Raw genomic sequence first — 115,343 nt, forward strand, 5'->3', positions numbered from 1 at the left:
GACATCAGTAAGGGCGAAATTATCGCGATGCAATGGCCGTTCGTTATTGGCTCGCTGATTTTTCATCTGTTCTTATGGCTGCTATATGGCTATGTCGCACGTCCAACCAAAGAGCAAATCAATGCTCTAAGCCGAGATATTCAAGACTTGCATCGTGAGCAATATGTGCAATCTGGTCAATTGAGTTATGGCCGCGCGCCTAATGAAAATTATGCCGAAGAGAGAGACAGTGCTACTGGCTCGAATGATACTTTAAATAGTACCGTTAACAATAATGTGAACAATGACACTGCTACACCTAGTGACGAAACTGGTAAAACCAATAAAGTCAGTGCGGCTGGAATCCATGATGAGCTTAATGCTTATTTAAAATCGCAGCAAACCAATAGCTCTGATAGTCAAACAAGCTCTAGTACCTCAACCGATATGACACAGAGTAGTCGTTCAACTAGCACTGTTAATAGCTCAACTGATGCTCAGGCTAGTGCAGGAATCGATAGTAGTAGTGCCCATAAATTTACTAGTAGTGCCTCAAAATTGTCTGCTAACCGAGCTTTCGATACCGTAAGTGTGCAGATTATGTTTCATGATGAATATGACATGCTAGAGCGTCTTGCGCCTGAAATGCGTATGCCTTATCTCGCGTTATGTACGCAACTGCTAAATCAGGCAATGACTGAGCTACTTAAGCAGCCGCTATTGCTTGGTGTCAGTGTTGTCAATGAGCCACGTTTTGATGAAGTTGGTGCCTGTGCAGTGCTCAAAGCTGATAATAGTCATGCAAAAGCTGCACTGGCTGGTGTCATGTTGGGCAAGTTGTATCTCATGCTCAATAAAATCATTCATGAAAAGCATATTGAGCTATCACGTTTCGCGCTGCCAGCAAAAGCTGGAGTGAGTGATGAGGCGCAAACGCAAGCAATGACGCAGCTATTAAAGAGTGTCGGTAGAAAAGAACAAATGCTGATCTTATTGCCTAATTCTGGGCTTAAGCAAATTGGCAGTCATGTACAAGTGAAGAGTTTAAAGCGTCCGACGACAGTATATGAACGTGAATGCGCTGTCTTTGATGGCGTTAATGATGCCATGATACAACGCTTAGCCACTGTTCGTAATGCAGTGCTGATGACCGGAACTGAAGATGAAGAACAAGAGATAGCCGATTAATTTTATAGCCAACCAATGTCTGTGATTAGATAGTGGGCGACCCTGATAAGTATCTAAAAAAGCGCAACTATAAAGAATAATAAAGTAGTGATATGCGTAAAAAGGATTGACAAGGTGCGACTGAGACTTTATAAGGCATAAGTATATCAATGTATTTTGTATTTATTGCCCAAATAATAGGAGTTAGTCATGAGTGATACTGATATCGATGATGATTTTGATGGTGAGTTTGCCGATGATGATGATGCGAAGATGGTTGAAGAGGCAGAGACCAGTGTACGCACACGTTTAAGTAGCCTTGAAAAACGTCGTTTGATTGATAATTTACTAGAAGAAAAACGTCTTGCCAAAGCACTAAAAGACGAGCTAGACGATTTAGGGGATGACGACGATGATGACTTCGATGCAGATTGGGATGATGACGACGATATTTAAGCCTTTGGTCGGAAGTCAGTTAGCGATTGGGTTATATAATAGGACGTAACAGCTTATCGATACCCAATTATGCTAAGCTAAACTGATGACATTCACTCTATTTTTATGATAATCGTGAATTTTATTTATAGCATTTGATAATGTATTTAATAGATAGGGTGTTAGTAGCTAATCAAGTTGGTTTTCACTATTAGTTATTATGCTATCTATCGACCCAAGGATAAGTACCCCATGAGCAACCAATTAAGCTTCGATGAATTAATGGAATTTTTAGACAACCAAGAGAGCCAGTTTGTGCTCGATAGTGTCGCCACCCATGGTTTTTTGACCGCCACGGTTATCGGACGTCCACTGCCAAACTGGATAGATGCATTGTTTGAAGGTCATGTTAGTGAGCTTCCAGAAAACGTCATCGACGGCATTCATCGCTGGCGCGCCTCTATCATGGCTGAACTGAAAAATGAGACGCCTATTGAGCTGCCTTTTGGTGAAGATGCTGGCAATGAAGAAGTCGCTGTCGACTTTTCAGATGAGTCAGATATCGTCGCTTGGTCGATTGGCTTTGTAGATGCTATGTATGGTGATGAAGCTAGCGACTGGTTTGAATCTGAAGATACTGCTGAAGATGTCGCCGTATTGACCTTACCAATGATTCTGCTCAGCGGTATTGATGATGAAGACCCAGAACTTGCACAGATGCGTGCTGATGAAGACAAGATGGCACAGATGGCAAACAGCATTGAAGGCAATTTGACTGAATTGTTTTTATTGTTCCATACCAATGACTAGATTTGTCCGTAGACAGCATTTATTTATAGATAAATGCTGTCACTGATTTATTTTCATTGATTCATCTTCACTGATTTATACGACAAGTCACTGATAAGGTAATACCATGACTGTGCAACTCTCTAATCTTGAGCACTTGCCTAACTATCAAATCACCGAACGCTTGGATGTGGTATACGGCAGTACTGTGCGCTCAAAGCATGTCGGTAAAGACTTATTTGCCGGACTCAAAAATATCGTTGGCGGCGAACTAACGGCATATACAGAGCTGTTAGAAGAGTCACGCCAAGAAGCGATAGATCGCATGGTTGTCAAGGCGGAAGCATTAGGCGCTGATGCAGTGGTCGGTCTGCGTTTTTCGACCTCTAGCATTGCACAAGGAGCCTCAGAGCTGTTTGTTTATGGTACTGCTGTTAAAGCCGTACGTATGCAACAACAACCTATGTCACCGCAGCCACCGTACAACCCACCCGGTGATTATCAGTCTAATCAACAACAACCAAGCCCAGCGAAAACCCCAGTTGATGAGTTACCACGTTTTAATCCCTTTGGCTAATGATAGTGAACCGACTGCAAAGCTGTTGCGACTTCACATTCGCTTTTAAGATAAGAGACGTGCCATGAATGATTCTATGACTCAAATACTCATTAACTATGGGCCGTTTGTTTTATTATTCGCAGTCGGTTGGTTTTTTGGTATGCGTCATGAACGTCAGCATTTAGCACAGCTGACAGTGGCAGAAAAAGAGCTAGCTCATATTATTGTATCCAGCGAGCGTTTTTATCGAGCCAACCTTGCCGCCAATAGTGAAGGTGAGCTGGTACTGGGTAGCGTCGTTATTGCGCAAGATTATTTCAAAATGGTGATTGCTCGGGTCTTAAGCTTATTTGGCAAAAACCTAACCACCTATGAAACCTTGCTAGATCGTTCGCGCCGTGAAGCCTTAGTGCGTATGCGTACCCAAGCACAAGAAAAAGGCTACAACCACATTTATGGCTTACGTCTAGAAGTCAGTAATATCAATCAGCTGGGTAGTATGGTGGAAGCCATTGCTTACGGCACTGCGGTTATCAGTACCGAAAACCCTAAAACGCGTTAACGCTGCCGTCCATTCATCCGTGCTATTCTGTCATTTTCATCCTCTTTATTTTGCTGCTTTACCTTCGCCACATCGAATAAGAAGGTACGGTTTTTTAATACCGCGACGAACACCACGCCGCCCACTGTATTACCAACTAATACCACCACTAAAAATATCAAATAACGCCATAAACTAACCGTATTACCATATAGTAATGCTGAGAAGACCTCGATGTTGCCAACGATACTGTGATGTAAGCCCAAAAACCCAATGCTACCAGTAATGAGAGTGACCAATACAATGCGGCTAATCGTATCGCGTGCCGAGGTCACAAGCCAAGCTGCAACGCCCATCATCCAGCCTGCCAATACCGCACTACCAAAGATAACCCACCATTTAAACCCCAAAACATGCTCAGCATAAGCATCAATATCGCTGACACTAAACAGATCCATATTCAAGCCCAGACCAATCATCAAGGCGGCAAATATACAACCACCAACGATATTTCCGGCAATGACAATGCTCCATAGACGCAGAAGCTTATGTAGTGGTTCTATCTTGTTTAACACGGGTAGGCTCAACAGTGAGGTCTGCTCAGTGAATAATAGCGACTGACCAATAACCACGATAATAAAGCCTATTGGATAAAGTAGCGAAGCCAACACTATTGCATAGTGACTAGGGATTACTTCGTTAAGTAGCGCAAAAGCAGAAAGAATGACAAATAAACTGATACCAATCTCTAGCCCAGCAGTAAAAGCGCTGGTAAACAATGAGCCAAGCGAGCGATTAAAAGTTTCCTTGGCATCGATGACTTGTTCGACTAGGATACTGGCATAGCTTTTGGGCTCACTAAGATTGCTGTCACTGGCGACTTCCTTGATGGTTTCTTTATCTTCATCACTAAACTCTTTAGGAAAATCTTCGTCCTTTAATTTTTCGATCGCTTGCGTCTCGTTATCTTCTTCGACCTCATCGCTATTATCAAGCTTGTTGCTAGGAGCAGGTTCTTTATCAGGTTTGCTGGTAATGTTAGACATAAGGATAAGCTTATATAAGATTATGAGTGTAGACAGCTTTCCATTTGCAGTGTGCAGAGATGGTGCAGATAGGAATTACGGCAAAGAAAACTCGCCAGTAACATAACCTAAATAAAGCTGAGATGACAAATAACTAAATCAATTTGATCACTAGTGACATATGGAAAAGCATTGCAAGTAAGGAAAAAGCATCAGATGCTAACAAAATTTGCTCATATAAGATAAAATCATCGCACTAACTTTTTATTTACGCACCTGTTCTATTATTATCTATCGTTGGCAGTATTTTTTAACCCTGCTTGCGTTGGTTAATTGTATGAATTCAGCGATAGCTTTGCTTGTGCGTCATATTATAAATATCTATTTAAGCCATTCTATTTAATCCATTTACGTTTTAGTCTGAGAGCCTTATGAGTAATCCTGATAGCAACAATCATTTGACCAAATCTATCCAAGCAGCCTTAAGCCAGTTAGAGAATGCCTATAATCCTGCACAGGTCGAGGCAGGCATGTATCAAGGCTGGGAAGACAGTGGTTATTTTAAGCCGAGCTTTGATAAAGACGAGTCGTTCTCTATTGCTTTGCCGCCACCAAACGTCACTGGCTCGCTGCATATGGGTCATGGCTTTAATAACGCCATTATGGATGCCTTGACGCGTTATCACCGCATGGATGGCGACAATACGCTGTGGCAACCGGGTACGGATCATGCGGGTATTGCTACCCAAATGGTCGTTGAGCGTCGTTTAGAAGCGCAAGGCATCAAGCGCCGTGATATGAAACGTGAAGACTTTATCGATAAAGTGTGGGAATGGAAGGAAGAGTCGGGTGATAATATTACCCGTCAGATTCGTCGGCTTGGCAGCTCGGTGGACTGGTCGCGTGAGCGCTTTACCATGGATGATGGCTTATCCAATGCGGTAAAAGAAGTGTTCGTGCGTCTATTCGATGATGGTCTCATCTATCGCGGTAAGCGTTTGGTCAACTGGGATCCTAAATTCCAAACCGCATTGTCTGATTTAGAAGTAGAAAACCATGATGAAAAAGGTAGCTTGTGGCATTTCCGCTATCATTTCACGGATAAAGACCTAACGACTCAAGATGGTAAAAACTATCTAGTGGTCGCGACCACACGCCCTGAAACTTTGCTTGGCGATACCGCCGTCGCCGTTAACCCAAGTGACGAGCGTTATTCTCATTTAGTCGGCAAAACCATTACCTTGCCAATCACTGGTCGTGTTGTGCCTATCGTTGCTGATGATTATGTCGAAAAAGACTTTGGTACGGGCTGTGTCAAAATCACTCCAGCGCATGATTTTAACGATTATGAGCTAGGTCGTCGCCATAGCTTGCCATTGATTAATATCCTTGATGAGCGTGCCAATATCTTAGCAGCGATGGAAGTCTATCCTGATCTGCAAACGCGTGAGCCGGAGTTAGAGACCACGCCAAGTGAGTATGCAGGACTTGAGCGTTTTGCCGCTCGTAAGTTCCTTGTTGAGCAAGCAGGCGAGCAGGGCTGGCTAGAAGATATCGAAGACTACGCACTCAAAGCCCCACGTGCTGAGCGTGGCGGTACGATCGTTGAGCCGTGGTTGACCGATCAGTGGTATGTCGCTGTGAAAGAATTGGCCAAGCCTGCGATTGACGCGGTAGAAGACGGCAGCATCGAGTTTGTCCCTGCGCAGTACAAAAATATGTATATGTCGTGGATGACCGATCTGCAAGATTGGTGTATCAGCCGTCAGTTGTGGTGGGGACATCGTATCCCTGCATGGTATGACGATGCGACGGGTGAAATCTATGTCGCCCGTGACGAAGCCGAAGTTCGTAGCAAGTACAGTCTCAGCGATGATATCGTATTGCGCCAAGATAATGACGTGCTCGATACGTGGTTCAGTTCTGGTCTATGGACGTTTAGTACGCTTGACTGGGCAGACGTCAACGCCGATCCACGCGTGATGGACACCTTTCACCCAACCAGCGTGTTGGTGACAGGTTTTGACATTATCTTCTTTTGGGTGGCTCGCATGATCATGATGACCATGCACTTCGTGAAAAACGAAGACGGCACGCCGCAAGTACCATTTAAGACCGTTTATGTGCATGGTCTGGTGCGTGATGGTAATGGTCAAAAAATGTCAAAATCAAAAGGTAACGTCTTAGATCCGATTGATCTAATCGACGGTATTGATCTGGAAGCGCTGGTAGAAAAACGCACCAGCAATATGATGAATCCAAAAGACGCGGCCAAAATCGAAAAGCAAACGCGTAAAGAGTTCCCAGAAGGTATCCCGGCCTTTGGTACGGATGCACTGCGCTTTACCTTTACCTCATTGGCCAGTACCGGTCGCGATATTAACTTTGATCTAAAGCGTGTCGAGGGCTATCGTAACTTCTGTAATAAAATCTGGAACGCCAGCCGTTTTGTCCTCATGAACTGTGTCGATGGCGAAGGCAGTGCCAAGCCTATCGACCAAGCGGCAAACCCTGACGTTTGGGAATTACCAGAAAAATGGATCATGAGTCGTCTGAACTCTACCGTTGCCGATATCCATCAGCATTTCGCTCAGTATCGTCTTGATATGGTCAGCCAAGATATCTATGAGTTTATCTGGAACGAGTATTGTGATTGGTACGTTGAGCTTGCCAAAGCCAGTCTAAATGATGACTCGGTATCGGACGAACGCAAAGCGCAAATCCGTTATGTACTGTTGCACGTGCTAGAGACGGCGCTACGCTTTAGCCATCCAATCATGCCGTATCTGACTGAGCAAATCTGGCAGACGGTCGCACCGCTACTGAATCGAAAAGATACCGACAGCATCGTGGTCGCTGACTATCCAAAAACGGATGACGCACAAATCAGTGAGCAGGTTGAGGCGGATATGGCGTGGCTACAGGAGCTCATCGCTAGCGTCCGTAATATCCGTGGTGAGATGAAACTGGGTAATGCCGTACGTCTGCCGGTGCTACTACAAAATATCTCTGCTGACGAAGATGCGCGTCTGTCACGTATCAAAAACCAGTTCAAAGCGCTTGCCAAAGTAGAGAGCTTAGAGATCGTCAAAGAAGGTGATGAAGTGCCACTGTCATCATCAAGTATGGTCGGTCAGCTACGTGTACTCGTACCGATGAAAGGTCTGATTGATCCAACGGCTGAGCTGGCGCGTTTAGGTAAGTCATATGATAAGTTGAAAGGTCAATCTGAAGGCATCGCGCGTAAGCTCGGTAATGAAGGCTTTGTGAGTAAAGCGCCTGTAGAAGTGGTCGATGCTGAGAAGGCGAAACTGGCTGAGTTAGAAGGGCAGTTGACCGCGATGACGGCGCAGATGGAGCAGTTAAAAGCGTTGTAAATAAAGCGTAAATATCTATAGTAATAAAAAACGCTGTCACAATTGTGATGGCGTTTTTTTATCGCTCGATTAGTGTCTAAATTTTTTGTTTCTGTGATATAAATGACAACTAGCGAAATTAGAATAGTTTACTGACTCACTAGTAGTAAATAATGAGAGAGTTTTAAGACATGACATGTGCTTTTCAAGGTTGTACGAATAATAAATTTGCACCTCATGAAGAATGTGCTCTTCATTGTGTAAAAAGCAACTATCAAAATGATAGGAGAAGAGGTGTTTTACCTGAGTTTTACAAGCTGCTAAGTATGTATATAGCTAACTTTATAGATTCAACAGCAACGCCAATGTTTCGCACAAATTCTGGGCATATACTACCTCTGCCAAAATCCGATCCTAACTTTGAAATAAAAATCTCTCAGAGAATTCAAAATGAAAATCTAAATGAGGAAGAAATTAGAAAGCTAATTAGTAAAAGAAATGTAAACGAATCGATTGTTCTACGTAACATCTTTTTCCCTGATAGAAAGAGCAAAGACAGTTTTGATTATTTCAAACTGTTGAAGTCTTTTATTGGAATTCACTTGCTTGACTGTCATTTATATATAGGTGATTGGCAGCTAGAAGATGTAAGTTTTTTCTTTCAAGGTTGTATGTTTTATAATCAGTTTGATATAACTCCAGTTAGAATGTTGAGTAATGATACGAATTGCTTATTTTCTGAATGTGATTTTAAGGATAAGGTAAGAGTATCACCTACTGAAATGAATAGTGTTTTTGAAGATAGTTTGTTCTCAGGTTGTTCGTTTAAAAATGACCTTGTCATAGAAAGGTTAATATTTCGGAAAGAAGTAATAAGTTATACTGATAATAATCAATCAAAGTTATTTGCTATTGAGATTTCAAAATGTATTTTTGAAGATAAAATTAAAATTAATAATATGAACTTAGCTTGCTTAAGTGTTGAGGATACAGAGTTTCAATCTAAATTAGAAGTTAAAGAGACTACAACCCAAGTGTTTATTTTCAAAAACTCTAATGTCAGTAAAGTTTTTGATTTATTTGGAAGTAGTTTTATAAAGGCAGAGTTTAGTAAGAGTATTTTCAATGACTTTGCTGGGTTTGAAGATGTACAGTTTGGTAGCGAACAAGAGAAAGGTAATAAAGAATTCCTGACTATTTTTAAGTATGTTACATTCATGGATTTTTCTAGCTTTAGGGGCTCTAAATTCAATTCTGGATTAGATTTTTCAAAGACAAACTTGAAAGATAAACCTAATTTCCTTGGTGTATATGTCGACTCCAAAAATACGAAGCGTGAGACATTTAGAATTATAAAAAACTCATTTGATGACGCGGGTAATAACATCGAAGAAAATAAGTTCTTTGTTGAGGAGATGAAAGCTTATAGGAAAGAGTTAAAAGCCAACGGTGGGAGTTGGTTTGAAAGGTTTATATTATTCTGTAATAGATGGATATCAAATTTTGGCAGCAGTTACATAATGCCAATTGGTTGGTTAATAGTTAGCATTTTGATATTTTCAGAAATAATTGAATGGCATAGTTCTTTTTTCAATGAAACTGAAAATACATATTTTTGGCATTCTAATTTCGATTACATATCCATTAAGGCCAACAATTTTGCAAAAAACTTCTTACCCTTTAGTAGGTTTCTTACAGGTAAAAGTGGTATAGAGTTTGTGAGTCTATTGTTTTATATATGGTTTGCAGTTTTGATATGGCAAACAATCGTAGCAGTCAAAAGACATACTCAACGTTAAGGAACACCATGAACCATCTCACCGTTGGACAACGCGCGCCTCTAAGCAATCTTGCTATTGACGATACCGCACCAATTACGCTTAAGTTCACTCGCCAAAGCCCGATAGAGATGGACATCAGCTGCTTTGCCTTAGACGCAGTGGGCAAACTGATCAATGATGATTACATGGTGTTTTATAATCAATCAACCTCACCTTGCGGGCAAATCAAGCTCACCCATTACGAGTCGCAGCCAACCGTGAATCAAGGCATCCAAGCCGAGTTTGAGGTGAATTTATCCAAACTGGCGGATAATATCGACAGCTTGTTTTTTGTATTATCAGCTGACACACCGCTGAATCAAATTCAATCGTTAGAGATTGGCATTTGGCAGCAATCACAAAAGGTACAGGCAGAATATCAAGCAGCAGACTTTGCCCAGCAGCAAGCCAGTATGCTGATGCAGCTTTATCGTAAGAGTGGCGTTTGGCGAGTATCCAACGTCGCGCAAGGCTTTAACGGTGGACTTGCCGCCATTGTGCAGCATTTCGGTGGTGACGTAGAAGAGAGTAGCCCGCAAGTACTCGAGCCGACCGCAACGCCAGTGCAAGCAAAACCTTCATTAGAAAAGGTCATGCTAGACAAAGCACCAAAACTGGTCAATCTGGCCAAAAAAGCCACAATATCACTTGAGAAACGCCAATTGCAGCAATTAACCGCAAAGGTAGCGTTGGTGTTAGATGCCTCAGGCTCAATGAATAGACAGTACAAAAAAGGCCGCGTGCAAGAAGTGGTCAACCGCATATTGCCATTGGCAGTGAACTTCGATGACGACCAAGCGCTAGATTGCTGGGCGTTTGCCCGAGATCCACAGTATTTGGGTGAGATTGGGCTGAGCAACTATGACGGTTTCATTGACAACGCTCATGGCGGCTGGCGCAAATGGGCACTGGGCCCACGCGTGAATAACGAAGCGGAAGTCATGAAGGCTGTGACTGAGTTTTACCAAAAGGATGGGTTGGATGTGCCTATCTATATTTTGTTTATAAGTGATGGCGGGGTGAGTGACAATCGCGGTATCACTAAGATCATGACTGAAGCCGCGAAACTACCGATATTTTGGCAGTTTGTGGGCTTAGGTGGTCGTGGTTATGGCATCTTGAAAAAACTAGACGATATGACAGGGCGCGTGATTGATAATTGCAGCTTTTTTGAGTTGGATGATTTAGACGATATCAGTGAAGAAGCTTTGTATGAGAATATGCTGGAAGAGTTTCCAAGCTGGCTTAAAGAAGCTCGTGAGATAGGATTAGTAGCGAGATAAATTGAGAGTAACTATTATGAAAACAATGCCAATAATTCCAAGAGTAAAATTTCTTACCCTAAGTGCATTGCTTATAAGCCTAGCAGCTTGTGTCACTGCACCTACTAACGAAAATACGCTAACTGATGCTGATCTTATTCGTGTAGCCGAACAGAAGGAAAAGGCACCAGTCGAAGGCGCGCAGCAACGGGTCATAGGCTATCATCATGGCACTGAGGTAGTTAAATACTTTCAGTGCTCAGATCTATGCCCTCAAAATACCTTACGGGTTATCTATTAAAACGTTCCTGACAGAGCAACATGCGACAGTATTGGCGGGGTGACTACGTCGATACTAGTACCAATCGCCATTACCGTGATGCCAAAAGAATACTGCTTTCCTAAAGCAATTGCGACATATTGGGGTGACGATGAACAATAGCGAATGCAGTTAATGGCTTATTAAATATACTTAATATTTATGGTGCAGTTTTTAACCCAATAAATAAAAACCGCTCACAAAACTGTGAGCGTTTTTTTATGTCAACATAACAAATCATACTTATACACAGTTCATCGAATACAGCGGTCTGTCTGCTACTGACTAGCACTACTACAGTAAAGATTTGCATTAGACATTTTATTACAAATCAACGTGATAGGGCTGATAATATAAATGTAAGAACACTGAAATTTTTAAGAGTTGGGTTTATATAAGTAAAAATTATTATGTTTGAGTTGTATTGGTATAAAAAATATTTTTAAGTGATGTTTCCATAGATTTAGGGATAATTACTATGATAAATATACACGTAGTCTTTTGGGTCGCCCTGACGTTTTTTACATTCCTTGTTACCGTGAGTAATATAAAAGGGTATAAATCCATCATCGATAGAGACGCTATGCCAAGAGCGCTAAGTAGCGATAAGCTGGATATCGAGACCAGCTTTTATAGAGCTGATGCCACCTTGCACGATATTATATTTTTCCACGCGTCTGCGTCTGGTGCCGCTATTGTTCTATTGGTTTTAATTATAAAGGGTGAGATTTTATTCCCTGGAACGGTTGTCTTCTTTGGCGCACTTTCTGCCCTCGCGATCTTCACTATTAGTATTATGCTGCTTTTATTCGCATTTTACTTTTATAGCATCTCGATTTTGAAACTTGGCGATACGCTGGCTAGAATGAAGTTTAGTGGTAAAGACATTGAGACCAAGTACGCAATTTTGGCCGTCTTTGGTTATTTTTTGATATTCCCGATCATTGCGTTGATACTGGTTTAGAACCTATTTGTCAAAAATGCTTCATACAGTCAGAAACCGCTCACAGTCTAGGGTTTGAGCGGTTTTTTATTCAATTAAATTTATCTATAAATAGACGATTACTTCCTCAGCATACAGCGGAACAAACATTTTCTACGTCTCAAGGCTGGTACTTATTGGCATGTTGATAATGTTTCTTCTCTCATTTGAATCTTCCGATTTATTCGAATCCCAAACCAAGCATACCTATTAATAGCAAAATGTCGCAAAAATAACCTTGCGCAGTTTCACACGTTATTGCATGCTTACACACTTATATAGATAGCTATCACTCTTGATTTAGATTCGTACTTGAATTCATATTTTAATTTTAGCTATCTACTTTCTATCGCCAACTGATATCACTTTCATGACTGAAAAGAAAAATGCCTTTTATTACCGACCAAAGACCAACCAGTCCGCTAACCCTACGGTGCGTTGGACTTTTCTTATCATGGGTTGGATATTCTTTGTTTTAGGTATTGTTGGGGTGTTATTGCCCGTAATGCCGACAGCGCCGTTTATATTATTGGCAGCGGGCTGCTGGGCGCGTAGCTCACGACGCTTTCACTTTTGGCTGATCAATCATAAGTTTTTTGGCAAGTTTGTCCGTGATTGGGAAGATAATCATGCCGTACCGCGCTACGCTAAGTGGCTTGCGACTATTATGATGGCATTATCTACAGCTATGTTGTTTTATAAAATACCAGCAGATATGATGTGGATGGCATGGGTGGTAGCCGTTGTATGTAGTGGGGTAGCGGTGTATTTGTTCCGCCTTCCAAACGCTAAATAAACACGAAATAGCGGATAAAAAGCACGATTTTATATATTCGTTTACATGAAATTTGAGATAAAGCTTGCGCTAATGGGATTAGCGTCTTATAATACGCTCAAGCTTAAGAGCAGTTCTGCACCAAATCATTACCTCGTAGTATTAGTTATAATCCTTCGTTTTAATATTTATCGTTCAGTAGCTATTTGCAAGCGTTACCGGTCACTAGGCCACAAATAAATTAAAAAGTAGGATTATTAGTATGTCAGATACTCAAAAAGGTACAGTTAAGTGGTTCAACGAAGCTAAAGGCTTTGGTTTTATCGCTCCAGAAACTGGCGCAGACGTTTTTGCTCATTACAGCGAAATCACTGGTTCAGGTTTCAAAACTTTGGCTGAAGGCCAAGAAGTTGAGTTCACTGTAACTCAAGGTCAAAAAGGCCCACAAGCCCATAACATCGTTGCTATCTAATTTATCTTTTATAGATAATAGTTAGAGCAAGATGAATAAAAAAGCGGACCTTCGGGTTCGTTTTTTTTCGTCTATGATTTAATGTAAGCTATTTAATGTCAAAAGTTTAATATCTATAATTTGAGCTTTATGCCAAATGGTTTGAAGTCAAAGTATAGAATTAAAAATGCCTACGTACTATTGCGATAGTCGTAGGCATTTTTGATTTTGGAAAATGTGATGAATGTTGAGCGATAGGTATAGTCGATCCACTATAAAATAAATACAGCACTACTGGGATAATTTTTCCTTGCTTGCTGTGCCTACGCAGACAGAGGCTGCGCAAAACTCATCCCAGTAGAGCGTTATAATTTTGTACTTCCTTTATTTAGGGCTGACTATATTAAGTAATTGAATCAGTTAGATAGAGCTAATGCTAATATTAATCAGACCACCGCCAACGATCAGCCAACCAAACATAATAGCGCCTAAGATGAGCGGCTTAACGCCAGCTTGCTTAATCGCGCTTAAATGGGTCGTTAAACCCAGTGCAAACATCGCCATCGTTAGCAAGACGTCATCTAGCATAACCATACTCTGCTCAAAGCCCTCAGACATTGGCACCCATGTATGCAGTATGACGATAAGAATAAAAATAAAGGCAAACCACGGTACGTTGACTTGTTTGACACGCGCTATAAACGACAACTTCTCATCGTTATTTTCATTGTCGCCCTTGGTTAAAGCAAAGGATAAGATAAGTAAAAATGGCGCAAGCATCATGACTCGTATCATTTTGGTCACGACAGCCGTATTCCCAACCTCAGGACTAATAGCATTACCAGCGACTACGACTTGCGCCACTTCATGTATGGTCGAGCCAGTATAAATGCCATACTGTTGGGCATTCAGCCACGGCTGCAACCAACCGAGATGATATAAGAAAGGGTAGAGGAGCATAGCAATAGTGCCAAACACCACAACCGTTGCTACAGCGATAGTAACTTTATGCGCTTCAGCTTTGACCACTGGCTCTGCTGCAATTACCGCTGCTGCACCGCAAATACTAGCGCCTGAACCAATTAATAAAGTTGTTTTTCTATCGACTTTTAGCCACTTAGTACCCAGCCAGTAGGTTAATAAAAAGGTTGAAGTCAATACTAGCGCATCAGTCATAATCGCTGGCATACCAACGCTGGCGACCTGGGTCATTGTCAGCTTAAAGCCGTAAAACATAATGGCGAGGCGTAAAACCTGCCCTTTAGCAAAGCATACCCCAGCATTTAGGCGTTCAGCGAAATTAGCATAAACCGTATTGCCCAATAGCATACCGAGCAAAATTGCTAATGTTAAGGATGATAGTCCAACGATACGGCCGTTCGACCAAGTGTCTAAACTGGTATTAAGCCATAAACAAAATAGGCTACCGATCAGAACCACAACCAGCCCTGCTAAGTGACGGTTAGTTGGAAAATAATGATTCACTGACTGGGCAAAAGCGTGCATGACGGACGCATCCTATTATAGAAAATCAAAATAAGCATAAGCTTATGAATAGACAGTATAAGCCAACCTGATTTATAATAAAAACAGATTAATAAGATATAAATTATCGAAATTTTAGGTTAGTAAGGTATTATTAAGGAGTTAATATCAATAAATGATATTGAGAGGCTGGCATAAGGTGTAATTTAATAATGAAAAAAGCGATGCAGACGCTACCGAAGATTACGCTAAAACAATTGGCGGTATTTGTTAGTATTTATCAGACGGGTAGCACCAGTCGTGCTAGTGAGGAGTTGCACCTATCACAGTCGGCAGTCAGTAGCGCGCTGACTGAACTAGAAGCAAGATTGCAGATGCCATTATTTGAGCGCGTAGGGCGCAGGCTCAATCAGCACCCTAATGCCCATCCCGTTTATGTACAAGCGCAAGCAATCTTGGGACAGTCACTAACGCTTGAGCATTATCATAAGTATCAAGCAGGACAGATTCATATTGGGGCGAGTACGACTATCGGCAATTATGTATTGCCACCGCTGCTTGCCAAGCTATACGAGGCGCTGCCGGATGCCAATGTCGATATGTATATTGCTAATACCCAAGAAGTGGTTAGCGAAGTCGAGCAGTTAAATATTGATATTGCCTTAGTAGAAGGTATGCCGCGTCCGACAGATATGAAAGCCATTGAACAGCGAGAATGGCGGACAGATACTTTGGTGATCTTTGCTAAACGCGATAGCAAATGGTTGGTAGGTTTGGCTGATTATCAAGAAAATGAGAATCTTTATAATATTACGATAGCGCAGTTAGCCAAATTACCGCTACTAGTACGTGAAGCAGGTTCGGGCACGCGGCAGATTATCGATGAGAAGTTGCTCAAGCATCTACCCGATGCCGAGGTCATTATGGCGATTCAACAGTCGGAGGCCATCAAGCATATGGTTAGTGCAGATATTGGCCTTGGCTGCCTATCGCAACATGTTATTGAGACAGAATTAGCGGCGGGAAAACTAGTACAAGTAAAAGTAGCGGGCATTGATTTGTCGCGTACATGGTGGCTAGTTTGGCATAAAGCCCGTCACCAAAGCCCGATTTGGCAAACCTTTATAGATATTATTCAAGAACAAGGCAGTTAGACATATAGTACTAAACATAAAAAAGCGCGCCATAGATATCTGTCTACAGCGCGCTTTCTTGTGTCTAATACTATGTATTTGATACTGTGCGTTTGATACTAAGTGCTATCTACGCCCAATAAATTAGCTGCGTTTTGACACTGGTTTATCAAGTCTGACCACTAAACTATCACAGGGCACATTTGGCAAGATATTATCCGCCGTTGCTCCGCTTAGCCATGCAGCAATACCGTGACGCTCGTGGCGTCCGATGACCAGTAAATCAACGTCATGCTTATGACAATAATTAACGATACCTTCACTGTTAGAGATGGCGGTGGTTACTTCAGAATTTACCGCATTTAATTCGTTGCGCTCTAAAAACTTTGCCAGCTTTGCGCGCGCTTCTTGGCAGCGCTCATCGTCAATCTCATCGTATAAGCTCGAGGCAGGTACCAACTCATAACCAAAGCCTACCATAGTATCTTTGACAATATGTAGTACCGATAGCTTGGAACCAGGACGATTATCAACGATGCGTTTAGCTTTTTGAGCAACTATGTCGGCGTCGGATAATAGGTCAGTAACCAGTAAAATATGTTGGTAAGTCATGAGGGTCTCCTCGTAGCAAGTAGTCTTAACTATAGCACTACTATTGACTGCTGTTAAGTAATGGATTGTGGCCTTTAGATATGTACTGGCACATAGTCCGCTATGCTTTTTGATAGGATTTAAGCATGTCTAATTTTGCAGCCAAACTTATAGAACCAAACTGATGCAGCCAAATGGATAGACAGCCATGCCAAACTTATTGGGGTACTGGCTGATCAAGTTTGACGACTAGGCTATCGCAAGGAGCATTGGGCAAGATATTATCTGCGGTTGCACCGATTAACCATGCAGCGATACCGTGGCGCTCATGACGTCCGATAATAAGTAAGTCAACGTCCTTTTTACGACAGTAATTAACAATACCTTCATCGTTAGAGATGGCAGCAGTGACCTCAGAATTGACTGCTCGTAAATTATTACGTGCAAGGAACTGTGCGAGTTTAGCTCGTGCTTCTTGCCAATGTTTGCCATCGACATCACCTGAGAGGCTAGATGCGGGTACTAGCTCGTAGCCAAAGCGCACCATGTCATCTTCAACGATATGCAGTACCGATAACTTAGCTTCAGGGGAGCCTGCGAGGATACGTTTGGCTCTTTGAGCAACTATATCGGCATCAGATAGCAAGTCGGTAACCAGTAAAATATGTTGGTAGCTCATAATGCGCTCCTATTAGTAGTAACTTCATAGTAACAGTGCTGAACATCTTTGTTAAGGTTAAATCCATATTTTAGTTGTGGTAATTGTGTGGGTTCGGTTGTGAGGATGGTAATGAATGAGGTGGTCGTTATTAAGTAGTTGTTGCACAATTAATAAATGTTCATCAAGCCTTCATTAAACTGCTCGTAGTCATAGTTTGTCTCCTGCTGACTTGACTTATCAATGTGCGAGCCCCATCTATTAGCGCTAGGCCAATTATTTTAAATGATTAAATTTAAAAAATTCCCAGAATAATTTTGAGGTTCAACTCTTTTATAAGAGCTGACTATTTATAAACACTGTATAACTTATAACCACTGTACAACAGTTTTTATAACGACAATTTTTATCAATCTATTTACCCTGCTCGTAAGGGCATTATTTACATTATGAGCTTTAAGGACAACTATGACTGACACGCCATTTACCGCTGACTTAACTTTGCATCCAGCATTTGAGCTGATTGAGCATCGCCATATTGAGGCGCTATCAATGGATGTGCTGATCAGTCAGCATGTCAAAACGGGAGCGATGCACTATCATTTGGCGCATGCAAGTGATGAAAATGCTTTTTTAGTGGGCTTTCGCACTCAGCCAATGGATTCAAAGGGCGAGGCACATATTTTAGAGCATGTTGCTTTATGTGGTTCTGAGAAGTTCCCAGTACGTGATCCATTCTTTTCAATGATTAAGCGCTCGCTCAATACTTTTATGAATGCGATGACCGCTGCCGATTGGACAGCGTATCCGTATGCCACCCAAAACAAAAACGATTACTTTAACTTGCTTGCCGTGTATCTTGATGCGTCATTTTTCCCCAATATTCACCCGCTCGACTTTGCTCAAGAAGGTATTCGCGTAGAATTAGACGAAAATGATAAGCCGCAGTTTAAAGGTATCGTCTTTAATGAGATGAAAGGTGCCATGAGCGGTGAGATTGATCAGCTCTATCATGCGGTCGCTCATCATTTATTCCCAACGACGACGTATCACTATAATTCAGGTGGCGATCCTGCTGATATTCCTGATCTGACGCATCATGAGTTGGTTGAGTTTCATCAAAGCCATTATCATCCATCGAACAGTATCATCATGAGCTTTGGTAATATTCCGGTTGCTGAGACTCAAGCAAAAATACATGAAGATGCTTTGATTCAGTTTGAAGCAGGTAAAAAACACGTCTCGCGTCCGGAGCAGCGTTTGTCTGCGCCGATTAGTGCCACAGATACTTATACTGCTGACGAAGCTGGCCCTGATCAAACCCATCATGTGGTTGCATGGTTACTACCGTCGATTACCGATCCCAAACAGCGCCTTGCATTACGTTTGTTAGAAGGGGTGTTGATTGAGCATTCTGGTTCGCCGTTGCGTGCGTATCTGGATAGTCATCCGCTAGGAACCTCGCCAAGTCCGTTATTAGGACTGGACGACAGCCATTATGAGATGGTCTTTTATACTGGATTACGTGGTTCAAACCCTGAGCATGCCGATGCGGTAGAGCAGGGCATTATGGACTTGCTGGCTAAAGTTGCTAGTACACCAATCGATGATGAAACTATTGAAACCATCCTACATCAGATTGAGATTGATCAACGTCATATCGGCGGTGATAGCATGCCTTATGGTCTGAATTTGATGTTAGAAGGCTTTAGTACAGCGATACATGATGGCAATCCTATCGATGTGTGGGAAGTTGATGAGCATCTACAATGGCTGCGTGAACAGGTAAAAGATGAGCAATGGTTGCCTAATTTAATTAAACAGCATTTACTCGATAATCAGCATCGTGTCCGCGTGACGCTAACGCCAGATAGTGAAAAATCAGCTCGTCTGGCAGCAGCTGAGCAGACTCGTCTTGATACTATCGCTATGAATATGACGGCTGATGATAAAGATATCCTGCATAAACAAGCATTAGATTTGGCAGCTCGCCAAGCAGCACCTGATGATTTGAGTTTATTACCGAAAGTTGGTTTGGAAGACGTACCAACGGATATCAGCTTTAAGCAAGGCACGCAAAAACAAGTACATCTAAGCGGGCAAGACAGCACTTTATTTGAATATGAAGCGGGCACCAATGGCTTATATTATTATCAAGTGATTGTGCCGTTAACGGATGCGATTGGTCACGAGGATACAAGTGAGTTACCAGTTAATGAAGTCATTAATCATCCGCTATTGCCTATATATTTAAGCTTGCTGTCTGAGCTAGGTACGGACTCTTTAAGTGCTCATGAGCTGCAAGCTAAGCAAGCAGCGCATTCATCAGGGGTGACGGCGCGTATCAGCCAGCGCACGGACATTGATGATAGCCAATCAATTAGCAGCTACTTTGTCGTGGCAACGCGCGCGCTCAATCGTAAACCTGAAGCCATTGATTTGCTCAAAGAAGTGATGGAGCATAGCGTCTTTACTGAGCATGATCGTATCAAAGAGATCTTGCAGCAGCGTCAAGCAGGCTGGCAGTCAAACCTTGCGGGCTCAGGACATGCTTATGCGATGCAAACTGCCAGTCGCGGTATGAGTCGTCAAGCGCAGCTAGAGTATGTACGCAGTGGCTTGCCGGCACTTAATGCGCTTAAAGAGTTTTTGACGCATGCCAGTCAAGATGATGCGCAATGGGATCAGCTGGCAACTAGTTTGATGGACTTACATCAGCGTTTAATTAGCTTACCCAAACATGCCGTTATCATTTGTGAAGCGGAGCAAACCGAACGCTTAAGCAACTTGATTATCGATAGCTGGAAAGACAGCCGTGCGCCAGAGCTGGCTGAAAGGTTAAAAGGTTCTGATGCGGGTATTGAAGATAATATCCCAAGCGAGTTTGCGGATTTAAAACTAGATGCAGCTCTCAATGGTGAAAAAGACGCGGTCAGAGCACTAGAAAGTGGTACTACTGTCGATGTTGAAGATTTGGCTTGGCTAGTTCCGACCAACGTCTATCATAATGCTAGCGCCTATACCGTTCCAGCTGCTGATCATCCGGACACGGCAGCACTAATGGTATTAGCACCTTATCTACGCAATGGTTATCTGCACAGTGCTATCCGTGAGCGCGGTGGTGCTTATGGTGGCGGTGCTGGTTACGATGCCAATGCTTGCTCGTTTAAGTTCTTTAGCTATCGTGATCCGCATTGCGCCGAAACTTTTGCACACTTCGATGCCAGTATCGAATGGTTACTGAATGAGCCGCAAACAGATGAGCAGTTAGAAGAAGCTATCTTGGGGATTATCTCAGGTATGGATAAGCCAGGCTCTCCAGCAGGAGAAGCTGTTAAAGCTTGTTTTGCTGACCTGCATAATCGCGGTGCAGACTGGCAACGTAAAATGCGTGCATCGATTTTGGCAGTGACGGTCGATGACTTGCAGCGCGTGGCCAAGCAATACTTGCAAGGGCAAAAACATGTGCGTGCGGTACTCGCGCCATATGATAAAGAAGATGAGATCAAAAACTTAGACTTTAAGGTTTGCAAAATTAAAAGCTAAGAGGCTTTATTACAGAAGAGATAATGCAAAAAAAGCCAAGCGTAATGCTTGGCTTTTGCTATTTCGTATACAATTTAATAGCGTTTAATACTTTGATCCTTACCGATAAGATCTTGATGAATAGGGAAGTCGGACAGCTCATCAAACTGTTTACGATCAGCAAAATAGCTGGTCAAGGTGCGACGTACTGCTTCAAAAGCAATGGTATCCCATGGAATGTCTTCTTCACTAAATAATGCACAATCAAGGCTTTCAGAGCCGATACCGTAGGCACCATCCTTTAGATCGGTCAAATATATACTGTAGATTTGACCAATATCTGGAATATCATAAATGCAGTATAAATTCGGATTGATTACCACCGCATCAGCTTCTTCAAAGCTCTCGCGTGCTGCGCCTTCAGCCATCGTTTCGCCGTTTTCCATAAAGCCGGCCGGTATGGTCCATAAACCATATTGAGGTTCGATAGCGCGGCGGCATAGCAGTACTCTGTCTTTATACACTACTAAGGAGCCACAAATTACTTTTGGGTTTTCGTAATGAATATAACCACAATTTGGGCATACCAAGCGCGGTATATTATCAGTAGCTGGTATTTTGCGTTCTGCTTCATGACCGCATTCTAGACAATAGCGCATATCAACTGCCTTATTTTGATGAAATAACAAGAGAGATAAGTGGTTTTTTGATTTTTTGAATATGTTTATCGGTGTGGTGCTTTTATAAGTATAACCACAAGATATAATTCTAGTTCTAAACTTTATCTTAAGATAGCATAAAACAGCGCGGTGCTGAATGTTGGTAACATGAACACGTCATTTATCAGCAATAGAGCAAACATGCCTTAAATTAAAAGTTGTTAATATACTAGTTAATAGGGTATGACTGCCCTGTTTAAGAACAGCCAGTCACGTAAAGCTTACGTAGTGGTGACTAGATGGCGCTAATTTAGGCTATGATAAAAGCTAGTATATAGCTTAGCGAAACTACCAATACCTGGGATAATGCCTGCCTCTGCCGATGTTGTTATAAATCAAGGCAACGACTACTAAGGCGAGTGCACCTATCAAAGTTGGTGTGATTAAGAAGTGCCACTTAACACCGCCAAGCATGACGATTAATGGGTTTGAACCTGCTGGCGGGTGCGGTACTCGAAACAGTAGCATGAGGGCAATAGCAGTACCGACAGCGAGTGCCAAGCTCCACCACTCAATACCGAATATAGACATAAAAGATAAACCAGTAAAGGTGGTAATAAAATGACCACCAACGATGTTTCTAGGTTGAGCAAACGGGCTTTCTGGATAAGCAAAAATAAGCAGACAGCTAGCGCCAAATGAGCCCAAAATCATGGCGACATTTTGCCAACTACCAATTAAGGCCAGTGCTGCTGTTGCTAGCGTACCGCCTAGCCAAGCAAGCCCAATAATAAATAAGGGTAATCGTTGGGGGCAGTCATCGATTTTGCCTTGCATCTTATTTAATGAAAAAATCTTATTCACTAGCGTTTCCTAAATAATATACTGATAAATTTAGCTACTTGATTCATGATAAGTCTTCTTTTTGAGACTTTTTTATGGATAACCTAACTTAGTGATACTTCTTAATAAAACTTCTTAACGACACTTAATACTGATAAAAATATAGGCCGATTATAATGTTAATACATCCGCAGTCTGCAAGTTTTGATGAACTGTCAGTCGTTGTACCAACGTTGATTCGTCAACCTACACTCAGAAAGTTGGCTGAGCGGGTGCAGCATGAGACCTTAAATGCAGTCACCAGTCCAGCGATGTATAGCTCTTACAATACCTCTCAAAGTGCTCGAATTTTAGACAGTCTATATCAGACACCGATTGCTGATGCCTCGATACTGGTCGCCATCACCCATGAGCGCCATCCAAAGCTGCTACTAACGCGCCGCGCTGCACACATGAATAGTCACGCTGGGGAAGTGTCATGCGCTGGTGGTAAGTATGAAATAGGCGATGGCAATAATGTCGTCACTGCCTTACGTGAAGCTTGTGAGGAGACTGCACTACCGCCAAATAAAGTACAGCTGCTCGGCCAATTACCTATTCAAACCTCTAAAAGTGGCATGAGTGTGCGCCCAATCGTAGCTCTCATTGCTCCAGGCTTAGTGTTGGTGCCTGAGATGGGGGAGATATCGCGCATCTTTTGGGCAGATTTTGAAACGTTACTCACGCAGCCAACCGTAGAGTATTCGGTAGAGTACACGATGCAGGATGAAACCTCGACCATACTCACACCCAGCTGGCAAGTGGAGGGTGAAACAGTGTGGGGTCTGACGGGACGCGTCATTGCCAGCCTACTAGAAACTGGGTTTGATCGGCAGCTTGAATGGTATTACCGTATACAAAACACAAGGCTGTGAAGGTTATAGTCTTATAGCGTCTAACCTTTTAATATACACTTATTTAACGTAGAACCCTTTAACACAGAGCATCACCAAACACGCTTTTTGTGGATTTATTATAGTTATTGTCGACGCTATTAATAATGGTTCAGGATATTCTATTTACTACTAATAATATTCTTGAGCTATATTTTTTATTTATAGTAGTCATCGTTTTTCTTAAGCCACCAGTTCATATTATCTTGGCGCTTAGCGCGGAACTGCTCAAGCTTGTCAGCAACGGCACTATTGTGTTGGCGAGCCGTATCAAGAGCGAACAAGATAGGCACTGAAGACAGTACCCCAAAACGTATCTTTGATTTGGGCAATTGTAGTCCATCACCAACATCATCACCGACTATGGTGCGTGTCACACTAGCATTGACCATCTCAACGAAGCGTCCACGTCGATTGTCCTCACCCATTAGCTGGCGTGGCAAATCGTGCAAGGCTTTGGCAAGTGGTCTGCCCATTTTAAAGTCAAGCTGCTGAATGGATAAATAAGTATATAGCCATTCCCAGCAGGCGGCTTCATCTTTTGGCAAACGCTGCAAATCAACACCCATCCAGTAGCTGGCAAGATTCCACAGATGCAAGATGCCCTCAGCTTCTTCTGTGCTAATCCGTGCTCCCAGCAGCTGCAATCCACGCATAATTAATAGTGAAAACTGCAAGTGAGTCGCAATCATATCTGTCTGATTAATGGGGATACCCCAATAGGCCGTATTCCAAGTACCATCAGGATTATGATGTTGATCGGCATTTGGTATGACGCCTGCGGCAGCATTGCCTTTACCTTTAAGCAAGTTTTGGCGTACCAATGTATGAATCTGACGTACATGGATTGACTGGCGCCAGCCCTCAGAGCCGATCGCTAATACTTGGTCAATAGGTTTGCGGTTATTATTATGATTATGATGCGCGCTAGAGTCTAGTTGTGGGTGTTCAGATACCGCTAGGATATAAGCGTAGGTACGCATCAAGCGTGGTAGAGCGTCATGCATCAAGGCACCGGTCTGAATGAGCGGTAGCGAGAGAGCAGGGATGCTGTAGCCTGCCATTAGTGCAACGTTACGCAGTAGCCAAATGAGCATCAGCGGATAACGGCGATAGGCGACCGCACCAATTTGCGCAAGCTTGGGATCAAACCAATCAGGGTGACTGCTAAATTGCTCAGTTAATGAGCTAAATGATGGGTTAGTAGTAAGGTCAATATTGATACTAGGATTTACGTTACCATCGACTATCAAATTCTGTAGCGGACGGCCAAAGCGAATCCCATCAGCCGCCAACGCATCCGCCAGCGGATCACCAATATCGTAACCAGCTACTATCTCCTCTAATAAATCTTGCGAGATAGTGAAGTCTTTAGGTAGCAAGTAACGCCTGATACGGCGTAGGACTTGTAGATCACTATGATCTGTAATGGCAGTAGTACGCCCATGACGCTGATAGCTCGCTACAGATTTTTTATGCTGTATAAGCTGCTCATTAGAGATGTCGGTATCACTTTTAGAAGGAGTTTTGGGTTTCATATTTATAATGTACCATCATAGCTGGCGCTACTGATAATCAAATGCGCTAACAGTTGTTATAAACTGTTAGCGCATTATGAAGCTCAATTTATATCATAAGACTCATAATAGTTACTGCCTATGTCTAAACCTTCGGTACAAATATCAATGACGAGTTAAATCCACTGATGTCCCGCTGACACTATCTTTTAAGCTTAGTTTTAGCATGATGTAACCAGCAATACCAGATACGATCGAGCCCATAATGATGCCTAAACGTTCATCGAATAGCGTGGTATCGCCAGCAAATGCCAAGCCACCGATAAATAAGCTCATGGTAAAACCAACACCGCACAGTAAAGCGGCACCATAGATTTGCTTGTAATTCATACCTCTTGGCATGGTTGAGATACCAAGTTTAAAGATCAACCAGCACATGACCATTACGCCTATCTGCTTACCGATGAATAGACCTGCGGCAATACCAAGTGGCACTGAATGGAATAGCTCAGCAAGACCTGCACCTTTTAGCGATATACCGGAGTTGGCAAAGGCAAATAATGGCAGAATACCAAAGGCAACGGTATTATGTAAATCATGTTCTAGCTCTTCAAGCGGTGAGTGTTCAGGATCAGTACGGTCGAACATAGGAATAAATAGTGCTAAAACCACCCCTGCTAAAGTCGCATGAATACCGGATTTGAGTACCGCAATCCACATAATGACACCGATGAGCAGATAAGGCGTAATGCTGGTGACGTTGCGACGATTAAGTAAATATAAGAAAGGCAAACACAAGCCCGCGACCGCTAATGACTCTAGTGATAAGTCATTGGTATAAAACAAAGCGATGATTAAAATCGCCCCAATATCATCAAAGATAGCAATTGATACTAAAAACACTTTTAATGAGTTGGGTACGCGGTTACCTAAAAGACTCAAAATACCGAGAGCAAACGCAATATCAGTTGCTGCTGGAATTGCCCAGCCTTTCCAAAACTCAGGCTCACTATAGTTGAACATTAGATAGACAATGGCTGGCATAATCATGCCGCCTAATGCAGCACCAGCAGGTAATATAATCTGCTTAACGTTAGATAACTCGCCAATGAGCACTTCGCGTTTGAGCTCAAGTCCGACTAAGAAAAAGAAAATCGCCATGAGACCATCATTTATCCAATGATGAGCGTCTTTGGCAATTGCAAAGTCGCCAATTTGAATGGCGACGGGTGCATGAATAAAACCTTGATACCAAACACTAAGGGGGGAGTTGGCAATAATCATTGCAGCAATAGCCGCCAACGCTAAGACAATACCGCCTGCTGCCTCAAATTCAAAAAACGCTTTAACCCTTCGTATTGCCATATCATCCTCATTTGCTAAATACGTACAGTAAACTCAAACGCCTATCTATCAACTTCGTAATATTACGGATAGCTCGCTTCAGTTTCTCATAATTTCATCAATATAAACAATAAAATGCGTTAAACAATATATATCAGTCTACCGCGCAAGGTCATGACAGGCGATATAAAGACAATAATATGATTGATAGCGCTACTACGACCGGTTAAATATCTTTGGCCTAAAGACTTCTTCCTTGAAGTTTTTTTATTGCTATAAGGTATTCTATGTTTTGCTATAGATACTCGCAACAGCCATTATTAGGATATGACAGTCTAGCTATTTTTCTAGATAGCTTTGCGACCGCCATCATAAAATATAATGCCGTGACATGATAGTGCCCATAGACAGATAGTGTTTACCGCTCAGTAGGCGGATACTAACTAGTAAATCTAACAGACTTTGTTACGTTTTGGTTTTTTTTATAGTTTTAACTCTATAATGGGCCGCATCTATTTGTGAATTAACTGCTTTTCAATAAAACTCTCAACTTACTCTTTATTCTATTTTGATATTCATGTTGATGTTAATGAGCTCTAGGCTAATAGTCTAGCGCTTACTGTTGTTTTTATTAGAATATTATTACAAGGTCAGTTTCATGGACTTATCGTTATCCCTAGAAGTTATTTTGATGCTCACTGCGGTAGCCGCGCTTGCTGGCTTTATTGATGCTATCGCGGGTGGCGGTGGACTGTTGACCATACCAGCCATGCTACTGGCCAATATCCCGCCAGTGCTGACACTTGGCACCAATAAGCTACAAGCAGCCTCAGGCGCGCTTGCTGCCTCTATTACGATGATTAGAAAAGGTGTCGTCAAGCCTCAGCGTATCAAGGTCGCTATTATTGCCGCGTTCATCGGTTCTGTTATCGGTACTATCGCCGTGCAGATGTCTCCGCCTGACTTGCTCGAAAAGCTGATTCCTTTCTTGATTGCTGCTATCGGTATTTATACCTTATTTGCACCTAGGCTTGGCGAAGTAGAAGCAGCACCGCGCATTTCAGAAGGTAAATGGCAAAAAGTCGTTGCGCCTTTAATTGGTTTTTATGATGGTTATATTGGCCCGGGAACTGGTATGTTCTTTGCGCTTGGTAATGTCGCTCTACGTGGTCGTCAGATTATCGAAGCGACAGGTGCGGCAAAGGTCTTGAACTTATCTACCAATATTGGCTCGCTGATTTTCTTCATTTTGGGCGGTAATGTCTTGTGGAAAGTAGGTCTGGCAATGATGGTTGGACAAACGATAGGGGCTTATTTTGGCTCACATATGGTGGTCAAGGGTGGCAGTAGGCTAATTCGTCCGATGATTGTGCTGGTATGCTTAGCCATGCTGACTAAGTACATGCTTGGCTAATCTTCCCATAATGTACAACATCTTTATGTGGATTATCCCAACAAAAAACCTCAGCCAATTTGACTGAGGTTTTTTATATCTATTCAATGTTAAGGGTTAGCGACGACGATCAACATCATCGTACTCACTACCCATCAGGCCATCGCTAAAGACTTCAGAGAACGCACGCTCGTTGTCTTCATCGATATGACCATCAAATACGTCTTTGGCACCAGCATTAGGATCGTTATAGATAGCAACGTCCATTTTATTTTCTGATTTTGCCACAATAGCGGTCACTGCTGCATCGCCACCAACGTTTACTGCGGTACGTAACATATCTAAGATACGATCCACACCTAAGATAAGGCCAATACCTTCAATAGGTAAGCCGACTTGGGCAAATACCATAGATAGCATAATCAAGCCAACGCCCGGTACACCAGCAGTACCGATAGAGGCCAATACCGACATTAAGATAACAGTCAGATATTCGGTCACGCCCAAATCAATACCGTAAATATTGGCAATGAAAATGGTCGCTGTCCCTTGCATGATAGCCGTACCATCCATGTTGATGGTTGCACCAAAAGGAACGGTAAACGAAGCGACTGAGTTATTAACACCCATACGCTTGGTGACTGTACGCAAGGTAATCGGAATGGTGGCATTCGAGCTTGAAGTACTAAATGCAAAAATCTGAACTTCGCGCATTTTTGCCAAAAAGGTCTTGATTGATAAACCTGAGAATAGCTTGAGCACGATCATCATCGTAATAAAGAAATGGAAAGCCAGTGAGCCAACCAGTACGGCAACATAACCCAATAATGACCAAATAAGATCTAAACCCAGCTCTGCCATGGCTTTGGTCAACAGTGCAAATACACCATAAGGAGCAAGGTTCATAATGATGGTCACCATCTTTAAGATGACTTCATTGATTAATTCCAAGCTCTGTACCAAACCTTTAGCGGGCTTGCCAACCATCAAGATACTGATACCGATTAGAACGGCAAAGAAAATGATGGATAACATATCGCCATTTGCCATCGCACTGATAGGGTTGGATGGGATAATATTGGAGAATACATCAAGCAGTGGTGGCGCTGAGGCCGCTTCAAATTCTGCTGCGGTCTCGACGTTCATGCCTTTACCAATGCCAAACACGATACCCAGTCCAATGGCCGTCGCAATAGCTAATGCTGTCGTCATCATATAGATGAGAAAAGTCTTGGTACCAATGCGGCCAAGCAAGCGGATGTCACCAATACCGCAAACCCCGCAAATAAGAGAGATTAATACTAAAGGTACAACTAGCATTTTGAGTGAGTTAACGAATAGCTTACCGATGATAGCAAGGAAGCCATTGGTAATATACGTATTAACAAAGCCGCCTTCAGCGTTTAGTCCGGAATAATTTATAAATAAACCCAGTATAATACCGAGCACCATGGCAACGATAATCTTGCCCGTCAGTCCCATATTTTTCCACATAACTTACATCCTTGGTGTACGTAACTCTCAGTAATAAGCTGGGTATTCAAATCAATATGATTATAACCACTGCTCTCATCACGAGCCCTGTTACGCCTATTAAATTCTTTCTAGTCTCATGTTTTGGGGGACAATATAAAAGAATTGTTAGGGGCACTGCAAGATTTTTTTATCATTCAAGTCATATTTACCTATCGACATGACAGCTTATAAAAGCTATGTGCCCAGAAAATAGCTATTATTTATTCTAAACGGTTTGTTTCTGATATGAAACAAAATTTTTATGAATGGCTTTTAGGCCATGTAGATGACGTTATGAGAGTGACGATCCAGCGTGGATTGCATTCAATTTTACTGACTTCATATTTATAAGGTAGGGATTAATATATTAATGAGGAAGTTTCAAACAAAAAAACGGCCTGCGCACAGACCGATTTCTACATAAGACAAAATTATTTACCTCAACAACTTATTTCGCGTTTTGAAAGCCACCGTAATACTTCACTGGTGACCAGCTTGGGATAACAGCAGGCAATTTTGGATCAAACTTTTTATATTCTTTAGCACCATAAACTGGCTTACCATCTACAATCGTTAATACGGATTCGATACCTTTGATTTTTTCTTCAGGTACGGTGAAGTAGTCATCAGATAGCAATACAAAGTCTGCATACATGCCAGGTTCTAGGGTGCCTTTTACTTTTTCTTCATTGGAGAACCATGCACTGCCTTTGGTATACACTTGCAAAGCATCTGCTCTTGATAATACATTGTCCTTGCCATACAACTGGGTGGCCCCAACAGTCTTACCTGTGCTCAGCCAATATAAAGCAATCCAAGGGTTATAGCTTGATACTCGCGTACCATCCGTACCAGCACCTAGCGGGATACCCATATCAAAAATCTTTTTGAATGGTGGCGCAGTACTAGCCGCTTCTTTGCCATAACGCTCGACGAAGTATTCACCAGCATACGACATCCGGTTTTGAACAGAGATTCCGCCATTTAAACGTTTAATTTCTTTCAACGTCTCATCGTTCACCGTCTCTGCGTGATCAATGGCCCAGCGCATATCGTTACGGATTTTGCCGTTGTTTTCACGGTCAATCTCATCTACCAAGTCAACGATGAGTTTAGTGTTTTCACCATAGGTTGAATGCTGTCTAAATGGCCAGCCCTCATTCACGTGCATTTGAATAATTTCTTTGGTTTGCGCGCGCCAGCCTTCATTGTCTTTAATAAATGGCTTCGGTGCGAGGAAGTTCTCAAAGTCACCTGCTGCCCACGTCATATACTCGCCGCCACCTTTTGACTCATAACCATGCTCTAGAGCGGTGTCTTCATTAACAGAGGCCTCGTTGTTCGCCATCCACTTCTCAAAGGCAGCGCGCTCTTCGCCCGCTTTTTGTGGGAATAAATAGTACGAGATGCGTAGTGACGAATTACCACTGGTTGCTAGGGCTTTAGAAGCTTCATAGTCTTCTGGGAACGTATGGCCACCGCCGCCTGCATCAATCGCACTGGTGAGACCAAAACGGTTAAGCTCATGGTTGAAGTGCTTGGTGGAGTTAATCATCTCCTCTTTAGATAGGGCTGGCAATGCGCCAATCACTTTATACAAAATCATGGCATTGGGTTCAGCCAAAAGTACACCCGTCAGCTTACCGTTTTTATCTTTTTCATAACGGCTTTGATCATTAGGCGGCTTAGTGTTTTCATCGATATCTAAGGCTTTGAGTCCCGCTTCATTCAGCCAACCGCGACTGTATAAGTACAATACGAAGGTAGGGGTATCACCCGTCGCCTCGTTAATCTCTTCAATAGTTGGCATGCGCTTCTCTTCAAACTGATGCGGTGACCAGCCACCAATCACACGTACCCACTGACCTTCAGGCGTTCTATCCGCTTGCTCTTTTAACATTCGCAAGGCTTCTTTTAATGATTTAACGCCATCCCAGCGTAGTTCGGTATTATAAAAACGACCACCACGCGTCACGTGTAGATGTGAGTCATTAAGACCCGGAATCAACGTTCTACCATTACCATCAATAACTTGCGTATCCTCACTACGTAAACGTAGGATATCTTCATCGCTACCTGTACGTAATACTTTCCCATCTTTTACCGCAATCGCCTCGGCAGTACTTCTCTTATCATCCATCACAGCTACTTTAGCATTGGTAACGATCATGTCAGCCACTAAAGCTTTAGGTGCGCTCACGCTTGCTGGTGGATTTTGTACCGCGCATGCGGTTAGGACGCTCGCTGCACCAGCAAGTGAAATCATATTTTTCATCATTAGAGTTCCTTTACCGTTGATTGAAAATTTTAATTTATCATATAATCTTAACGTTATCAGTCATCTATTAACTTTCATTAATGAATTTTACAATAAAAAAACAAAGGCTTGGATTTGGTTTCGTATGACAGTTTGCTTTCAAATGGATCGTTTTCAATAATGATTCTATAATTCAACTAACTACCTTATAAAGAGCCATAAAAAAAGCAAAATTACCATTATAAGGTAATCTTGCTTTCGATAGTCTTGTTTGCGATAGTATTAATAGGCTATGAGTCGATTAGGGATAACGTGTTAAAGTTTATAAAAGGGCTTTAAGCATAATCGTTATGCTTTGTCATCTTCTTCGCGACGTAATCCATCTTGCCACTTAGAACCCTCTGTAGAGTCAGTTTCTACCTTATCACTGTCAACTGGTTTGCTTTCCACTGAATCTGATTGTTTATCAATACCTTTGCTATGATTGTAGCCCATACGTTCGCTAAGCGTTGACTCCGCATCACGGCTACGGTGATCAAGAAATTCTTCTTCAGGATGCGACTCATCAAAGTCAGTTTGGGCACTGATTTCTTTAGCTGTATCCTGCTCATCGACCATTTTTACATCGCCATCTGCCTCATAACCGTGGTCTGGATTGTCATCGCCAGTAGGCTCAGTATCTTCGGTTGGAGTATTATCAGCTGATATACCGTTTCTGGCTTGGGCATCGTTTTTCAGTTGCGCATAATCAGTAAGCTGGTGTACCGCATTTTCTAAACTGTGTGGATTAAAGCGCTCTTGTGCATGCAATAGGTGCTCATCGAACACATCGGTAAGGAGGGAATCGAAGCGCAATGCATTATATTTAATGAGCTGCTCAGCCTCAGTTTCAGTAATATCACCGTTTTGACTCGCATACACCACATGGTCTTCAAAGGTCAAACCTTCAAAACTATCGTCATGCTCTGCTTTTTTGAACTTCTGCCATAATGGTTCAACTTCAAGCAGCGTCTGATAAGCATGTTCCATACGACCCGTAACATCATCAGGATCTGTATTGTAGTACACCATCGTTTTGAGATAATCGCGGAATGGGTTGGCTTCATGATCATCCATAAAAGTATCACCCAATCTGGTCTTGAGCTCATCACTTGCTGGCGTAAAGATACGTCCACTAGGGAACGTCACAAAGCTAACGACATTGGCTGCCATCCGATGAGGAAAGTTTGCAAAGAACGAGACGAAAGCTTCTTGAATAGCGCATAGACTATCTTGTAGGGCGACCTCTGCATGTAAACGTTCTGCTTCTGACTTACTACCATGTTCATAAAACTGCAAAATAGCAGTCGCAATAAATAAATGACCATGAATGTCAGCTAAGCGTCCAGAGAGCATCTCTTTACGTTTTAAGTCACCAGCAAGCAACCCTAAGGCCATATCTGCAGTGAGCGCAAAGCTAGCACTTAAACGGTTGATATGCTTGTAGTAGGGGCGGGTAAAGCTATCTGCAAAGCTTGGAGCGTGACTACTACCACCAACGTAACCTGCGACAAAGGCTTTCGCACCGCGATTAAAGGTATAACCTAAATGCTTAAAGAATAAGTTATCAAACTGCTCTAATACGCCTTTTTTATCCTCACTTTGTAATAGTTGCAACTCGTCAAATAGGTATGGATGACAGCGCATCGCCCCTTGACCAAAGATCATCAGTGAGCGCGTCAAGATATTTGCGCCTTCAACCGTAATAGAGACTGGAATAGCTTGATAGGGAGCCGCCAAAAAGTTACGTGGGCCCATTTGGATAGCGCGGCCTCCAACGACATCCATAGCATCATTGACCACTCCACGCATAGTTTCAGTCGCATAATATTTTGCCATTGCAGTCATGACTGATGGCGTACCACCTTGATTTAATCCGCAAGTAACTAAGTGACGAAATGCCTCTAGCATATAAGTTTGGCTAGCGATGCGACTGGTTGCATCTTGTACACCTTCAAATTTACCGACAGAGATTTTGAATTGCTCACGGACTTTGGAAAAGGCACTAACTGATAAATAACTCATCTCGCTCGCTGAAGTTGAAAGCGCTGGTAAAGAGATACCACGTCCAACTCCAAGACATTCCATCAGCATCCGCCAACCGCGACCGGCGTTCTCGACCCCGCCGATAATATAATCTAGCGGAATAAAAACATCAGTGCCATCAACCGTACCATTCATAAATGGTGAGCCACTAGGATAGTGGCGTGGGCCTATAATCACGCCCTCGTGATCAGCAGGTATTAAAGCGCAAGTAATACCATAATCAGTCTTGATAGGATCACCAAGCAAGCCTTCTGGATCATGCATTTTAAACGCCAGTCCTACGACAGTTGCGATAGGAGCAAGCGTAATCCAGCGTTTAGAGAAGTTCATGCGCAGACCGAGCGTGTACTCGCCATCGTGAATACCGTAGCAGACTATCCCTGTATCGGGGATAGCGCCTGCATCAGAGCCCGCCTCAGGACCCGTCAAACCAAAACAAGGAACTTCTTCACCTTTAGCAAGTCCTGGTAACCAGCGTTGCTTCTGCTCGTCTGTACCATAGTGCATCAAAAGCTCACCAGGGCCGAGCGAGTTTGGGACCATGCAGCTAACCGCAGCCGTTGACGAGCGCGAAGCAATCTTACTCATAACACGACTTTGAGCATAAGAGCTGAAATCTAAACCACCATACTCTTCAGGGATAATTAAACCCAAAAAGCCGTTAGCCTTGATAAATTGCCAAGCTTGGGGCGTTAGATCTTTATAATCTTGAGTAATTTCCCATTCATCGAGCATTGCACATAGGGTCTCAACTTCATTATCAATGAAACTTTGTTCGCGTTCAGACAGCTCTGGGTAAGGGTAGTTGGCAAAGGTATCCCAATTTGGCGCACCCATAAACAGCTCTTTTTCCCACCAGCTAGTACCAGCGTCCAGTGCTTCACGCTCAGTATCACTCATACTTGGCATTGCACCGCCTAGTGCTTTATAGACTGGCTTGGTAATAAGTGCTTGGCGCATCGGGGCGACCAACAGTACTAGACATAGCAGCGCAATTGGAATGCCTAAAATTAACGACCACGGACTTATAAAGGCAGTGACTATTACAGTGATAATAGCAACGATACTACCGCTGACACGCGATAAGGACAGTAAAAATATGGCCAAGACGACGGCTAACTGAATGATTACTGCTAAAATAAATAAGCCAATCGCCATGACTGTCTCCTTGGCAAAATATGAATAGGGAATTGGGAAGTATAAAAAACGCTAAGTTGGTAATAATTTGATGATTAAAGCCAATATTAGACAAACTATTTTAAATATTATTTTTTATGCTGTCTTTAAATGTTATCGCTTATCTGGTTTAAAATAGTAAGTAATTAATACATTTGATAAGTACTGACTGCGTTAAATATAAAGTAACTACTGATATAAACGATAAAGATACAGATTGTAAATAAAGTTATCTACCAATATGAAATAGTTCTTAAAAACTATCAAGAGCGAAAATGCTACGCTATGTCGATAATATGTATCAATCTCACTAAGGCATTTCATATAAAACAAAGCATTTGTTAGACAGTATAAACTAAAATGGTGCTAGGCAGTTTTCAGCATAAGACAAAGTGTCGTTACGGCCAACGATGATGTGGTCAATGAAAGTGATATCAAGTAAATCACAGGCCTTTTTCAGCTCATAGGTTAATAAGTTATCAGCCGTTGAAGGCTGCGCATCAGTATGAGGGTGATTGTGTGCGACGATTAGCTGACTGGCAGCATGGCTCAAAGCGTGGCGAAGGACGTGCTTGATGCATACTGAACAAGAAGAGATACCTCCAGTAAAAAGTATCTCAAAGTTTAATAGATTTAGAGCATTATCGAGACAGAGTACGGCAAAGACCTCACGACGCTCGCCGCGCAATTGCGTACTAATATAGTCTTTGACCGCCTGTGAACGCCCAAGCGCTTGACCAGTCTTAAGTTGACTATCTAAATAGCGTGTGCCCATCTCAAGCGAAGCTAATATCTGTGTATATTTGGCAGGGCCGATACCATGACAGGCAAGGACAGACTCTTGCGGCGCCGCTAAAAGTTCTGCTAGGCTACCGAACTGCTCAATCAAATGACGAGCAAGCTCGATAGCTGACTGTGATTGAGTACCAGTACGTAAAAATATTGCTAAAATCTCTGCGTCGGTAAGATGCGCTGCGCCAAATTTCAGCAGCTTTTCGCGTGGTCTGTCGTCTTCATGCCAGTCTTTTATAGCCACTGTTTTTCCTTAAAAATGGGTCGATTCTAAATAAATGAGAGAGTAAACAAGATTGGGAGAGAAAACTTTCCCCAATTTATCGCATAATTGTTACTATAAACGCAATTTTATCTTCTAACTTTTTATTGATGCCACGCCTATGTCAAATGTTGTGCTCGCTATTACTGGCGGTATTGCCGCTTATAAATCCGCTTTTTTTGCCCGCTTATTAATTAAAGCGGGGTTCGAGGTGCGCGTCATTATGACGGCAGGCGCGCAAGCGTTTATCACACCGCTTACTCTACAAGCCTTGACTGGTAACGAGGTACATATCTCATTGCTTGATGAGCGTGCTGAGGCTGGCATGGGTCATATTGAGCTTGCCAAGTGGGCAGACTTGATAGTCATTGCCCCAGCTTCGGCCAACACTTTAGCTCGATTGGCAATGGGAATGGCTGATGACTTACTAACAACGGTATGTCTTGCAACTACCGCACCAGTATTGATTGCACCAGCGATGAACCAGCAAATGTGGGCCCATCCAGCGGTGAGTCTAAATGTGCAGACGCTAGCCGATATGAATTATCATATTATTGAGCCCGCAAGTGGTGAGCAAGCATGCGGTGATGTAGGGGCAGGGCGCTTGCCTGAGCCTGAGCAATTATTAGCAGAGGTACGCTTATTTAGCGCGCAGCAAACTATTCCACAAAATCTACTGGGTAAAATGGTCGTTATTACCGCAGGACCTACTGTTGAAGCGATCGATCCGGTACGCTATTTATCCAATCATTCTTCAGGGAAAATGGGCTTTGCATTGGCACAAGCTTGCGTAGAGGCAGGAGCACAAGTCACGCTCATCGCTGGCGGTAAAGTCGCGCTACCAACGCCGCTTGGGGTTACCCGTATTGATGTATTGTCTGCCGCAGAGATGCTAACGACTGCTCAGCAATGTGTGGCTGGTACGCATCCTGCTTTACTGGCTTTGGCTGAAAATGAACAAAACGATGGTCATGAGCACTACCATACGCATAGCCATGAACACGAACATGGCGACTGTGACTGCCATGAGCCGGACGATCAGATAGAGCAGCAAAGTATGTCGTTAGGAAGTATAACGTTAAACAGTAATTTGGATAACTTGCGCTTAGATACATTGCCCTTAGATAACTTGCGCCATGCTGATATCTTTATCGCCACTGCCGCTGTCGCTGATTATCGTACTGAAGAAGCCGCCCCGCAAAAAATCAAAAAAACCCAAGATGCCATGATGCTAAATTTGGTCAAAAACCCTGACATCTTAGCGACTATTTCACACGCTTATCCTGATATGTTTGTCGTCGGTTTTGCAGCAGAGACACAAGATGTAGAGCACTATGCGCGCGGTAAGCTAGCTTCTAAAGATTTAGACTTGATTGCTTGTAACGATGTATCGCGCACAGACATTGGTTTCGCCAGCGATGACAATGCGATGCAAGTGTTTTTCTCAGAGCGTTATGCTCATGATACAGTGACATTAGAGAAAGCGAGCAAGGATAAGATTGCCGATCAGCTTGCTACTATTATCGGCGAGACCCTGATGCAACGTCTTAATGGTTAATTATTTAGTTATTAGTATTAAGACGCAAATGATATGTCTGTTAGAGCTACTATGACGGACATGGCTGATAGCGATAGCACCCAGACGTTATTGCTGATTGTGATTTTTGCACTAGCATCACTGCTGCATGGTATTAGTGGGCTGGGTGTGACGTTGGTGACTACTACTGCGCTTGCCAGCATTTATCCATTGCCACATGCCATTGTATTGGTGATATTCCCGTCATTATTGCTAAATGCGATGACTTGGCTGGCTGGTGGCGGGCGTAGTATTTGGCAAAACTTTATCTATTACGGCAGACGCTATTGGCTGCTCGCGTTAACCAGCTTGCTCGGTAGTATTTTGGGTGCAAAGCTACTGCTGTGGGTAGATAGTGCTTACATTTTATTAGTATTAGCGGCTGTCATCGGCTTTTATGTGATAAGTGCACTACTCGGTAAGCAAATACGTCTGCCTGATACTAAGCCTGTGCTGATTATCGTTGGTTTTAGTGCAGGAGTCATTGGCGGCGCCACTAACGCAATGTCGACCATACTAATGATGTACTTATTGTCTGCAAGTAACGATAAAAACACCATCGCTAAAGTCGGCAACATGTGCTATTTCTTAGGTAAAATTGCCCAAATCATCGTATTGCGGGAGCCTATTATGGCGCTTAGCAGTGGTGAGTGGCAGCTGATTACTCTGCTGAGTGTTCTGTCTATTGCCGCCCTTTTAGTCGGTATCCGCCTGCGTCGTTACTTACCGCAAGCACGCTTTCGTCAGCTTATTTTATTGATTCTCACGCTACTTGGTATACGCGTAGGCTGGCAGGGAATTACGGCATTTTTGTAGTATAGTCAGTACCAAATAGAATCGAAGCATCAATAATTACGTGCTACTGGTATAAATTTTCCTTGCGTGCTGCTGATACAGAGGCTGCGCAAAATTCATCCCAGTAGCACTGACTCGGCTTTAAAGTGAGTTGACTATACGGAGTCCTTTTCAGGTTAGCGATTGAATAAATTTAATACGATAGTAGCGATGACACTGATGACTATCATAGTGATCACTGGAAAATAAACCCGTGTATTGCCTGAAGTGTGTTTGATATCGCCTGGCAGATTACCTATCCACGAAAACGCGCTTGGAAACAGCAGCCAAATAACGCCGATGATAACCAACACAATGCCTATACCTATCAATATTTTTGCCATATAAAGCCTCGCAAATGCTCTGATTTTATATCGTCTTAACTAAATGGTTTTATTTCGACTATTAATGCGCTGCACATGAGCCAACCATCTCACCAAAATACAGCTGCTGGGCGACCCGAAAGGTATTACAGTGCGCTTCAACCACATCTTCAATATCTTCTGAATAACCACCGCCCATCACGATAGCGACTGGAATGTTAGCGGCTTTTGCTTGCTGCAACACATACTCATCACGTGCCTTGCAACCCCCTTGCGTTAAGCCAAGTTTACCCAGTTTATCGGTCGCGAGCACATCGACCGCAGACTGATAAAAAATCATATCGGGTGCGACGTCGCTAATTAAGCGCGGCAGCGTATCCCTCAAAATCTGTAAATATTCTGCATCACCCGTATCGTTATCCAGCTCAATATCTAAGTCGGATATTTCTTTACGAAACGGATAGTTCTTGGCGCCGTGCATACTAAACACAAAAACGCGTGGCTCATCCGCCATAATGCTGGCGTTGCCATTGCCTTGATGAACATCCAAATCAACGATTAAAATCTTTTGCGCCTGTCCACGATTGAGTAATAAATTACTGGCGATACATACATCATTAAACACGCAAAATCCCTCGCCATGATCGGCAAATGCATGATGCGTCCCACCCGCGACATTCATTGCCACACCGTGCTGCTGGGCATATAACGCACATTCATAAGTGGCGTGGGCAATATGGCGACCACGATCCACTAACGCTTCGGTCATTTCAAAACCAATAGGGCGCGCTTCTTTGCGCGGCAAGGTTTGGGTTTTAAGCTTATGCCAATAGTCCTCAGTATGGGTAGTTAATATTTCGTCTTCTGTCAGACGCTTGGGTGCAAAAAAATTATCGGTAGTGATGGTCCCTTCGCTAAGCAAGCGCTCAGGAATCATCGTATATTTTTGCATGGGAAAACGATGCTTGTCAGGTACGGAATAACGAAAAACTTCAGAGTAAGCAATTTTTAGCATAATTTTTAATTGTGTCGTTGTTTGAAAGGGTGATAATGAATTTTTGAAAGAACTTGTTATTAAGAGTAATAAAGGATTAGAAGATATGAGAGCTACTGACTTGTATTTTACTAAGTTTTTTTAAATTAAGAGATTTTTGTGAATTAAGAAACTGTCTAAACTAAAAGACTTTTTAAATTAAGCCTCTTTATTGAACAAACTGAGTCGGAAGAAAGAAGGTTCTTGAGTCGGATTGCTGACGTAGCTCTATAAGTAACGTTTGCATATCTTCAGCAGGGTCTTGAGTGTTGATTAAATCATCAAATATCTCGTAAGCAACTGTAGTCATGGCAATTACGCTTTGCAACAAATTCTCAAGGATATGATCATTAATACCAACTGCCTCGACATCGATAGCATGTTTGTAGCGTATTTCGCCATCGTTCACATCCATCTCTAAATTACCGATTAGCATGTCATAATTAATTTGGGTAATAAGTAACATTGCTGCGTTTTGATGACTTTCGGGCACTAAAAAGGGCAAAATACCATAGACCGCTAGCAAGTTGTTTTTCTCTTGCACACGAAACAGATAGCCACATTCTAATTGTTTATTGCGCATCCTTAAGGATAAATGATGCGATTGCTGGCTGTCATTTGTTTTTGGTCGATAATGAGTGTAGTGCCACTGTTTGTCATTAAAATACTGTTTAAGGTAATCGACAATAGCTATGTCGGTATTGTTGTCTTGCTCAGCAGTCTGATTCAAAGAGTCCGCTTTAGAGCTTTCGGGGTTATTTTTATTATCAGTATTAGTAGTATTATCAATAATGCCATTAGAGTCGCTAGTGTCTGTTTTAGCAGCGCTTATGTTACTAGCATTTTTATCATTGGCCTTCTTATCACTAGACTTTTTATTAGCCTTGGCGCTATAAGTTCCAGCTTGCAGAGTATCAGTATTAATATCTCCATTAACATCAGTTTCGTTATTAACATTAGTATCCTTACCAACATCAATATCGTTATCAACGCTAACTTCATCTGCAAGTGACAATGAATGCTGCGGTATTTTTGCGTCATCAACAACAGCCTGCGGTGCTGAGGTAGTCAGGAACCGTTTGAGTTTTTGCCATAAGCTGAGTTTATTATGTTGACTCATAGATGTTGTACTAACTAATAAATGAATAGTATTAAAAACTGATAAATAAGCTAAAACCACAAATTAATCTTTGCTGAATACAAAACCATCTTTGATGTTAGGTTGCGCATAAAATGCTTGTAACATGTTATAGATATGAGTGGTCAGCCATGTACTTTCAAGAGCGTCATGCACGACAGGAAGTAGGGCGGTACTTAATTGCGTCATGGCCTCTTCATCGATATATAAGCTTGCTGCTACGCTCGCAATCGTATCCGACTGATGATTAGTGTACCAAGTGTCGACGCTAGCTGAGACAAGACTGCGCAAGTAAGGCGACAAGCGCAGACGGTTATAGCTTTGTTGGATGCTGGCTTCGATATGATCAATGCTGCTATGGTCAGGCTCATCGTTTAAGTAGGTTTGTAGCTGGCTAATCGGTTGATCTTTGATGCGTCCCCAACCTGTTATCAAGAGCCGAGCGACTTCTTCATTTGATAAATGTGCTTGCGCATTAGCTTCTGCTCGGCGAGTTAAGTCTTTAATATTGCGATGCAAGTACGTCTGTAACTTCTCATCCAGGTTTCTGTTGGTTGCCTTCTCAAATGAGCTGCGCCCAAGCTTCATGAGTTTGCCAACACCGCCTGCTTTATCCAGCGTAGTTTCCATAAAGTCGTTGATAGCGTGATATAGCGTTTGCGTCAACAAGTCTGCAAAGGTTTCATTGCCGACTAGCGTATGAATCAATGCATTACGCTGCTCGTCATGGCTACCCACATAGTTGGCAAGGGTCTCAACCTGAGTATCATCCATCAGCTCAGACAAAGGTACGTTATCATTGACCGGATGATAAATGACAGTATGCAATATATCGCGGATATCCTTACGCATGACATCGCTCATCGGTTGGCTAAGTAGCCAGTCATTAATTAGGTGCTGTAAATCATCGGCGCTGACGTATTTATGTAGGGGCTGCGCGCCTAACCACTGCCAAGCCTCTATAGCCATCGGCTCTGCTTGCTGCTGTAACCACTGCTGCATAAAGGCAACTTGAGCATCAATTAAGCTATCCATAGTTAGACTAGCAGCTGATAAGCTTGCGCTAGGATGAGCCGTTGCAGCACCTGTATGAGGCGTTGGAGTTTGATTGTCTGATGCTTGAGTATTTAGAGTTTGGTTATCTTTTGAAGTCTGCATAGGTTTTGAGGTCATAGTAATCGACAATTTGTTATACTGTGTGGATATAGTGAGCATAAAGTATTATGCCATGAACAACGTATTCGTTTGTGATGAATATTGCTTAGCGCTTGATAAATAATGAGAGATTTGATGACGGCTGTGGATGCACCCTTACTTGCGCTCAATGAGCTGACGGTTCAACGCGGTGAAATACCTTTATGTGAAGGGGTCACGCTCAACTTACCTGCTGGCAGCATCTGTCATTTAGTTGGTGCAAACGGCACTGGTAAGACGACGCTATTGATGCAGCTGGCTGGATTATTACCAGTGCTGACGGGTGAGGTTTACTACCAAGGGTCAGAAATTTTACCTATTCAGCCTTTATATGTCTCGCATCAATTGGGCATTCATCCCAATCTCACGGTCGCGCAAAATCTAACCTTTCTGCTGAATTTATATGGTATTACCCCAAGTATCGCTGATATTGACGACGCTCTCTCTTGGGTGGGATTGCAGGGCTTTGAGACGATTAGCTCAAGCCATTTATCTGCTGGGCAAACGCGTCGCATCACCCTTGCAAGATTATATTTGTTGACGCCGGACGTGACACCATTATGGTTACTTGATGAGCCTTTTACGGCACTTGATGTCGATATGGTGGCACGAATGGAAGATAGGTTGCGCGAATTTGCTCATACTGGCGGATCGATATTGATGACCAGTCATCAGGCAGTTGGCGTTGCCAATCAGGTGCTCGATTTGTCAGATTACATGGTATAAGTGCGACAAATATAAGTGAAAGGACGGATAATGACAGATAGTCCATTACAAAATAGTCCAGTGCAAGAGAGCACCATGCAAGAAGACCTAATGCAAGACAGTCCAGTACAAGTAGCGAATAAAAGCTTGAACGTTAGCGCATCGGCTGCACGTGGTATCAGCTTTATGCAGTTATGGCGACGTGAGTGGCACGTGAAGCAGCAAGGGGCGGTACAGTGGTTGTACCCTTTAGTACTATTTTTAGTGATTATTACCTTATTTCCGCTAGCCGTAGGTAGCGAGCCAGCATTGTTGCAGCGTCTTGGGGTTTCGGCCGTGTGGATTGCTGCTTTGTTGTCACTGGTGATGGGCGTTGATGGCTTATTTAAACCTGCTCTCGACAATGGCACACTGGCGCAATTGGTCGTCGCCAAAGCTTCGCTACCGTTATGGGTGCTTATCCGCTTAGTCATTCATTGGATTTTTAGTAGTGGGATTGTGGCTGTGCTCAGTTTACTCGCCGTGCCATTATTTCAGCTCAGCTGGTTTGAGGCGTGGATATTGATGGCCTCTATTGTGACGGGTAGTCCAATGCTGTTGATGTTGTCAGCGGTCGCCAGTAGTTTGACGCTGTCATTGAAGAATGGCGCGGTGCTGGTGCCTTTGATTGCTTTACCGATGCAGTTGCCAGTGTTAATTTTTGCCACCGGAGCGGTTGATTTATTTGCCACTGGTCTTAATGGTTTGCCGATATTGGCTTTATTATTGGCAGGTAGTATTATCTCGGTTTTGGTTATGCCATGGGTGATTGCAATGACCTTAAAAATGGCGTGGCTAAATTAAAACGTATAGGCTGGCTTGTTATTGTTTCTCTTATCAAAGCCATTTGTATGAACAGCATGTTGAAAACTGGCAACTTTGCTATAATAGCCAGTTAAATAAGTAACAGTCACTTGTAGATTCTATCCAGTGTTTAACGCCGGCAGGTTAACAGGTAGTAGCGCCAATGTTGCGCTGTATCCGTATAACCAATAAGCTGTGCAAATAGGTTTATTCTCATGCCCAACCTGAATAATGTCTCATCTCCTAGCCTATGGCAGCGTATCTGGCAAGGCTTCTTGACCACTGTGGGTACCAAGCAGTTTTTTCGCATCTTTGCGCCTTGGGTTAAGTGGTTAGCTGTACTGTCCAGTATTTTTCTGCTGATCGGTAGCGTTTGGGGTCTCGCTTTTGCGCCGCCCGATTACTTACAAGGTAATAGCTACCGCATTATCTTTATCCACGTGCCAGCGGCTAGTATCGCTATTTCTATCTATTTTGCCCTCGCTGTATTAGGGGTCATCTTTCTCGTTTGGAAAATTAAGACGGCTAGTCTGGTGGCGCAGGCGCTTGCTCCGCTGGGCTTTTTGCTATGCGTGATTAGTTTGATTACGGGCTCTATTTGGGCAAAACCAACTTGGGGTACTTACTGGGTTTGGGATGCGCGTTTGACGTCTATGCTGATTTTGGCGTTTTTATATGCAGGCGTGATGGCATTGTTTGCAGCGTTTGAGCATACCGCCAACCGTGGTAAAGCGGCAGCCATTTTATCTATTGTCGGCGCAGTGAATCTACCCATTATCAAATATTCGGTACAGTGGTGGAACACCTTACATCAAGGCTCTACCTTCACGTTAACGGCCGCGCCAAAAATGTCCGCAGACATGTGGATGCCGTTGCTTCTAATGATTATCGGTAGTTACTTACTCGTCGCAACATTAACGATTTATCGTACCAACACCCTAATCTTGTACCGCGATCAAGGTAAAGCGTGGGTCAAAGAATATATTCGTGGGCAAGCCAAATGACTGTCGCCAAAACAAATAACGGCTAGGAACCTATTATGCAGCCTTACTTTTATAGCGTATCTGAGTTCATCGCCATGGGTAAGCATGGTGTGTTTGTCTGGTCGTGCTGGGCAATTACGGTTGGGGTGATGCTGGCTTTTATTATTTATAGTCGCAGGCAGCGTCAAGCACTTATCAAACAGCTGACCATTCAGCAGGCTCAACAAGCACAGCGTACTGCTAAAACCCCTAATCCTGCAACCAGGCAGCCGATGTAAAAAATTATTTTAATATCATAGATTTAGCTTACAAAATTATGACCTCTAAATTGTAAAGATATGACCGTATTAAGGCTTGTGGGGCTTATTGATTTGTCCGAAAAATGCTACCATATAGCTATTAGAAGAGTACGATTAGAAAGATACTTTTAAAAAATTTTTCTAATGGTAGTTTCTTCAATATTTTCTGTTTTATAGATTGTTTATATTCAATAAAGCAGCGACTCATCAATGAGGTAGTGGTATGAACGCAGTTCGTCGCAAAAAACTGATGTGGGTTATGTTTACGCTTGCAGGGGCAGCAGTGGCGGTAGTGTTAGTCATTTATGCTATTGGGCAACAAACCGATTACTATTTCGATGCTACGGCGATTGCTCAAGGCGAGGCGCCACAAGATAAGCGCATTCGTGCAGGTGGTATGGTAGTCGCTGGTAGCGTACAGCGTGCACCAGATAATCCATTAAATGTTGAGTTCGCGATTACTGACTTTGAATCAACGGTTCCAGTCACCTATCAAGGTATCTTGCCGGATTTGTTTGCTGAAAACTCAGGCATCGTTGCTACTGGTAAAATGCAGGGCGAGACTTTTGTGGCTGGTGAAGTACTAGCTAAGCATGATGAAAACTACATGCCACCAGAAGTTGCTAAATCGATGAAAGAGAACAATCGTAGCGGTGCAATACCAGCGTCTGAGCAGTACAATCCTGCTGAGCCGATTCGCGAAACTGAAACATTACAACAGTAATTTTTCAGTAAATGTTAAAATCAAAAAAGAGCCGCTAATTTATTATTAGCGGCTCTTTTTTTATACTAATTTTAATATCAATAGATTTTAGTCATCCCATACAGGAGTATAGTCAGGATGCTCAATTTTGCGACCGTCACTGCGGGCTAAACTGCAAATCTTTTCTAATTCATCTGCGCTCAATTGAACGTTGATGGCATCTAAGTTCCCTTGCAAGTGCTCAGGGTTAGAAGTCTTTGGAATAGCGATACGGTGTTTGTCTGATAGTATCCAAGCCAATGATATTTGTGCTGGTGTCACGCCATGCTTCTCAGCGATTTCTTTGATGACTTCATTATCAAACACATCACCGCGTGCAAGTGGCGAGTATGCTTCTAATAAAATATGGTGATTGTTCAAAAAAGTCTGCAAGGTATTTTGCTTAATGAACGGATGAAATTCAACTTGATTGACCACAATCGGCACGTCAGCGTACTTCTTGGCTTCAATAATATTAGCAATATTAAAGTTAGAAACGCCGATATTGCGCGTTAAGCCTTGTTTTTGTAATTCACACAATGCTGGAATAGTCTCAGATAATGGTACACGGTCATCAGGCCAGTGTAGTAATAGCAGGTCAACATAATCGGTATCTAGATTTTCTAAAGAACGTTTAGCCGCTGCAATTAACTTTTCTGGTTCAAACTTCATATCATCAGGGAATATCTTCGTGGTTAAAAAGAATTTATCACGCGCCACCCCTGATTGCTTGATACCTTGACCGACCTCGACTTCATTACCATAAGCTTGAGCAGTATCGATATGTTCATAGCCCATTTTTAGACCTTGGCTGACGACATCGATACAGTCTTGTCCAGTCGATTGCCAAGTTCCTAGTCCTAGTACTGGAATATTGGCTTGTCCAGCGGTACGGATATTATAGTTTTTAGTACTCATATTTAGACCTTATTATTCGTGTGATTTGTTAATAGAGGACTTATCAAGAGAGAGGTTACTCATGAATATTATTGTCTCGACCTCTATAGATCCTAACCACTATAGAAAAAAGCAGGCTAAAGTGAAAGGGCGAGTGACGGTTTCCTACAAAGGACAAACAGGCTGTAACGTCATTTACTATTCTGATTTGTAGGTTGAACAGCGTTTTGAAACTGTTAAGTGTCTTTCAAGCAAACAAATCCTTACCATTAGTATGGTTATTATAAGGTAATATGGAAACTAAGCTATAACAAGTCGGTTATATACGTTTTATCCAAAAAATTCAAACAGTTATCTTAAAGTTATTCTAGTGTTCAATTTATCTAAACTCATATAAAAACTCATAAAAACCTTTTCTTTGATTAGGGATAATATGTCAATCGTTTCAAAAGCTCGTCTTTCAGAAGACGATCTGTCAAAAAATAATAATGTCGGATAGAACCCTATTTCTTGGTTCATCTTTGGTCTTATGGCCAGTGTTACTTTTATCGGTATTCTCTCAGAGTTGATGCCTTCTGGTATTTTGCCACAAATGACGGCAGGTCTTGGTATTGAACAGACCCAAGTCGGATTTTTGGTCGGTATCTATGCGTTGGCTTCAGCGATTTTTGCCATTCCATTAATCAGTATGACGCTGTGGATCAACCGTAAAATTCTCTTGATGGCGCTGTTGGCAGGTTTTGCGGTCTCCAATATAGTCGTCGGGCTCACTTCATCTTATTCGCTTATTGTTGCTATGCGTATTCTGGGTGGTATCTGTGCCGGTATTATGTGGCCAATGATTGCCGCCTACGGCACAGCCCTAGTGCCAGAGAATATGCATGGTAAGGCGATTACCATCATCATGGCAGGTAATACTTTTGGCGTGAGTTTGGGTCTACCGATTATGACCTTTATTGGGACACAAGTAGGCTGGCGCACGTCCTTTATCGTACTCGGTGTACTAGGCGGGGTAATTGCTCTATTGGCGATGAAGTTTTTACCTTCGGTAAAGGGCGAGAAACTGACGCAAAGTAACTCCCCAATAGCAGTACTAAAAATACCTGGCGTTTGGATAGTCTTAGCCCTCACTTTCTTGGCAGTCGTTGCGCATTACAGTACCTATACTTATATCACTTTATTGGTTGAAACCTTGGAATTTGTCGGCGGTATTAGTTTAGCCCTGCTTATCTTCGGTATCGGTTCTGTCATCTCAGTCATACTATCCGCCAAAATTATCGATACGCATCTGCGCGGTTTGATCGTCAGTATGCTTATATCTGGGGCGATAGCTATGCTGCTATTCGTTTTCTTTAGAGGAATGAATGGTTTCTCGCATTTTGCCTTTTTATTATGGGGACTAGCATTCGGACCCTTAGTAACGATGTTCCAAACAGCAGTCAGTCACCAAGTCACCGAAGCAAAAGCCGTCGCGACTTCCGTACAATCAAGTGTGTTTAACTTTTCCATTATGATTGCGACATGGCTTGCAGGCTTGATTTTGGTTCATATGCCAGAGACAGGCGTCTTAGGTATTGTATATCTATCCATTTTTTGTTTCGTTCCTGCCATCATCATTACCTTCATATCTAAGAAAACATTGGATGCGCCTACTGTTGGGTAGCGTTCAATAAAGTAGCTTTTAATAAAGTAGCTTTTAATAAAATAATGTTCGATAAGCAATTTCAATAAATAATTATTTAATAATAATAGGAGTTTGTCATGATTAAGTTTACTAATGCCAATATCTATCGCAATAGCGATGCCAATGAAATTTTGGTCCAAGACGATGTTATTCAGCAGATAGGTAACAATTTGCCTGCTGCTGAAGAAGAGGTCGATCTCAAAGGTCGTTTGATCGTACCGCCTTACGTGGACTCGCATCTGCATCTTGATTATGTCTACACGGGCGGCGGCGATGATGCCAAGAACGCCACAGGTACCTTGTTCGAAGGTATTGCTCGCTGGCACGATGTCAAAAAGACGCAAACTTTTGAAGATGCTAAATCGCGGATGCTAAAAGGTATTCAAGAAGAGGTGTCCAAAGGGGTGCAATATATTCGTACCCATATTGACGTCTGCGACCCTGATTTGACTGGGCTTAAAGCAATGCTTGAGCTGCGCGAAGAGTTAAAAGACAACGTCACTATTCAGATTGTCGCTTTCCCGCAAGAGGGTATGTACGCTTATAAAGGCGCAGTTGAGCTGATGGAAGAGGCGCTGAAGATGGGCGCGGATTGCGTCGGCGGTATTCCACATTTTGAATGGGCATACGAGTTCGGTCAAGATTCTGTGCGTAAGACGGTTGAGCTTGCGCTTAAGTATGACAAGCTCATCGACGTGCATTGTGATGAAACCGATGACCCAATGAGTCGCCACGTGCAATTATTAAATGCTTTGGTGATGATTGAAGGTATCGGTACGCGTACGGCGGCTAGCCATACTTGTTCATTTGGTTCCGCAGACGATGCTTATGCGTTTCGTATGATGGGACTGTTTGAACAATCGCAGATGAACTTCATTGCGCTGCCTACTGAAAACGCTTATTTGCAAGGTCGCCAAGATACTTATCCCAAGCGTCGTGGTTTAACGCGAGTGAAGGAATTTTGGGAAAATGGTATCAACATCTCTTTTGGTCAAGATTCTATCAATGATCCTTGGTATCCAGCGGGCAACGGTAACATGATGAATATCTTGGATAATGGTATTCATTTGGCACAAACCATGTCATTACCGCAGCTGGACGTCTGTCTTGACTTCATTACCTTTAACGGCGCTAAAACTTTGAATATCGAAGAAGAGTATGGTATAGAAGTCGGCCGTGCGGCAAACTTTTTGGTATTAGATGCGACAAGTCCATTTGAAGCAGTGCGTCAGCGCGCGGATGTACTGGCCTCTATTCGCAATGGTCAGTATCTGTTTAAAAAACCTGAGCCTAGTTATGATATTGAACTGGACTTGTTTAGAAGCACTATTTAACGATTAGTCCAAAAGCTAAATATAAAATTCAGACCATAAAAAATGCCCATTACTCATAAGTAGTGGGCATTTTTTATATTTACAATTTGAACTTTTAGCACTATTAGTTAATTATTGAAACTAACCGTTTTTAAGTGTCTAAATTTTTGCTCAAGCAGATTTAAGTTACTGAGCTGCTTCCGCTTCTACAGGGGCAGTAATCGCAGTAGCTGGCGCAGTGTTATTACCCCAGATTTTTGGGTACTTGTAGCCTGGGAAAGTATCATGAGCATACTTTTTGAAGGCTTCTGAGTTATAAGCGTTAGTCACGTCTTCAACCCATTTTTTACCAGTATCAGTAGACTTAATCGCTGACCAGTTTACATAATTGAAGCTTGGCTCTTGGAACAAGGCTTCAGTTAGCTCAATGCCAGCATCAGTAGCATAGTTACCATTGATAACGGCAAAGTCTACTTCGTCACGGGCACGTGGTAATTGAGCGGCTTCTAACTCAACGATTTTGATATCGTATTTGCTGTTATCAGCGATGTCAGTTTTTGAAGCAGTCAATGGATCAACGTCATCTTTTAAGGTAATCCAGCCAAGATCATTCATCATAACCAATGCACGGGCAAAGTTACTTGGGTCATTCGGCGCAGAGACGCTCATGCCTTTATACACGTCATCAAGGCTAGTCTTTTTACCAGAGTAAATGCCAAGTGGTGCGGTTGGAACTTGGAAAACTTCGACTAAATCAAGATTGTTTTCTTTTTTAAAGGTATCAAGATAAGGCTTGTGTTGGAAGATATTGATATCCAAATCACCTTCAGCCAATGCCAAGTTAGGGCGGACATAGTCAGTAAAAGCAATTAGCTCAACTTCATAACCTTGCTCTTCCAGTGAGGCTTTGACTTGGTTACGTACCATATCGGCGAAGTCACCTTCGGTAGTACCGATGATGATTTTGGTGTGTTCAGGATCAATATCGCTAGCAGCAGTTTCAGCAGTTGTGCCTTCTGTCACGGCTTCTTTAGTCGCTTCTGGCGCTGATGAGTTGTTACAGCCTACTAATACTAAGCTTGATACACCAACAGCGGCAAATGCGGTCGCTAACTGACGGCTGATATCTGTTAATTTCATGAAATTTCCTTATTAATACATGGGATTGGGTAAAACGGTTATCGTCTGAGCATTAAAAAAGCAACATTCTAAGTAGTAATGCTGCTTTCTTATGAGCTGAGATAAGGAGTAATTACTGCCAAAAATAAACCTAGTCGCTTGCAATGTCAAGCATTCTCTAACGTGGCTTAGCGTTTGTCTAAACGATTGGCTAACCAATTACCAAAGGCTTGAATCGAGATGACCATGACCGACAGCATAATGACGATAAAAATCATCACTTCAGTCTGATAGCGATAATAGCCGTAACGAATAGCTAAGTCACCCAAACCACCACCACCAATCATACCAGCAGCAGCTGAATAAGACAGCAGGCTAATAGTTAGAATAGTCACCGAGAGTACCAATCCTGAGCGCGCCTCATTAAGTAGTACCTTAATGATCGTAAAAGGACGTGCGCCCATAGATTCGGTGGCTTCAATGATACCGCGCGGTACTTCACGCAGATTTTGCTCGACTAAACGCGCAAAATAAAACGAACCAGCAATCGCTAGGACTAAAGATGCAGCAATAGGGCCAATGCCTGTGCCAACAATGGCTTTAGTAAAGGGGCTCATAGCAATCATCAAAATGACAAAGGGGAAAGCACGCATAAAGTTGGTGATGCCACCCAATATGGCATACAGCCCTTTATTCTGTAAAAACTGTCGATCGCTGGATAAAAATAAGAATATTCCAAACAGACCACCAATGGTAACGGCAGCTGCAGTAGAGATACCAAGCATAACGAAAGTGTCAAACGACGCTTGCCAAATCTCTTTACGTAGCGCAAGCAACTTGTCTATTGAGGCAGACAATTCAGTACCAGTCAACATATCTATTTCTCCTGCCGCCTTAGTCTTCGTGCACTAAGCCTTTGCCAATCGGGGTGGTTGCCTGAATCAGACCGTCTCGTACATCTGCAACTTCAAGTAGCTGTCCCTGATGCAGCAATGCCGCACGATCACAGAGTCTACGAATGACACTCATTTCGTGAGTCACAATAACAATGGTCACGCCAAGCTGCTCATTAATTTCGCGTAGACAGGTCAATAGGCTGCGAGTGGTAGCAGGATCAAGGGCACTGGTCGGCTCATCGGCTAGCAAAACTTTTGGGCTTGGCGCAATCGCGCGAGCTATACCAACGCGCTGTTTTTGACCGCCTGAAAGCTGTGCAGGATAATGACCAGCACGATCCGTTAGATCCACAATCTCAAGACAATCCATGACACGCTTATGAATATCGCGGCGAGGATAACCAGCAACCGTCAAGTTAAAGGCCACATTGTCAAAGACAGTGCGATTAGACATCAGGTTAAATTGCTGAAAAATCATGCCGATATTGTGGCGGGCAATACGCAAATCACTAGCAGACAATGTGGTTAAGTCAGTACCATCGATAATGACCTGACCTGAGTCTGGACGCTCAAGCATATTAATAAGGCGTAACAAGGTGGACTTACCAGCACCCGAATAGCCCATTAAGCCAAAGATTTCACCTTTTTGGACAGATAACGACGTTGGCTCAACGGCAGTGAACCAATGCGGCTTACCGTCCTTGTCTTTTATTGATCGGTCGCTTAAAAAGCTTTTGGTCACGTCATTTAGAACGATCATGTCACTCATGGAATGCTCAAAATTAGTAAATAGGGTAGCGGTTGTAACATCGATATACTATTGCACGATGACAGCGTCGAATCTATGCCAATAACAATATAATAAGGGGCGGTAATATAGCATATTTATAGGCGTTTTGGATATGCAGATTCATGACTGTCTTATAACAAGATAGCTATTAGCAGTAATACGTACTACGGCATGTAAAAGATTATAGTTGAGATTGAGGGTTGGATAGTATGTAAATAAGGACAAGGAATTAAAGAGGTAATATTATATTGCCGCCAAACTTGTAAAAGCAGTCAATGAGTTAGTCATTTACTGCCTACTTACTAATCATGTAACTAACTATGGTTATCATGGCTGCGATGAGGGTCATGTTTGACTGGAATCACTACCAAAAATCTAGTATGACCGTTAATAGTATCAGTAACGATATGACCTTGATGGGCAGTAACAATTTGCGATACTAGCGATAAGCCTAGACCCGAGCCCTTGTTTTTTTGCTGCAAGCGTACAAACGGACTAAAGATCTCTTCACGTTTGTCTTCTGGAATACCTGCACCTTCGTCAATAACCGCGAGTACTGCATATTTTGGCAAAGGGCGCTCATCTTCAGACTTAGATTTTTTTAGATGCTTTTTAAATAAGCTTTCTTTACGCGGTGTGCTATTAGATTCACTATCACCATCGGTATTCTGGTCATTGCTGGCTTTAGTTATTTTACCTTTGTTGCTACCCTTGTCATTTATAGATTTAGTCGTTGCAGGCTTATCAGTGACGGACTTGATATTAGCAATACTCAGTCCATCATTTGTGGAGTGTTGTTGCGAGTCTGGAACGATATTCCAAATCATTCTTTTAATTCTATCAGCCAGATCAGAGCTAAGTTTGCTATGACCATTTTGAAGTGTCTTATCACTAATAATTGGTGCTAGGGCATCAGTTATTTGATTACGGTTGCTACCATTATTAGATATAGCCTGCGATTGCTCGGCTTCATCATCACTATTATTCTTTCCACCGTGCTCTTTGTTATTATGCTCAGCAAGCGTTTCACCATTTCGAAAAATGACAGGTGTCGGTAACACATCTAACGGCTCTGATACATCGGTTGGCGTTTCAAGCTCAGACTTTACCTGAATTAAATTAACGTTTTGGTTGTCTTTCGATTGTCCTGTCACGTCGAGATGCTTGTCATAATTTGAGCGACTATAGTCAGCAAAGCTACTGCATACTAACGAATGTAATAGATATTCAGGTAGGGTATCTGCCTCTTCAAGAGTTTGCACGCCATAAAGCAAAATAGTAACTGGCGGAACACCATGTAGCATGGCGTTATTCAATAGGTTACGAATGAGATGAGTCAACATCGGCGGTTGACCATCAATCACAATGTGCTCACCAATTAAGGTTGCTTCTGGATAATGTTGACGCTCTTGGTTAACTAAATCATAAAAATCTACGCGCTCAACTTGCTGCATCGCATGGCCAGCATCGAGACGACTGACTAAAAGTATACTTTCAACTAAATCGTTAAGCCCTGATAAGTCGCGATTGATCGCTTGCGCCCGTTTATCAAACTTCGCTTTCGTATCCTTTGGCATCGAGCCTGCAAGCATATCCATCATTTCAATTTGTAGGCGAATGCGAGTAATAGGGGTGCGTAGCTCGTGTGAGGCATGTGCTAGTAATAAATTATTGGCATCAATAAGATGCTCTATTTTTTGAGCGGCTTGGTTAAACCCACGCGCGAGCAAAGCAATCTCATCATTACCGCGACTATTGACACGTACAGTAAAGTCACCATCACCAAGCTGACTCATCTGCTGGCTCATATGGTTAATACGCCATGTCATTGAACGTGCAATCCACCATAGCGCGCCTGCCATAATCATAAGCAGTAGCAGCGTACCAGTGAATAAGTTTAAGGCAGCAGATAACGCAGGCTTTTTCGGCACCAAACGTGACTCATATAGCAGTGTGTAACCAGTGCTGCTATAGACTTGGGCTTGCTGAGTAGGAGGTGTGTCTGAAAAAGATGGGAATATTAGAGTTAATAGAGAAGGCGTTGCAGGTAGCTCTAACGGCAGATCACTATTGTCCGTCTGCATAAGCAGGCGACCTTGACTGTCGTATAGGCCCATTTTGGCTTGCAATGATTCATCAAAAATATCAAAACTTTTTTTGACCACAGCTAACATAAAGCGTGCTTGCAGTCGATTGTTTTTGCTAATAGCCGTATTTAATTCATGCAAAAAGGGGTCAATCTGTCCAAGTATTTGTGTTGCCACAACTTCTGAGCGGATACCTGCGTTCTTGTCATGGACAAGCTGCGTCAATAGCACCATAGCTACTGCAAACAAAATAAGTGCCAGCATGACACTGGCAAATAGTTTTGCAAATACGGAGCGAAAACCCAACTGCTGCATTAAATGCTCTCTATTATCAAACACTCATATCGATGATTAGCAATAGCCACCACGGTAGGCGTGATGGCTATTTTTCGTCTGCTCATTACTTTCAGAGTTTATTTAAAACGAACTGACAGACTTTATGCTGGATTAGACCTGATCGGTGGCAAATTGATAACCAACGCCGCGTACGGTAATAATGCGTTTTGGCTGGCGTGGATTGTCTTCAATAAGTGCACGCAGACGTGAGATGTGCACGTCGATCGCACGATCGATGTTATCAGAGCTGTCATCATTTGGCATAGCTTGCCATAACTGCTCACGATTGAGTACTTTACCAGAATGAGTGGCAAAGTAATGTAATAGCTGAAACTGATGAGTCGTTAGACGTACTGGCTGCTCATCAATCGTCACTTCATGGCTATCAGGGAATACGCTCAAACGTCCAAAGGTTAAGCTATCAGACTGGCTGTCAGCTTGATTTGGTTGCTCATGGCGACGAATAACAGCGCGAATACGAGCTAGCAGTTCACGAGGCTCAAAAGGCTTAGCAATGTAATCGTCAGCGCCCATCTCTAGACCCAATACGCGATCTGTCGTGTCACCTTTTGCGGTAAGCATGATGATAGGAACTTTATTGGTCATGTTGTTTTTGTTACCGCGTATCTTTTGGCAAACTTGCATGCCATCCATATCGGGTAACATCAAATCTAGCACTACCAAATCTATATCACGTTCTTTAGTGTCTAGGATATCAAGGCCTTCTTGACCGAGCCCTGCATGATGAACATCATAATAGTTCATTGTCAGGTAATCGCTAATCAATTCAGCCAAATCCGGATCGTCTTCAATTAACAGAATCTGTTTACTCATGAGCTGTCCTTTAGTAGTGGTCGTTATTTAATAATTATTTAGTAATAGTTGTTTTAATGGTAATTGTTATCTTTTTAATTTTTCCAAGATATAAACCAATATATTTTATAAAAGTCATCAAAAAAATGCGCATTACAAATGTTACTGTGTCTATTTTGCCTAACTTAGGCCTTACCACACAAGACACGCTTTGTTAATGTTTCTACACAATGTAACTCATTATGTAATTACTGCTGCTTATAAGCCAACTGCTACCAGCCATATTAAAGAAGTGGCAATACAAAGAATCATATAGCGTGATTGACGATTTATTCTAATATTTATATGTTGAGATCGAACTATCCGTTGGATATAACCTTCATTATTACTCTTTCTACGATGAGCAAGGTATTTGCAAATAGCGTATTTATGAAACGATTACTTTTTTACCAACTGACTCTATAGGTAAGTCTGCTAGACAAATTAAACTGTCATTACTGATTCCAGCGACTAAATATTGATCAGTGCTAGGATCGTACTTAATCACCTCTACTGGTAGGCGAGTCAAACGCTGATCTTGTTTAATAATCCAAACATTCGCAGTGAGGGGCATAAGCGACTGATAAGGCGGTTTTTTTAGTACTGATAGTTCTACATCGTGGATACCATGTTCAGGCACAATAGTACCGACTTCTATCTGTCCATAATTGACTCGCCCAGAAACGACCATATCAGGTTTGAGTTTATCGCGACTTGCTTCATTTTTGACTACATTAACATAAACCCGCAGTTTATCAGGTTGGTTACTAGCGACTAGCTTGCTGACTTGACCCACAAATTGCTCTGGCAAATCCTTAGCTGTAAAGTTCACAGTTTGTCCAACTGAGAGTTGAGACTTAGTCTTGAGAGGAAGCGTAGCTATAAAATGCAAATCTTTGTCATCACCTAAACGCAATAGGGGTGTGCGAGCACCAACCTGTTGGGCGGTTTTTACATATAATTTATTGACGCGGCCTGAAAAGCTAGCCCGTACAACGACTGACTGTGCTGACAGCTTTAATTGTGCGGATTGCTCTGTAAGAGCTATGTCTTGACTAGTATCAATCTTTTCACTATTTACGCTGTTATCTATATTTTTGCTAATTGCTAAATTCTTGTCAGTAACTATATTCTTGTTAGTAGCTACGCTACCTGCTGGGTCATCATCTGCTAAAGCTACGTTATCAGCTTGTCTATTGCCGTTCGTAGTTAGCTGTTCAGCCACTTTAGACAGATTTTTGGATGCTTTTCCCTCATTGTCACTATTGGTCTTATCACCCTGCTGTATATTAGCTGGTTGTTTTGCAGTGCCAGCAGTAGTTTCAGACTCTTGTTGCTCATTGCTCGTAGCAGTATTGACTGTCTCATCGGTAGATGATTGACGCTTTAAAATTAATAAAGGCATGCCTTTTTCTACCCACTGACCCTCTGATACTAATGTTTTTTGCACGATTACGTCTTGTGCTGCGACAAAACGTGACTGTTTAATAGGTTTGATAACACCTTGTAAACCAAGGCTTGGCTGATAGCGTGAGGGTTTGATATTCAAAATATAATCGGATGCCATAGTGACACTATCAACACCGTAGATAATAGGCGAGTCTGCCTGCTTACTATCCTTATTAGGTTGTTGATTGTCCACAGGTGCTGGAGGTTGGCAAGCAACTATAAGTAAAGTGCTTAACAATAAGGCACAGTTCTTGCAATACTTAATAAGTCTTATATGCATTGTCATCAATCGCTATGGTAAACGTCATTTTATTATATAGATAAATCATAGAAGGTGCGATAACTATACTGCTTAGCTGGACTACAGCTATCAATGATATAGCTAGAGTAGATACACGAAAATTGTTCTTACCACAAAAGATAAAAAAAGGCGGTTATGTCAACCGTCCGAATTATTATATACGTGGTCTGAATAACTGGAAAACCTAGGTAGACTATGTTAAAACGAGCATCAAATACTTAATTGATACATTGTAGTTACAAATTAGATTGAAATATTTATCCGACAAATGATGGATATTAATTATAAAAGTAAGATCAGAAGTTGGCTTCATTAGATAAGAAAAGTGCTTACCGCAGCTACCGTTAAAGTAAGTGTTTATCGAATAGTAAGTAACAACCATGTCAAGAATAAATATTTATTCATAGGAAAGTAATAATGGAAAATAATTTTGAAGGGTTAAAGGTCATGGTTATTGATGACTCAAAAACCATTCGTCGTACCGCTGAGACTTTATTGCAAAAAGCTGGCTGTGAAGTCGTTACTGCAATTGATGGCTTTGATGCACTCGCAAAGATTGTGGATAATAATCCTGACATAATTTTTGTCGATATTATGATGCCACGCCTTGATGGTTATCAGACCTGCGCATTGATCAAAAATAACCCTGATTATGCAAGTACACCGGTGATCATGTTGTCCTCAAAAGATGGACTGTTTGATAAAGCACGAGGCCGTATTGTTGGTTCTGATGAGTATCTTACTAAGCCTTTTAGTAAAGATGAGCTATTTGAGACGATTAATCAATATCGCTCGTAATTAACGACTCTGAACTAGTATAAAAAACTATCGATATTAAATACATAAGAACCAACAATGGCTAGTAGATAGTGACAGCTTGATTAGATGGTTTTTGAAAAATCGAAATATATCACTTGCTACATTATTTAGTTGGTTCCAACTTGTCCTGACGGATAACCTTGACAATAAAAGGAATAACCATGACAACTGTGTTGGTCATAGATGATTCGCCATCTGAAATGGCAAAGTTTCGCGACATACTGACGAAAAATAACTTTCAAATATTAGAAGCGACTAATGGCGAAAAAGGCTGTTTAATGGCTGCTGAACACTTGCCAGATGTGGTGTTGATGGATGTAGTTATGCCTGAAATGAATGGTTTTCAAGCGACTCGTAAAATCACACGCGGTAAGACAACTTCTCATATTCCTGTCGTAATTATAAGTACTAAGAATCAAGAAACTGATCGAGTTTGGGGTAAGCGTCAAGGTGCTAAAGAATATTTAACCAAGCCGGTTGATGAAGCTGAACTTGTACGCGTTATCCGTACAGTAACGGAGTAAATTGTGGCTTCTAAAGGATTTATCGAGCTTTTACGCTTAGCTGATCTGGCCCGTGCACGCAGCAGTGGTCGTCAAGGTGGTCAAGTATATGACTGGCGTGGCATAGTTTTTGAGGTTGGTGGACAGCGTTTGGTCGCTCCAATGGGTGAGGTATCTGAAGTGCTGGCCATGCCAGAATATACCAGTATGCCATTGGTACAACCTTGGATGCTAGGCATTGCTAACGTCCGAGGACGTCTACTGCCAATAACGGACTTGGCGCAATTCTTGCAAATCCCTAGTCAGCAGCAAAAGAGTCAACGTAAAGTGATAGTTATAGATCACAGCTCAGTATTTTCGGGTTTATTAGTCGATAGAGTCATTGGTATCGAACAGTTTACTCGTAGCCAGTATCGTGCTGAGGCTATCGATAGTAGCTCACCGTTTGCTCCTTACAACCATGGTAAATTCTTTAAAGACAGTCAAGATTGGTATGTTTTTATGCCAAGCATGCTGGCACGAGACCTAGACTATATTGATGCTGCAATATAAATAAATATTGTAGATAGCAATAATCACTTGATATTTGCTACTAAATTTATAGAGCTTAACAAGAGCCAAATAAGGTAATAACGACTGACATACCAAGATGATATGTCAGCATTGAGAAGGATTTTATTAATAGAAACCTTATTAATAAAAGTTTTGCCAATGACTAATAGAGAGCTGTCATTAGCTGATGATCATTAACAACGTCAGACATGATACGACTTAGACGACTGTTTGAAAGGAATGAGCACAATGAGTGATGTTACAAAAAGCCCTGCAACTGGTGCCAATCAAAAAGTACCAGCTATCAAAAATTCTAATAGCATATGGAAGGTTTTATTAGGGGTTTTTACCTTAGTGAGTGTGGCCTGCTTGGTTTTGCTAATCAATACGCTATCAACAGTAAGTAACTACTTAAGTGACATCAACCAATTAGAAGTCAGTGCAGCTAATATTGTGCAAAACGTCAATGATGCAACTTTTTCGCGCGACTCTGATGTGAGCACTAGTGCTTATGATTCTTTACAAAACGACGTTCAACGTTATCAAGCGGCATTGACCTCAGCACAACAAAATGCCACTGATAACAAGTCTGTCTTTGGTGACCTTGAGACCGAATGGCGAGCTAATAAAGAAAAGGTCGACTATGTACTAAGTCACCGTAATGATGTAAATGCACTACAAGACTTAAAAGACAACGTCGCTACAGCTACCAAGCAGATGCAAGATGACTATAGCCAAGTTATAGAGCAAGCAGTCGCAGCCAATATACCTGTTGCTGCCATCAGTGATATGCAGACTCAAACCTTACGTGCTGAGCGTTTGTATACTGAGATGGATAAACTGACTCGTAGTATTGACGGTACGCCAGCGGAATTTTCGGAGCAAGCAGAGGTATTTGCCCAAACATTAAATGCGCAACAGCAAAGCTATGGTGGTTTATTGCCAGCATTGCAAAACATATCTGATACTTTCAATAGTGCAGTTGCTCCTGTGGCAGCAGAGCTTGCAGCGTTGAATAGCCCAGCTATTGAGTCGCGTGAAAATGCCCGTGCATTAGGAGAGCTTGCGACCAATACTCAGGCACGATTGGCAGGTATTGATCGCGATATTTTGACCCGTACCGGTGTAATGTGGCCTGCTATTATATTTCTGTTAGGTCTGCTTGGCGTAATATACACATTATCGCAACTGTTAAAACAGCACGGTGGTACAGAGCGAATATTAATCGAAAAAGAAACACTTCGCCGTCGTCAAGAAGCAGAAACTGAATCTGAGCGTGCGCGTCAGATCCAAGAAGAAAACGAACGTAACCAGATGGCTATTTTACGCCTACTTGATGAGTTAGGTGACTTAGCTGAAGGTGATCTAACCGTTAATGCGACAGTATCTGAAGATTTCACTGGTGCTATCGCGGATTCAGTAAACTTCGCAATTGACCAATTGCGCCAGTTGGTATTAGTGATTAACAGTACAGCTGAACGAGTTTCTCAGTCTTCTGGACAGACTCAGATGAATGCGGTTGAACTTGCTGAAGCTTCTGAGCATCAAGCACAAGAGATTGCTAGTGTATCTGCTGCGATTAATGAGATGGCAATATCAATTGATCAAGTATCGACGAATGCGACGGAGTCTGCATCAGTTGCCCAGCGCTCAGTTGCTATTGCTTATAACGGCGCAGACGTAGTACAGCGTTCAATCGAAGGTATGAACGTTATTCGTGATCAGATTCAAGAAACCTCAAAACGTATCAAACGTCTGGGTGAATCTTCGCAAGAGATTGGCGATATTGTAAGTCTAATCAACGATATTGCTGACCAGACCAACGTCTTGGCATTGAACGCGGCTATCCAGGCTTCAATGGCTGGTGATGCTGGTCGTGGTTTTGCGGTTGTTGCTGATGAAGTTCAGCGTCTAGCTGAGCGTTCAGCTAATGCAACCAAGCAGATTGAAACTCTGGTTAAGACCATTCAGGCGGATACTAGTGAAGCAGTCATGTCGATGGAAACGACAACTTCGGAAGTTGTGCGCGGAGCACGCCTAGCAAAAGATGCTGGCGAAGCACTAGAAGAAGTGCAAAGCGTCTCTAATACTTTGGCTGATCTAATCCAAAACATCTCAAACGCAGCGCAGCAACAGGCAGAATCTGCTGGTCATATTTCTAATGCAATGAATATTATTCAAGATATTACCTCGCAAACCTCGTCAGGAACGATGGCAACTGCACGTTCAGTTGGTGAGTTGAGTGAAATGGCCGCTGCTCTACAAGAGTCAGTAACGGGCTTTAAGATATCGAATGATGACAAACAAGTCCATGATTACGAAGAAGATTTTCAAGATCACACTTCTGCAATGGCGTAGATAAAGCCAAATAGCGCTTAACTCATCTAACGCTGGCACTGCTCTTTAGCACTGTATTATATTGATGGCTTAATAAACTATGCTGATCTGTAAAACATCAAGCAAAAGACTGTGCCAACCATGATGAAAAATATATTCATAAAACGTAAAGTTAATAGTTTAGAGCTCAATAATTTTCAAAGCAGCGATTCAAAGGATAGAGAGCCGACTGTTTTTCGCTTAAAAGATAAGCCAGTTGCAGTACGTCAATGGCAGCGCTATATCGAACAAGCGATTGGTTTTGTATTACCGAAAGAGCAGTCTCAATGGTTGCTGAATGCAGTTGAGCATACGGCAGCAGAGAATATGTTGTCATTAGCACAGCTTTGGGATGCTGTACAGATAGACAAAAGATTAAAACAGCAGTTGATTGATACGGTACTTATTCCTGAAAGTCGATTTTTTCGTCATGAACCTTCAATAGCGTTTGTGACAGCGTTGGCACATCAGTACTGTATTCAGCCACTACAGAGCACTATTCAAGGTCATTCTAACAATAGTGTCGATAGTAGTAGTGCTGAGCCATTTCGTATATGGAGTGTCGGCTGTGCTACAGGACAAGAAGTATGGTCGTTAGCTATGAGCTTAGCTGCTAAAAACATATCAAACCATAAAATATTAGGATCAGATGTCAGTCAGAAAGCATTAAACAAAGCACGTAAAGGTCAATATGACCAGCGGCAACAGCAGCTCATTCCGTCAGCGTATCAGCATTTTATGCAACCGCTAGCAATAACTGCCCAAGATGGTACGCAGGCTATACGCCAAAGCCAAGCGTCCCTAACAGACCAAGCATTACCTGTATCGCCTAAATTAATCCTTGATAGATTGCTACCTAGCAAAACCTCAGCATATTGGCGAGTGATGCCAGAATTGCATGAACAAGTCAGCTTTGTCTGGCACAATATTTTTACCCCAAGCCTAGCAACCTCACATCTGCAGCAAGTCATTTTGTGTCAAAACGTGTTGATATATTTTCGACAGTTTGATCAGCGTGATATTTTGACGCGATTGTCTGCACAGTGTGCGCTAGGTGGCCATATCGTATTGGCTCCAGGAGAGGCGCTGTTTTGGCGACCTTCAAATATGCGCCGCATTGCCCATTCACAGGTTAATGCGTGGCAAAAAATCAGTGCATAAACGAGTTAGGATAATCCTATGAAAAACCAGCCAAATGAAATGGTGACGCTAGAATGGCTTCTCCCACTTTTTGATCAGCAGTTATCAGAAGTGTCTGAGGACTGGCAGTTAGATACTTATCCTGACTTTGAACGTATAGGACAGCATTATCACGAGCTTAGCGGCGCATTGACGATGGCTAATCTTCCTCGGCTGGCTACTTTATCGGCAAGACTTAACCTATTCGTATCTAGTATAAGTAGTGGCACGCTATTAAATGTTCAACAGCATCGAATAGGGCAGTTTGCTCACCAGCTATTGCGATATGAGCTGGCTCAATACGTTCAGACAGGTAGCTATAGAAGCGCTCTTATTGATAGAACTATTGATAAACTTACTCAGATGTTGCCGCAAACACATGTGCCAGCAGAAGATAGCGTGACCTTGAAAAGCACATCGGCTACTAATAAACACAGCGCTCATCCTCAAACCATCAACGTGGCTATTCCTAAGGTTTCAACATCAAGTGCTTCTTTCTTATCTCCTTTGTTACCTGAGCAATACAAGCAATTGTTATTGGCATGGCGTCAGCAAGTTCAACAGTTATTAACTTTCAATAACAATGATTCAGCTATCCTACTAAGTTTGAAAAAAGTCAGTCATTACTTATGGCAAGCTGCCAGCCTAAAGCATACAAACAATGCCGAGGCTCAGCAGCGTTTGTGGTTTTTGGCTGAGCTTTGGTTAAGCAACCTTGCGGATAACTCATTACCACTACCTGCAACTTATGCACAGCTGTTATCACAGTTAGATGAGGTATTGGATGGACGTTATCAGGAAGCTATCCTGATGACAGCTAATATAAATGCTAATAAAGATACCAGTAATGATGTTATCGAAGGCTTAATAGCTGATATTTATATACAAATCAGTGGCCTTGAACATATTGATAAGCAAACACATAGCACCTTAAGTCATTTATCACAATCTACTGAGTCTACATTACGTTTTTTACCGCGCATATTGGCTGAGCTTGAGTCCATAATTTCTAGGCTTGATAATCCACAGACAGTTATTATTCCATTACAGCAACTCCAAAGACAACTTGAGTGCCGAGGCTGGTCTCGATACGAGTCACAAGTGAATCAAGTTTTGAGTGATATCAAAGATAATATGATGTCAGCGTCAGTATTTGCAGAGATACAGTCGCAGATTGAACGTCAACTTCAAGAATTATACAGTGCTATCTATAATACTGAACAGTCTATCCATACTAAAATTGGCGATGCAGCTTCTTTCGTAACGATAACCACTTCTTCTGATAGTACGGTTATGGGCGCAGATGCTATACATTCTGTCACCTTTACTGATGATAATTTGCGCCAGCTGCGTATTGCAGTCGAAGACGTAAAGTACAATTTCAATGACTATGTGCATCAGCAGCAAACTTACCTGTTACCAACATCAGCCGCTTTTGCTGAGATCGGCAGTGCTTTTGAAGAAATGGGTCTTTCTTCAATGCGCGAAGTTAGTGACAAACTTGGCGAGCTATTCGCTAAGTTAGAAACTCATAAAATAAAAAGTATCAGCTGGAATCTCACTCAAGCTTTAGCAGAGAGTGTGACGGCTATCGAGCTGTTGTTAGATTACTTAGCGCAGCAAGTATTTGATCGATCTTTATTGCAGCAGGCTAATGAATACGTAGAGCAAGCACAAAAATTATTGGATGACTTAATAGCAGCGCCCGAGGCGATCACGCAGACTTATAACCCTAGCGAGCTAATTTCGTCTGATGTCGTCCGCTATGATGACAGCGGTGAAATTGTGCCTGCTGATAACGTCCTAAATAAAAGTGTACTAACAGATGATACTGTTGCTCAAATAGACACTACGTATGTAACGGATACAATGAGCTTAGACAGTAAAGAGTTGCAAGCTGCCCGTACACAAGTGAAACCTGATAACTTTGAGATGGATGAAGAGATTCGCGACATTTTCATCGAAGAAGCAAGAGAAGTACTGGCTGATTTGGAAGATTTCTTACCTATCTGGCAACAAGATGTACAAGATTTATCACCATTAACTGAAGTGCGCCGAGGTTTTCATACGTTGAAAGGATCGGGACGTATGGTTGGCGCTTTTAGTGTGAGTGAAATGGCATGGGCAATTGAAAATCTGCTAAACCGAGTCTTAGACAAAACCTTACCAGTGACTACAGATATGGTTACATTGGTAACCCAGACTACCACACGCTTATCAGTGTTAGTTACAGATTTTACAGCACTACAAGAGCCCAGTATGGATCCTGCCATTACTATTTTACAAACGAGTAATTTACTAGCAGGACAGCCTTTATCTTATGGTATGGATATATCTACAGAACCAGACTCGTCAGCATTGACTCATTTAAAAGAAGCACCGCTCGAATCAACTGGTGAGCAAAATACGGCAAATATCTATATTGATTCGGCAACTGATTTTAGTTCTGAATCTCATGCAACTGCAGCAAGCAATTCTACGCAAGTCGCCAATTTAAATATTCCTGCAGTCCTTGAGCCTTTTATACAACAAGCACAACAGTTACCTATCGACTCTCAAGATAGTGATCCGGATATCAAAGAGATCTTTATTGAAGAAGCAGAAGAGGTGTTAGCTGAGATTACACCAATATACGAGCAATGGCGTAATGCAACTTCTGACTTAACTGAGTTGAAAGAAGTGCGTCGAGGTTTTCATACCTTAAAAGGCTCAGGACGCATGGTTGGTGCGTACTATACTGGTGAGCTTGCATGGTCTATCGAAGACATGCTTAATCGTATTTTAGACCATACTATTTCAGTGTCTGCAGATATTGTACAGCTTATAGCTGATGTTCTAGCTAGCTATCCGGACTTGGTTAAGACGTTCGCTAATAATAATGAGAGCCATAACGAGGATTATCCAACGATAGTGCCGTTATGGGTAGCATGTGCCAATGCTTATAGTAAGCAGCATGGTGATAAATTTAGCTATGATAGCTTACGTAAAGGATGGTTAGACGCAGATAGCCAAGCTAGTGCCTGCGTAATCAACAGTGATTCCAGTAATAGCAGCGATGACATGAGTAACGATGACAATGATGGCATGTTAGAGACCATTCATTCTATTAATGAGATGATGGCAGATGCACCAGTAATTACAACGCCGCAGAGTGCTGAAGAACAAGCCTTCAATAAGATATTTGTTGAAGAGGCTCAGTCACTATTACAAGATATCAATAATTTTGTCAAAGCTCATAGTGATGCTGAGCATATAGAAGTCACTGATGAGATTGTACGCGCTTTCCATACTTTAAGAGCGGCTTCAGGTTCTAGTGCGCTTGCTGCTATTAGTGATATTAGTGCCACAATAGAACATAGCTTAGAGCAGCTACAAAACCATGATACGCCAATGAATGCTCAGCACTTGCAAGCATTGGGTCAATCAGTAGCATTAATCGAAGGGTATCTGAATGCTTATCAACAAAGTTTGCAGAAAAATCTGTCTGATGAGAGTCTGCGCAACAAGGAAGATTTAGCTTCTTTGCAAGCTATGTTAAGCGAGTCTGATGTGACACGCACACTAACAAACAATAAACTGAGTATTTCGCAGCTGTTAGAGACAGACGTTGACGCACTTTTAAATGCTGAGTGGGAGCTAGGTGAGGCGTTAAATAATGGAAATATTGAGCAGGTTCAGGATTACGTTCAGCAGCAACTCAAGCAAATTGAACAGCTAGCAAGTCAGACTGGAGACTCTCCCAAATTCACCTCATTACTAGCAGCTTTAGGTTCAGTGTACAGCTATCTTGATGGTAATCTTGAAGCGACTCACGATAAAAAAGTGCAGACAGCATTGTGTGCAGGTCATCGCCAGCTAGTAGGCTTGTTTGATGCGTTGGCAGGTAGCATGTCATTAAAAGTTGATCAGCAAATACTCAGCGATTTATATGCAATTGATACAATAGACGTTGAAGAACATTCTAATGCTTTAAATGATGTGGTTGCTCCCAACGAGATAGTTCTTGAAGATAGCGATGAGCCAACGGCGACTGTGCAAAGCATACAAGCAGATACGTTACAGCTTGAAGCAATCGATACCGATGTTGAGCTACTAGAAATATTCCTAGAGGAAGCACAAGAGCTAGATAGCGCTATTGCGCAGTCTTTTAGTAAGTGGCGCGCTGATAGTGCCAATACCGCAGCTTTAAAAGTATTACAACGCCACCTGCATACTATCAAAGGTGGCGCGCGTATGGCAGGTATTCGTAGTATCGGTGACCTAACACACGAAGCAGAAAGCATTTATGAAGCTTTTGTTGAACAACGGTTACACCCAACTGCCCAATGGCTAACTATTATGCAAATGGTACAAGATACCTTGTCCTTGCAGATTGATTACGTCGTGCGCTATCAAGAGGCATTTCACGCTGATGAGCTCATTAAACAGCTGCAACAGTTTGAGCGTAGTGAACAGCTACCGACAGCGATTACTCTAGTCTTGCCAGCACTTCAGAACCATGAGAATGATCATTTAGATAAGATAGAAAGCAGTCAAAAAGATGTCGAACAAGCCTCTGATATCCCTAGTCTTGATAGCATCATTGCAAACTCATGGACAGAAGGTTTGCCTGATCCTGATATTTTAGAAGTGTTTTTAGAAGAAGCGGACGAAATTGTTGCCAATAGTAATAAATATTTACAGCTATTTCTAAGTAACGTCAGTGACGTGGCTGCACTGCAAGCATTACAGCGAGATTTACATACCATTAAAGGCGGCGCACGTATGGTGGCGGCGAATGGTATTGCTGATCTAGCGCATGAGATGGAGACAGTATACGAAGAGCTGGCTATTCTTCGAAGACCAGCGACCAAAATGATTTCACAGTTGCTGACAGATTGTCATGACTGGCTGGCTGATGCCGTTTTCATCCTCAAGCAACAGGTTAACCCATCGACACCTGCAGCATTGATTTTGTCCCTACAGCAGTTTAGTAAGAATCCTGACGACTTAAAGCATATTCCTAGTGTATCGTTGCAAGCTCAGCGCAGTATGATTTTGGCTGCAAAAATGCTGCAACAGTCAGGGCATGTAGTCGAAAATCTGCATGAGATGCCATCTATGGCAGGTAGTTTTGCAGAGCAAGAACAAAGCACCAGCAATAACGAGATGATTCGTATTTCAGGCGGCTTGATCGAACATATGATTAACCTATCAGGTGAATCAGCGATTAACCGTGCTCGTATTGATATGGGTATGAGTAGCTTAACTAACAGTATTGAAGAGATGGGAACTACTGTCCAGCGCTTAGCCGATCAGTTACGTCGGATGGAGATTGAGCTTGAAGCACAAATCTTATCGCAGATTGATGATGATGAGTTGATTAATAATGAAGACTTTGACCCGCTAGAAATGGATCAATATTCATTGTTAAATCAGTTGTCCAAATCGCTGACAGAATCAGCATCTGACTTAATCGAAATTAATAACACTTTATTAGAGAAGACGCGTGATAGCGAAGGTCTATTGCTACAATTATCACGTACCCAGACTGAATTACAAGACGGGTTAATGAACTCGCGTATGGTGCCATTTACACGGGTGACACCACGTCTTGAGCGTATCGTGCGCCAAACTGCTAACGAACTTAATAAGTCGGTAGAGCTAACGATTATCAATGCTGATGACGAAATGGATAGAACCATTCTAGAGCGTATTACCTCACCTCTAGAGCATATGCTACGTAATGCGGTCGATCATGGCATTGAAAATACTCAAACTCGTCTAACAGCAGGTAAAGATCGTAGCGGTCATATTACTTTAGAGGTATTACGAGAGGGTAGTGAAGTCGTCATTAATCTTACTGACGATGGTCGCGGCATCAATGTCGACGCAGTAAAAGATAAAGCGATCGCTCAGGGTTTGATTGATCCAAATGATAATAGTCTGACCGACCTAGACATCATTCAATATATTTTCAACGCCGGTCTTACAACTACCCAGCAAGTCACTCAGATCTCAGGACGTGGGGTAGGAATGGATGTGGTTATTAGCGAGATTCGTCAGTTGGGCGGTATGGTCTCGGTAACGTCTGAAGCAGGTAAAGGATCGCGCTTCACCATACGTTTACCATTGACAGTTGCTGTCTCTGATGCCTTAGTAGTACGTGCAGCAGATCGCTATTATGCAATACCTCTAGTACAAATCGAGCGCGTCATACGTGTTAATCCAGAAAAGCTTTATGATTATTATGAATCTGGTGCTGCCACTTTACATATTGAAGATGAGGATTATCGGGTTCGTTATTTAAACGAAATCTTATCTGGCAGTAATCTTAATGAATTAATGGTCAGTACCAACACTAGCTTGCCGCTTATTGTCATCAAGAACCGTGCTGGTCAGAAACTGGCTCTGCAGGTTGATCAAATTGCAGGGTCTCGTATTGAGGTTGTGGTAAAACCACTTGGTCGCCAATTATCGCATTTGGCAGGCATCTCGGCGGCTACCATCATGGGTGATGGGTCAGTTATGCTAATCTTAGACCTTATTGCACTGATGCGTAACGCTCCAACGCAAAATGCGACTCAAGCATCGAAACCTGAACGTGGTGGAATAGAGTCACAAATCACAGTACTCGTGGTTGATGACTCGGTGACTGTGCGCAAAGTCACATCGCGCTTACTCGAACGTCAAGGTATCAACGTCGCTGTTGCTAAAGACGGGGTTGATGCCATCGATATTTTACAGGAGACTATACCTGATCTCATCTTATTAGATATCGAGATGCCGCGGATGGATGGTTTCGAAGTTGCAACGCAAGTAAGGTTTGATAAGCGTCTGCGAGATATACCGATTATCATGATCACCTCGCGTACGGGTGAAAAACATCGCGAACGGGCATTAGAGATTGGCGTAAATGATTACATGGGTAAGCCATTCCAAGAAACTGAACTATTAGACAGAATGCAGCTATTACTTGGTCAAAAGATAAGCTTGAGTCATGATGGATAAGACCCATTCATCTATCCTCAGTGATAAAGAAGATCTAGATATTAAAGTATTGGTGATTGCGGAGAGTCAACATCAGCGTTTGGCTTTCAACGATACTGTCCGCAGCTTGGGCTTTACTTTAATTGATTGTTTATCGCGGCAACAGTTACAAGATAAGCCCAAACTATACAGTGCTCAGGTTGATATTTGGTTGATTGATAGCGACTATGATAACAATATAGCCAGCGTTATTACTGCATCCAAATCCAGTGCGGTACTGGTAGGGTTTAGCCCAGCACCCTACCTAAACGAGATGCAACATTATGCAAAATGGCAGCGCAAGCTGAAGCGTAAATTAGCCAAACTACTTAACAAGCCGTCGTTGTTAGATAGTCCGGTGATTGACACCAATCCTCCGCCTTGGCGTTATGTAGTGTTCTTAGGAGCTTCTATGGGCGGCCCTAATGCGGTTAAGACGTTTTTAGATAACCTACCACCTTCGCTACCCATCTGCATTTTGCTAGCTCATCATTTTAATCATAAAATGATAGAGACTTTGCCTAGGATATTAAGTCGTCATAACGATTGGCGTTGCCAAGTAATTACGACTACTCAGCGTCTGCGGACAGGACACTGTTTAATTGCGCCAGTTGATCGGCAGATTGTATGTGACTCAGATGGTCGAGTCATATTGACAGAGCAAACATGGGCAGGAGAGTATAAGCCTGCTATTGGTCAGCTGCTCCAAAACACTAGTGACGTTTACGGTAGTGATCTTGTGAGCATTATATTTTCTGGCATGGGCAATGACGGCACACAGTACTTGGATTTAATTCAAGATAACAACAGTCAGCTATGGGCGCAGAATCCAAGCACGAGTACTTGTCCTAGCCAGCCGCAAGCCATTATCGACTCAGGTTATTGCCAATTCATAGGTAGTCCTGAACTATTAGCTCAAAGACTTACCAATTATATTGGTGAGATGACAGCGACTATTACTTCACCTTCATTTACTGTGAGCGACGTATGAACCCAATTATAAAACATTCATTTGAAGCTGTTAGTCTATTAACAACTGATAATGGAATGCTTGAGGTAACTATCATTCCTGCTGAAAACCAGCCAGACTGGATTATCCCAAGTAGTTTAATTTTAAGTATTGATGACTATAATGAGCTTGTATGGGCGTATCCATGGGAACAGCAAGAAATGGCAGTATTTCATTTGTTATCGCATGATAAGCCTATTGATAAAACTATCGTACTAGAGGGTAATACCATTGTTCATCGTTTTGCTCTACAGACAGCAGGTGATTTACGTCAGATGAAAGTCAGTATCTCAGATGTTAAAGATGCTAATTTACCTGAGCATTACGCACAGATTGCTATGAGCAATAGTAAGGATAATAGTAGTGTTGCTGATAGTATAGGAGATGAAAAAACAATAGACACGGCATTCAAAGAAAATGTTATTACATCTTATATGTTCCAAACAGTTACTATCAATGATGTGGCTTACTTGATACCAGATTTGGACAAAATTGCTCATCAACTAACCAATTTGGATGGTTAATTGAGATTTACTATACAACCGATATGATTAGTCACCTATTCAAGCATTGCAGATAACGTCATCATTTTATTGGAAATGTTAACATGCTTTACGAGAATGGTTGTTAAAAGTACGTTTTAAAGGTATTGTTTGAGCTATTTCTTAAAGTGATTTTAATAGGGCAGTAGTGTCCTGTATGGAATAGTCTATGAGTAATATCAATTCGAATGTGAAAAAGTGGTCAGTCAGTAGCCGCTTATTTCATTGGATTAGTGCGATTTTGTTGCTAGTGACATGGATAATGATGTTGCTATATAGGAATTTTGATAGCAGTCTATATATCGGACTGCACAAGGCCTTTGGGGTTAGCTTGCTTTTTTGGATGATTGCACGAGTTATCAACCGTGTATTTACTAAAGCACCGCCACCAGTACCAATGCCAAAATGGCAGTTGCTGATGTCACAGGTGTCACACGTTGTACTCTATGGACTGTTAATTGCAATGCCTTTTGTAGGCTTAATGATGTCTGTTTATGGTGGTCGACCTGTCGATATTTTCGGGCTGTTTGAAATCCCAGTATTTGTTACGCCAGATCGTAGTGCCGCACGCTTCTATAATGATTTACATACCGATATCATCTGGCCTATGATTATCGCGTTTACTCTAATCCATATTGGCGCTGCTCTATACCATCAGTTTGTGAAAAAGGATAATCTGATTTCACGTATGAAGTAGTGACTTATATCGAAATCGCCAATTACTTTTAAACGAGAAGCCCCCAGTATATTACTGAGGGCTTCTCGTTTAAGTCTGCATCGCCTTAGGGGCTACAGCTTATAGTAATCTGTCCAATTTACTTCTTGTGTTCGGGTAAACTAATATTCATCTCGAGAACATCAAGAGTATCCTCAGAGCGATGATTGATATTAACGTCGTCAATTTGTACGCCGTTAACATACTTATTAACCACTTCTAATATCTCACGCTTCATCTTTTCGATACGATCAGCAGTCAGTCGATTATTTAGTCGATTTTCACTAGCAACAATGACTTTAAGACGTTCGGTGGCCATATTGGCACTACCGGCGTTACTTTGATCGTCGGTACCAAACAGACTACTCCAAAATCCTTTTTTCTTACTCATTATTAACCCCCAAACCAGCGCTGTAATAGACTCTTCTTCTTCACGTCAATATGACGTAGCGGACGTTCTTCCCCTAAGAAACGGGCAACGATATCGTCATAGCATTGACCAGCGACCGAATCAGTATAATGAATTACCGGTTCACCGTGGTTCGATGCCTCAAGCACTGAGTGGCTTTCAGGGATAACACCAAGTAATGGCACTTTTAAAATATCGTTAGAGATGGTATCAATATCCATCATCTCATTAGCTGCTGCACGCTCAGCATTATAGCGAGTAATAATTAGGTGCTCACGTATAGAACCTTGGTTATCTTCTACCTTTTTGGTACGGCTTTGTAATATACCAATGATACGATCAGAGTCACGTACTGATGAGATTTCAGGGTTAGTAACAATGATAGCTTCATCAGCATGGTACATCGCTAGCTGTGCACCACGCTCAATACCAGCCGGAGAGTCACAAATGATATAGTCAAACTGCTTAGATAGCTCAGACATAACTTCAGCCACGCCTTCGTCTGTCAACGCATCTTTATCACGGGTCTGACTAGCAGGTAAAATATACAAATTCTCTAGCTGTTTGTCTTTGACTAACGCTTGCGATAGACGAGCGTTACCGTTAATTACGTCAACGAAGTCATATACGATGCGGTTTTCACAGCCCATAATCAAGTCTAGATTACGTAAGCCCACATCAAAATCGATAACAACCGTTTTATAGCCACGTAACGCTAAACCAGCGGCAAAAGAGGCACTAGTCGTAGTTTTGCCTACGCCGCCTTTACCTGAAGTGATTACAACAATCTTCGCCACAATGGCACACTCCTATAATTAAATGGGATATTCGATAGATAAAAATCGTTTAATAAACGTACATATAATACTTAATATTAGTGCTCGCAGCACAAGGTAAGATATGACTAAGCCTTTATAAGTAACTGCTTGTAAATAAAATAAGCAACTGTAATACGACTACTATCTGCGAGCGTAAGCCTAGCATAAATCAACAAAAATTTATAGTACGTCCAGAAGAAACGCTAAAAATCTATTAAGATAAATACTATTTTATATAATTATTTACTAATCTTGTAGATAGTGGCTGACTCACAGATTTATAGTAGGATAGTTTTGTTAAATTACCTTTCCCGAATATTAACGTATTATATTCAACAGTTTTTTTCTAATATTTAGAGCAGTAATCAACACTATTATTTATATTAGTCGCATCAACACTATCATAGTAGACAATCACTCGTTAGATATTCTCCATCACAGTAAATACCAGCCCTTCACCTTCTACAAAGCGTACTTGTACCGGCTTGTCGATAGTATTCTCAGGTAAATTATCACGCAGACAATAAGTGCCAGCCACAGATACTAATGATGGATTGAATACCTGACAAAATATACGAGCATCTTTGTCTCCAGTTGCCCCTGCGACTAGGCGACCTTGTGCACGGCCATAAACATGAAGGCTGTTATCGGTAATGGCTTCAGCCCCACTATTGACACTATTGGTCAATATTAAATCACCACCAACATGATTAATGGTTTGTCCTGAACGTAGCAACTGGTCATAAATCATACTGGTAATATGGTCACTACTTAATAGAGTTTCTGCAGGTACATCTATGATACTAGTGTCCGTCTGTGCTGCAGTATCGTCAGTGCTATTGTTCTTTTCAGCTTGAGCTTCTGCTGCTTCAGAGGTGGTTTGACTTAACTGAGTAACGGATTTTTTACTAGATACAATGCGCTCTATACGCTTGCCATCTGCTGGAAATATTGCCATTCTTTGCGCACGTGCTTGCTTATCAAGTAGGCCAGTTACTACACCGATAGGCTGTAGCCCCCATGACCATAGAAGCTCGATTAGAGCGGTTAAATCTTGCTCAATGCTACTGTCGATAAGGACGGGGATGTGACTGGTCTTATTGCTTAGCATACCCGCCAGATGAGCTTCAATAGCCGTTAGGTCGTCGGTACTCAGTTGCAAGCGTGAGAACGTCAGCATCTTTCCATAAAAGGTTATCGCAGGTTGGGATGTCATGTCTTGCTGGCCTGTATCCGAAATCGTCATAATGCAAATCCTTAAAAGATACTAATGTCGCTGCGATCACGGCGCAGTTATTATTATGGGTAGATCGTCAAAATATTGATTATCAATGAGCAGTGTACTAAGGGATGCTAGTGCTTAACAAGCCCCTAAGGACATAAAAATTGACATAAGAGCTGACATAAAATATAGCCAAACGTCTGTTAAGAGTAGCATGCACCTTCTATGCGCTTTATACGCCCTAAAAGTTAAGCATGTCCTGATGTTTCCACTGCTGTATTTTTATTTGCGCTTCAAATTCGTTCAAACTATCATTGATAATACTGGCAAGTAATGCTTCAAGAGCCGAATTGTTGACGTCAATACTTGCAATGCTATGAGCAATGGTTACCATCAATGCATCGATGCGCTCAGCATCTAGTAGTCGCTCGTTGAGAGAGTACACGACATTTTCGCCGATGTTATGCCCAATATGTTGTAATTGTGACTCAATTAAGCTACCTGCAATTGGAATCAGACGTAGGTAACGACGTAGCTCAGGAGTATTGGCAAGTCCATCTTGAATGGCGTTGCCAACTTCGTTCGCTATAAGCTTGCCGCCATCTGATTGACCTGCAAGCTTTTGGAGCTGTGGCACGAGCTCTTGACGTAATAATGATAACAACATAGCTTCAATCTGCTCACGATTACGATCTAGAGTCGATTTAATCAGCGATGTATGTACTTCAGAATCAGTAAGCTGCTGCCGAAAGTTATAAATGGTCGTTAAGATGACGCGGTCAGATAGCTCTTCTAATATGAGATCAATATAAAACTTAATGCGGTTAATCCAAGGCTGCGGTAATACTTGATAGCCAAGTTGATGCAAACGTCGACCGATAACCACCGCTCGAAATAGACGCAGTGCCCGCAGTTGTGGAAAACAACCAAGCACCTCATACCAATGTACAAACGGAAAGAAAAACCAGCGATAATAAACCTTTTGTTTGATAGCAATTGCCCAGCGCAAAAGCAGTTCAATAATCAAAAATATGGTAAAAAATCCACCCACAGTACGCAACGGATCATGCAGACTGGTCTGATACCAGCTAAGACCATCACTGATTGCTAACCATCCTGCCACATTGCTACTAAAGTTACTCATCAAAATTGCGTCTATACTAATAAATAGCAAATCAATACTGATAGCAATTAGCATCACGATATCGTAGGTCAGCTTAAGACGATTCGGCTGTGGACGTATAGGGTGCTGCGGTTCTAATGAGGAATTTTTTAGCTGATTGGGCAGCGGCTTCGTATCTGTAGCAGGATTGGCAGTAGTAGAGGCGGACACAGTCGTACCTTATTATCAATAAGTGGTTAGGTTGGAGCGACGATATTCGGTGCTTATAAATTCATGAGTCATTGTAAGCAATTTACGTTATTAGTAGTTCACAATGACTCATGTTAATAGTTAATTAGCAGATCGTTATCAATAAAAGCTAATAAGATATAGGATTCGTTCAATCAAGTATTAAACGCTCTGAGATTCAAGCTTCGTGTCAAACTCGGCTAGCATCTCATCGATGAGTTTGTCTTTCTGTTGCCATGCTTCTCCAATCCAATCAAACATCTCCGCCTTAACCGATTCATCTTCTTCATAACCGCCATTTCGGATAGCCGTAAATAATGTATCAGACATCTCAATATAACGTACATCGACGCCCAAACGTTTGATATTACCTTTCCATAAATCGCCATAGGTTGGTATACCGTCAGGGTAAACGATGGTCATGTCTAAGATGCCATCGATATCTTCACCTAAAGCATTAATAGCAAGTGCTAGACCGCCTGCACGTGGCTTAAGTAGATGAGTATAGGGCGATTGCTGCTTAGCCTGTTTGGCCTTGGTAAAGCGCGTACCCTCTAGATAGTTAAGTAGGGTAAAGGGTTTGTTTTTTAATAGGGAACAAGCACGTTTAGCCTCTTCGATATCCTTACCTTGCAGAGCTGGATTTTTTGCAACTGCTTCTTTTGAGTGCCGGCGCATCATCGGAAAGTCTAAAAAGTAAAATGCTTGTCCAATCACAGGAATATAGATCAGCTCAAACTTGGTAAAAAACCGCGTTAATGGTAAGCGTTTTTCACTCACATATTGTACGATACTGGTGTCAACCCATGATTGATGATTGCTAATCAGCAAGTATTTACCATCTGGATGCACGTCATCAGGTAGGTTAATCCGCCAATCTTTATTTGGTAAAATATTATCAATCAAGGCGTTATTACTATTAATCCAATAATTGGTAACTTTAATTACGCTATCATCAGCAATTTTCGAGCCAGTAATTGCCTTGGCGGTACCCATGAACCATATCGGTATACTAGCGGCAATACTATTGCCAGTAATAACGCCTGTAGCCGTTGCGAGAGAGATGGCTTTGCCCAGTCTAGGTGCACGCTCATGCAGTTTTTGAATGGTAGAAGTGAGTCGCATGATAAGTCCTTTTCTATTTATCATTTTATTTTAATAATTGCTAATGTGTTCTATCAACCTAAAAGCTGGTGTGATGGTCATGTTCCAACTTTTTAAACTAAATATTAGTGGTTCATATATTAATGGTTCATAAAAATGTAGTAACGAATGTAGCAACGTAAGTCACAAAAATTTATATGAGATAATAAATCTATAATACTAAGCTTGCACGATTTTAGCAGAAAGCATTACCAGTGTACGAGTGTTAACGTGACTCATGGTAGCAAATGCTATAAATACTTCTCAAAGCCATTATTCAAAAAACTATTGTCTAAAATCGAGCTTTAGTTGGATGGTTAATACGCATCATAGACGAAAAAATATACAATATTAATGAGTTTCAAAAAAATTTCCGTGTAGTTAAGTTCATAGCTATGATAATAGCGGCAAGGTTTCATTCACTTTCTATACATAGATGTGACAAAATATTACACACAGTGAAGTCAAGATTGGGATAATGATGACGAGTGTGAACAACACCTAATAAGCTGTTTAATGTTTGGTATCTTGTGAAGGTATATTACTGTCATATATAATTGCTTCTGATTCTTCTAAAAAGCGTTATAATCATTAACTGTAAAAAACTTTTTAACATGTAGCATATTAATCATATTAATGGCATGATTTTAGACGGAAAAACTCTAGAATATAAAAGAGTACAATTAATAAATTTAACTTAAGAGGAAATATTATGCGTAATAAATTAATGATCGCAGCAGTAGCATCAGGTCTAGCACTTAGCGGTTGTACTACTGATCCAAACACTGGGCAACAACGCTTGAACAAAACTGCTATTGGCACGTTAGCTGGGGCAGCTGGTGGTGCAGTTATCTCTAAAGCAACTGGTGGCGATAAGACTGGTCGTGATGCGGCTATCGGCGCAGCTTTAGGTGCTGGTGTTGGTTATTATATGGAGCGTCAAGCTAAGCAGCTTGAGCAACAAATGGCTGGTACGGGCGTAACGGTTGAGCAAAACCCAACAACTGGTAATATTGACCTAGTTATGCCAGGTAGCATTACTTTCTCGTTTGATGATGCAACATTAAGCTCATCTTTCAAGCCAACGCTTGATAAACTTGCATCAACGATGAATCAGTATAATAAGACGACAGTAAATATTGCAGGTCATACTGACAGCAGAGGTGCAGATGCTTATAACATGCGTCTATCCCGTGACCGCGCTTACTCAGTTGCTAACTATCTGACTGCTCGCGGTGTTGCTTCTAACCGTATCAACGTTGTTGCTTATGGCGAATCACGTCCAGTAGCTGATAACAACACTGATTATGGTCGTCAGCAAAACCGCCGTGTTGAGCTAACTATCAATTCACCACAGAGCGTAAACTAAGAACTAGATTACTACTTAGTCTATGTTTTAAGAATATTACAATAAAAAAGCCAGCCCTACGCTGGCTTTTTTATTGGCTAAATTTAGAGTAAAAATTAAGAGCTAGTAATCGAAAAGATTCATATGACAAAGGTTAGATTAAGTAACTCAGAAAGTGCTATGAAGAATTCTATTTTACGGCAAATAAACATCGCTAAAAAGGTGATATTAATCTAAATTAAATATTGATAATGATTATCAATAACTTTATAATCCATCAGTGTTTTCTATTATTGCAATATGGAACATCTTATCATCTACGACTAAGAATGATGGTCTGACGTAAGTTGTCTTTGCTGTAATATGGTCAAAATGCTTGATGCTAATTAATCAAAATTGATGACTTCTTTTTCTTTTGCGATATCTTTTGAGGATGTGTATGACGATTACCACAGTGACGAGCCGTAAGATTTTACCAACTACTTTAGCTGCTGCACTTGCAGGGTTATTAATGGTGTCGGGTTGTACTAAGCAAACCAATGAAGACGCAGAGACTGGTACGCAAACAGAAGTACAGAGCACAGAATCGAGTAGTAATGTAAAACTATCAGCTGCAGAGCAAGCTCACATTGATAGGTTAATTAGCAGCTATGCAAACATGGCTCATGCTGCCTACAAAGATTCGCTAGATACAGCTAAAATGTTGCAAACTGCGGTAGAAACGTATGTGGCAACACCTACGCAAGCCAACCTTGATGCTGCAAAAGCGGCCTATAAAGCCGCACGTCAGCCATATTCGCAAACTGAGATTTTCCGTTTTGATGAAGGTTTTGTGTCTGCAAATGATAAGCGTGCAATTGGTAGTACAGATAGCTGGGAAGGGCAGGTCAATGCATGGCCCCTTGATGAGGCGCTGATTGATTATGTCAGTGACAGTTACGAGGGCGAGTACAACAGCCAAGATAATATCATCAATAGCGACAGCATTACGGTCGGTAGTCTAAAGCAAGATACCAGTACGATTACTCCCAAGTTATTAGCAGAAATGAATGAGATTGGTGGTAGTGAAGCCAATGTGACCACTGGCTATCATGCGATTGAGTTTATGTTATGGGGGCAAGATACTAATGGTGTAAGCGCAGGAGCAGGTAATCGTCCAGTAACGGATTATGTCACTGAGGCAGGGCAGTGTACCAGCGGCGATACGGTAAACAAAGATGCTGGTATTTGCGAGCGTCGTGGTGAGTTTCTAAAAGCCGCTACTCAGTTATTGATCGATGATTTAGCCGCGATGGAAGCCGAATGGCAGCCTGATAGCGAAAACACTTTACGTAGCGATCTGATAGCGCGCAAAAACGACAACGGTCTGCGTCAGATAATGTACCAAATGGGTAGTTTAGCATTAGGAGAGTTGGCCTCTGAGCGTATACAGGTAGCCTTTGTCACTGGCTCTACCGAAGATGAGCACGAGTGTTTTAGTGACTTGACACATCTTAGCTATGCTAACAATGCACGCGGTATTCAAAATGTATTCAATGGTAGCTACCAAACGGTTGCTGGTAAGAACGTTGGAGGCTACGGCATCAAGCAGTACCTCGTCGATAATGGTCATACAGATGCGGCTGATAAGCTGGCTGTTGACTTTAAAAAAGTAGAAGATGCTTTCAATGTTATCGTTGAAAAAGGCGAAAAAGAAGGTATTAAGGTTGACCAAATGATTGCTACAGCGGGTCAAGTTAGCAGCCAAGGTATCTCGGCTGAAGAACAAAATGTCCGCCGTAGTTGGATTGAAAATAGCATTACTAGCTTACAAGAGCTGACTGCTGGTATTGAAAATGCGGCAAAAGCCGTCGGTATTGATAATTTAGATGCGGACGCAGGTTCTCAGTTCTAAGCTGGTTTCTGTTTAGGTAGAACAATTTAATGCTATCAATAATGTCTGATAAGTCACTACAAGCTGATGAGAGATATATTTGTAGAAGTGCAAGTTATATATAATACATGCGTTGTTAACGACAGTTAGCAACGTATTTTTACGTTTAATAAAATAGGTCAATGCGCTAAGTTATAGCGTCGATATATTTTTATACCGCTATATTGATAAGAAATAAATACTGTTATAGCAAGCCATTTTAATGGTTCTAATTTAGAACTAAGGCAACTCCTATGAGCTCCATTCATACCAAATCCTCTGCTTTCCCTTTCATTTCTTCAAGCTTGCAAGGTACATCGTTTAAAATTGCATTAACCATTATGGGTGCAATGGCTATCAGTGCTTGTCAACCAACAGACAATGTGGCTGATAATGGAAAGCCCCAAGCTTTAGCGCCTGAACGTGCGCAAACCATTGAGGCGCTCGCTGGCGTACCAATGCAGCAGCTGGCCACATTTGATCCACAAGAGATTAAGCAAGGGGGCGACACTGGTATTAGTATTACCAGTAGCGAGAGTTACTCTAAGCCTTCCTCAAACGTATCTGCCTCACGTAAAGGCAACTTCTTTATCGGTAATGCCTTCTTTCGCCAGCCGTGGGTGGTCGCCCCTGCGAGTACCGATAGCCGTGATGGTCTAGGAGCATTGTTTAACGTCGCTGCTTGTCAATCCTGTCATATAAAAGATGGCCGTGGTCACGCTCCTATGAGTAGCGATGATGATGCCGACAGCTTGCTGATTCGCCTTGCGATGCCAGCGACAACGGATGAGCAGCGGAAGCAATTGCAGAACTCGCTTATCGAAAAAGTCGTGCATCCTATGTATGGTGGTCAGCTGCAAGATCGCGGTATTCAAGGCGTACCTGCCGAAGCAAGAATTGCAGTGCAGTGGACAGATAAGCCAGTCACCTTTGCCGATGGTCATGTCGAAACATTGCGTGCGCCAACTTTTAACTTAACCAAACCTGGTTATGGTGCATTTGATGATGAGCTAATGGTATCGCCGCGAGTGGCTTTACCCATGATTGGGCTTGGTTTACTTGAACAAATTCCAGATGAAGATATTAAGAAACAAGCAGATAGCGATGACAAAAATAATGACGATATTAGCGGTAAATTTAACTGGGTAATGGATCCGCAAACAGGAAAAACGGCCTTAGGTCGTTTTGGCTGGAAAGCAGGTCAAACCAAGCTTATTACCCAAAACCAAAGTGCTTTTAATGAAGACATGGGTTTGACCTCAAATATCCGTCCTCATGAATCCTGTATGCCGACGCAAACGGCTTGCTTGAGCGCTACTACCGGCGCTGATGAGCAGGGTAATGACAAGCCACCTGTCGAAGTCAACGATGAGGTGACTAAGTTTGTCGAATTTTATACGCGTAATTTAGCGGTACCGCATCGCCGCAATGCCGATGACAAACTGGTCCTAGCTGGCAAAAAACGCTTTTATGATATGGGTTGTCAAAGCTGTCATACGCCAAGATACCAGTTGCCAAAAACGGACGACGACCATCTTGAGCAGCATGGGCAAGTGATTTATCCTTATACAGATTTATTGCTGCATGAAATGGGTGATGACCTTGCCGATCGGACGATTGCTGGCAAGTTGCCACCGAAAGACGCGCAAGTTGAGTTTTTAGCCAACTCTTATGAATGGCGTACGCCCGCATTGTGGGGTATTGGTCTTGCACAAACTGTTGATTCGCAAGCGACGTTTTTACACGATGGTCGAGCACGTACGTTGATGGAAGCGGTATTGTGGCATGGCGGAGAAGCCGAAAAGCAGAAACAAAAAGTATTAAAGTTAGACAAACAAGGACGTACTGAATTGAATGCGTTCTTAAAATCATTATAAAAGCGATGCTATTCATCTATTTTTAATGGCAGGTCTTAATAAACAGACCCTAATAATTACTCATATAAATACCGAGAAACTTATGAAAATAAACCATGCTTTAGCAATGGCGCTCTCTGCTTTAAGTGCTGGACTACTCATCAGCTGTGTCAAACCTGCTGACGAGAATAAAGCGCCAGAGGTTGATAGCCAAAAAGTTGCGCAAAATAGCGCAGCAGATAGTAATAGCGGCAGTGTAGATAAAGTTGTCGCCGTCGATATTAGCGCAGATACTGAAAAAACCTATCTGACCCATGTGGCTGATGATATTGTTATCCCAGCTTATGCAGATGCTGTTAAGCAGAGCAATCTATTGCATGACTTGGCACAAAAGCATTGCAAGCAAGCACCAATAAGTGGTGATGAGCTACAAGCGCTGCGCGATCAGTGGCTCGTGTTAGCACAAGCATGGGCGAATGCTGAAATGATCAATTTCGGCCCTGCAACTGCCAGTATGAGCAATTTATATATTAATTATTATCCTGACGAGCGCGGACTGGTACATGGTGGCGTTGCAGATCTTATCGCTGCCAATCCCATACTAACTGCTGAGCAGTTGGCTAATGAAAGCGCCATTGTGCAAGGGGTACCAGGATTAGAAGAAGCGTTATATGCTAATGACAGCTTGGATGCTGGGCAATGTGCTTATGTGATAAGCGCAAGTAGCGCCTTAAGTACACGCCTAAAAAATATCGAAGACAACTGGCAGCAGAATGCCACTGAACTATTAGCGATTGATAAAACAGCAGATAGCGATCGAGGTTTGAACCAATGGTTTAATTCTCTACTATCGTTGGTTGAGACCATGAAGTCTAATGCCATAGACCAGCCTTTGGGTCTAACGGGTAAGGCCAAAGGTCACCTGCCGGCCGCTACAGCCGGGCAAAGCCGCGCTATCATCAATGCTAAATTGGCTACACTAAATCAAGCGCTGACCGATCCAATTTTAACCGCTATCCTTGGCAGTAATAACGAAAACGAAGTGGCTGATAGTTTATCAACCGCACTTGCTGATGCTACCACGCTGTTGGCACAAATGCCAGAAGATTTAGCGACTGCGGATAAAGCCACACAGCAAGAATTGCATGAGCATCTGACTACTATTACTCGTGTTATTAAGCGCCAATTGATTCCAACCCTTGGTCTTCGTGTGGGCTTTAATAGCACTGATGGCGATTAAACTATGCAGATCATGAGAGCTAAGACAGTAGCGCTAGTGACTGAAGATTCTTCTGAGTCACAGGGTCTAACACGCAAACAGTCTAATAATCAAAACAATAGACACAATACTCGACTAGGCCATGAGCTGTTGACAACCTCAGCATTAACAGCACTGTCTACTATAATGGGTACAGCCGCACTTGTCGGTATCCATCATCACTATCGTAAGCAGCGTCAGCCTGATGCAACCTTGCAAGATTATGTAGCAGGCGTCCGTGCTCAATTGCATTTATTATCATCAACCGCTAAACCTGAGTTAACGCGATTTCGCTATGCTTGTCAGCAAGCCGCTGCTGCGTGGCAACAGTCGTATCATAACTCTATAGAGGATAAAGGTAGCGATAGTAACACTACCGACTTTAGCACTGCTCATACTACGACCATGCTAGCGCGCCCAGTTTGCTGGGTGAGTGGTGTGGCCTCTATGCCAAAAAATATTTCATCAATGAATGATGATAATCCTGAAAATGACTTCGGTGTGGTTGGTATCAATGGGGATAGGGAAGTCGTTTGGCAGACCACCATGCCTGAACGTGTGCATGATATCGTTGTGCAGCCTATCTCTAACGTTCTAAATGAGCTTAGCGATAATGACCATAACCGTGATGTTGTAGTGATGGGTCGGCGTCCAAGTGAGAAGTTTTGGGTGCTGGATACAGCGACTGGGCAAGTAAAGTTCGCTATCAAAGCTTCAAACCATCGCCATTTTTATGGTCATGCCTGTTATAGTTTAGACGGTAAACTGCTCTATGTGACCGAGAATGACACGATAAATTTAGACGGTAAAATTGGTATCTATGATGCTCATGATGCTTATAAAAAAGTAGCAGAGTTTGACTCGCATGGTATTGGGCCGCATGAGCTAATTATGCATCCTGATAGTAAAACGTTGGTTATTGCTAATGGTGGTATTAAGACCGAGCAAGCTTCTCGTGAAGAGCTAAACATAGACAGCATGCGTCCCTCACTGGTTTACTTGAATCGTCATGATGGCTCATTGCTTGAGCAGATTGTTCCTGAACACAATCAAATGAGCGTACGTCATTTGGCAATGCACGATAATGGTACAGTGATGATTGGCATTCAGTTTCAAGGTGAGAAGCATATCAATGTGCCATTGGTGCTCACTCATAAGCGCGGTAATTCTGACTTCAAACCATTGATTATGCCCAATAATCAATGGCAACGCTTTCATCAATATATTGCCAGTGTGGCGGTCGATAGCGAGCGTAACCTATTATGTGTGACTACACCGATTGGCGGCTGTGCGGCGACTTATGACTTAAGCACTCGAGAATTGATTGATGATGTCAGTTTGCCAGATTGTGCAGGAGCATCAGTGTTATTTAATCAGCGTACTAGCAACGTAAAAGATAATAGTGAGCGTTCAGGTTTTATCGTTAGTGATGGACAAGGTCAGTTAACGACGTTAGAGGTGAATGATACATCAGCGACAGGGTCAATTAACCAGGATAAGATTGAGAAAACTCAGCGCATTATTAAAAACAGTAAGGTGCATAAGATGTCTTTTGACAATCATTTGCAAGCGCTGTAACTGTGGTGAGTGCTAAATAAAAAAGAATAATTATGATAACGTGCTACTGAGATAAGTTTTCCTTGCTTGTTGTAGCTAGCCGACAAAGGCTGCGAAAAATTTATTCTAGTAGCACTATATTTATTTTATAGTGGCTCAACTCTAATGACGACTAAGCAAGGGGATACGACATCAGTTTACATACTGTTAGAGAACAACTTGCGCAGGCAGGCATTGAGCTACACGTGACCAAAAAGCGCGTCAAAAATATCAATTTTCGCTTAAAGCCGTATACGTTGATGGTATCAGCACCAGCATTCATTACTACATTGCAAGTCGCGCAAGCTGTTGCTAAGCGCGTACCTTGGGCGATTGCCAATCACGCGCAAGTCTTGGAGCAATACCAGCGTAAACAAAACCCTGCATCTGAAACTTCAACTGCCGGCAGTCCTATTCTGTTGTGGGGTGTAGAACAATCATTTACCTTATGTCATGATGAAAAAATTGCTTATTATCGGCAACAGCTCTCTGAAGTCATGCCTTCTCTGTTTGAAAAATGGCAACCAGTTGTCGGCGCTCAAGCTAATGAGATACGCCTAAAAAAAATGCATACGCGTTGGGGCAGCTGCAATACCCGCGCGCGACGGATTTGGTTATCCGTTTATCTGCCTGCTTATCCTATTGAATGCACAGAATACGTCATCGTCCATGAACTGTGCCATTTGCATCATGCCAACCATAGCCGTGTGTTTTGGCAAACGGTGGCGACAGCAATGCCGGATTATCAACATTGGCATAATATGCTGGCAGGTAAGACGGGAAAGTTAGATTGAACGTATCACGTAAATAATATAAATAATCGTAATAAGACTGATATGATAATTCATAACGGTACAATTCGTGTCGTTTAAAATAAAACTATACCATTTCCAAAAGTATGAGTAGCAAGGAAAACGAGTGCAAGTACTACATCTAGTAGACTAATCGAGTTTGACACCGCTAATCGTACTTTTTGGGTTTGGTATCATATACAAGGATGTCATATGGAAAATGTCAATCAAGCCGAGTTTTGGCAGCAGCGTTATGAGGCTGGGAGCATACAATGGGACATGGGTCAGGTATCGCCACCGCTCAAAGCCTATATTGACCAATTGCCTGAATCGGCTAAAGACCAAGCTATTTTAGTGCCGGGTGCAGGTAATGCTTACGAGGTGGGTTATCTGCATGAGCAAGGTTTTACCAATGTCACTTTGGTTGATTTTGCCCCTGCGCCAATTAAGGATTTTTCTGAGCGCTATCCTGACTTTCCGGATGAGCATTTAATCTGTGCGGACTTTTTTGATTTATCCCCTGAGCAATATCAGTTTGATTGGATACTCGAGCAGACGTTTTTTTGTGCAATAAACCCCTCACGCCGTGATGAGTATGTGCAACAAATGGCAACGCTGCTAAAGCCTCAAGGAAAATTGGTTGGCTTATTATTTAATGTCGACTTTGGACGTCAGGAACCACCCTTTGGTGGCACGAGAGATGAGTATCAACAACGTTTTGAGACTCACTTTAACATTGAAATTATGGAGACGAGCTATAACTCGCATCCAGCACGACAGGGAAGTGAATTGTTTATTAAGTTCTTAGCAAAGTAGCAAATTAACTTCGCGCTTAATATTATCCCGAGCTTGTACTTCTAACTGCTCATAGTAATAGTCAGTCAAATAAAGTTTAGGATGCGCTAAGAGTCCGTTTAATACAGCCGTTCGCCCAATACGATAATCTGCAAGCGGAACATGCATGTATTCTTGGCGTACGGCTTGTGCATATTGTTCATACTCAGGCCAAGACGCACCCAAAATACTCAAATCCATATCTAGCAAATAAGCAGCGTCACTGCTTTTGTTAGGGTCTGTAAACTCATTAAGCTGATGACTGGCGGTCATCATAATAAGCGCATAGATATGCTGGCAGTGTTCAGCGCTCAGATAATGGCCTAGCGCCCCGACGGCATACTCTGCACTTTTTAGCTCATTATCCGCGCGCGTTGGATCATAAATTACATCATGGTAGTACAATGCTAATGCGATAATATGTGGCTCACTAAGCTCACGCTTAATCTGTTCGAACTGCTCAAACAATTGCTGAAGGTGGCTTAAGGTATGATAAGCGCGCTGCGTTTCGTTATAACGAACAGCGATATCTTGCCAAAGCGCATTAACTTTCGCTGGCTCGATATCGCTATTAATAGCAGATAAGTGCAGGGCAAAACGATTGCCAAGATTAGGCTTTATTTGCAGCATCTTCAAACGCTTTTTTAAACACCTTTCCGAGTAAGTTTACGTCATCGACACGAGCATAATTTAGACGCGTGACGAAGGCGATATGACGATGAGGTCCTTTTTCTGCCAGTGGTACTGCGACTGCATTTTGATTCTCTAGATGCAGCTGATCTAACGCCATCTCTGGAACCAAAGTCGTACCCATATTGGCAAGTGCCATTTGGATAAGCGTGTTTAAGCTGGCATCAGAAAAGCTTGATTTCATTTCTGCACGATCAAAGTGACAGACAGATAAGGTCTGATCGGTCAGGCAATGTCCTTCACCCAGCAGCATAAGATTGGCAGTCGCTAGCTCATCGGAGTTAATGGTTTCAAGCTTGGCATGCACATCGTCTTTTGGAAACACTGCAAAGAAGTCCTCGTTCCAAAACTCAAAGCTATGTAGGCCATCTACTGCATAAGGTAGTGCAATGATAGCAGTATCAATATGACCGTAGCGCACTTGTTCGAGCAGGCGCTCGGTTTGTTGCTCAACGATGGTCATACGAAATTCTGGATAATGCTCTCGCAGCGCAGGCAACACTTTAGGCAATAGGTAAGGCGCAATCGTTGGAATGATACCTACTGTCATAGGGTAAGCAAGCGGCGTCTGATGACTGTGCGCGCGCGTGGTCAAATCGCTCACTTCAGAAAATACCCGCTGTGCCCGCGTTAGGATATCTTGCCCGATAGGGGTAATCAGCACCTGTTTATTATTGCGCTCAAAAATCTGCGTATCCAGCTGTTTTTCTAGCTCTGCGATACCTAAGCTCAATGCAGACTGCGAAATGTTACAGTCTTCAGCAGCGCGTTTGAAGTGACGGTGTTTAGCAACGGCTAAGGCAAATTCAAGCTGACGTAAGGTAATCATAAAACCTCTCTATTAATGGGTTTTTAATGCAATTTTTATACTTGTTCATTCAGTATATGATAGCAATTTACCGATAGTACACTGATGATTAAAAGTAGATAGAATAGTTTAACAAGTTTAATAAAACAAAACATCACATTAAAAACTTTTAACTAGATTAACCGTAGAATTCGCGTATAGTTTGTCAGGTAGCCCAGATAGTTAAAGGCTTAACAGAAACAATCAAATAAATAATCACAATCTAACTCAATAACACTTAATTAAAAAAGGAGCCAATCATGGCGTCTATTATCAATCAAGAAATTCCAGAATTTTCAGCAGAAGCATTTGTAAACGGTGAGTTCAAAACTATCACTTCAGAAGATGTAAAAGGCAGCTGGGCAATTTTCCTATTTTATCCAGCCGATTTTACCTTTGTTTGCCCAACTGAACTTGAAGACATGGCAAACCATTACGAAGAGCTAAAAGGTCTAGGCGTTGAAGTTTACTCAGTATCAACCGATACTCATTTCACGCACAAAGCATGGCATGACTCTTCAGATGCTATCGGTAAAGTTACTTACCCAATGATCGGTGATCCTACTGGCCGTATCACTCGTGGTTTTAACGTCATGATCGAAGAAGCTGGTCTAGCAGAACGCGGTACCTTCTTAATCGATCCAGATGGTCTGATTCAGGTTGCTGAAATTCATGCTGGCGGTATTGGCCGTAGTGCAAAAGACATGCTACGTAAAGTAAAAGCAGCACAATACGTTCGTGAAAACGATGGCGAAGTTTGTCCAGCAGCTTGGGAACAAGGTGGCGACACTCTAAAACCAAGCCTTGATCTAGTTGGTAAAATCTAAGTATTGCTTTATTTGAATGATTTAGATGTTCGTAGTGTTGTATACAAAGTTTCACTTGGATAGATAAACGCTACAGACAAAGACCCCATCAGCATAAGTTGATGGGGTCTTTTTATATTGTTAACTAGGAAGGGTTTTTATTTTTATTTGCTAATAAGAAACGAAGTATTAGGCATGAGATTGTAGTTTATTTTTATCGATTATTTTATAAATCTCATCTTTTAAATGCAGTTTTCGTCGCTTCATTTGTTCTATTTCCTCGTCACGACTGGCGTGCTTAACCAAATCTTTGTCAAGTTGATTGATTTGCTGATCAAGCTGAGTATGCTCATCAAAAATACTGGCAAAGTGGCTGTCTTTCTGCTTAAGTTCTGCAATAATCTCTCTGTTGTCTTGTAACGTATCAGTCTTTCTCATGTTGTCATCCTTGTTATGAAGCGCAAGCTTACAATAAGCATCAGCGCATTGTCGTTAAGGTTGCTGTGATGAATTGCTATGATTGTGAGACTTAGATTTTATTGAGCCAAAGCGCTATTAACTTAATAGTGATAAGGCTCAAGCTCAGCAGAAAAGACTTTAACAAACACTCTTAAAAGTCAATCCGCCAGTAGGTAAATAAGACTTTTTCCTATTCGCCTCAATCGATTGTAGCGAAAAAACAACCTCTATACCATGGTTATAATGGGACTACTATCGCTTTATTAATTTAAATTTAATTGGTTAATCCTATTTATGATTTGTTTTATAAAACGTAAAGTTTGAGTTTATCACCTTGCCCAAATCCTCGAAACCTATGATAATAGGGACATTAAAGGGCGTAGGCCTTATTCAAATTATACTTTAAACAACATTACTTACTTCAAATTTTCCATCTTTAAACGTGTAGCCGCTTAGTTGCCGTTACATATTGAATAACAATGAGGAACAAACATGATAGATCAAAGTTTATTAGACGCTGTTAAAAGCTATAGCGAGAATATGACTCGTCCGATTACCTTCGTATTGGGTAGCGGCGAGCATAAGAAACGTGCAGAGTTGATTGATTTCTTAACTAAAATCGCTGGCACGACGGATAAGATTAATTTTGATGCAACAGCGAACGATGATAGCTTACCAAGTCCGATTAGCTTTGCGGTCCGTAGTCATATTGATGGCGAGTTGACCGATACTGGTATCGTCTTTAGCGGTATCCCAGGCGGTCATGAGTTTACATCGCTTATCTTGGCAATATTGCAATCTGGTGGTCATACGCTAAAACTAGATGAGGGCATTCAAAAGCTCATTAAGCGTTTTAATAAGCCATTGCAGTTCCAAACTTACGTGTCGCTCTCTTGCCACAGTTGCCCAGAAGTCGTACAAGCGCTGAACCAATTCGCGTTGCTAAACGATGACATCAGCAACGAGATGATCGATGGTGCATTGTTCCAAGAGCAAGTAGAAGCAAATAATATCCAAGGCGTACCGGCAGTATTCTTAAACGGTAAACCGTTTGCTAATGGTCTGATTGATACCGCCAAGCTCATTGAAAAGCTACAAGAGCAATTCCCTGATTTATTAGCAGAAGCGGACGATGATACCGAGCAGTTAGAGCAGCAAGATGTGACTATTATTGGTGCTGGTCCTGCTGGGATTGCCGCCGCGATTTATACCGCGCGTAAAGGCTTAAAAGTGACGATGGTCGCAGATCGTATCGGTGGACAGGTGAAAGATACACAAGATATCGAAAACTTAATCTCTGTGCCATTGACCACAGGCAATGAATTGTCTGCCAATTTTGAAAAGCACTTGCAAGAGTACAATATCACGCTCAAAGAGCACGTGAGTGTCAAAGAAATCAGCGAGACGGAAGAAGAAAATTACAGCATTCATCTAAACACGGGTGAGACGTTTGAGACTCGCAGTATTATCTTAGCGACTGGTGCGCAATGGCGTAAACTTGGTGTACCAGGTGAAGAGGAAAATATCGGTAAAGGCGTTGCCTACTGTGCGCACTGTGACGGTCCTTTCTTTAAAGATAAAGACATCTCAGTCATCGGCGGCGGTAACTCTGGTGTCGAAGCAGCATTAGACCTTGCAGGTATCGTGAAGCATGTGACCGTACTTGAATTCGCAGATGATTTAAAAGCGGATCAGGTATTGATTAACAAAGCCAAAGAAAAAGCCAATATTGAATTTATCACTGGGGCGGCGACGCAAGAGATTAAAGCGACTGATGGTAAAGTGACTTCTATTGTTTATCAAGATCGCAGCACAGGTGAGACCCATGAGCGTGACTTGGCAGGAGTGTTCGTACAGATTGGCTTAGTGCCAAATACTGGATTCATTAAAGGCTTTGTCGATTTAAACCGTTTTGGTGAGATTGAGATTGATGAGCGTTGCCGTACCGATCGCAAAGGTATCTTTGCTTGTGGTGACGTGACGACTGTACCCTTTAAGCAGATTAATATCGCGATGGGCGAGGGTTCTAAAGCGGCTTTATCAGCATTTGAATATTTGGTTATGCAGTAAGCCGTTCAGCTATAAAGTTAGTTTGAGAAGCCACCTCTTTTGAGGTGGTTTTTTTACGTCAGAAACAATCAATTCTTATTTCTAATCAAAGCAATAATTGGCAGCGCAATCACATACATGAGCACCCCATATACAGCAGCAGGTAAGGCAATAGCAGGTAGACCAACTGCCGTTCCCATAATAATAGGGGCTAAAGTAATTGCAGTCGTACTGTTTTGAATACTGGTTTCTATTGAAATGGTTTTGGTATCAAACCAGCTAAGCTTTAGCGCTTTAGAAGTCAAAATGCTTAACACAAATAAGGCCATAATGATAAGGACCAGCTCAAGCCCCATTGACGTTAACTGTGATTTTAGGAGTTCCCAGTTGGAAGCGATGGCTGCAAAAACAATCAATACAAAAAAGATACTGGCTAAGCCATTTAGAATACTGCTCCTACGCACCATGAAGTTAGTGAATTTGTAGCGAGCAAGCATACCAAGGGTGACGGGTAAAGTCGTTAATAAAAACATCACCACACCAATTTTTACAGCGCTAATAGAGCTGGCTTGGTCTTGCATAAAATGGTTAAAGGCTAAAGTAATTAAGATGGGCAAAGTAATGACCGATAATAGACTAACCACACCAGTAAGCGCGACTGAAAGCGCGACATTACCCTTGGCATAATAGGTGAGCATATTACTGGTCACGCCGCCTGGGCAAAAACTAATTAGCATGATACCAAAGGCGATGGTTGGTGGTGGCCCCATCACTAGGACTACTGCTAAAGCGACTAAAGGCACAATAATGACTTGGTTTACTAATCCGACGAAAAACGCTTTGGGGTGATTAGCGATAACCTTAAAGTCACTGGGTTTGAGCCCTGTTCCTAAGGTAAACATAATATAGGCAAGAGCCAGAGGGAGTAAGGCCAGCGCAGTATTACTCATGAAACATTCCTTGTAAAAATGAAAGTCATCTTAGAATGACTTTTCAAATAGTCCACATTCCTTGTGGTTTTATAACTTCAAATATACTTTAAAACATCGTCTTAACTGTTATAAAAGCCCACATGTTTATATGGACTTAATTAGTTAACGCTTGCTCAAATAGTTAAAACCTCTAATTTATTAATCGTCTAACAAATCCATACGCTTAGCGGCTTCATAGATACCCGTTGAGCGATTGCCCGTACGGCAGAATATGAGCATTGGCCGCTCGGCTTGATTGAAGAAATCCGCGAATTCTTCGACGTGATTTTGATTGAGCTCACTACCAGCAAAAGACACTTCTTTGTAAGCAAGGCCCGCTTTTTTAGCAGCCGCTTCGATATCAGCGCTGGTTGGCTGTCCAGGCTCTTCACCGTCAGGACGGTTGTTGATGATGGTTTTGAAACCGTTTTCGGCAATCATAGGTATTTGGTCAGGGGTGATTTGTCCTGTAATGCTAACTTGATGGCTCATAGGAGCTCCTTTCTTAGAATGATTTATTTAATGTAGTTAGTGTTTGTTTAAGATATTACTTTCTCAGATACGTTGTTTTTGAGACACGTTACTTCTTAACAGACACTGTTTTTGAGACCCATTGTTTTAAGCTCAATATATAAACGTTATAACAAGCCTTGCATTAACGCGCTTTGATACAGCAATTTAGCGCGTGCACCGGTACCACAAAACATCAATATAGGTTTGGGTGCGGTACGATAAAAATCAGCAAATTGCTGCACAGTCATCATGCTTAGGCGCTCATCATCAAAAGGTATATGATGATAAGTTAGGTTGGCCTGCTCGGTAGCCGTGGCAAAATCACAGCTGTTAGGCTGCATATCAACCTCAGCATCAGGCCGTATATTGAGCACTGAGCGATAGCCAAGCTCTGCAATTTTGATACATTGGCTTGGGTAAATTTGCTTATAGATCGTTATATCATCGGTCATAAATAGATTCAATTGGGTTTGTTAAAGTGCATTTATTAAAGAAGGTTTATCAATACAATAAGCTAGCATAACACAGGCTCTATCATAGCGATATTTTGTTGTAGGCAACAATAGTGATTGAAGGTCTAATGTATAAACAAAGTGGTCGCTAACTATCTTTTAATGCATTGACAGCATCTAAGGTACTTAGGTAGACCTGTCCTGATAGCTTGGTAATCAGAGGGGTATGTCCAATGACATCCATGACTGGACCTTTCACGAAGCTAAAGTGTAAACGCTTATCTTGCAGCGCTAGCTCTTTATTGAGAGTACTGAGCATCTCTTGCGCAGTTAGGTCAATGTGATTGACTGCCGACATAATTAAGATAAGTTCATTTGCGTTTGGATACTGTTGTAAGGCATTTAAAATACGCAGGTGCACTGACTCACTATTACCAAAGAATAGACTCTCATCGATACGCAATAGTAATAGATTATTAAAGGTCACTACGTCATGACGATTGATATTGCGAAAATGTCCTGTACCTCCTAACTGTCCGACGATGGCAACATGCGGCTTACTCGATTGCCAAATAAGGCTGGCGAATGACACCATCAGGCCAATAACCAGTCCAGTATTTAGCCCAAATATCAGCACACCTGCGAACGCCGCCATAAAGCTTGCACCATCTAAGCGATCACGCTGCCAAGCAGACTTTAATGTGTCAATATCGACCAGCCCAATGATTGAGGCCATGATAGTCGCGCCAAGTAGCGCATAGGGTAGAGGAGCAAGCGCATTACCAAAGGCAATCAGCGCGGCAATCATCACCAGCACCGTCACAAGACTGGCCACTGGGGTTTTGGCACCTGAATCGACATTGATAGCAGTGCGTGAAAAACCACCTGCAACCGCAAAGCTTTGAAACAGCCCACCAGAGAGGTTTGCCAGTCCAAGTCCGGTCAGTTCACGATTGGCATCAAAGCTCTCACCACGTAGCCGAGCATAAGTGCTAGCGACTGAGCTACTGGACACAAAGATGATAAGCGCCATTAGTCCTGCTGTCGGTAGAAGCTTGAGCGCTTCTTGAACATCTGGCACATGAGGCAGCGTAAAGCTCGGTAGTCCTTGCGGAATACTACCGATGGTCGCTACTCCAAGCGCACTCCAATGCAATGCCATACTGAGTACAATCGCGATAACAAGTAAGATAAGCGGGAATAAGCGCTCCGCCCATTTAGCATAGGACGATGATAGCCATGTGCGCCATACCCATTTGCTCGCGTAACGGTTCGCCACCAAAAGTGCAAAGGCAACAACACCAATGAGCAAGGTCAGTGGATGCAGTTGGCGCGCATACATCTGCATGGTAGATAAATAGCCGATTAAGCTGCTACCAGCGATTGGAATGTCGGTTAAGTACTTAAGCTGGCTGACGAAGATTAGAACGGCAGCACCGCTCACAAATCCTGCCGAGACCCCGCGACTGATAAACTGCATAATCCAGCCGAGCTTTAATCGCCCAGCAATCCATAGCAGCGTCCCTACCATTAGAGCCAGTAAACTTGCCATCAACGCGTACTGCTCAGTCCCTTGCTCAGCGTAAGGCAGCAGGCTACTGGCAGTCATGATAGCGGTAATGGCGACTGGTCCGACAGCTTGTACATTACTAGAGCCAAGCCAAGCGTAGATGATGACAGGCACAATCGCCGCATATAAACCATAAACAGGTGGCAATCCTGCGAGCACGGCATAGCCTAGGCTTTGCGGTATCACGAGTACGCCTACCACAAGACCAGCGACGACATCCGTTGGCAAGGCTGTTAGCTGGTATTGACGCAGCCAAGTAGGAATCAGACGAGCGGCGATAGAGGCCATATCAATACGTCATCACAATAGAAAGCATCATTACATTAAGCCCTGTTGTATTAAGGAGTAAGGCTAGTACGCTATTATTCTGCTTTGGCACAAAAACGTTGATACAGTAGCTCTAGTACGGCTAAGGCATCGTCGCTTGCGATACTATAGTAAATTTGCTTGCCTTCGCGACGTGTCGTGACCAGTTCATCCTTACGTAGGATGCCCAGCTGCTGCGATAGACTTGGCTGTCCAACACCGACCAAGCCTTCAAGCTCACCGACACAGTATTCACCTTGAGTCAGCTGGCATAATAAAAGCAAACGATCGGGATGCGAGAGCGACTTCAATAATTGGCTGGCTTGCATGGATGCTTGTTGCATTTGCTTAGCAAGATCTATCGGTGCAAAGTCGGCTGTATTGTCAAGTGATACATCATCGCTAATGCTGTGAGTCGATGTACCCAATGCTGAAGTAGAAGTAGTCAGAGTGAGCTCCTTATATAAGAGAGCGATAGAGGGCGCTGTCTTGTTAATAAATAGATAGTTAATTATCAATGATATCAAAAATTATAGCAAGTTATCATTAATTACATTATATAAATTGATAAAATGTATCGTAGTTGCTATATTGGTTGTCTTAAATAAGTCGTTAGCACATTTAAATATTATATACGACTGAATATTATACTTAAGTGTTATTTAGAGATTAAAACATTCTTATTATCGAACGCCCATATAATTAATTACTCTTACGATTAAATCATTCATATAAAAGTAGAGAGGCAGCCATGCAAGTTCATTCATTCTTACATAGCGACACCGAGACCTATACGCACGTACTAGCCGACGTTCAGCAAAAACTGTGCGCGATTATCGATCCGGTATTGGACTTTGATTCCAACTCAGGAAGCACTGATACCAAAAGCATTGACGAGGTCATTGAGTTTGTACGTGAGCATGGTTGGGAGCTAATCTATATCATTGAGACCCATGCGCATGCGGATCATCTATCGGCTGCTATCCATGTAAAAGAAACACTTGGCGGCCAATTAGTTATAGGTCAGCATATCACCGAAGTACAAAAAATATTTAAACAGATTTTTAACTTCGATACCAGTTTTCGTACCGATGCCAGCCAGTTTGATATTTTGACAGACGATGGTGAGACATTAGAGCTTGGTAGCATTACCATCACCGCGATGTATGTGCCAGGTCATACGCGTGCTGATATGGCCTATATTGCCACTGATAAAGAAAAAACCGCGGTCTTTGTTGGGGATACATTATTTGCACCTGATGTGGGTACGGCGCGCTGCGACTTCCCCGGTGGTGATGCCAAAACGCTGTATCAGTCAATCCAAAAACTGTTAGCACTCCCTGAAAATACGATCATGTATCTGTGTCATGATTATCCGAGTAAAGGTCGCAAGCATTGCCCAACCACCACTGTCGCTGCGCAGAAGCTGGGCAATATTCATGTGAAAGACGGTATTAATGAAGCAGAATTTGTACAGATGCGTGAACGTCGTGATGCTACTCTTGGAATGCCACGTCTGATTATTCCAGCGGTACAAGTCAATATTGATGCTGGTCACTTTCCAAAGCCAGAAGACAACGGTACTCGTTATCTAAAAATACCCATTAACGCACTTGGATAATGGATAATGGATAAGTACAGTGTTATGGTATATTTAACATGGCTTAGTGCATAGTTTGAATAAAAATAAATCATGATAGCCATTGAAACAGGAGTTCTATAATGAGTGAGCCAAACTCTCATCTAGTATGCCCGCATTGCCAAGCAACCAATCGTGTACCAATTGCACGGCTGAGTGCTGCGCCAAAATGTGGTAAATGCGGTCAACCATTATTAACTGGTAGCCCTCATGAGCTAAACGCGCAAACAGCCAATAAAATCATTCAAAAAAACGATGTATTGACCATTATTGACTTTTGGGCGAGCTGGTGTCAGCCCTGTATTATGATGGCGCCACAGTTTAAGACGGCAGCCAGTCAATTGCCACAAGTGGTCTTTGCTAAAGTACAGACTGATAAATACGAGCAAGCAACTGCACCTTACAATATTCGCAGCTTGCCGACGATGGTGGCCTTTAAAAACGGTAAAGAAGTCGCGCGTCAGTCAGGCGCATTACCTAGCGGACAAATCGTTCAATGGGTGCAAAGCTTAAATTCTTAATCTTAGACTGAGTTATTGCTCGTTATGATTAGACATAAAAAAGCCAATACGTTAATTGCGTATTGGCTTTTTTGATGAGATAACGATAATACCTTAACGACTTTATATATAGTTTATTTATTCACCATAAATCTTAACGCCATTGACGAAGCTACAACGCTGGATACGGGCAGATTGAACAATCGCGTCACGCTCGCCGTAAAGCCGTGATAACTTAGCATCGCGGGCTTTAGTATTGTTGCTTTTACCAACCCCAAAGCTGATATTAGGTGAGATCCCCCAGCGTCCAGCAGAAACCCCAACACCGACACCTGAAGTAGACAAAGTTGACTGCTCATTACGAGCGGCATCAACGTAACGATTTACACGGTTATATTCTTGGCTAAGTGTTTGGCAGTTATAATTTTGATAGGTACTTGGCGGTACATATTGTGGCGTGATATTACCGGTAGATGCGCAGCCTGAGAGACCAAAAATGCCAGCTGATGCTAGTAGTGTCGCTGCAGTAAGAGTTTTCATAGTGGCTCCATAAGGCTAAGTGATTGTATTTGTTTAAGATAGCAAAAATAAAGTGATTAAGATATTGAAAAATACACCAATTATTAAATGTAATTTCGTGCAGTTAATAATTTTATTAAGGATAAATCGACGATCGAATCAGGATCAAAATAAGTTTGCAGGTTTAGCAAAGGCGAGTATCACAATACCAATGTAGGCAATAGCCGCAATGAGAATTCCTGTTTTTCTTTGGGTAGGTGTCGCATGATTGTTGAATGCTTTAATACTAGCGCTAATGGCAGCGACAAGTAAGATTATTTTGGCAAACACCCATTGGACAGGCGCGTTCGCACTCATCAGCTGCATCAGCATCATAGCCCCTGAAAGTATGACTAAAGCATAGACAATATGATTGGCTATTTTAACCACACGTGGTGCCCGTCTATTGGCGCTTAATACCAGATAGCTTTGATATAAAAATAGTACAACGACTAGTAATGCCATTAGCATATGTAAGTGTTTCATCGAATGTGGTTTCCTTTATAGTTGCAATTTGCAAGCTTATTTATAATATCTAATTATTATATGAATATGACTGACTACTTGTTTTGTCCAGCACATAACGGGCTATCAGGGCTTTGGCCTTGCCATTCGGTCGGTGTGTACGCATGAATAGCTAAGGCGTGTACTTGGCCGCCTTGTGAGGTCAGTAATGGTGTAACCAGCCCATATATTAATTGGTGGCGTCCAACCAAGCGCTTACCTTCAAAGGCGTCACTCACGATGGTCAGTTTAAAGTGGCTTTCTTTACCTTCAAAATAACCAGCATGATTCATTGACTCGTTAATCAGTTCAATATGCTGAGGTTGTAGGGCTTGTAGCTCGGCACTTAGAGCATCAGCAGTAGGTGTGGTATTCATAGCAATCCTTAAATGTATTCTTGCTTGATGTTTTTTTCTTAATAAATTTTGTCTAATGGTAACTATTTAGAATTTAGCAATTTGTGAATGACATATTGTGCCCATTATAGCAGACGCTGCTAGCTGTACAGGGCGCTATTAAATTGGGCATGGCTTCTAAGAAATATAACTACTAAAGAACAGAATCTCTAACTGCCAAAAATTATCGAGTAAACGGTTTTTTGGTGCAAAAGCTTCTTAACTAGAGATACAAAAAAGCAGAGCGCAACACATGGTTTGCACTCTGCTTGTTATGATCTATAGCAACTTATTCAAGGAACTTACTCAAAATATAACGTCTAAAAACTCATGATTAACGACGCGATTTTTGGTATAGCGGCATTACCTTAGGCATTAATGATTGTAATTCGACAATGCGATTGCTGCTGCTTGGGTGAGTACTTAAGAACTGTGGTGGCTCACCTTGGCTAGCGCGTTGCATTTTTTGCCATAAGCTAATAGTAGCTTGCGGGTTGTAACCTGCGCGTGCCATTAGCTCAAGACCAATTTGATCTGCTTCAGCTTCTTGTGTACGACTGTGCGGACGGCTTAGACCTAGGTCGCCGGCTACGGTTGCTAACTGTGCTTGACCTTGTGACAAACCAAAGATACTCGCTGCTACACCGATACCTGTTTGAGTGGCATATTCGCGTGAGATACGCTCGCGTGAATGTTCACGAAGCGCATGAGACATCTCATGACCCATAATGGCAGCTATCTCATCGTCAGTCAGGTTTAGACGGTCAATGATGCCTGAATAAAACATAATCTTACCACCAGGCATGACAAAGGCGTTTAGCTGATCAGACTTGATAGTATGCACTTCCCATTGCCATTTCGCTGCATCTGGACGATACACACCAACTTGACCGATTAAACGGTTAGAGATGTTCTTTAAACGATTGAGCTGGGCTTTATTGGTGTCGAGTAAGCCGCGCGCCTTTGCTTCTTGCATTGTCTTGGCATAACTTTGCGCTGATAATTGCAAAACTTGCTCATTCGAGACTAGTAACAGCTGCTGACGGTCAACACCAACGGCACCACTATTTGTGGTACTGGTACAGCCAGTCAATGCAAGTGCCGACAGTGAAGCTGTCATTACCGTAGTGGTAAGCAGTTTTTTCATAATAAATATCCTCGATATAAATAGTAAAAAGAAAAGTTGAACAAAGCTGATATTAGTACAGTAGACAAAATGATAGTTTGTTATTTAAGTTCTACTACCGTTTGCTAATCTACCTAACCAGTAAAATTTTACCCGAACTATTGTCAGACATAAGTATAATAATGTTAACGAGGTAAAACCAATGCAGGAAAAGTAACAATACAACGTATGATTGTAAGTGAAGTACAGAAAGGCAAGGTAGGTGATAGTACATGGAGACAAGAGTGAGCGATAAAAAAAGTTATAAGTAGGGTAGATGAATATATTACAACTGTAAAACGTATGGTTATTAACAAAATAAGCATAACATCAGATATATTTCTCTTACCACCGTAAAATAATCCAAACACAATTTACGATTAATACTTGTCATTAAATCAGTAGTTTATGCCAGATTATCTCTTTAGCTTAGTCTGGAAATAACAATATTAGCAATAATTTTTAAAAAACATATTGACACTCACAGAATATTTGCTAAAATAGCCAGCCTATCGAGACGTAGTAGTTATTAATATTACGGTTTGATATTCAGCGGGAATAGCTCAGTGGTAGAGCATAACCTTGCCAAGGTTGGGGTCGAGAGTTCGAATCTCTTTTCCCGCTCCAAATATGGCTTGAAAGAGCACTAAAGCCTCACTTCATTGTGGGGCTTTTTTTATGGGTAAAATTTATAGCGCTAATTTCTAATACTAATAGCTACTGGAACATACGATATTTTTATAACGACTGTTCTCGTTGTAAAGTGTCGATTACAAAAGACTGATGATTTGTCACATCAACCATTTAATAAGTATGCGCCAAACCACGCATACTTATTAAGTCGTTCAGTTAGAGCCGACAACCAATTTATAGCCAGTAATATAAAGAATGATATAAATAACTATTATAAGGAATAAGTATGCAAGCATTTGAACCTAAAGCCTTTGATAAATTATTCGATTTATTTGGCAAAACTGCCATCGTGACTGGCGGTGCCAATGGCATTGGTAAGGCTTCTGCGCTACGTTTAGCACAAGCTGGGGCAAACATCGTCATCGCTGATTTAAAAATTGACGATGCTAAAGCGGCTGCACAAGAAATCGAAAGCTATGGTGTCAAAGCATTGTCGGTTGAGTGTAATATCTTAAAAGATGAAGATTTGGTCGCTATGGTTGATAAAGCTGTGGAAACATTTGGTTCTATCAACATATTGATTAATAACGCTGGTGGTGGCGGTGGTGGCCAAGAGAATCCGTTTGAGATTTCGGTGGATGACTTCCGTCGTGATTTTGAGTTAAATGTCTTTAGCGCATGGCGCCTATGTCAGCTATGTGTACCGCATATGAAAAAGTCAGGTTACGGCTCAATCGTTATCACAACGTCGATGTCGAGTATCAATAAAAGTCCTGATATGAGTGGCTATGCAGCATCGAAAGCCGCGGTGAACCATATGGTAGCCAACCTAGCTCATGACTTCGGCCCAGAAGTACGTATTAATGCCGTTGGCCCTGGTGCCACGCAAACGGACGCACTAAAAACAGTGCTCACGCCTGAGATTGAAGAGAAGATGCTAGCGCATACGCCTATTAAACGTCTAGGTGAAGCAGAGGATATCGCTGGTGCGATGCTGTATTTTTCCGCACCCATATCAGAGTGGGTGAGTGGTCAGACACTGTTTGTAAATGGTGGCGGTGTGCAAACTTTAGATTAAAATTGACGATATAAAAGTATTGAAATCAAAGTATTAAAGTAAAAGCATCATCTGACTTTTGACTAGATGATGCTTTTTTTATTATCAGTATATTTTCACAGACAAAAGCCAAGCAATATGCTTGGCTTTTGTCTGTAAGTTAATTAACAAACTATTTACTTCTTCATGGACAATGCCACGGTTTTATTGCCTATCCAATTCACCCATCTCACTGGAAAAAAACGCAACTGTAATCTAATTAAGTTCGCCATTACGCCTGGTACGACTAGGAACTCTCGGTTTTCTACGCCTTTTAACATGGATTTAACCGCGCCCTCAATCTTCAGCTCACCTGCTAACTTTTTCATACCGACGCCAGCTTGCGACATGACGCCGACTTCAGATTGTGTCAATGGTGTATCTATCGGCGGTGGGGCGAAGACGGTGATATCGATACCCAATGGCTTCCATTCAAAGTTTATCGACTGCATCATGCCCCAAATGGCAAACTTCGAGGCACTATAAGAGCTGTAGCCATAACTACCAGTGAAGGATGACATGGAAGCGGTAACCATGACTTGCTTGCCACGTGATAAAAACGGACGCACAGCAGCCAGTACGTTGCGTGTACCGAATAGATTGATGTTCATCACCCGCTCAAATTGCTCTTGGCTCATATCATCAAAAGTCCAAGGCCCTGTAATCCCCACGAAATGCATTAGAATATCTGGCGATAAGCTTTCGGCAGCCGTAGCGATTTGCTTAGTGGTCATATCCGCATCGGTCACATCCAACTGATAGGTTGCAATTGAAGCGTCATTTTTATTCATAGCTTGCAAGCTTGATAGCACCTCATCAAGCGGTTGTACATCAAACAGTACTAGGTTAGAACCTTGGTTAATCAGTTGCTTAGCAGTCTCTAATCCAATACCTGAGGCTGCGCCAGTAATATAAACCGTCTTATTGGTAAAATAACCCATTAGGCACTTTCCTTTTGCATTGAGCTATCTTTCGTGGCAGTTGTCTGCGCTGAGCGACTTTTTTCCGATTTTTTCTGTAAAGTTCCGAATTTTGCCTCACCGATGAGATGACTGACTTTATGACCAGGGATAAGCCAGTAAGGGGTCGCTTCACTGCTTGAAGCGCAGTTAGGAAAGTCAGGGTTTTTAGAGGGACCGGCGATGGTTTTTTCAACGACCATCGAGATATATTGTTCATTACTGCCTTCAAGCGTGTTGCCGTTTAGGATGACTTCCATGCCTGTCTGCTGAGCATAACGGCGAATGGCATTCACTTTTGAGTTCATTGGAGCGTAAGCGTCTGCGCCGACGCCATTCTCTGAAGTGACTCTTATACCATCGGGCACACGCGCGACTAGTGAATGGTTGCCTTCGGTATGACCTGGAGTATGCACCAGCGCCAAGCCTTTGCCCAATTGGATACTCCCAGTAAACTTAATGACTTTATCAGGGTCGACGCCTTCGATGCCGTTGGGACAATACCAATCCGCTTGCACTGGCAGCAAGGCAGTGGTACTTAGCCACTCTTGCTCATGCACCAAAATTTTGGCATTAGGGAAGTAGGCAGCGTTATCTTTCGTGCCTGTGTTTGTAGTGCCTGTATTTTTAGTGCCAAGCCAGCGACGTATATCTTGGGTATGCAGATGATCATAGCTGATGTAATCAACATCTTCTGGTGCTAAGCCGACTTCCGCAAGTGCACCTGCCACATCACGGATGATGGGAGCGACCACGCTTTCAAGCGGTGACCAGTTGGGCATCTTGTCCGTTAAGCGCTTAAAAAACGGCGTCTCGCGGTCTGCTTCGATATCAGAAGGGGAGAACAGCAAGGTTTTTAGTTCACCTAAAAAGTCATGATATTGAATGATAAAAATGCGGTTAAGAATATGAAGGTAGGGGAATTTATAAGTGCTTTGGGTATAGACGCCGCTGTAAGCGTACCATGTTGGGTAGGGCACTCTAACCATATCTGCGCTTTGATAAAATTGAACAGGTGGCTCATCCATAAAGCGTTCTCTGAATGCGCTTGCCTGCTTGCGAGCTGTGTTTAGACGCTCTTGAGGTAGTGGACTTTGGCGTACGTTATCAAAGTCGTTAATCGCTTTCATGCCTAGTGCTTGCAAATCCATAATGCATCTCCTTATGACTGATGGATATCTTGAGACAATACTAGCAACATTGTTTTAAGGTTTATAGCGACTTTAAAAAACTGTTGGGTTCTACTATGTTAGGTCAGATTATGTATTTGTTTATCAGAACTCATCCCAGTAAGGATTGTCGCCAAAACGCTCTGCAATAAAGTCAATCAAATAACGGCAGCGCTGTGACAAGAAGCGGTTCTTAGGGTAAACCGCATAAGCATTAAGGGTGGGCAATTGATACTGCTTAAGAACAGGCACTAGCTCACCTTTGGCCAATCTTTGGTAAGCGATAAAGGTTGGTATAAAAATAATACCATGACCTTTCACTGCCAAATCCACTAAGAACTCACCATTAGTCGCTTTGATTTTTGCGTTTATTGTATGGTTGTGTTTTTTCCCTTGCGCGTCTGTCAGGGTTAACGTGCTTGTTTTGCCCAGACCATATTGCAAGAACTCATGTTCTTGTAAGTCTTCGAGCGTTTCAGGCGTTCCCATCTTTTCTAAATACTCAGGGCTGGCACAAAGTGCGTAACGAATCAGCGCTAAACGTTTTGCCTGATAGCTGGAGTCTTGTAGCTCTCTAATACGAATGGCTAACTCAAAACCTTCTTCAATCAAGTCAACGTGTCGATCAGAAAAATCCAAATCAAAGCTTAGATTGGGATGTTGATTGGCGTATTCATCAATCACATCATTCAGATGCATAAGCCCAAATGACAGAGGTGCTGTCATCTTTAGCGTGCCTTCAATGCGTGTAGGCGCACCACTAGTCTGCTCGTTAAGTGCGTCCACTTCACTAAGTATATTGTTCGCCTGTCGGTAATAATGCTCACCAGCCTCGGTCAAGTTAGACTGCCGAGTGGTTCGGCTGATCAACTGATTGCCCAAGCGAGTCTCTAAATCCTTTAAACGCCTACTCACAGCCGATTTGGCAACATCTAACTGCTCAGCTGCTTTAGTAATACTACCGGCTTCGACAATGCGTACAAACATTGCCATATCTTCTAGTTGTCCCATCCTAGCTACCCTATTATCGTTGCCCGCTATATCGTATTATCTTATCTTATAGATTTGCAAGGGGAGTTCTTTAAGTAGAACTCCCCTTGCAAAATCTCGCAGAATCAAAAAAGCTGGGTTAAAAAACCCAGCCTACTTCTATTAAATAATGTGTTATTACATATTGTTTTAAGGGGATGAACCAGCCTTATTTAAGATCTGCTTTTTTGCTGGCTTCTACTTGAATGACCAGTTTGATGTCTTTCATCATACCGCCATCTGTATAGGTATCGATACCCCATTTGGTTCTGTCGATAGTGGTTTCAAAATCACCACCACAAGCTTCAGCTTTTAATAAAGGGTTGTCATAGCAGTTAAACTTAGTGGTCGTTAAAGTCACAGGGTGAGTCTTATCAAGCAGCGTTAAGTCACCTTTGACTGCCTTGACTTTATCGCCATCAAACTGCCATTCAGTAGATTTAAAATAAGCCGTTGGGTATTTTTCTACATTGAAAAAGTCAGCAGATTTTAGATGTCCATCAAAGATTTTGAGGCCTGTGCTCAAGCTGCCCATAGGGATAGTAATACCTATAAAGCCTTTTTGCTCTTCAGGTGCGTACTCAAGAGTGCCCGATAAATTATGAAAGCCACCAGCGTTGGTCGTCGTGCCAAAGTGATCGACAGAAAAGCGCACTGCGGTATGGTGAGGGTCAAGCTCGTAAGTAGCAGCATGACCTAAAGTGCTAAGCAGGCCAAGAGCACTGATAGCAGCAAAAGCCATAGCGCGATTTGCTTGTTTGATAGATTTTAAAGTCATGATAAATAATCCTTTTGTTAAGTAAGTAAATCAAGTGAGTACGTATAATATAGGCAAGTACAGGGTAGAGCGAATATACCGTTTTTTTCAATAATCAGCTCAAAGAATACTTTAAATTTAGAACTTGCTTGTTAAGCTCTGCTTATACGTCGAAGTGGTAAGTTTAGCAAAGAATGACTATATTTAATGCTAAACTCTATCAAAAAATGTGTATTTCCGTTATTTTTTGTACTTTTTGGGGCTGTTGTAAATAGTTCCATAAATAAACCCCGCTAAAGTAATTAAGTAATTATAAATTGTTCTCAAAATAAGAACAGATATTTGTGATTATTGCTGTTTATCTAAATTTAGTCAATGTGTACAATAATTCCACTGAACAAACAGTCGAAAAAACTTAAATATATCTACATTCGTAAATATATATTCATAAATTTATGGAGAGTAATGATGGATAAATTACAAGAGTTGAGCGCCCCTATTGGTCGCCTATTTATATCGATGATTTTTATTTTTTCAGGGTTTTCTAAGATTACGGGTTACGCTGCAACAGCAGGTTATATGGAATCGGTAGGCGTACCAAGCATACTATTGCCACTAGTGATTGCACTTGAGTTATTAGGTGGTATTGCTATCTTAATTGGCTTTAAAGCACGTCTAATATCATTGTTATTTGTTGGATTCAATATTGTTTCTGCGCTTATTTTCCATCAATTCTGGAATGACGAATCACAGATGAACCCATTTATGAAAAACATTGCGATGGCGGGTGGTTTTCTGATGATATTTGCTCATGGTCCAGGTGCACATTCAGTGGATAAAGATCATGCACCTAGAACAAGAACATTACACTAAGCAACGCTAAATTAAGTAGCGCTAAGCTAAGCACAATTAAATCAATTAACGTACGGTAAAGAGGAGGTCTTCATCATTATGAACGCATCGACGAATATAGCCCTAATCATTGGTAGTTTGCGAGAGGCATCAATCAATCGTAAGTTTGCTGAATTTATCGTGTCGCAGCTACCTAACAGTGTCACGGCGACAGAAGTACAAATTGCAGACTTGCCTCTTTATAATCAAGATTATGATGATCAGACGATTGACAGTTATGATCGTGTCCGTAAGCAGATTAAAAATGCCGATGCGGTATTAATCGTCACACCAGAACATAACCGTACGATGCCTGCTGCCCTAAAAAACGTCATCGATATCGCCTCTCGTCCTCATGGCGATAGCGCTTGGACAGACAAAAAAGTAGCCGTAGTGACAGCGTCTCCTGGCACTTATGGTGGTAGAGCTAGCGGCCTAGATGTACGTAAAAGTATGCAGATGCTATCGGCTCAAATGATGATTAGTCCTGAAGTATACCTAGGCCATGCTACTGATAGCCTAAATGAAGATGGTAGCGTCAGTGAGCGCACGCAAAAATTCCTGCAAAAGTTTGTGGATGAGTTTGTAGTGTTTGCCGGAAATGCCAGTGCATAACAGCGCCTCTAACAACATTGAATCTAACAATACTGTATCTAAGAATGATAAGAGTGGTGCTCAAGATGGTAAGCCATCAAGCTTTTGGCAACGTTATCAAGCGCCAGTGTTACTAACGGTCGTTGGCGGTGCCATTGATACCATTGGCTTTATAACTTTGTTTGGGTTTTTTACCGCTCATGTTACTGGTAACTTAGTACTAGCAGGTAGCGGCTTGGTGAAAGGCGAAGATGGTCTATGGATTAAGCTTGCATCTGTACCGCTGTTTATTTTGACGGTAGTAGTAACGAAGATATACATAGATAAAAGCAAAAAACAGCAGCTGATCCTGAGTCATTTATTCTTAGCTGAAGCAGTGTTTTTGACCGCATTTATGATCGCGGGCTTGTCTTTTCAACCCTTTATCGATGCAGGTGCTATTACCGTTGCGATAACTGGTGGCTTAGGTTTAACGGCTTTAGCGATTCGTAATACGGCCAGCAAAACAGTCATTAAGCACATGAGTCCAACGGTACTGATGACAGGCAATACTACGCAGTTAGGAATAGGCCTATCAGATTACTTATCAAATAGAACGTCTGAGAATGCTAAAAAGTTAGTTCATAGCTCAGCGTTGGTCATGAGCTTTGTGATTGGTGCGTTATTAGGCGCTGTTCTGTATGTTAAGTTGAGCTATTGGGCAGTTGGTTTATTTGTACTGCCAGTTCTTTACTTGTCGATTTTGTCTAGAGATAAGGATTTTTTACGAAATATTGGTTAAGGCTTTAAGCGCTTTCAATTTTTGAATGATTATGAGTTCTATTGTTCTTAAAATAAGAACTTATATTTGTGTTCATCGTGGTTCATCTATTTATAGTCAACAATTATAATAGTTAAATCAGCGAACGTACTCAGAAGTTTATACAAAAAATTGTTAATGAGTTTACAAAATTCATAGGAGAGTCCAATGGCTAATATAGATGAGAGAAAAGACGAAAGTGATGAGGTACGGGACAACAACCCAGACTCTAATCTAACGTTTTGGCAACGTTACCAGATACCTGTAATGTTAACTACGGTTGGCGGTGCTATTGATACCATTGGTTTCGTCGGACTGCTCGGCTTCTTTACCAACCATGTGACAGGTAACTTGGTGATGGCAGGTGGTGGACTTGTCGAAGGTGGTGATGGGCTTTGGGTCAAATTAGGCGCGTTACCAGTATTCTTGATTACAGTCATTCTTACCAAACGCGCTATCAATATTGCCAGCGCAAACAAACCAATACTTAGTAATTTACTGTTTGCGGAAGTCGCCTTTTTACTCGCGTTTTTAGCGTCGGCTATCTATTTCGGTCCTTTTGAGCAAGCTGGTACGCTAGAAGTCGCCTTTACTGGCTTTTTAGGTCTAACCGCTTTTGCCATTCGTAATACTGCAGGTAAAACAGTAATGGGTAAGATGAAACCTACATTACTGATGACAGGTAACACTACTCAGCTAGGTATCGACTTGTCTGACTATGTATTTGATCGCAATAATTGCAATATGGACAGTCTGAGACACAGTTTTACTTTGGTTGCTAGCTTTACCTTAGGTGCTTTTTTTGGCGCGGTACTATACATTTATATCGGTCTATGGGCGATAGCACCTTTCATCCTACCAGTACTGTACGCGGCAATTAAAATGCGTAATAAGCAGTCTTTGAAACATGCAACAGGTAAGTAATGCTATATCGATTAAATAGTAGTAATGATAGAAAGTAACAGTAATAAAAATAATGATAGAAGTGATAAATAAAAATATTTAAATCCAGATAGGTTTTTAACTTAATCGCTATCATTATGATTTAAAAAGAATTTTTAACATAAAGCTAACAAACAACATACTAGCATATTAATGAAATATAAAATTATTATGCTAATATCTTTTTAAGAGATATTTAATAGTGCATAGTAAGTTTTAAGTTAAACTTAACTATAATAAATGGTTCGTGTATGATAACGGCACTAGACCACTTTGATTTTTTCACTAAAAAAGGAAAGTATTATGTCTGATTCAAATACTAATGAAAATTTAAAAACTGATGACAACTTATACAACCGTCTATCTTTGGATAATGCTGTTGTGTTATTCGTAGATCATCAAGCAGGTCTATTATCTTTAGTTCGTGACATCGAGCCAGCTGAATTCAAAAATAACGTCATGGCACTTGCAAAATTGACTAAGTACTTTGACTTGCCAGCAGTGATGACGACTAGTTTTGAGCAAGGTCCAAACGGTCCTATGATGCCAGAGCTAAAAGAGATGTTCGCTGATGCGCCTTATATCGCTCGTCCTGGTCAGATCAATGCTTGGGACAACGAAGATTTTGTTAAATCCATTGAAGCCACTGGTCGTAAGCAATTGATTATTGCTGGTATCGTGACTGAAGTATGTGTTGCATTCCCAGCGTTATCTGCCCTAAAAGCGGGCTATGAAGTATTTGTGGTGACTGATGCTTCAGGTACATTTAATGAGCTTAGCCGTACCTCTGCTATCGATCGTATGGTAGCTGCTGGCGCACAACCACTGACTTGGTTTGCTGTAGCCAATGAAATCCGTCGTGACTGGCGTGAAGATATGGAAGGGTACCTAGACCTTTTCTATCAAACAATCCCAGCTTATGCTCCATTAATCGATAGCTACAACGCTTTAACTGATGACAGCAATAAGTAATATAAGCTATTGACTGTTTATTGTTAAATCAAAAACGCCATGCTTTTTAGCATGGCGTTTTTTTTGACTCGTTTTTTATTATTGACTTGATACTTTATTAAGGTTTTGCGTCATGAAATACAGAGTTGGCTTTATACTCTGGATGCTTGTCGATATAAGAATTGACGTAAGGGCAGGTGGGTTTGACCCGTAAACCTTTAGCAGCAGCATCATCTAAGATTGATTTAACAAGGTAACCTGCGATACTGCGTCCACTCAATTCTTTTGGCACTTCAGTATGTTTATATTCAATGCCTTTTTCACCCTGACTAGTGGTAAAAAACTCATAGTCCTCAAAAGCGATATGACCATCAATATGGATTTCGAAGCGTTTTTGCTCAGTGTTATCGATCAGCTCGTAGTTTAAAGAATCTCTGTTTGATTCATTAGACATAATTGGCTTTCCTTATTAGTTGGTTTTATTTATTTAACATTTTATAGACTTAACTCTATTTAGTTAACATTAATAATATTAACAGCTTATACCGATTGTTCTGTTATGAATATATTACTCTATTTAGGTTGTTTAATTGTTCTTATAATAAGAATAGTTATTTGCGATTTACCATGTTTATCTCTTCTTCAACAACAATTATAATAGTTCCATTGTTTAGACAAGTTCGTTAATAGTAAATTTTCAGACATGTTTAACTCCCCAATAAATAAGGATAAATTATGAAAACTATCTATCATGCAGCAGATTCTCGTGGCGATGCAAACCATGGCTGGCTCAAAAGCAAGCACACTTTTAGTTTTGCAAATTACCACAACCCAGAGCGTATGGGCTTTGGCGCACTACGCGTCATCAATGATGATTTTGTCATCGGTGGTCAAGGTTTTGGTAAGCACTCGCATCGCGATATGGAAATCATCAGTATTCCATTATCTGGTAAGCTCGGTCATGGCGATAACATTGGTAACAATGGCATTATCGAAACGGGTGAAATCCAAGTTATGTCAGCTGGTACTGGCATTACTCACAGTGAGATGAATGGCGATGACAAAGAGGACGTAAAGTTCTTACAGATTTGGGTCATTCCAAACAAAATGAACGTAGCGCCTCGTTATCAGCAAGTACGCATGGATGAAATCATGCAGCCAAACGAGTTCAATCAAGTATTGTCACCAAACGCTGATGATGCTGGCGTGTGGATTCATCAAAATGCTTGGTTTAGCATGGGTGATTTTGACAAAGGCGTGACTCAGACTTACCAGTTAAATGACCCTAATAACGGTGTCTATATATTTGTCATTAGCGGTAAAGTAAACGTAAACGGTAACACTTTGGATACTCGTGATGGACTTGGTGTTTGGGATACTAAGAACTTCACGATGGACGTAGAAGAAGATGCTAAGGTACTACTAATGGAAGTGCCGATGAGTTTCTAAGACACTTCTTAGAGGTACCAAAGCAGTTTCTAAACTGTTTTGGTGCTACTCTTTAAATGCTAATATTTAGAGGTTATTAGAGTCATAAGGTACTATAGTTAAAAGTAGCGTATCGAAATATTGATAACATTTATATTTATGACAGGTAAATCGTTTATCGGCGCTACTTTTACTTCTGCCTATTGTATTTTGTACATACCGTATTTTGCACAGTGTCATTTATATCCCATTGAATATCACATAATTGATAATAAGAGGTGAACCATGAGTATCGATATCTTAGAACCACGTTTGGCAGATGTTGGCGGTATTCCAATTGCCCGTCTTTTACCCAATACGGGCAAAAAGCCTATTGGCGCTTGGTGCTTTTTGGATCATGCAGGCCCAGCTGAATTCGATGAAGATGATGCAGGTATGCAAGTCGGCCGTCATCCGCATACTAATTTGCAAACCTTTAGCTGGATGTTAAATGGCGAAGTGCTGCACAAAGACAGCTTAGGTAATGAGCAAGTGATCACTAAAAACCAAGTTAACGTCATGACCGCAGGTACAGGTCTAACGCAAGGTATCAGCCATACTGAACAAAGCGTATTTCCTGATACTGGTGGTTCGCCCAATGCCGCCCGTGGTTTGAGCATGGTACAGCTATGGATCGCGCTACCGACTGATCAAAAAATTGAGCGTAACTTCCATCATTATCCTGAACTGCCAACGTGGCGCGAGGATAGCGTGGAGATGATACTGACGACAGGTAGCTATACCAGCGTATCAGGCGAGCGCTATGAAGCGCCTACCATCCAGTATTCGAAAATGGTCGGTATTGATGTGTACTTCTTAGAAGATGGTGAAGTCACGCTCAACTTAGAGCCAGGTTTTGAATACGGTATCTTGGTTACAGAAGGCGAGATTGAGTCTGAAGGCAAAGTATGTCCAAAAGATCAATTACTGCGCTTTCATGATACCGATGTCGCCAACAATGAAAGCATTAAGCTGGTCGCCAAAAAAGGTACACGCGTGATGTTTATCGGCGGTGAGCCTTTGAACAACCAAGTGCTACTATGGTGGAACTTTGTCGCAGACAACAAAGCCGAGATTGAACAATCAATCATTGACTGGAACAACGGACATGAGCGTTTTGGTGAAGTTGATTCTGATATGAAGCGTCTGCCTGCCCCAGAATTGCCTGAAGGTTTTAAAGGTTAGTTTGTTTAACATAACTTTTATAATATCTTATATTGTTAAGTTTTTTTACAAAAATAAAGTCCGAGTTTAAGCTGGTTTTCTTTATAATCAGTTAGATTGTTTTAGCGCATGGTTATTAAGTCTGACTCATTAACCATGCTCATCTAGCATTTATTTTAACCCATTCATATTAATAATTTGGAGAAGTACTATGTCAGATTTACAGAAGTTGCATCAACTTGCTGAAAAGCGTCGTTCTGTCTATGCGTTGAGCAATCAACTACCAGTATCGAATGACGAAGTCATTAAACTGGTTGAGCATGCTATTTTGCATACCCCATCAGCTTTTAACTCACAATCAACGCGTATCGTTGTGTTGTTTGGTGAAGAGCATCAAAAACTTTGGCAAATTACCGAAGATACTTTACGTGGTATTGTCGATAATGAAGAGCAATTTGCTGCGACCAAGCAAAAGATGGATAGCTTTAAAGCTGGCGCTGGCACAGTGATGTTCTTTGAAGATCATAGCGTCGTTAGAAACATGCAAGCGGCTGCTCCTTTATATGCTGACAAGTTCCCAATCTGGGCAGACCAAACCAATGCAATGCACCAGTATGTAATCTGGACAGCATTGGCCAGTCTAGACATTGGTGCCAATTTGCAGCATTACAATCCAATCATCGATAGAAAAGTGGCTGACACTTGGAACATTGATGAACATTGGGAATTGAATGCGCAAATGGTATTCGGTGCTATTGAGCAGCCAGCTGGCGACAAAGAGTTTAAGCCTGTCGAAGAGCGTATGAAAGTATTTGGTAAATAGAATATTATCAAATAGCTTAGTCTATCGAACATACTATATGAATTGTGTGTTTGATGATTGAAGCAGCAACAAAAAGCGCCATCCGACTATCAGTTGGGTGGCGCTTTTTTTTGGCTCTTACAAATTTTTAGCTGTTCAAATTAACTTTTCAAAACATAAAGAAACGTTACCGATATCTAGTCGATGCTAAGTAAAAAAATACAATTATTATAACGTGCTACTGGTATAAATTTTCCTTGCTTGCTGTGCCTACGCAGACAGAGGCTATGCAAAATTTACCCCAGTAGCACTGTATTTATTTTATAAGGACACGCCCTAGATTTTATGAGAATGATCAATAACCAATCAACACTATAATCACTGCTATCTGATCGCTACTCACGTTTCATAAGGCTATTGGCTACCCAAGCTGGACCAATCAATAAAAACTGTAAATCTTCAAAAAATGATGGTTTTTTGCCTTCGATTTTGTGACCGATAAACTGTCCAATCCAAGCTACGATGAAGACAGCTGCCCAAACCTTAAAGCCCCATGGCAATAAAGTCATCACTGATAGACAAATAAGGATAAAAATTCCCATCGCCATAAATAACGGGGTAGATAAGCGCATATAAAACAATAATACTAAGGCGCTAAGTACCAATGTAAACCAGACCGATAGCGACATTCCCATTCCTAACAGACTAACGAAGATAGTGGGGACACAAAGCCAATGGATCTTTTTATTGATTAAGTTTTGATGGCTGACGGAATACTCACTCAGCCATTGCTCAAGTGTACGTTTGGACATACCTGTACGATTGATACGCGACATACTAACCTCCTTGTTAGTGTTTAAGCTCTTTCAGTATTTAAGGTTAAGCTGAACTACTAGTTGTAGCACTATTTACGATGATCTACCATATTATCGGCTAAACCATACAGTCATAAGAGCTTGTTTTGATAAATTTATTTGCTATTTAGTGTTTTTGTTAAACCTAGACTTCTAAGGAAGTCTGCTCACTACGATGCCACTCGTACAAGCCGATGAAGGCGTTAATTTGATAAACCATCGTTTGAATAGCAAAAATATAGTTGCCAGACATCAAGTTTACTATCAACCAGACGAAGTTGACGATAATCCAAAGCCACCAATTAAATGAATAGCGCAGAATCATTGCTGCTTGTGCTGTAATAGACAGCACGAAGGCTAAAACGTTAATCCAAAAGAAAGAAATTATCCCTAAGAACTTGCTGTTATCGTCTTCTACGACGGCATAGCCATAGCTGGCAAGTAGATCGTTAACCATTGGGAATAGCGCTAAGCCAATGGCAATAAACGCAGCTGTGATAAGCCAGACCCATTTACTGGCTGACTTAGGTACCATGTCACCATCAAGATCAGTATGCTTGGACCAATAAAATAATCCGTAAACATGGGTAAAAAAGTTAAATAAAGGTGCCAGCATCAAGCCTACTGCACCAGAAGTTGCTTGTACTACTACCTCGCCAGCGGTCGCTGCCATACCAAGGCCATTACCCATGACGTTTTTACGGAATGATAGCGACACTACACAGACTAGACCGACAAAAGAGACACCCAAATAAAATATATCAAGTGTCGTATGTTCTGTAGTAAGCCAAAAGCCTGTGGATAACGCAATAACGCCGCAAATGAACCAGATGACAATCCATTGCATGGCCCACTTTCCGGTAATGTTGTCCAATAGCTGAATGCGCATAACTTCTTTTCCTAAAAAATATGAGTATCAGCAGAATACTGACAAAAGCAACTTTATAAATTTGGTGTTTTCGAACATATTAATTATGGTTTTTACCATAAATATATTGATCGATAACCATCAACGCTTGCTGATAGCGGGCGTCATAATCAGGTTCATCAATCAAATGCGGCGCTATATTGTGACGTGCAAAAATATCGACGAGGCGCTGCTCAAAACGTCCACGTGCTTCAGGCGTACCTAAAGAGCGCATGCCATCATCAACCCATGGCGTGTTGTTATCCAGCATAATGGTATGGTCTAAGCGAAACTCATCAATACAGGCACTGACAAAGGGATGGGTACGTCCTTCATACTCTTCACAAAACGCCTGTGTGGTCACAAAATCAGTGTCAACGATAGTGACAGGCGCTGTCGCCACAGCAGCAGCATCTCGCATAGCCTGAGCATGATTGAGCGCGATGGGTCCGTAATCACTGTATTGTAGGCCAATCTCACTGCCGCCTAAGTCCGTGCCGACATACAGTCGTCCCATCTCTAGCGCAAAACTTGCCCCATAATAGTTAGCAAGTTTATGAACTAAGGTGGTCTTCCCTGAGCTTTCACCGCCGACGATAGCGACAGTCTTCGTATAATCACCGCGCGCTTGTGGATGAATCGC

The 115,343-nt window shown here is 41.9% G+C and carries 102 protein-coding genes and 1 tRNA gene (2 of these 103 cut by a window edge); 55 read left to right on the forward strand and 48 right to left on the reverse strand.

Annotated features, from left to right (window positions below; translation table 11 throughout):
• The 5 genes from AAEY87_RS03695 to AAEY87_RS03715 form a co-directional block, all read left to right on the forward strand.
• Positions 1–1,167: the 3' portion of a hypothetical protein gene (locus AAEY87_RS03695; protein WP_350655997.1), read on the forward strand. Its footprint begins 372 nt before the window's first position; only the last 1,167 of its 1,539 coding nucleotides appear in the window; its start codon lies off the left edge, out of view; its stop codon occupies positions 1,165–1,167.
• 189 nt (positions 1,168–1,356) lie between these two features.
• A complete protein-coding gene (locus AAEY87_RS03700) occupies positions 1,357–1,602 on the forward strand; it encodes a PA3496 family putative envelope integrity protein (RefSeq protein WP_068037886.1) in 246 nt (81 codons plus the stop codon).
• A 231-nt stretch (positions 1,603–1,833) separates the two neighbouring features.
• A complete protein-coding gene (locus tag AAEY87_RS03705) occupies positions 1,834–2,391 on the forward strand; it encodes a UPF0149 family protein (RefSeq protein WP_068037883.1) in 558 nt (185 codons plus the stop codon).
• A gap of 112 nt (positions 2,392–2,503) precedes the next feature.
• The gene (locus tag AAEY87_RS03710) at positions 2,504–2,947 is read left to right on the forward strand and encodes a YbjQ family protein (protein ID WP_350656197.1); all 444 of its coding nucleotides are present in this window, start codon (positions 2,504–2,506) and stop codon (positions 2,945–2,947) included.
• Between the two features lie 64 nt (positions 2,948–3,011).
• Positions 3,012–3,491, forward strand: coding sequence for a YbjQ family protein (locus AAEY87_RS03715; protein WP_350655998.1), 480 nt, complete (start codon positions 3,012–3,014; stop codon positions 3,489–3,491).
• On the opposite strand, the gene AAEY87_RS03720 is transcribed toward AAEY87_RS03715, so the two are convergent.
• Entirely contained in the window at positions 3,488–4,516 is a 1,029-nt protein-coding gene (locus tag AAEY87_RS03720) for a formate/nitrite transporter family protein (RefSeq protein ID WP_350655999.1), read from the reverse strand. The two genes, AAEY87_RS03715 and AAEY87_RS03720, sit on opposite strands and share 4 nt — an antisense overlap.
• A 410-nt stretch (positions 4,517–4,926) precedes the next feature.
• On the opposite strand from AAEY87_RS03720, the gene AAEY87_RS03725 reads away from it, so the two are divergent.
• From AAEY87_RS03725 to AAEY87_RS03755, 7 genes are all read left to right on the forward strand, one after another.
• The gene (locus tag AAEY87_RS03725) at positions 4,927–7,872 is read left to right on the forward strand and encodes a valine--tRNA ligase (RefSeq protein ID WP_350656000.1); all 2,946 of its coding nucleotides are present in this window, start codon (positions 4,927–4,929) and stop codon (positions 7,870–7,872) included.
• 170 nt (positions 7,873–8,042) lie between these two features.
• Positions 8,043–9,650, forward strand: a complete 1,608-nt coding sequence (locus AAEY87_RS03730) for a hypothetical protein (RefSeq protein WP_350656001.1) — start codon at positions 8,043–8,045, stop codon at positions 9,648–9,650.
• Positions 9,651–9,658: 8 nt separating this feature from the next.
• Complete coding sequence (locus tag AAEY87_RS03735; protein ID WP_350656003.1) at positions 9,659–10,954, forward strand: VWA domain-containing protein; 1,296 nt, start codon at positions 9,659–9,661, stop codon at positions 10,952–10,954.
• A gap of 16 nt (positions 10,955–10,970) precedes the next feature.
• The gene (locus tag AAEY87_RS03740; RefSeq protein ID WP_350656004.1) at positions 10,971–11,234 is read left to right on the forward strand and encodes a hypothetical protein; all 264 of its coding nucleotides are present in this window, start codon (positions 10,971–10,973) and stop codon (positions 11,232–11,234) included.
• 496 nt (positions 11,235–11,730) lie between these two features.
• Positions 11,731–12,216 carry a hypothetical protein gene (locus tag AAEY87_RS03745; RefSeq protein WP_350656005.1) on the forward strand — a complete coding sequence of 162 codons (486 nt, stop codon included), beginning with the start codon at positions 11,731–11,733 and terminating at the stop codon, positions 12,214–12,216.
• Positions 12,217–12,604: 388 nt separating this feature from the next.
• Positions 12,605–13,030 carry a YbaN family protein gene (locus tag AAEY87_RS03750; protein ID WP_068037862.1) on the forward strand — a complete coding sequence of 142 codons (426 nt, stop codon included), beginning with the start codon at positions 12,605–12,607 and terminating at the stop codon, positions 13,028–13,030.
• A 241-nt stretch (positions 13,031–13,271) separates the two neighbouring features.
• Positions 13,272–13,481, forward strand: a complete 210-nt coding sequence (locus tag AAEY87_RS03755) for a cold-shock protein (protein ID WP_010201661.1) — start codon at positions 13,272–13,274, stop codon at positions 13,479–13,481.
• Positions 13,482–13,880: 399 nt separating this feature from the next.
• On the opposite strand, the gene AAEY87_RS03760 is transcribed toward AAEY87_RS03755, so the two are convergent.
• Positions 13,881–14,966, reverse strand: coding sequence for a YeiH family protein (locus AAEY87_RS03760; RefSeq protein ID WP_350656006.1), 1,086 nt, complete (start codon positions 14,964–14,966; stop codon positions 13,881–13,883).
• Positions 14,967–15,157: 191 nt separating this feature from the next.
• Between AAEY87_RS03760 and AAEY87_RS03765 the strand changes: the two genes are divergently transcribed.
• Complete coding sequence (locus AAEY87_RS03765) at positions 15,158–16,099, forward strand: LysR substrate-binding domain-containing protein (RefSeq protein WP_350656008.1); 942 nt, start codon at positions 15,158–15,160, stop codon at positions 16,097–16,099.
• Between the two features lie 123 nt (positions 16,100–16,222).
• On the opposite strand, the gene AAEY87_RS03770 is transcribed toward AAEY87_RS03765, so the two are convergent.
• Together AAEY87_RS03770 and AAEY87_RS03775 are read right to left on the reverse strand one after the other, a co-directional pair.
• A complete protein-coding gene (locus tag AAEY87_RS03770; protein WP_068037856.1) occupies positions 16,223–16,690 on the reverse strand; it encodes a universal stress protein in 468 nt (155 codons plus the stop codon).
• A gap of 196 nt (positions 16,691–16,886) precedes the next feature.
• A complete protein-coding gene (locus AAEY87_RS03775; RefSeq protein ID WP_068037855.1) occupies positions 16,887–17,348 on the reverse strand; it encodes a universal stress protein in 462 nt (153 codons plus the stop codon).
• 447 nt (positions 17,349–17,795) lie between these two features.
• Here AAEY87_RS03775 and AAEY87_RS03780 point away from each other — a divergent pair, with 447 nt between their 5' ends.
• Entirely contained in the window at positions 17,796–20,873 is a 3,078-nt protein-coding gene (locus tag AAEY87_RS03780) for an insulinase family protein (protein ID WP_350656009.1), read from the forward strand.
• Positions 20,874–20,947: 74 nt separating this feature from the next.
• Here the strand turns inward: AAEY87_RS03780 and AAEY87_RS03785 are convergent, their stop codons facing one another.
• Both AAEY87_RS03785 and AAEY87_RS03790 read right to left on the reverse strand, forming a co-directional pair.
• Positions 20,948–21,511, reverse strand: coding sequence for an NUDIX hydrolase (locus AAEY87_RS03785; RefSeq protein ID WP_068037849.1), 564 nt, complete (start codon positions 21,509–21,511; stop codon positions 20,948–20,950).
• A 348-nt stretch (positions 21,512–21,859) separates the two neighbouring features.
• Positions 21,860–22,375 (reverse strand): HPP family protein, encoded by a 516-nt coding sequence (locus tag AAEY87_RS03790; protein ID WP_228138862.1) that lies wholly within the window; start codon positions 22,373–22,375, stop codon positions 21,860–21,862.
• Between the two features lie 155 nt (positions 22,376–22,530).
• On the opposite strand from AAEY87_RS03790, the gene AAEY87_RS03795 reads away from it, so the two are divergent.
• Entirely contained in the window at positions 22,531–23,268 is a 738-nt protein-coding gene (locus AAEY87_RS03795) for an NUDIX hydrolase (RefSeq protein WP_068329431.1), read from the forward strand.
• Positions 23,269–23,444: 176 nt separating this feature from the next.
• On the opposite strand, the gene AAEY87_RS03800 is transcribed toward AAEY87_RS03795, so the two are convergent.
• Positions 23,445–24,824: an oxygenase MpaB family protein gene (locus AAEY87_RS03800; protein ID WP_068037843.1), complete on the reverse strand. Its 1,380-nt coding sequence runs from the start codon at positions 24,822–24,824 to the stop codon at positions 23,445–23,447.
• Positions 24,825–24,968: 144 nt separating this feature from the next.
• Complete coding sequence (nhaA, locus tag AAEY87_RS03805; protein ID WP_068037834.1) at positions 24,969–26,168, reverse strand: Na+/H+ antiporter NhaA; 1,200 nt, start codon at positions 26,166–26,168, stop codon at positions 24,969–24,971.
• 637 nt (positions 26,169–26,805) lie between these two features.
• Here nhaA and AAEY87_RS03810 point away from each other — a divergent pair.
• Entirely contained in the window at positions 26,806–27,561 is a 756-nt protein-coding gene (locus tag AAEY87_RS03810; RefSeq protein WP_350656010.1) for a TSUP family transporter, read from the forward strand.
• 96 nt (positions 27,562–27,657) lie between these two features.
• Here the strand turns inward: AAEY87_RS03810 and AAEY87_RS03815 are convergent, their stop codons facing one another.
• The 4 genes from AAEY87_RS03815 to radC form a co-directional block, all read right to left on the reverse strand.
• Positions 27,658–29,034: a dicarboxylate/amino acid:cation symporter gene (locus tag AAEY87_RS03815; RefSeq protein ID WP_068037820.1), complete on the reverse strand. Its 1,377-nt coding sequence runs from the start codon at positions 29,032–29,034 to the stop codon at positions 27,658–27,660.
• A 469-nt stretch (positions 29,035–29,503) separates the two neighbouring features.
• Positions 29,504–31,333, reverse strand: a complete 1,830-nt coding sequence (locus AAEY87_RS03820; RefSeq protein WP_350656011.1) for an amidohydrolase — start codon at positions 31,331–31,333, stop codon at positions 29,504–29,506.
• Positions 31,334–31,660: 327 nt separating this feature from the next.
• Positions 31,661–34,555 (reverse strand): acyl-CoA dehydrogenase, encoded by a 2,895-nt coding sequence (locus AAEY87_RS03825; RefSeq protein ID WP_350656012.1) that lies wholly within the window; start codon positions 34,553–34,555, stop codon positions 31,661–31,663.
• Between the two features lie 373 nt (positions 34,556–34,928).
• Positions 34,929–35,609: a RadC family protein gene (radC, locus tag AAEY87_RS03830; RefSeq protein WP_068329421.1), complete on the reverse strand. Its 681-nt coding sequence runs from the start codon at positions 35,607–35,609 to the stop codon at positions 34,929–34,931.
• A 139-nt stretch (positions 35,610–35,748) separates the two neighbouring features.
• Between radC and coaBC the strand changes: the two genes are divergently transcribed.
• Both coaBC and AAEY87_RS03840 read left to right on the forward strand, forming a co-directional pair.
• Entirely contained in the window at positions 35,749–37,185 is a 1,437-nt protein-coding gene (coaBC, locus tag AAEY87_RS03835) for a bifunctional phosphopantothenoylcysteine decarboxylase/phosphopantothenate--cysteine ligase CoaBC (RefSeq protein WP_350656013.1), read from the forward strand.
• Between the two features lie 51 nt (positions 37,186–37,236).
• Complete coding sequence (locus tag AAEY87_RS03840; RefSeq protein WP_350656198.1) at positions 37,237–38,019, forward strand: TSUP family transporter; 783 nt, start codon at positions 37,237–37,239, stop codon at positions 38,017–38,019.
• Positions 38,020–38,174: 155 nt separating this feature from the next.
• Here the strand turns inward: AAEY87_RS03840 and AAEY87_RS03845 are convergent, their stop codons facing one another.
• The 4 genes from AAEY87_RS03845 to AAEY87_RS03860 form a co-directional block, all read right to left on the reverse strand.
• Complete coding sequence (locus AAEY87_RS03845) at positions 38,175–38,381, reverse strand: DUF2905 domain-containing protein (protein WP_350656015.1); 207 nt, start codon at positions 38,379–38,381, stop codon at positions 38,175–38,177.
• A 61-nt stretch (positions 38,382–38,442) separates the two neighbouring features.
• Complete coding sequence (locus AAEY87_RS03850) at positions 38,443–39,375, reverse strand: histone deacetylase family protein (RefSeq protein ID WP_350656016.1); 933 nt, start codon at positions 39,373–39,375, stop codon at positions 38,443–38,445.
• A 187-nt stretch (positions 39,376–39,562) separates the two neighbouring features.
• Positions 39,563–40,513, reverse strand: a complete 951-nt coding sequence (locus tag AAEY87_RS03855; protein ID WP_350656017.1) for a YbjN domain-containing protein — start codon at positions 40,511–40,513, stop codon at positions 39,563–39,565.
• A gap of 63 nt (positions 40,514–40,576) precedes the next feature.
• Positions 40,577–41,704 carry a hypothetical protein gene (locus AAEY87_RS03860; RefSeq protein ID WP_350656018.1) on the reverse strand — a complete coding sequence of 376 codons (1,128 nt, stop codon included), beginning with the start codon at positions 41,702–41,704 and terminating at the stop codon, positions 40,577–40,579.
• 117 nt (positions 41,705–41,821) lie between these two features.
• Here AAEY87_RS03860 and ccmA point away from each other — a divergent pair, with 117 nt between their 5' ends.
• The 5 genes from ccmA to ccmE all read left to right on the forward strand — a co-directional run bounded on the left by ccmA (position 41,822) and on the right by ccmE (position 45,279).
• Positions 41,822–42,451 carry a heme ABC exporter ATP-binding protein CcmA gene (gene ccmA / locus AAEY87_RS03865; RefSeq protein WP_350656019.1) on the forward strand — a complete coding sequence of 210 codons (630 nt, stop codon included), beginning with the start codon at positions 41,822–41,824 and terminating at the stop codon, positions 42,449–42,451.
• A 165-nt stretch (positions 42,452–42,616) separates the two neighbouring features.
• The gene (locus AAEY87_RS03870; protein ID WP_068039454.1) at positions 42,617–43,273 is read left to right on the forward strand and encodes a heme exporter protein CcmB; all 657 of its coding nucleotides are present in this window, start codon (positions 42,617–42,619) and stop codon (positions 43,271–43,273) included.
• Positions 43,274–43,488: 215 nt separating this feature from the next.
• A complete protein-coding gene (gene ccmC, locus AAEY87_RS03875; protein WP_350656020.1) occupies positions 43,489–44,277 on the forward strand; it encodes a heme ABC transporter permease CcmC in 789 nt (262 codons plus the stop codon).
• A gap of 35 nt (positions 44,278–44,312) precedes the next feature.
• A complete protein-coding gene (gene ccmD, locus AAEY87_RS03880) occupies positions 44,313–44,534 on the forward strand; it encodes a heme exporter protein CcmD (protein WP_350656021.1) in 222 nt (73 codons plus the stop codon).
• A 244-nt stretch (positions 44,535–44,778) separates the two neighbouring features.
• Positions 44,779–45,279 carry a cytochrome c maturation protein CcmE gene (ccmE, locus tag AAEY87_RS03885; RefSeq protein WP_350656022.1) on the forward strand — a complete coding sequence of 167 codons (501 nt, stop codon included), beginning with the start codon at positions 44,779–44,781 and terminating at the stop codon, positions 45,277–45,279.
• A gap of 87 nt (positions 45,280–45,366) precedes the next feature.
• On the opposite strand, the gene AAEY87_RS03890 is transcribed toward ccmE, so the two are convergent.
• Complete coding sequence (locus tag AAEY87_RS03890) at positions 45,367–46,215, reverse strand: aldo/keto reductase (RefSeq protein ID WP_350656023.1); 849 nt, start codon at positions 46,213–46,215, stop codon at positions 45,367–45,369.
• 508 nt (positions 46,216–46,723) lie between these two features.
• On the opposite strand from AAEY87_RS03890, the gene AAEY87_RS03895 reads away from it, so the two are divergent.
• Both AAEY87_RS03895 and AAEY87_RS03900 read left to right on the forward strand, forming a co-directional pair.
• Positions 46,724–47,857 carry an MFS transporter gene (locus AAEY87_RS03895; RefSeq protein ID WP_350656024.1) on the forward strand — a complete coding sequence of 378 codons (1,134 nt, stop codon included), beginning with the start codon at positions 46,724–46,726 and terminating at the stop codon, positions 47,855–47,857.
• 98 nt (positions 47,858–47,955) lie between these two features.
• A complete protein-coding gene (locus tag AAEY87_RS03900) occupies positions 47,956–49,212 on the forward strand; it encodes an amidohydrolase family protein (protein WP_350656025.1) in 1,257 nt (418 codons plus the stop codon).
• Between the two features lie 165 nt (positions 49,213–49,377).
• On the opposite strand, the gene AAEY87_RS03905 is transcribed toward AAEY87_RS03900, so the two are convergent.
• From AAEY87_RS03905 to AAEY87_RS03930, 6 genes are all read right to left on the reverse strand, one after another.
• Entirely contained in the window at positions 49,378–50,331 is a 954-nt protein-coding gene (locus AAEY87_RS03905) for a MetQ/NlpA family ABC transporter substrate-binding protein (RefSeq protein WP_350656026.1), read from the reverse strand.
• Between the two features lie 167 nt (positions 50,332–50,498).
• On the reverse strand, positions 50,499–51,185 hold the full coding sequence (locus tag AAEY87_RS03910; RefSeq protein WP_068037773.1) for a methionine ABC transporter permease: 687 nt from the start codon (positions 51,183–51,185) through the stop codon (positions 50,499–50,501).
• Positions 51,186–51,204: 19 nt separating this feature from the next.
• Entirely contained in the window at positions 51,205–51,975 is a 771-nt protein-coding gene (locus AAEY87_RS03915) for a methionine ABC transporter ATP-binding protein (protein WP_068037765.1), read from the reverse strand.
• Between the two features lie 335 nt (positions 51,976–52,310).
• On the reverse strand, positions 52,311–54,398 hold the full coding sequence (locus AAEY87_RS03920; RefSeq protein WP_350656027.1) for an ATP-binding protein: 2,088 nt from the start codon (positions 54,396–54,398) through the stop codon (positions 52,311–52,313).
• A 132-nt stretch (positions 54,399–54,530) separates the two neighbouring features.
• Entirely contained in the window at positions 54,531–55,253 is a 723-nt protein-coding gene (locus AAEY87_RS03925; RefSeq protein ID WP_068037760.1) for a response regulator transcription factor, read from the reverse strand.
• 406 nt (positions 55,254–55,659) lie between these two features.
• Entirely contained in the window at positions 55,660–56,958 is a 1,299-nt protein-coding gene (locus AAEY87_RS03930) for an efflux RND transporter periplasmic adaptor subunit (protein ID WP_350656028.1), read from the reverse strand.
• A gap of 480 nt (positions 56,959–57,438) precedes the next feature.
• Between AAEY87_RS03930 and pilG the strand changes: the two genes are divergently transcribed.
• The 9 genes from pilG (at position 57,439) to AAEY87_RS03975 (ending at position 71,706) form a co-directional block, all read left to right on the forward strand.
• Positions 57,439–57,819 (forward strand): twitching motility response regulator PilG, encoded by a 381-nt coding sequence (pilG, locus tag AAEY87_RS03935; RefSeq protein WP_058369474.1) that lies wholly within the window; start codon positions 57,439–57,441, stop codon positions 57,817–57,819.
• A gap of 182 nt (positions 57,820–58,001) precedes the next feature.
• Positions 58,002–58,364, forward strand: coding sequence for a response regulator (locus tag AAEY87_RS03940; RefSeq protein ID WP_350656030.1), 363 nt, complete (start codon positions 58,002–58,004; stop codon positions 58,362–58,364).
• A 3-nt stretch (positions 58,365–58,367) separates the two neighbouring features.
• Entirely contained in the window at positions 58,368–58,895 is a 528-nt protein-coding gene (locus tag AAEY87_RS03945) for a chemotaxis protein CheW (protein ID WP_350656031.1), read from the forward strand.
• Positions 58,896–59,144: 249 nt separating this feature from the next.
• Positions 59,145–61,253 carry a methyl-accepting chemotaxis protein gene (locus tag AAEY87_RS03950; RefSeq protein ID WP_350656032.1) on the forward strand — a complete coding sequence of 703 codons (2,109 nt, stop codon included), beginning with the start codon at positions 59,145–59,147 and terminating at the stop codon, positions 61,251–61,253.
• Between the two features lie 120 nt (positions 61,254–61,373).
• On the forward strand, positions 61,374–62,432 hold the full coding sequence (locus tag AAEY87_RS03955; protein ID WP_228138859.1) for a CheR family methyltransferase: 1,059 nt from the start codon (positions 61,374–61,376) through the stop codon (positions 62,430–62,432).
• 18 nt (positions 62,433–62,450) lie between these two features.
• Positions 62,451–69,440: an Hpt domain-containing protein gene (locus AAEY87_RS03960; RefSeq protein WP_350656033.1), complete on the forward strand. Its 6,990-nt coding sequence runs from the start codon at positions 62,451–62,453 to the stop codon at positions 69,438–69,440.
• Positions 69,430–70,449, forward strand: a complete 1,020-nt coding sequence (locus tag AAEY87_RS03965) for a chemotaxis protein CheB (RefSeq protein ID WP_350656034.1) — start codon at positions 69,430–69,432, stop codon at positions 70,447–70,449. Before AAEY87_RS03960 ends, AAEY87_RS03965 begins: the two co-directional genes overlap by 11 nt.
• Positions 70,446–70,991 carry a hypothetical protein gene (locus AAEY87_RS03970; protein WP_350656036.1) on the forward strand — a complete coding sequence of 182 codons (546 nt, stop codon included), beginning with the start codon at positions 70,446–70,448 and terminating at the stop codon, positions 70,989–70,991. Before AAEY87_RS03965 ends, AAEY87_RS03970 begins: the two co-directional genes overlap by 4 nt.
• Positions 70,992–71,178: 187 nt before the next feature.
• Positions 71,179–71,706, forward strand: coding sequence for a cytochrome b (locus AAEY87_RS03975; RefSeq protein WP_350656037.1), 528 nt, complete (start codon positions 71,179–71,181; stop codon positions 71,704–71,706).
• Positions 71,707–71,824: 118 nt separating this feature from the next.
• On the opposite strand, the gene minE is transcribed toward AAEY87_RS03975, so the two are convergent.
• From minE to yihG, 5 genes are all read right to left on the reverse strand, one after another.
• Positions 71,825–72,115 carry a cell division topological specificity factor MinE gene (minE, locus tag AAEY87_RS03980; RefSeq protein WP_068037739.1) on the reverse strand — a complete coding sequence of 97 codons (291 nt, stop codon included), beginning with the start codon at positions 72,113–72,115 and terminating at the stop codon, positions 71,825–71,827.
• A gap of 2 nt (positions 72,116–72,117) precedes the next feature.
• Positions 72,118–72,930 carry a septum site-determining protein MinD gene (gene minD / locus AAEY87_RS03985; protein WP_068037737.1) on the reverse strand — a complete coding sequence of 271 codons (813 nt, stop codon included), beginning with the start codon at positions 72,928–72,930 and terminating at the stop codon, positions 72,118–72,120.
• 442 nt (positions 72,931–73,372) lie between these two features.
• Complete coding sequence (gene minC / locus AAEY87_RS03990) at positions 73,373–74,197, reverse strand: septum site-determining protein MinC (protein WP_350656038.1); 825 nt, start codon at positions 74,195–74,197, stop codon at positions 73,373–73,375.
• A gap of 217 nt (positions 74,198–74,414) precedes the next feature.
• Positions 74,415–75,506 (reverse strand): hypothetical protein, encoded by a 1,092-nt coding sequence (locus AAEY87_RS03995; protein WP_227514067.1) that lies wholly within the window; start codon positions 75,504–75,506, stop codon positions 74,415–74,417.
• A gap of 180 nt (positions 75,507–75,686) precedes the next feature.
• Positions 75,687–76,649: a 1-acylglycerol-3-phosphate O-acyltransferase, YihG family gene (gene yihG / locus AAEY87_RS04000; RefSeq protein WP_350656040.1), complete on the reverse strand. Its 963-nt coding sequence runs from the start codon at positions 76,647–76,649 to the stop codon at positions 75,687–75,689.
• Positions 76,650–77,379: 730 nt separating this feature from the next.
• On the opposite strand from yihG, the gene AAEY87_RS04005 reads away from it, so the two are divergent.
• From AAEY87_RS04005 to AAEY87_RS04035, 7 genes are all read left to right on the forward strand, one after another.
• Entirely contained in the window at positions 77,380–78,036 is a 657-nt protein-coding gene (locus AAEY87_RS04005; RefSeq protein WP_068037728.1) for a YiaD family glycine zipper/OmpA-like lipoprotein, read from the forward strand.
• Positions 78,037–78,454: 418 nt separating this feature from the next.
• Complete coding sequence (locus tag AAEY87_RS04010) at positions 78,455–79,909, forward strand: imelysin family protein (protein ID WP_350656041.1); 1,455 nt, start codon at positions 78,455–78,457, stop codon at positions 79,907–79,909.
• Positions 79,910–80,181: 272 nt separating this feature from the next.
• A complete protein-coding gene (locus tag AAEY87_RS04015; protein WP_350656042.1) occupies positions 80,182–81,804 on the forward strand; it encodes a di-heme oxidoreductase family protein in 1,623 nt (540 codons plus the stop codon).
• Between the two features lie 82 nt (positions 81,805–81,886).
• The gene (locus tag AAEY87_RS04020) at positions 81,887–83,023 is read left to right on the forward strand and encodes an imelysin family protein (protein ID WP_350656043.1); all 1,137 of its coding nucleotides are present in this window, start codon (positions 81,887–81,889) and stop codon (positions 83,021–83,023) included.
• A gap of 3 nt (positions 83,024–83,026) precedes the next feature.
• Positions 83,027–84,619: a DUF1513 domain-containing protein gene (locus tag AAEY87_RS04025; RefSeq protein ID WP_350656044.1), complete on the forward strand. Its 1,593-nt coding sequence runs from the start codon at positions 83,027–83,029 to the stop codon at positions 84,617–84,619.
• 224 nt (positions 84,620–84,843) lie between these two features.
• Complete coding sequence (locus AAEY87_RS04030; protein ID WP_350656045.1) at positions 84,844–85,431, forward strand: M48 family metallopeptidase; 588 nt, start codon at positions 84,844–84,846, stop codon at positions 85,429–85,431.
• Between the two features lie 210 nt (positions 85,432–85,641).
• Positions 85,642–86,244 carry a methyltransferase domain-containing protein gene (locus AAEY87_RS04035; RefSeq protein ID WP_350656046.1) on the forward strand — a complete coding sequence of 201 codons (603 nt, stop codon included), beginning with the start codon at positions 85,642–85,644 and terminating at the stop codon, positions 86,242–86,244.
• Here the strand turns inward: AAEY87_RS04035 and AAEY87_RS04040 are convergent.
• Together AAEY87_RS04040 and AAEY87_RS04045 are read right to left on the reverse strand one after the other, a co-directional pair.
• On the reverse strand, positions 86,233–86,892 hold the full coding sequence (locus AAEY87_RS04040; protein WP_350656047.1) for an HD domain-containing protein: 660 nt from the start codon (positions 86,890–86,892) through the stop codon (positions 86,233–86,235). The two genes, AAEY87_RS04035 and AAEY87_RS04040, sit on opposite strands and share 12 nt — an antisense overlap.
• The gene (locus AAEY87_RS04045; protein ID WP_350656048.1) at positions 86,873–87,781 is read right to left on the reverse strand and encodes a hydrogen peroxide-inducible genes activator; all 909 of its coding nucleotides are present in this window, start codon (positions 87,779–87,781) and stop codon (positions 86,873–86,875) included. The genes AAEY87_RS04040 and AAEY87_RS04045 overlap by 20 nt, the downstream gene beginning before the upstream one ends.
• A gap of 278 nt (positions 87,782–88,059) precedes the next feature.
• Between AAEY87_RS04045 and ahpC the strand changes: the two genes are divergently transcribed.
• Entirely contained in the window at positions 88,060–88,626 is a 567-nt protein-coding gene (ahpC, locus tag AAEY87_RS04050; protein WP_068329357.1) for an alkyl hydroperoxide reductase subunit C, read from the forward strand.
• 168 nt (positions 88,627–88,794) lie between these two features.
• Here ahpC and AAEY87_RS04055 read toward each other — a convergent pair whose 3' ends face one another.
• On the reverse strand, positions 88,795–89,043 hold the full coding sequence (locus AAEY87_RS04055; RefSeq protein ID WP_068329355.1) for an HP1242/YdcH family protein: 249 nt from the start codon (positions 89,041–89,043) through the stop codon (positions 88,795–88,797).
• Positions 89,044–89,556: 513 nt separating this feature from the next.
• On the opposite strand from AAEY87_RS04055, the gene ahpF reads away from it, so the two are divergent.
• Positions 89,557–91,134, forward strand: coding sequence for an alkyl hydroperoxide reductase subunit F (ahpF, locus tag AAEY87_RS04060; RefSeq protein WP_350656049.1), 1,578 nt, complete (start codon positions 89,557–89,559; stop codon positions 91,132–91,134).
• Between the two features lie 68 nt (positions 91,135–91,202).
• Here ahpF and AAEY87_RS04065 read toward each other — a convergent pair whose 3' ends face one another.
• The 5 genes from AAEY87_RS04065 to AAEY87_RS14490 form a co-directional block, all read right to left on the reverse strand.
• Positions 91,203–92,063 carry a bile acid:sodium symporter family protein gene (locus AAEY87_RS04065; protein WP_068329351.1) on the reverse strand — a complete coding sequence of 287 codons (861 nt, stop codon included), beginning with the start codon at positions 92,061–92,063 and terminating at the stop codon, positions 91,203–91,205.
• Between the two features lie 180 nt (positions 92,064–92,243).
• Entirely contained in the window at positions 92,244–92,576 is a 333-nt protein-coding gene (locus AAEY87_RS04070; RefSeq protein WP_350656050.1) for a protein tyrosine phosphatase family protein, read from the reverse strand.
• A gap of 146 nt (positions 92,577–92,722) precedes the next feature.
• Positions 92,723–93,049, reverse strand: a complete 327-nt coding sequence (locus tag AAEY87_RS04075) for a protein tyrosine phosphatase family protein (RefSeq protein ID WP_350656051.1) — start codon at positions 93,047–93,049, stop codon at positions 92,723–92,725.
• A 148-nt stretch (positions 93,050–93,197) separates the two neighbouring features.
• Positions 93,198–94,907 (reverse strand): SulP family inorganic anion transporter, encoded by a 1,710-nt coding sequence (locus tag AAEY87_RS04080; RefSeq protein ID WP_068329347.1) that lies wholly within the window; start codon positions 94,905–94,907, stop codon positions 93,198–93,200.
• Between the two features lie 74 nt (positions 94,908–94,981).
• Positions 94,982–95,452, reverse strand: coding sequence for an ArsR/SmtB family transcription factor (locus AAEY87_RS14490; protein WP_228138856.1), 471 nt, complete (start codon positions 95,450–95,452; stop codon positions 94,982–94,984).
• A gap of 224 nt (positions 95,453–95,676) precedes the next feature.
• On the opposite strand from AAEY87_RS14490, the gene AAEY87_RS04090 reads away from it, so the two are divergent.
• Complete coding sequence (locus AAEY87_RS04090; RefSeq protein ID WP_068037677.1) at positions 95,677–96,546, forward strand: MBL fold metallo-hydrolase; 870 nt, start codon at positions 95,677–95,679, stop codon at positions 96,544–96,546.
• 101 nt (positions 96,547–96,647) lie between these two features.
• A complete protein-coding gene (gene trxC / locus AAEY87_RS04095) occupies positions 96,648–97,085 on the forward strand; it encodes a thioredoxin TrxC (RefSeq protein ID WP_068329345.1) in 438 nt (145 codons plus the stop codon).
• Positions 97,086–97,202: 117 nt separating this feature from the next.
• Here the strand turns inward: trxC and AAEY87_RS04100 are convergent, their stop codons facing one another.
• The 4 genes from AAEY87_RS04100 to AAEY87_RS04115 all read right to left on the reverse strand — a co-directional run bounded on the left by AAEY87_RS04100 (position 97,203) and on the right by AAEY87_RS04115 (position 99,668).
• The gene (locus tag AAEY87_RS04100; RefSeq protein WP_068037672.1) at positions 97,203–97,604 is read right to left on the reverse strand and encodes a hypothetical protein; all 402 of its coding nucleotides are present in this window, start codon (positions 97,602–97,604) and stop codon (positions 97,203–97,205) included.
• A 144-nt stretch (positions 97,605–97,748) separates the two neighbouring features.
• Positions 97,749–98,108, reverse strand: a complete 360-nt coding sequence (locus AAEY87_RS04105; protein WP_350656052.1) for a SirB2 family protein — start codon at positions 98,106–98,108, stop codon at positions 97,749–97,751.
• A 74-nt stretch (positions 98,109–98,182) separates the two neighbouring features.
• On the reverse strand, positions 98,183–98,503 hold the full coding sequence (locus AAEY87_RS04110; protein WP_068329335.1) for a BolA family protein: 321 nt from the start codon (positions 98,501–98,503) through the stop codon (positions 98,183–98,185).
• 352 nt (positions 98,504–98,855) lie between these two features.
• Entirely contained in the window at positions 98,856–99,668 is an 813-nt protein-coding gene (locus tag AAEY87_RS04115) for a M48 family metallopeptidase (RefSeq protein ID WP_068037667.1), read from the reverse strand.
• 570 nt (positions 99,669–100,238) lie between these two features.
• On the opposite strand from AAEY87_RS04115, the gene AAEY87_RS04120 reads away from it, so the two are divergent.
• Both AAEY87_RS04120 and AAEY87_RS04125 read left to right on the forward strand, forming a co-directional pair.
• A tRNA-Gly gene (locus AAEY87_RS04120) sits at positions 100,239–100,313 on the forward strand.
• Positions 100,314–100,605: 292 nt separating this feature from the next.
• Positions 100,606–101,397, forward strand: coding sequence for a glucose 1-dehydrogenase (locus AAEY87_RS04125; RefSeq protein WP_350656053.1), 792 nt, complete (start codon positions 100,606–100,608; stop codon positions 101,395–101,397).
• 155 nt (positions 101,398–101,552) lie between these two features.
• Here the strand turns inward: AAEY87_RS04125 and AAEY87_RS04130 are convergent, their stop codons facing one another.
• The 4 genes from AAEY87_RS04130 to AAEY87_RS04145 all read right to left on the reverse strand — a co-directional run bounded on the left by AAEY87_RS04130 (position 101,553) and on the right by AAEY87_RS04145 (position 105,350).
• The gene (locus tag AAEY87_RS04130; RefSeq protein WP_350656054.1) at positions 101,553–102,356 is read right to left on the reverse strand and encodes an SDR family NAD(P)-dependent oxidoreductase; all 804 of its coding nucleotides are present in this window, start codon (positions 102,354–102,356) and stop codon (positions 101,553–101,555) included.
• Positions 102,356–103,525 (reverse strand): MBL fold metallo-hydrolase, encoded by a 1,170-nt coding sequence (locus tag AAEY87_RS04135; RefSeq protein ID WP_350656055.1) that lies wholly within the window; start codon positions 103,523–103,525, stop codon positions 102,356–102,358. The genes AAEY87_RS04130 and AAEY87_RS04135 overlap by 1 nt, the downstream gene beginning before the upstream one ends.
• A 123-nt stretch (positions 103,526–103,648) precedes the next feature.
• Positions 103,649–104,554 carry a LysR family transcriptional regulator gene (locus tag AAEY87_RS04140; protein WP_350656056.1) on the reverse strand — a complete coding sequence of 302 codons (906 nt, stop codon included), beginning with the start codon at positions 104,552–104,554 and terminating at the stop codon, positions 103,649–103,651.
• A gap of 187 nt (positions 104,555–104,741) precedes the next feature.
• Positions 104,742–105,350, reverse strand: a complete 609-nt coding sequence (locus AAEY87_RS04145) for a YceI family protein (RefSeq protein WP_350656057.1) — start codon at positions 105,348–105,350, stop codon at positions 104,742–104,744.
• Between the two features lie 447 nt (positions 105,351–105,797).
• Between AAEY87_RS04145 and AAEY87_RS04150 the strand changes: the two genes are divergently transcribed.
• From AAEY87_RS04150 to ycaC, 5 genes are all read left to right on the forward strand, one after another.
• Positions 105,798–106,202: a DoxX family protein gene (locus AAEY87_RS04150; RefSeq protein WP_350656058.1), complete on the forward strand. Its 405-nt coding sequence runs from the start codon at positions 105,798–105,800 to the stop codon at positions 106,200–106,202.
• Positions 106,203–106,280: 78 nt separating this feature from the next.
• Complete coding sequence (locus AAEY87_RS04155; protein WP_350656059.1) at positions 106,281–106,835, forward strand: NADPH-dependent FMN reductase; 555 nt, start codon at positions 106,281–106,283, stop codon at positions 106,833–106,835.
• Positions 106,822–107,595: a YoaK family protein gene (locus AAEY87_RS04160; RefSeq protein ID WP_082785716.1), complete on the forward strand. Its 774-nt coding sequence runs from the start codon at positions 106,822–106,824 to the stop codon at positions 107,593–107,595. Before AAEY87_RS04155 ends, AAEY87_RS04160 begins: the two co-directional genes overlap by 14 nt.
• Before the next feature lie 285 nt (positions 107,596–107,880).
• Positions 107,881–108,537 (forward strand): YoaK family protein, encoded by a 657-nt coding sequence (locus AAEY87_RS04165; protein ID WP_227514166.1) that lies wholly within the window; start codon positions 107,881–107,883, stop codon positions 108,535–108,537.
• Positions 108,538–108,858: 321 nt separating this feature from the next.
• The gene (gene ycaC / locus AAEY87_RS04170; protein ID WP_350656062.1) at positions 108,859–109,527 is read left to right on the forward strand and encodes an isochorismate family cysteine hydrolase YcaC; all 669 of its coding nucleotides are present in this window, start codon (positions 108,859–108,861) and stop codon (positions 109,525–109,527) included.
• Positions 109,528–109,624: 97 nt separating this feature from the next.
• Here the strand turns inward: ycaC and AAEY87_RS04175 are convergent, their stop codons facing one another.
• The gene (locus AAEY87_RS04175; protein ID WP_350656063.1) at positions 109,625–109,960 is read right to left on the reverse strand and encodes a GNAT family N-acetyltransferase; all 336 of its coding nucleotides are present in this window, start codon (positions 109,958–109,960) and stop codon (positions 109,625–109,627) included.
• Between the two features lie 281 nt (positions 109,961–110,241).
• Here AAEY87_RS04175 and AAEY87_RS04180 point away from each other — a divergent pair, with 281 nt between their 5' ends.
• The 3 genes from AAEY87_RS04180 to AAEY87_RS04190 all read left to right on the forward strand — a co-directional run bounded on the left by AAEY87_RS04180 (position 110,242) and on the right by AAEY87_RS04190 (position 112,960).
• Positions 110,242–110,955 (forward strand): pirin family protein, encoded by a 714-nt coding sequence (locus tag AAEY87_RS04180; protein ID WP_350656064.1) that lies wholly within the window; start codon positions 110,242–110,244, stop codon positions 110,953–110,955.
• Positions 110,956–111,219: 264 nt separating this feature from the next.
• The gene (locus AAEY87_RS04185; protein WP_350656065.1) at positions 111,220–112,158 is read left to right on the forward strand and encodes a pirin family protein; all 939 of its coding nucleotides are present in this window, start codon (positions 111,220–111,222) and stop codon (positions 112,156–112,158) included.
• 190 nt (positions 112,159–112,348) lie between these two features.
• Positions 112,349–112,960: a nitroreductase family protein gene (locus AAEY87_RS04190; protein WP_350656066.1), complete on the forward strand. Its 612-nt coding sequence runs from the start codon at positions 112,349–112,351 to the stop codon at positions 112,958–112,960.
• Between the two features lie 374 nt (positions 112,961–113,334).
• On the opposite strand, the gene AAEY87_RS04195 is transcribed toward AAEY87_RS04190, so the two are convergent.
• The 3 genes from AAEY87_RS04195 to nadR form a co-directional block, all read right to left on the reverse strand.
• Positions 113,335–113,775 carry an Mpo1 family 2-hydroxy fatty acid dioxygenase gene (locus tag AAEY87_RS04195; protein ID WP_350656067.1) on the reverse strand — a complete coding sequence of 147 codons (441 nt, stop codon included), beginning with the start codon at positions 113,773–113,775 and terminating at the stop codon, positions 113,335–113,337.
• Between the two features lie 163 nt (positions 113,776–113,938).
• Positions 113,939–114,682, reverse strand: a complete 744-nt coding sequence (pnuC, locus tag AAEY87_RS04200) for a nicotinamide riboside transporter PnuC (RefSeq protein ID WP_350656068.1) — start codon at positions 114,680–114,682, stop codon at positions 113,939–113,941.
• A 79-nt stretch (positions 114,683–114,761) separates the two neighbouring features.
• A protein-coding gene (nadR, locus tag AAEY87_RS04205) for a multifunctional transcriptional regulator/nicotinamide-nucleotide adenylyltransferase/ribosylnicotinamide kinase NadR (RefSeq protein ID WP_350656199.1) crosses the window boundary here: on the reverse strand, positions 114,762–115,343 show its 3' portion. Its footprint extends 504 nt past the window's final position; the window shows 582 of its 1,086 coding nt (coding positions 505–1,086); the start codon falls outside the window, past its right edge — the gene reads right to left on this strand; the stop codon is at positions 114,762–114,764.

The sequence above is a fragment of the Psychrobacter sp. S1-30-MNA-CIBAN-0213 genome (assembly GCF_040309845.1).
Taxonomy (GTDB): Bacteria; Pseudomonadota; Gammaproteobacteria; order Pseudomonadales; family Moraxellaceae; genus Psychrobacter.

What these genes read in the sequence shown, in the direction of transcription:
- AAEY87_RS03700 (WP_068037886.1), top strand. Translation starts at nt 1,357, where the DNA reads ATGAGTGATACTGATATCGATGATGATTTTGATGGTGAGTTTGCCGAT.
- AAEY87_RS03705 (WP_068037883.1), top strand. Translation starts at nt 1,834, where the DNA reads ATGAGCAACCAATTAAGCTTCGATGAATTAATGGAATTTTTAGACAAC.
- AAEY87_RS03715 (WP_350655998.1), top strand. Translation starts at nt 3,012, where the DNA reads ATGAATGATTCTATGACTCAAATACTCATTAACTATGGGCCGTTTGTT.
- AAEY87_RS03720 (WP_350655999.1), bottom strand. Translation starts at nt 4,516, where the DNA reads ATGTCTAACATTACCAGCAAACCTGATAAAGAACCTGCTCCTAGCAAC.
- AAEY87_RS03725 (WP_350656000.1), top strand. Translation starts at nt 4,927, where the DNA reads ATGAGTAATCCTGATAGCAACAATCATTTGACCAAATCTATCCAAGCA.
- AAEY87_RS03730 (WP_350656001.1), top strand. Translation starts at nt 8,043, where the DNA reads ATGACATGTGCTTTTCAAGGTTGTACGAATAATAAATTTGCACCTCAT.
- AAEY87_RS03735 (WP_350656003.1), top strand. Translation starts at nt 9,659, where the DNA reads ATGAACCATCTCACCGTTGGACAACGCGCGCCTCTAAGCAATCTTGCT.
- AAEY87_RS03740 (WP_350656004.1), top strand. Translation starts at nt 10,971, where the DNA reads ATGAAAACAATGCCAATAATTCCAAGAGTAAAATTTCTTACCCTAAGT.
- AAEY87_RS03745 (WP_350656005.1), top strand. Translation starts at nt 11,731, where the DNA reads ATGATAAATATACACGTAGTCTTTTGGGTCGCCCTGACGTTTTTTACA.
- AAEY87_RS03750 (WP_068037862.1), top strand. Translation starts at nt 12,605, where the DNA reads ATGACTGAAAAGAAAAATGCCTTTTATTACCGACCAAAGACCAACCAG.
- AAEY87_RS03755 (WP_010201661.1), top strand. Translation starts at nt 13,272, where the DNA reads ATGTCAGATACTCAAAAAGGTACAGTTAAGTGGTTCAACGAAGCTAAA.
- AAEY87_RS03760 (WP_350656006.1), bottom strand. Translation starts at nt 14,966, where the DNA reads ATGCACGCTTTTGCCCAGTCAGTGAATCATTATTTTCCAACTAACCGT.
- AAEY87_RS03765 (WP_350656008.1), top strand. Translation starts at nt 15,158, where the DNA reads ATGAAAAAAGCGATGCAGACGCTACCGAAGATTACGCTAAAACAATTG.
- AAEY87_RS03770 (WP_068037856.1), bottom strand. Translation starts at nt 16,690, where the DNA reads ATGACTTACCAACATATTTTACTGGTTACTGACCTATTATCCGACGCC.
- AAEY87_RS03775 (WP_068037855.1), bottom strand. Translation starts at nt 17,348, where the DNA reads ATGAGCTACCAACATATTTTACTGGTTACCGACTTGCTATCTGATGCC.
- AAEY87_RS03780 (WP_350656009.1), top strand. Translation starts at nt 17,796, where the DNA reads ATGACTGACACGCCATTTACCGCTGACTTAACTTTGCATCCAGCATTT.
- AAEY87_RS03785 (WP_068037849.1), bottom strand. Translation starts at nt 21,511, where the DNA reads ATGCGCTATTGTCTAGAATGCGGTCATGAAGCAGAACGCAAAATACCA.
- AAEY87_RS03795 (WP_068329431.1), top strand. Translation starts at nt 22,531, where the DNA reads ATGTTAATACATCCGCAGTCTGCAAGTTTTGATGAACTGTCAGTCGTT.
- AAEY87_RS03800 (WP_068037843.1), bottom strand. Translation starts at nt 24,824, where the DNA reads ATGAAACCCAAAACTCCTTCTAAAAGTGATACCGACATCTCTAATGAG.
- nhaA (WP_068037834.1), bottom strand. Translation starts at nt 26,168, where the DNA reads ATGGCAATACGAAGGGTTAAAGCGTTTTTTGAATTTGAGGCAGCAGGC.
- AAEY87_RS03810 (WP_350656010.1), top strand. Translation starts at nt 26,806, where the DNA reads ATGGACTTATCGTTATCCCTAGAAGTTATTTTGATGCTCACTGCGGTA.
- AAEY87_RS03815 (WP_068037820.1), bottom strand. Translation starts at nt 29,034, where the DNA reads ATGTGGAAAAATATGGGACTGACGGGCAAGATTATCGTTGCCATGGTG.
- AAEY87_RS03820 (WP_350656011.1), bottom strand. Translation starts at nt 31,333, where the DNA reads ATGATGAAAAATATGATTTCACTTGCTGGTGCAGCGAGCGTCCTAACC.
- AAEY87_RS03825 (WP_350656012.1), bottom strand. Translation starts at nt 34,555, where the DNA reads ATGGCGATTGGCTTATTTATTTTAGCAGTAATCATTCAGTTAGCCGTC.
- coaBC (WP_350656013.1), top strand. Translation starts at nt 35,749, where the DNA reads ATGTCAAATGTTGTGCTCGCTATTACTGGCGGTATTGCCGCTTATAAA.
- AAEY87_RS03840 (WP_350656198.1), top strand. Translation starts at nt 37,237, where the DNA reads ATGACGGACATGGCTGATAGCGATAGCACCCAGACGTTATTGCTGATT.
- AAEY87_RS03845 (WP_350656015.1), bottom strand. Translation starts at nt 38,381, where the DNA reads ATGGCAAAAATATTGATAGGTATAGGCATTGTGTTGGTTATCATCGGC.
- AAEY87_RS03850 (WP_350656016.1), bottom strand. Translation starts at nt 39,375, where the DNA reads ATGCTAAAAATTGCTTACTCTGAAGTTTTTCGTTATTCCGTACCTGAC.
- AAEY87_RS03855 (WP_350656017.1), bottom strand. Translation starts at nt 40,513, where the DNA reads ATGAGTCAACATAATAAACTCAGCTTATGGCAAAAACTCAAACGGTTC.
- AAEY87_RS03860 (WP_350656018.1), bottom strand. Translation starts at nt 41,704, where the DNA reads ATGACCTCAAAACCTATGCAGACTTCAAAAGATAACCAAACTCTAAAT.
- ccmA (WP_350656019.1), top strand. Translation starts at nt 41,822, where the DNA reads ATGACGGCTGTGGATGCACCCTTACTTGCGCTCAATGAGCTGACGGTT.
- AAEY87_RS03870 (WP_068039454.1), top strand. Translation starts at nt 42,617, where the DNA reads ATGCAGTTATGGCGACGTGAGTGGCACGTGAAGCAGCAAGGGGCGGTA.
- ccmC (WP_350656020.1), top strand. Translation starts at nt 43,489, where the DNA reads ATGCCCAACCTGAATAATGTCTCATCTCCTAGCCTATGGCAGCGTATC.
- ccmD (WP_350656021.1), top strand. Translation starts at nt 44,313, where the DNA reads ATGCAGCCTTACTTTTATAGCGTATCTGAGTTCATCGCCATGGGTAAG.
- ccmE (WP_350656022.1), top strand. Translation starts at nt 44,779, where the DNA reads ATGAACGCAGTTCGTCGCAAAAAACTGATGTGGGTTATGTTTACGCTT.
- AAEY87_RS03890 (WP_350656023.1), bottom strand. Translation starts at nt 46,215, where the DNA reads ATGAGTACTAAAAACTATAATATCCGTACCGCTGGACAAGCCAATATT.
- AAEY87_RS03895 (WP_350656024.1), top strand. Translation starts at nt 46,724, where the DNA reads ATGGCCAGTGTTACTTTTATCGGTATTCTCTCAGAGTTGATGCCTTCT.
- AAEY87_RS03900 (WP_350656025.1), top strand. Translation starts at nt 47,956, where the DNA reads ATGATTAAGTTTACTAATGCCAATATCTATCGCAATAGCGATGCCAAT.
- AAEY87_RS03905 (WP_350656026.1), bottom strand. Translation starts at nt 50,331, where the DNA reads ATGAAATTAACAGATATCAGCCGTCAGTTAGCGACCGCATTTGCCGCT.
- AAEY87_RS03910 (WP_068037773.1), bottom strand. Translation starts at nt 51,185, where the DNA reads ATGTTGACTGGTACTGAATTGTCTGCCTCAATAGACAAGTTGCTTGCG.
- AAEY87_RS03915 (WP_068037765.1), bottom strand. Translation starts at nt 51,975, where the DNA reads ATGAGTGACATGATCGTTCTAAATGACGTGACCAAAAGCTTTTTAAGC.
- AAEY87_RS03920 (WP_350656027.1), bottom strand. Translation starts at nt 54,398, where the DNA reads ATGCAGCAGTTGGGTTTTCGCTCCGTATTTGCAAAACTATTTGCCAGT.
- AAEY87_RS03925 (WP_068037760.1), bottom strand. Translation starts at nt 55,253, where the DNA reads ATGAGTAAACAGATTCTGTTAATTGAAGACGATCCGGATTTGGCTGAA.
- pilG (WP_058369474.1), top strand. Translation starts at nt 57,439, where the DNA reads ATGGAAAATAATTTTGAAGGGTTAAAGGTCATGGTTATTGATGACTCA.
- AAEY87_RS03940 (WP_350656030.1), top strand. Translation starts at nt 58,002, where the DNA reads ATGACAACTGTGTTGGTCATAGATGATTCGCCATCTGAAATGGCAAAG.
- AAEY87_RS03950 (WP_350656032.1), top strand. Translation starts at nt 59,145, where the DNA reads ATGAGTGATGTTACAAAAAGCCCTGCAACTGGTGCCAATCAAAAAGTA.
- AAEY87_RS03955 (WP_228138859.1), top strand. Translation starts at nt 61,374, where the DNA reads ATGATGAAAAATATATTCATAAAACGTAAAGTTAATAGTTTAGAGCTC.
- AAEY87_RS03960 (WP_350656033.1), top strand. Translation starts at nt 62,451, where the DNA reads ATGAAAAACCAGCCAAATGAAATGGTGACGCTAGAATGGCTTCTCCCA.
- AAEY87_RS03965 (WP_350656034.1), top strand. Translation starts at nt 69,430, where the DNA reads ATGATGGATAAGACCCATTCATCTATCCTCAGTGATAAAGAAGATCTA.
- AAEY87_RS03970 (WP_350656036.1), top strand. Translation starts at nt 70,446, where the DNA reads ATGAACCCAATTATAAAACATTCATTTGAAGCTGTTAGTCTATTAACA.
- AAEY87_RS03975 (WP_350656037.1), top strand. Translation starts at nt 71,179, where the DNA reads ATGAGTAATATCAATTCGAATGTGAAAAAGTGGTCAGTCAGTAGCCGC.
- minE (WP_068037739.1), bottom strand. Translation starts at nt 72,115, where the DNA reads ATGAGTAAGAAAAAAGGATTTTGGAGTAGTCTGTTTGGTACCGACGAT.
- minC (WP_350656038.1), bottom strand. Translation starts at nt 74,197, where the DNA reads ATGACGATTTCGGATACAGGCCAGCAAGACATGACATCCCAACCTGCG.
- yihG (WP_350656040.1), bottom strand. Translation starts at nt 76,649, where the DNA reads ATGCGACTCACTTCTACCATTCAAAAACTGCATGAGCGTGCACCTAGA.
- AAEY87_RS04005 (WP_068037728.1), top strand. Translation starts at nt 77,380, where the DNA reads ATGCGTAATAAATTAATGATCGCAGCAGTAGCATCAGGTCTAGCACTT.
- AAEY87_RS04010 (WP_350656041.1), top strand. Translation starts at nt 78,455, where the DNA reads ATGACGATTACCACAGTGACGAGCCGTAAGATTTTACCAACTACTTTA.
- AAEY87_RS04015 (WP_350656042.1), top strand. Translation starts at nt 80,182, where the DNA reads ATGAGCTCCATTCATACCAAATCCTCTGCTTTCCCTTTCATTTCTTCA.
- AAEY87_RS04020 (WP_350656043.1), top strand. Translation starts at nt 81,887, where the DNA reads ATGAAAATAAACCATGCTTTAGCAATGGCGCTCTCTGCTTTAAGTGCT.
- AAEY87_RS04025 (WP_350656044.1), top strand. Translation starts at nt 83,027, where the DNA reads ATGCAGATCATGAGAGCTAAGACAGTAGCGCTAGTGACTGAAGATTCT.
- AAEY87_RS04035 (WP_350656046.1), top strand. Translation starts at nt 85,642, where the DNA reads ATGGAAAATGTCAATCAAGCCGAGTTTTGGCAGCAGCGTTATGAGGCT.
- AAEY87_RS04040 (WP_350656047.1), bottom strand. Translation starts at nt 86,892, where the DNA reads ATGCTGCAAATAAAGCCTAATCTTGGCAATCGTTTTGCCCTGCACTTA.
- AAEY87_RS04045 (WP_350656048.1), bottom strand. Translation starts at nt 87,781, where the DNA reads ATGATTACCTTACGTCAGCTTGAATTTGCCTTAGCCGTTGCTAAACAC.
- ahpC (WP_068329357.1), top strand. Translation starts at nt 88,060, where the DNA reads ATGGCGTCTATTATCAATCAAGAAATTCCAGAATTTTCAGCAGAAGCA.
- AAEY87_RS04055 (WP_068329355.1), bottom strand. Translation starts at nt 89,043, where the DNA reads ATGAGAAAGACTGATACGTTACAAGACAACAGAGAGATTATTGCAGAA.
- ahpF (WP_350656049.1), top strand. Translation starts at nt 89,557, where the DNA reads ATGATAGATCAAAGTTTATTAGACGCTGTTAAAAGCTATAGCGAGAAT.
- AAEY87_RS04065 (WP_068329351.1), bottom strand. Translation starts at nt 92,063, where the DNA reads ATGAGTAATACTGCGCTGGCCTTACTCCCTCTGGCTCTTGCCTATATT.
- AAEY87_RS04070 (WP_350656050.1), bottom strand. Translation starts at nt 92,576, where the DNA reads ATGAGCCATCAAGTTAGCATTACAGGACAAATCACCCCTGACCAAATA.
- AAEY87_RS04075 (WP_350656051.1), bottom strand. Translation starts at nt 93,049, where the DNA reads ATGACCGATGATATAACGATCTATAAGCAAATTTACCCAAGCCAATGT.
- AAEY87_RS04080 (WP_068329347.1), bottom strand. Translation starts at nt 94,907, where the DNA reads ATGGCCTCTATCGCCGCTCGTCTGATTCCTACTTGGCTGCGTCAATAC.
- AAEY87_RS04090 (WP_068037677.1), top strand. Translation starts at nt 95,677, where the DNA reads ATGCAAGTTCATTCATTCTTACATAGCGACACCGAGACCTATACGCAC.
- trxC (WP_068329345.1), top strand. Translation starts at nt 96,648, where the DNA reads ATGAGTGAGCCAAACTCTCATCTAGTATGCCCGCATTGCCAAGCAACC.
- AAEY87_RS04100 (WP_068037672.1), bottom strand. Translation starts at nt 97,604, where the DNA reads ATGAAAACTCTTACTGCAGCGACACTACTAGCATCAGCTGGCATTTTT.
- AAEY87_RS04105 (WP_350656052.1), bottom strand. Translation starts at nt 98,108, where the DNA reads ATGAAACACTTACATATGCTAATGGCATTACTAGTCGTTGTACTATTT.
- AAEY87_RS04110 (WP_068329335.1), bottom strand. Translation starts at nt 98,503, where the DNA reads ATGAATACCACACCTACTGCTGATGCTCTAAGTGCCGAGCTACAAGCC.
- AAEY87_RS04115 (WP_068037667.1), bottom strand. Translation starts at nt 99,668, where the DNA reads ATGAAAAAACTGCTTACCACTACGGTAATGACAGCTTCACTGTCGGCA.
- AAEY87_RS04125 (WP_350656053.1), top strand. Translation starts at nt 100,606, where the DNA reads ATGCAAGCATTTGAACCTAAAGCCTTTGATAAATTATTCGATTTATTT.
- AAEY87_RS04130 (WP_350656054.1), bottom strand. Translation starts at nt 102,356, where the DNA reads ATGGGTTATTTTACCAATAAGACGGTTTATATTACTGGCGCAGCCTCA.
- AAEY87_RS04135 (WP_350656055.1), bottom strand. Translation starts at nt 103,525, where the DNA reads ATGGATTTGCAAGCACTAGGCATGAAAGCGATTAACGACTTTGATAAC.
- AAEY87_RS04140 (WP_350656056.1), bottom strand. Translation starts at nt 104,554, where the DNA reads ATGGGACAACTAGAAGATATGGCAATGTTTGTACGCATTGTCGAAGCC.
- AAEY87_RS04145 (WP_350656057.1), bottom strand. Translation starts at nt 105,350, where the DNA reads ATGACTTTAAAATCTATCAAACAAGCAAATCGCGCTATGGCTTTTGCT.
- AAEY87_RS04150 (WP_350656058.1), top strand. Translation starts at nt 105,798, where the DNA reads ATGGATAAATTACAAGAGTTGAGCGCCCCTATTGGTCGCCTATTTATA.
- AAEY87_RS04155 (WP_350656059.1), top strand. Translation starts at nt 106,281, where the DNA reads ATGAACGCATCGACGAATATAGCCCTAATCATTGGTAGTTTGCGAGAG.
- AAEY87_RS04160 (WP_082785716.1), top strand. Translation starts at nt 106,822, where the DNA reads ATGCCAGTGCATAACAGCGCCTCTAACAACATTGAATCTAACAATACT.
- AAEY87_RS04165 (WP_227514166.1), top strand. Translation starts at nt 107,881, where the DNA reads ATGTTAACTACGGTTGGCGGTGCTATTGATACCATTGGTTTCGTCGGA.
- ycaC (WP_350656062.1), top strand. Translation starts at nt 108,859, where the DNA reads ATGTCTGATTCAAATACTAATGAAAATTTAAAAACTGATGACAACTTA.
- AAEY87_RS04175 (WP_350656063.1), bottom strand. Translation starts at nt 109,960, where the DNA reads ATGTCTAATGAATCAAACAGAGATTCTTTAAACTACGAGCTGATCGAT.
- AAEY87_RS04180 (WP_350656064.1), top strand. Translation starts at nt 110,242, where the DNA reads ATGAAAACTATCTATCATGCAGCAGATTCTCGTGGCGATGCAAACCAT.
- AAEY87_RS04185 (WP_350656065.1), top strand. Translation starts at nt 111,220, where the DNA reads ATGAGTATCGATATCTTAGAACCACGTTTGGCAGATGTTGGCGGTATT.
- AAEY87_RS04190 (WP_350656066.1), top strand. Translation starts at nt 112,349, where the DNA reads ATGTCAGATTTACAGAAGTTGCATCAACTTGCTGAAAAGCGTCGTTCT.
- AAEY87_RS04195 (WP_350656067.1), bottom strand. Translation starts at nt 113,775, where the DNA reads ATGTCGCGTATCAATCGTACAGGTATGTCCAAACGTACACTTGAGCAA.
- pnuC (WP_350656068.1), bottom strand. Translation starts at nt 114,682, where the DNA reads ATGCGCATTCAGCTATTGGACAACATTACCGGAAAGTGGGCCATGCAA.